Annotated in this window: 107 protein-coding genes, 2 tRNA genes and 4 pseudogenes (2 of these 113 only partly in view); 60 read left to right on the top strand and 53 right to left on the bottom strand. The window is 62.5% G+C overall.

What is annotated here, in order from left to right; all coding sequences use genetic code 11:
• From BN1188_RS18325 to BN1188_RS18295, 7 genes are all read left to right on the top strand, one after another.
• Positions 1–982, top strand: the 3' portion of a protein-coding gene (locus tag BN1188_RS18325; RefSeq protein WP_040262919.1) for a 3-deoxy-7-phosphoheptulonate synthase. It extends 98 nt beyond the left edge of the window; 982 of the gene's 1,080 nt are visible here — the last part of the coding sequence; its start codon lies beyond the left edge, outside the window; the stop codon is at positions 980–982.
• Between the two features lie 87 nt (positions 983–1,069).
• A complete protein-coding gene (locus BN1188_RS18320) occupies positions 1,070–1,351 on the top strand; it encodes a peptidylprolyl isomerase (protein WP_040262918.1) in 282 nt (93 codons plus the stop codon).
• Between the two features lie 102 nt (positions 1,352–1,453).
• A complete protein-coding gene (locus BN1188_RS18315) occupies positions 1,454–3,298 on the top strand; it encodes an extracellular solute-binding protein (protein ID WP_040262917.1) in 1,845 nt (614 codons plus the stop codon).
• Entirely contained in the window at positions 3,295–4,341 is a 1,047-nt protein-coding gene (locus BN1188_RS18310) for a microcin C ABC transporter permease YejB (RefSeq protein ID WP_040262916.1), read from the top strand. Before BN1188_RS18315 ends, BN1188_RS18310 begins: the two co-directional genes overlap by 4 nt.
• Complete coding sequence (locus BN1188_RS18305; protein WP_040264227.1) at positions 4,338–5,360, top strand: ABC transporter permease; 1,023 nt, start codon at positions 4,338–4,340, stop codon at positions 5,358–5,360. The genes BN1188_RS18310 and BN1188_RS18305 overlap by 4 nt, the downstream gene beginning before the upstream one ends.
• A gap of 12 nt (positions 5,361–5,372) precedes the next feature.
• Complete coding sequence (locus BN1188_RS18300) at positions 5,373–6,959, top strand: ABC transporter ATP-binding protein (protein ID WP_040262915.1); 1,587 nt, start codon at positions 5,373–5,375, stop codon at positions 6,957–6,959.
• 105 nt (positions 6,960–7,064) lie between these two features.
• Positions 7,065–8,243: an MFS transporter gene (locus BN1188_RS18295; RefSeq protein WP_040262914.1), complete on the top strand. Its 1,179-nt coding sequence runs from the start codon at positions 7,065–7,067 to the stop codon at positions 8,241–8,243.
• Positions 8,244–8,279: 36 nt separating this feature from the next.
• On the opposite strand, the gene BN1188_RS18290 is transcribed toward BN1188_RS18295, so the two are convergent.
• On the bottom strand, positions 8,280–9,167 hold the full coding sequence (locus BN1188_RS18290) for a LysR family transcriptional regulator (RefSeq protein ID WP_040264225.1): 888 nt from the start codon (positions 9,165–9,167) through the stop codon (positions 8,280–8,282).
• Between the two features lie 113 nt (positions 9,168–9,280).
• Between BN1188_RS18290 and BN1188_RS18285 the strand changes: the two genes are divergently transcribed.
• Complete coding sequence (locus tag BN1188_RS18285) at positions 9,281–10,003, top strand: pirin family protein (RefSeq protein ID WP_040262913.1); 723 nt, start codon at positions 9,281–9,283, stop codon at positions 10,001–10,003.
• Between the two features lie 142 nt (positions 10,004–10,145).
• Positions 10,146–12,221, top strand: a complete 2,076-nt coding sequence (tkt, locus tag BN1188_RS18280; protein WP_052469358.1) for a transketolase — start codon at positions 10,146–10,148, stop codon at positions 12,219–12,221.
• A 139-nt stretch (positions 12,222–12,360) separates the two neighbouring features.
• Here tkt and treS read toward each other — a convergent pair whose 3' ends face one another.
• Positions 12,361–14,427 carry a maltose alpha-D-glucosyltransferase gene (gene treS / locus BN1188_RS18275; protein ID WP_040262912.1) on the bottom strand — a complete coding sequence of 689 codons (2,067 nt, stop codon included), beginning with the start codon at positions 14,425–14,427 and terminating at the stop codon, positions 12,361–12,363.
• 192 nt (positions 14,428–14,619) lie between these two features.
• Between treS and BN1188_RS18270 the strand changes: the two genes are divergently transcribed.
• Positions 14,620–16,179, top strand: a complete 1,560-nt coding sequence (locus BN1188_RS18270; RefSeq protein ID WP_040262911.1) for a sensor domain-containing diguanylate cyclase — start codon at positions 14,620–14,622, stop codon at positions 16,177–16,179.
• Here the strand turns inward: BN1188_RS18270 and BN1188_RS18265 are convergent.
• The gene (locus BN1188_RS18265; RefSeq protein ID WP_040262910.1) at positions 16,176–16,868 is read right to left on the bottom strand and encodes a metallophosphoesterase; all 693 of its coding nucleotides are present in this window, start codon (positions 16,866–16,868) and stop codon (positions 16,176–16,178) included. The two genes, BN1188_RS18270 and BN1188_RS18265, sit on opposite strands and share 4 nt — an antisense overlap.
• Positions 16,869–16,890: 22 nt before the next feature.
• Positions 16,891–17,424, bottom strand: a complete 534-nt coding sequence (locus BN1188_RS18260; RefSeq protein WP_040262909.1) for a DUF4946 domain-containing protein — start codon at positions 17,422–17,424, stop codon at positions 16,891–16,893.
• Positions 17,425–17,544: 120 nt separating this feature from the next.
• Here BN1188_RS18260 and BN1188_RS18255 point away from each other — a divergent pair, with 120 nt between their 5' ends.
• From BN1188_RS18255 to BN1188_RS18240, 4 genes are all read left to right on the top strand, one after another.
• Positions 17,545–17,937 (top strand): VOC family protein, encoded by a 393-nt coding sequence (locus tag BN1188_RS18255; protein ID WP_040262908.1) that lies wholly within the window; start codon positions 17,545–17,547, stop codon positions 17,935–17,937.
• A gap of 52 nt (positions 17,938–17,989) precedes the next feature.
• Positions 17,990–18,172, top strand: a complete 183-nt coding sequence (locus BN1188_RS18250; protein WP_040262907.1) for a hypothetical protein — start codon at positions 17,990–17,992, stop codon at positions 18,170–18,172.
• Between the two features lie 3 nt (positions 18,173–18,175).
• Positions 18,176–18,460, top strand: a complete 285-nt coding sequence (locus BN1188_RS18245; protein WP_052469357.1) for a hypothetical protein — start codon at positions 18,176–18,178, stop codon at positions 18,458–18,460.
• Positions 18,461–18,531: 71 nt separating this feature from the next.
• Positions 18,532–19,659: a mechanosensitive ion channel family protein gene (locus tag BN1188_RS18240; protein ID WP_052469356.1), complete on the top strand. Its 1,128-nt coding sequence runs from the start codon at positions 18,532–18,534 to the stop codon at positions 19,657–19,659.
• Between the two features lie 61 nt (positions 19,660–19,720).
• Here BN1188_RS18240 and BN1188_RS18235 read toward each other — a convergent pair whose 3' ends face one another.
• The gene (locus tag BN1188_RS18235) at positions 19,721–19,969 is read right to left on the bottom strand and encodes a hypothetical protein (RefSeq protein ID WP_040262906.1); all 249 of its coding nucleotides are present in this window, start codon (positions 19,967–19,969) and stop codon (positions 19,721–19,723) included.
• Between the two features lie 253 nt (positions 19,970–20,222).
• Here BN1188_RS18235 and BN1188_RS18230 point away from each other — a divergent pair, with 253 nt between their 5' ends.
• The 4 genes from BN1188_RS18230 (at position 20,223) to BN1188_RS18215 (ending at position 26,374) form a co-directional block, all read left to right on the top strand.
• Entirely contained in the window at positions 20,223–21,260 is a 1,038-nt protein-coding gene (locus tag BN1188_RS18230; protein WP_040262905.1) for an NADP(H)-dependent aldo-keto reductase, read from the top strand.
• Positions 21,261–21,379: 119 nt separating this feature from the next.
• Entirely contained in the window at positions 21,380–23,719 is a 2,340-nt protein-coding gene (locus BN1188_RS18225; protein ID WP_040262904.1) for an FdhF/YdeP family oxidoreductase, read from the top strand.
• A 101-nt stretch (positions 23,720–23,820) separates the two neighbouring features.
• Complete coding sequence (locus BN1188_RS18220; protein WP_040262903.1) at positions 23,821–25,857, top strand: DNA topoisomerase III; 2,037 nt, start codon at positions 23,821–23,823, stop codon at positions 25,855–25,857.
• Positions 25,858–25,942: 85 nt separating this feature from the next.
• Positions 25,943–26,374, top strand: a complete 432-nt coding sequence (locus tag BN1188_RS18215) for a low affinity iron permease family protein (protein WP_040262902.1) — start codon at positions 25,943–25,945, stop codon at positions 26,372–26,374.
• 58 nt (positions 26,375–26,432) lie between these two features.
• Here BN1188_RS18215 and BN1188_RS18210 read toward each other — a convergent pair whose 3' ends face one another.
• Both BN1188_RS18210 and BN1188_RS18205 read right to left on the bottom strand, forming a co-directional pair.
• Positions 26,433–26,723: a DUF6021 family protein gene (locus BN1188_RS18210; protein WP_222860580.1), complete on the bottom strand. Its 291-nt coding sequence runs from the start codon at positions 26,721–26,723 to the stop codon at positions 26,433–26,435.
• 85 nt (positions 26,724–26,808) lie between these two features.
• Positions 26,809–30,981, bottom strand: a complete 4,173-nt coding sequence (locus BN1188_RS18205) for a PAS domain-containing hybrid sensor histidine kinase/response regulator (RefSeq protein WP_040262901.1) — start codon at positions 30,979–30,981, stop codon at positions 26,809–26,811.
• A 319-nt stretch (positions 30,982–31,300) separates the two neighbouring features.
• Between BN1188_RS18205 and BN1188_RS18200 the strand changes: the two genes are divergently transcribed.
• Positions 31,301–31,510, top strand: coding sequence for a hypothetical protein (locus BN1188_RS18200; RefSeq protein ID WP_040262898.1), 210 nt, complete (start codon positions 31,301–31,303; stop codon positions 31,508–31,510).
• A 127-nt stretch (positions 31,511–31,637) separates the two neighbouring features.
• Here the strand turns inward: BN1188_RS18200 and treA are convergent, their stop codons facing one another.
• The 5 genes from treA to BN1188_RS18175 form a co-directional block, all read right to left on the bottom strand.
• Positions 31,638–33,290, bottom strand: coding sequence for an alpha,alpha-trehalase TreA (treA, locus tag BN1188_RS18195; RefSeq protein ID WP_040262897.1), 1,653 nt, complete (start codon positions 33,288–33,290; stop codon positions 31,638–31,640).
• Positions 33,291–33,478: 188 nt separating this feature from the next.
• The gene (locus BN1188_RS18190) at positions 33,479–34,552 is read right to left on the bottom strand and encodes a polyamine ABC transporter substrate-binding protein (protein ID WP_040262896.1); all 1,074 of its coding nucleotides are present in this window, start codon (positions 34,550–34,552) and stop codon (positions 33,479–33,481) included.
• Positions 34,553–34,595: 43 nt separating this feature from the next.
• A complete protein-coding gene (locus BN1188_RS18185; RefSeq protein WP_040262895.1) occupies positions 34,596–34,937 on the bottom strand; it encodes a cupin domain-containing protein in 342 nt (113 codons plus the stop codon).
• Complete coding sequence (locus BN1188_RS18180) at positions 34,934–36,358, bottom strand: NAD(P)/FAD-dependent oxidoreductase (protein ID WP_040262893.1); 1,425 nt, start codon at positions 36,356–36,358, stop codon at positions 34,934–34,936. Before BN1188_RS18180 ends, BN1188_RS18185 begins: the two co-directional genes overlap by 4 nt.
• A gap of 56 nt (positions 36,359–36,414) precedes the next feature.
• On the bottom strand, positions 36,415–37,203 hold the full coding sequence (locus tag BN1188_RS18175) for a helix-turn-helix domain-containing protein (protein WP_040262891.1): 789 nt from the start codon (positions 37,201–37,203) through the stop codon (positions 36,415–36,417).
• Positions 37,204–37,492: 289 nt separating this feature from the next.
• Between BN1188_RS18175 and BN1188_RS18170 the strand changes: the two genes are divergently transcribed.
• The 4 genes from BN1188_RS18170 to BN1188_RS18155 all read left to right on the top strand — a co-directional run bounded on the left by BN1188_RS18170 (position 37,493) and on the right by BN1188_RS18155 (position 41,971).
• Complete coding sequence (locus BN1188_RS18170) at positions 37,493–39,649, top strand: ATP-binding protein (RefSeq protein ID WP_040262889.1); 2,157 nt, start codon at positions 37,493–37,495, stop codon at positions 39,647–39,649.
• A 130-nt stretch (positions 39,650–39,779) separates the two neighbouring features.
• Positions 39,780–40,730, top strand: coding sequence for a 2-hydroxyacid dehydrogenase (locus BN1188_RS18165; protein ID WP_088776222.1), 951 nt, complete (start codon positions 39,780–39,782; stop codon positions 40,728–40,730).
• Positions 40,731–41,393: 663 nt separating this feature from the next.
• A complete protein-coding gene (locus BN1188_RS22365; protein WP_408633615.1) occupies positions 41,394–41,504 on the top strand; it encodes a hypothetical protein in 111 nt (36 codons plus the stop codon).
• Between the two features lie 80 nt (positions 41,505–41,584).
• Positions 41,585–41,971 (top strand): DoxX family protein, encoded by a 387-nt coding sequence (locus tag BN1188_RS18155; RefSeq protein WP_040262885.1) that lies wholly within the window; start codon positions 41,585–41,587, stop codon positions 41,969–41,971.
• Positions 41,972–42,320: 349 nt separating this feature from the next.
• Here the strand turns inward: BN1188_RS18155 and BN1188_RS18150 are convergent, their stop codons facing one another.
• The 3 genes from BN1188_RS18150 to BN1188_RS18140 all read right to left on the bottom strand — a co-directional run bounded on the left by BN1188_RS18150 (position 42,321) and on the right by BN1188_RS18140 (position 49,905).
• Entirely contained in the window at positions 42,321–43,739 is a 1,419-nt protein-coding gene (locus BN1188_RS18150; protein ID WP_040264217.1) for an alginate export family protein, read from the bottom strand.
• Between the two features lie 10 nt (positions 43,740–43,749).
• A complete protein-coding gene (locus tag BN1188_RS18145) occupies positions 43,750–44,646 on the bottom strand; it encodes a glyoxalase (RefSeq protein ID WP_040262883.1) in 897 nt (298 codons plus the stop codon).
• Positions 44,647–44,766: 120 nt separating this feature from the next.
• Complete coding sequence (locus BN1188_RS18140; protein WP_052469355.1) at positions 44,767–49,905, bottom strand: trifunctional serine/threonine-protein kinase/ATP-binding protein/sensor histidine kinase; 5,139 nt, start codon at positions 49,903–49,905, stop codon at positions 44,767–44,769.
• Positions 49,906–50,343: 438 nt separating this feature from the next.
• Between BN1188_RS18140 and BN1188_RS18135 the strand changes: the two genes are divergently transcribed.
• A complete protein-coding gene (locus BN1188_RS18135) occupies positions 50,344–50,718 on the top strand; it encodes a response regulator transcription factor (RefSeq protein WP_040262881.1) in 375 nt (124 codons plus the stop codon).
• Here BN1188_RS18135 and BN1188_RS18130 read toward each other — a convergent pair.
• Together BN1188_RS18130 and BN1188_RS18125 are read right to left on the bottom strand one after the other, a co-directional pair.
• The gene (locus BN1188_RS18130; RefSeq protein WP_040262879.1) at positions 50,715–51,698 is read right to left on the bottom strand and encodes a response regulator; all 984 of its coding nucleotides are present in this window, start codon (positions 51,696–51,698) and stop codon (positions 50,715–50,717) included. The genes BN1188_RS18135 and BN1188_RS18130 overlap by 4 nt on opposite strands.
• Positions 51,699–51,961: 263 nt before the next feature.
• A complete protein-coding gene (locus tag BN1188_RS18125) occupies positions 51,962–52,726 on the bottom strand; it encodes an SDR family oxidoreductase (protein ID WP_040262877.1) in 765 nt (254 codons plus the stop codon).
• Between the two features lie 210 nt (positions 52,727–52,936).
• On the opposite strand from BN1188_RS18125, the gene BN1188_RS18120 reads away from it, so the two are divergent.
• Complete coding sequence (locus BN1188_RS18120; protein WP_040262875.1) at positions 52,937–53,881, top strand: GlxA family transcriptional regulator; 945 nt, start codon at positions 52,937–52,939, stop codon at positions 53,879–53,881.
• A gap of 98 nt (positions 53,882–53,979) precedes the next feature.
• The gene (locus BN1188_RS18115; protein ID WP_052469354.1) at positions 53,980–54,570 is read left to right on the top strand and encodes a thioredoxin family protein; all 591 of its coding nucleotides are present in this window, start codon (positions 53,980–53,982) and stop codon (positions 54,568–54,570) included.
• Here the strand turns inward: BN1188_RS18115 and BN1188_RS22360 are convergent.
• Both BN1188_RS22360 and BN1188_RS18110 read right to left on the bottom strand, forming a co-directional pair.
• Positions 54,536–54,683: pseudogene (locus tag BN1188_RS22360) on the bottom strand (type II toxin-antitoxin system HipA family toxin); the annotation flags it as partial. The gene BN1188_RS18115 and the pseudogene BN1188_RS22360 sit on opposite strands and share 35 nt — an antisense overlap.
• Positions 54,683–54,931: pseudogene (locus BN1188_RS18110) on the bottom strand (helix-turn-helix transcriptional regulator). The pseudogenes BN1188_RS22360 and BN1188_RS18110, both read right to left, overlap by 1 nt.
• 219 nt (positions 54,932–55,150) lie before the next feature.
• On the opposite strand from BN1188_RS18110, the pseudogene BN1188_RS18105 reads away from it, so the two are divergent.
• Positions 55,151–55,305: pseudogene (locus BN1188_RS18105) on the top strand (tyrosine-type recombinase/integrase); the annotation flags it as partial.
• Between the two features lie 80 nt (positions 55,306–55,385).
• Here BN1188_RS18105 and BN1188_RS18100 read toward each other — a convergent pair.
• The 9 genes from BN1188_RS18100 to thrS all read right to left on the bottom strand — a co-directional run bounded on the left by BN1188_RS18100 (position 55,386) and on the right by thrS (position 62,857).
• Positions 55,386–55,462, bottom strand: a tRNA-Pro gene (locus BN1188_RS18100).
• Positions 55,463–55,560: 98 nt separating this feature from the next.
• A complete protein-coding gene (locus tag BN1188_RS18095; RefSeq protein WP_040262871.1) occupies positions 55,561–55,917 on the bottom strand; it encodes a MerR family transcriptional regulator in 357 nt (118 codons plus the stop codon).
• Positions 55,898–56,200, bottom strand: coding sequence for an integration host factor subunit alpha (gene ihfA, locus BN1188_RS18090; protein WP_002553164.1), 303 nt, complete (start codon positions 56,198–56,200; stop codon positions 55,898–55,900). The genes BN1188_RS18095 and ihfA overlap by 20 nt, the downstream gene beginning before the upstream one ends.
• A 3-nt stretch (positions 56,201–56,203) precedes the next feature.
• Positions 56,204–58,585, bottom strand: a complete 2,382-nt coding sequence (gene pheT, locus BN1188_RS18085; protein WP_040262867.1) for a phenylalanine--tRNA ligase subunit beta — start codon at positions 58,583–58,585, stop codon at positions 56,204–56,206.
• A 27-nt stretch (positions 58,586–58,612) separates the two neighbouring features.
• On the bottom strand, positions 58,613–59,629 hold the full coding sequence (gene pheS, locus BN1188_RS18080) for a phenylalanine--tRNA ligase subunit alpha (protein WP_040262865.1): 1,017 nt from the start codon (positions 59,627–59,629) through the stop codon (positions 58,613–58,615).
• A gap of 108 nt (positions 59,630–59,737) precedes the next feature.
• Positions 59,738–60,094, bottom strand: a complete 357-nt coding sequence (rplT, locus tag BN1188_RS18075; protein ID WP_040262863.1) for a 50S ribosomal protein L20 — start codon at positions 60,092–60,094, stop codon at positions 59,738–59,740.
• A gap of 34 nt (positions 60,095–60,128) precedes the next feature.
• Entirely contained in the window at positions 60,129–60,323 is a 195-nt protein-coding gene (gene rpmI, locus BN1188_RS18070) for a 50S ribosomal protein L35 (protein ID WP_009394045.1), read from the bottom strand.
• Between the two features lie 60 nt (positions 60,324–60,383).
• Positions 60,384–60,935, bottom strand: a complete 552-nt coding sequence (gene infC / locus BN1188_RS18065; RefSeq protein WP_187375356.1) for a translation initiation factor IF-3 — start codon at positions 60,933–60,935, stop codon at positions 60,384–60,386.
• Positions 60,935–62,857 carry a threonine--tRNA ligase gene (gene thrS / locus BN1188_RS18060; protein ID WP_040262858.1) on the bottom strand — a complete coding sequence of 641 codons (1,923 nt, stop codon included), beginning with the start codon at positions 62,855–62,857 and terminating at the stop codon, positions 60,935–60,937. The genes infC and thrS overlap by 1 nt, the downstream gene beginning before the upstream one ends.
• A 301-nt stretch (positions 62,858–63,158) precedes the next feature.
• Between thrS and BN1188_RS18055 the strand changes: the two genes are divergently transcribed.
• Both BN1188_RS18055 and BN1188_RS18050 read left to right on the top strand, forming a co-directional pair.
• Positions 63,159–63,458 (top strand): hypothetical protein, encoded by a 300-nt coding sequence (locus BN1188_RS18055; protein ID WP_040262856.1) that lies wholly within the window; start codon positions 63,159–63,161, stop codon positions 63,456–63,458.
• A 183-nt stretch (positions 63,459–63,641) separates the two neighbouring features.
• The gene (locus BN1188_RS18050) at positions 63,642–63,854 is read left to right on the top strand and encodes a cold-shock protein (RefSeq protein WP_003192493.1); all 213 of its coding nucleotides are present in this window, start codon (positions 63,642–63,644) and stop codon (positions 63,852–63,854) included.
• Between the two features lie 87 nt (positions 63,855–63,941).
• Here the strand turns inward: BN1188_RS18050 and BN1188_RS18045 are convergent, their stop codons facing one another.
• A complete protein-coding gene (locus BN1188_RS18045; protein WP_040262851.1) occupies positions 63,942–64,259 on the bottom strand; it encodes an I78 family peptidase inhibitor in 318 nt (105 codons plus the stop codon).
• Between the two features lie 131 nt (positions 64,260–64,390).
• Entirely contained in the window at positions 64,391–64,696 is a 306-nt protein-coding gene (locus BN1188_RS18040; RefSeq protein ID WP_040262850.1) for a hypothetical protein, read from the bottom strand.
• Between the two features lie 247 nt (positions 64,697–64,943).
• Between BN1188_RS18040 and BN1188_RS18035 the strand changes: the two genes are divergently transcribed.
• Positions 64,944–65,144: a DUF1654 domain-containing protein gene (locus tag BN1188_RS18035; RefSeq protein WP_052469353.1), complete on the top strand. Its 201-nt coding sequence runs from the start codon at positions 64,944–64,946 to the stop codon at positions 65,142–65,144.
• A 10-nt stretch (positions 65,145–65,154) separates the two neighbouring features.
• Positions 65,155–65,838, top strand: a complete 684-nt coding sequence (locus tag BN1188_RS18030; protein WP_040262847.1) for an endonuclease — start codon at positions 65,155–65,157, stop codon at positions 65,836–65,838.
• On the opposite strand, the gene BN1188_RS18025 is transcribed toward BN1188_RS18030, so the two are convergent.
• Positions 65,839–66,402 carry an SPOR domain-containing protein gene (locus tag BN1188_RS18025; RefSeq protein WP_040262845.1) on the bottom strand — a complete coding sequence of 188 codons (564 nt, stop codon included), beginning with the start codon at positions 66,400–66,402 and terminating at the stop codon, positions 65,839–65,841.
• 112 nt (positions 66,403–66,514) lie between these two features.
• Here BN1188_RS18025 and BN1188_RS18020 point away from each other — a divergent pair, with 112 nt between their 5' ends.
• Entirely contained in the window at positions 66,515–66,802 is a 288-nt protein-coding gene (locus tag BN1188_RS18020) for a DUF6388 family protein (RefSeq protein ID WP_040262843.1), read from the top strand.
• Positions 66,803–66,954: 152 nt separating this feature from the next.
• On the opposite strand, the gene BN1188_RS18015 is transcribed toward BN1188_RS18020, so the two are convergent.
• Positions 66,955–67,031 (bottom strand) — tRNA-Val (locus BN1188_RS18015).
• Between the two features lie 189 nt (positions 67,032–67,220).
• Between BN1188_RS18015 and BN1188_RS18010 the strand changes: the two genes are divergently transcribed.
• Complete coding sequence (locus tag BN1188_RS18010; RefSeq protein ID WP_040262841.1) at positions 67,221–68,504, top strand: NAD(P)/FAD-dependent oxidoreductase; 1,284 nt, start codon at positions 67,221–67,223, stop codon at positions 68,502–68,504.
• A gap of 47 nt (positions 68,505–68,551) precedes the next feature.
• On the opposite strand, the gene BN1188_RS18005 is transcribed toward BN1188_RS18010, so the two are convergent.
• Positions 68,552–69,097: a peptidase C39 family protein gene (locus BN1188_RS18005; RefSeq protein WP_232430941.1), complete on the bottom strand. Its 546-nt coding sequence runs from the start codon at positions 69,095–69,097 to the stop codon at positions 68,552–68,554.
• A gap of 345 nt (positions 69,098–69,442) precedes the next feature.
• Between BN1188_RS18005 and BN1188_RS21640 the strand changes: the two genes are divergently transcribed.
• A complete protein-coding gene (locus BN1188_RS21640; RefSeq protein WP_157395821.1) occupies positions 69,443–69,619 on the top strand; it encodes a hypothetical protein in 177 nt (58 codons plus the stop codon).
• Positions 69,620–69,634: 15 nt separating this feature from the next.
• On the opposite strand, the gene BN1188_RS18000 is transcribed toward BN1188_RS21640, so the two are convergent.
• Positions 69,635–70,378 carry a TerC family protein gene (locus tag BN1188_RS18000; protein WP_040262839.1) on the bottom strand — a complete coding sequence of 248 codons (744 nt, stop codon included), beginning with the start codon at positions 70,376–70,378 and terminating at the stop codon, positions 69,635–69,637.
• Positions 70,379–70,486: 108 nt separating this feature from the next.
• Between BN1188_RS18000 and nhaR the strand changes: the two are divergent.
• Together nhaR and BN1188_RS17990 are read left to right on the top strand one after the other, a co-directional pair.
• A pseudogene (gene nhaR, locus BN1188_RS17995) lies at positions 70,487–71,377 on the top strand (transcriptional activator NhaR); the annotation flags it as partial.
• 244 nt (positions 71,378–71,621) lie between these two features.
• On the top strand, positions 71,622–72,266 hold the full coding sequence (locus tag BN1188_RS17990; protein ID WP_040262837.1) for a YceH family protein: 645 nt from the start codon (positions 71,622–71,624) through the stop codon (positions 72,264–72,266).
• On the opposite strand, the gene BN1188_RS17985 is transcribed toward BN1188_RS17990, so the two are convergent.
• Complete coding sequence (locus tag BN1188_RS17985; RefSeq protein WP_040262834.1) at positions 72,263–73,084, bottom strand: shikimate 5-dehydrogenase; 822 nt, start codon at positions 73,082–73,084, stop codon at positions 72,263–72,265. The genes BN1188_RS17990 and BN1188_RS17985 overlap by 4 nt on opposite strands.
• Positions 73,085–73,251: 167 nt before the next feature.
• On the opposite strand from BN1188_RS17985, the gene BN1188_RS17980 reads away from it, so the two are divergent.
• The 3 genes from BN1188_RS17980 to pbpG all read left to right on the top strand — a co-directional run bounded on the left by BN1188_RS17980 (position 73,252) and on the right by pbpG (position 74,910).
• Positions 73,252–73,563 (top strand): hypothetical protein, encoded by a 312-nt coding sequence (locus BN1188_RS17980; RefSeq protein ID WP_040262832.1) that lies wholly within the window; start codon positions 73,252–73,254, stop codon positions 73,561–73,563.
• Positions 73,564–73,654: 91 nt separating this feature from the next.
• Entirely contained in the window at positions 73,655–73,834 is a 180-nt protein-coding gene (locus tag BN1188_RS17975; protein ID WP_040262830.1) for a hypothetical protein, read from the top strand.
• A 164-nt stretch (positions 73,835–73,998) separates the two neighbouring features.
• The gene (pbpG, locus tag BN1188_RS17970) at positions 73,999–74,910 is read left to right on the top strand and encodes a D-alanyl-D-alanine endopeptidase (RefSeq protein ID WP_040262828.1); all 912 of its coding nucleotides are present in this window, start codon (positions 73,999–74,001) and stop codon (positions 74,908–74,910) included.
• A 50-nt stretch (positions 74,911–74,960) separates the two neighbouring features.
• Here pbpG and BN1188_RS17965 read toward each other — a convergent pair whose 3' ends face one another.
• The gene (locus BN1188_RS17965) at positions 74,961–75,404 is read right to left on the bottom strand and encodes a hypothetical protein (protein WP_040262826.1); all 444 of its coding nucleotides are present in this window, start codon (positions 75,402–75,404) and stop codon (positions 74,961–74,963) included.
• A gap of 202 nt (positions 75,405–75,606) precedes the next feature.
• Here BN1188_RS17965 and BN1188_RS17960 point away from each other — a divergent pair, with 202 nt between their 5' ends.
• From BN1188_RS17960 to BN1188_RS17950, 3 genes are read left to right on the top strand one after another with little or no spacing between them, the layout of a single operon-like run.
• Positions 75,607–76,293 (top strand): response regulator transcription factor, encoded by a 687-nt coding sequence (locus tag BN1188_RS17960; RefSeq protein ID WP_040262824.1) that lies wholly within the window; start codon positions 75,607–75,609, stop codon positions 76,291–76,293.
• The gene (locus BN1188_RS17955; protein ID WP_040262822.1) at positions 76,271–77,665 is read left to right on the top strand and encodes a sensor histidine kinase; all 1,395 of its coding nucleotides are present in this window, start codon (positions 76,271–76,273) and stop codon (positions 77,663–77,665) included. Before BN1188_RS17960 ends, BN1188_RS17955 begins: the two co-directional genes overlap by 23 nt.
• Positions 77,662–78,321: a response regulator transcription factor gene (locus tag BN1188_RS17950; RefSeq protein WP_052469352.1), complete on the top strand. Its 660-nt coding sequence runs from the start codon at positions 77,662–77,664 to the stop codon at positions 78,319–78,321. The genes BN1188_RS17955 and BN1188_RS17950 overlap by 4 nt, the downstream gene beginning before the upstream one ends.
• 2 nt (positions 78,322–78,323) lie before the next feature.
• On the opposite strand, the gene BN1188_RS17945 is transcribed toward BN1188_RS17950, so the two are convergent.
• The 4 genes from BN1188_RS17945 to BN1188_RS17930 form a co-directional block, all read right to left on the bottom strand.
• Positions 78,324–79,100 carry an enoyl-CoA hydratase gene (locus BN1188_RS17945; protein WP_040262820.1) on the bottom strand — a complete coding sequence of 259 codons (777 nt, stop codon included), beginning with the start codon at positions 79,098–79,100 and terminating at the stop codon, positions 78,324–78,326.
• 22 nt (positions 79,101–79,122) lie between these two features.
• Entirely contained in the window at positions 79,123–80,307 is a 1,185-nt protein-coding gene (locus BN1188_RS17940; RefSeq protein ID WP_040262819.1) for an acetyl-CoA C-acyltransferase, read from the bottom strand.
• Positions 80,308–80,319: 12 nt separating this feature from the next.
• On the bottom strand, positions 80,320–81,081 hold the full coding sequence (locus BN1188_RS17935; RefSeq protein ID WP_040262817.1) for an SDR family NAD(P)-dependent oxidoreductase: 762 nt from the start codon (positions 81,079–81,081) through the stop codon (positions 80,320–80,322).
• 71 nt (positions 81,082–81,152) lie between these two features.
• Positions 81,153–82,211, bottom strand: coding sequence for an AraC family transcriptional regulator (locus BN1188_RS17930; RefSeq protein ID WP_232430940.1), 1,059 nt, complete (start codon positions 82,209–82,211; stop codon positions 81,153–81,155).
• 84 nt (positions 82,212–82,295) lie between these two features.
• On the opposite strand from BN1188_RS17930, the gene BN1188_RS17925 reads away from it, so the two are divergent.
• Both BN1188_RS17925 and BN1188_RS17920 read left to right on the top strand, forming a co-directional pair.
• Positions 82,296–83,324, top strand: coding sequence for an alpha/beta fold hydrolase (locus BN1188_RS17925; protein WP_040262813.1), 1,029 nt, complete (start codon positions 82,296–82,298; stop codon positions 83,322–83,324).
• Positions 83,321–84,280: a D-2-hydroxyacid dehydrogenase family protein gene (locus BN1188_RS17920; protein WP_040262811.1), complete on the top strand. Its 960-nt coding sequence runs from the start codon at positions 83,321–83,323 to the stop codon at positions 84,278–84,280. Before BN1188_RS17925 ends, BN1188_RS17920 begins: the two co-directional genes overlap by 4 nt.
• A 2-nt stretch (positions 84,281–84,282) precedes the next feature.
• Here BN1188_RS17920 and BN1188_RS17915 read toward each other — a convergent pair whose 3' ends face one another.
• Positions 84,283–84,633: a hypothetical protein gene (locus BN1188_RS17915; RefSeq protein ID WP_187375338.1), complete on the bottom strand. Its 351-nt coding sequence runs from the start codon at positions 84,631–84,633 to the stop codon at positions 84,283–84,285.
• 45 nt (positions 84,634–84,678) lie between these two features.
• On the opposite strand from BN1188_RS17915, the gene BN1188_RS17910 reads away from it, so the two are divergent.
• Positions 84,679–85,164, top strand: coding sequence for an LEA/WHy family protein (locus BN1188_RS17910; protein ID WP_052469350.1), 486 nt, complete (start codon positions 84,679–84,681; stop codon positions 85,162–85,164).
• 12 nt (positions 85,165–85,176) lie between these two features.
• On the opposite strand, the gene BN1188_RS17905 is transcribed toward BN1188_RS17910, so the two are convergent.
• Positions 85,177–85,431 carry a hypothetical protein gene (locus BN1188_RS17905; protein WP_040262809.1) on the bottom strand — a complete coding sequence of 85 codons (255 nt, stop codon included), beginning with the start codon at positions 85,429–85,431 and terminating at the stop codon, positions 85,177–85,179.
• A gap of 107 nt (positions 85,432–85,538) precedes the next feature.
• On the opposite strand from BN1188_RS17905, the gene BN1188_RS17900 reads away from it, so the two are divergent.
• Positions 85,539–85,853, top strand: coding sequence for a glycine zipper domain-containing protein (locus tag BN1188_RS17900; protein WP_040262807.1), 315 nt, complete (start codon positions 85,539–85,541; stop codon positions 85,851–85,853).
• A gap of 45 nt (positions 85,854–85,898) precedes the next feature.
• Here the strand turns inward: BN1188_RS17900 and BN1188_RS17895 are convergent, their stop codons facing one another.
• Positions 85,899–86,087, bottom strand: coding sequence for a hypothetical protein (locus BN1188_RS17895; protein WP_040262805.1), 189 nt, complete (start codon positions 86,085–86,087; stop codon positions 85,899–85,901).
• Positions 86,088–86,213: 126 nt separating this feature from the next.
• On the opposite strand from BN1188_RS17895, the gene BN1188_RS17890 reads away from it, so the two are divergent.
• From BN1188_RS17890 to BN1188_RS17870, 5 genes are all read left to right on the top strand, one after another.
• Positions 86,214–86,456 (top strand): hypothetical protein, encoded by a 243-nt coding sequence (locus tag BN1188_RS17890; RefSeq protein ID WP_088776221.1) that lies wholly within the window; start codon positions 86,214–86,216, stop codon positions 86,454–86,456.
• Positions 86,457–86,564: 108 nt separating this feature from the next.
• A complete protein-coding gene (locus BN1188_RS17885) occupies positions 86,565–87,032 on the top strand; it encodes a hypothetical protein (RefSeq protein WP_148485268.1) in 468 nt (155 codons plus the stop codon).
• Positions 87,033–87,214: 182 nt separating this feature from the next.
• Complete coding sequence (locus tag BN1188_RS17880) at positions 87,215–87,598, top strand: Mor transcription activator family protein (protein ID WP_040262801.1); 384 nt, start codon at positions 87,215–87,217, stop codon at positions 87,596–87,598.
• Positions 87,599–87,680: 82 nt separating this feature from the next.
• A complete protein-coding gene (locus BN1188_RS17875) occupies positions 87,681–88,325 on the top strand; it encodes a DUF2589 domain-containing protein (protein WP_040262799.1) in 645 nt (214 codons plus the stop codon).
• A gap of 62 nt (positions 88,326–88,387) precedes the next feature.
• Positions 88,388–88,900, top strand: a complete 513-nt coding sequence (locus BN1188_RS17870) for a DUF2589 domain-containing protein (RefSeq protein WP_084596273.1) — start codon at positions 88,388–88,390, stop codon at positions 88,898–88,900.
• Here the strand turns inward: BN1188_RS17870 and BN1188_RS17865 are convergent.
• Both BN1188_RS17865 and BN1188_RS17860 read right to left on the bottom strand, forming a co-directional pair.
• A complete protein-coding gene (locus BN1188_RS17865) occupies positions 88,897–92,580 on the bottom strand; it encodes a translocation/assembly module TamB domain-containing protein (RefSeq protein ID WP_040262797.1) in 3,684 nt (1,227 codons plus the stop codon). The two genes, BN1188_RS17870 and BN1188_RS17865, sit on opposite strands and share 4 nt — an antisense overlap.
• Positions 92,577–94,304: an autotransporter assembly complex protein TamA gene (locus tag BN1188_RS17860; protein ID WP_040262795.1), complete on the bottom strand. Its 1,728-nt coding sequence runs from the start codon at positions 94,302–94,304 to the stop codon at positions 92,577–92,579. Before BN1188_RS17860 ends, BN1188_RS17865 begins: the two co-directional genes overlap by 4 nt.
• Before the next feature lie 111 nt (positions 94,305–94,415).
• On the opposite strand from BN1188_RS17860, the gene xthA reads away from it, so the two are divergent.
• The gene (xthA, locus tag BN1188_RS17855) at positions 94,416–95,228 is read left to right on the top strand and encodes an exodeoxyribonuclease III (RefSeq protein ID WP_040262793.1); all 813 of its coding nucleotides are present in this window, start codon (positions 94,416–94,418) and stop codon (positions 95,226–95,228) included.
• Positions 95,229–95,290: 62 nt separating this feature from the next.
• Entirely contained in the window at positions 95,291–96,625 is a 1,335-nt protein-coding gene (locus BN1188_RS17850) for a substrate-binding domain-containing protein (RefSeq protein ID WP_052469348.1), read from the top strand.
• Here the strand turns inward: BN1188_RS17850 and BN1188_RS17845 are convergent.
• A complete protein-coding gene (locus BN1188_RS17845; protein ID WP_040262791.1) occupies positions 96,619–97,830 on the bottom strand; it encodes an acyl-CoA dehydrogenase family protein in 1,212 nt (403 codons plus the stop codon). The two genes, BN1188_RS17850 and BN1188_RS17845, sit on opposite strands and share 7 nt — an antisense overlap.
• Before the next feature lie 142 nt (positions 97,831–97,972).
• Between BN1188_RS17845 and BN1188_RS17840 the strand changes: the two genes are divergently transcribed.
• Positions 97,973–98,911 (top strand): LysR family transcriptional regulator, encoded by a 939-nt coding sequence (locus BN1188_RS17840; RefSeq protein WP_040262789.1) that lies wholly within the window; start codon positions 97,973–97,975, stop codon positions 98,909–98,911.
• 521 nt (positions 98,912–99,432) lie between these two features.
• Here BN1188_RS17840 and BN1188_RS17835 read toward each other — a convergent pair.
• Positions 99,433–100,098 carry a LexA family protein gene (locus BN1188_RS17835; RefSeq protein ID WP_040262787.1) on the bottom strand — a complete coding sequence of 222 codons (666 nt, stop codon included), beginning with the start codon at positions 100,096–100,098 and terminating at the stop codon, positions 99,433–99,435.
• Between the two features lie 135 nt (positions 100,099–100,233).
• Here BN1188_RS17835 and BN1188_RS17830 point away from each other — a divergent pair, with 135 nt between their 5' ends.
• From BN1188_RS17830 to BN1188_RS17805, 6 genes are all read left to right on the top strand, one after another.
• Entirely contained in the window at positions 100,234–100,500 is a 267-nt protein-coding gene (locus tag BN1188_RS17830; RefSeq protein WP_040262785.1) for a DUF6124 family protein, read from the top strand.
• Positions 100,501–100,570: 70 nt separating this feature from the next.
• Positions 100,571–101,719 (top strand): M14 family metallopeptidase, encoded by a 1,149-nt coding sequence (locus tag BN1188_RS17825; RefSeq protein ID WP_040262784.1) that lies wholly within the window; start codon positions 100,571–100,573, stop codon positions 101,717–101,719.
• An 81-nt stretch (positions 101,720–101,800) separates the two neighbouring features.
• On the top strand, positions 101,801–102,307 hold the full coding sequence (locus BN1188_RS17820; protein ID WP_040262782.1) for a sigma-70 family RNA polymerase sigma factor: 507 nt from the start codon (positions 101,801–101,803) through the stop codon (positions 102,305–102,307).
• Positions 102,304–103,071, top strand: coding sequence for an anti-sigma factor family protein (locus BN1188_RS17815; protein WP_040264200.1), 768 nt, complete (start codon positions 102,304–102,306; stop codon positions 103,069–103,071). Before BN1188_RS17820 ends, BN1188_RS17815 begins: the two co-directional genes overlap by 4 nt.
• Positions 103,072–103,115: 44 nt before the next feature.
• Positions 103,116–104,213, top strand: a complete 1,098-nt coding sequence (gene zapE / locus BN1188_RS17810; protein ID WP_040262780.1) for a cell division protein ZapE — start codon at positions 103,116–103,118, stop codon at positions 104,211–104,213.
• Complete coding sequence (locus BN1188_RS17805) at positions 104,210–105,487, top strand: leucine-rich repeat-containing protein kinase family protein (protein ID WP_040262778.1); 1,278 nt, start codon at positions 104,210–104,212, stop codon at positions 105,485–105,487. The genes zapE and BN1188_RS17805 overlap by 4 nt, the downstream gene beginning before the upstream one ends.
• 51 nt (positions 105,488–105,538) lie before the next feature.
• On the opposite strand, the gene BN1188_RS17800 is transcribed toward BN1188_RS17805, so the two are convergent.
• The 6 genes from BN1188_RS17800 to BN1188_RS17775 form a co-directional block, all read right to left on the bottom strand.
• Positions 105,539–106,246: a YebC/PmpR family DNA-binding transcriptional regulator gene (locus BN1188_RS17800; RefSeq protein ID WP_040262776.1), complete on the bottom strand. Its 708-nt coding sequence runs from the start codon at positions 106,244–106,246 to the stop codon at positions 105,539–105,541.
• Positions 106,247–106,375: 129 nt separating this feature from the next.
• On the bottom strand, positions 106,376–107,257 hold the full coding sequence (gene sucD / locus BN1188_RS17795) for a succinate--CoA ligase subunit alpha (RefSeq protein WP_040262774.1): 882 nt from the start codon (positions 107,255–107,257) through the stop codon (positions 106,376–106,378).
• Positions 107,257–108,423: an ADP-forming succinate--CoA ligase subunit beta gene (gene sucC, locus BN1188_RS17790; protein ID WP_040262773.1), complete on the bottom strand. Its 1,167-nt coding sequence runs from the start codon at positions 108,421–108,423 to the stop codon at positions 107,257–107,259. The genes sucD and sucC overlap by 1 nt, the downstream gene beginning before the upstream one ends.
• Before the next feature lie 178 nt (positions 108,424–108,601).
• Positions 108,602–110,038 (bottom strand): dihydrolipoyl dehydrogenase, encoded by a 1,437-nt coding sequence (lpdA, locus tag BN1188_RS17785; protein ID WP_040262771.1) that lies wholly within the window; start codon positions 110,036–110,038, stop codon positions 108,602–108,604.
• Between the two features lie 126 nt (positions 110,039–110,164).
• Positions 110,165–111,388 carry a 2-oxoglutarate dehydrogenase complex dihydrolipoyllysine-residue succinyltransferase gene (gene odhB / locus BN1188_RS17780; RefSeq protein ID WP_040262770.1) on the bottom strand — a complete coding sequence of 408 codons (1,224 nt, stop codon included), beginning with the start codon at positions 111,386–111,388 and terminating at the stop codon, positions 110,165–110,167.
• A 23-nt stretch (positions 111,389–111,411) separates the two neighbouring features.
• Positions 111,412–111,650: the 3' portion of a 2-oxoglutarate dehydrogenase E1 component gene (locus BN1188_RS17775; RefSeq protein WP_040262768.1), read on the bottom strand. 2,608 nt of this gene lie beyond the right edge of the window; the window shows 239 of its 2,847 coding nt (coding positions 2,609–2,847); the start codon falls outside the window, past its right edge — the gene reads right to left on this strand; the stop codon is at positions 111,412–111,414.

Here is a 111,650-nt window from a genome sequence, read left to right as displayed (position 1 = left end):
TGCCTACGAGCTTCGCCAGGCCCTTCCCTGCTCCGCCGGGCTGGCCGCCCAGGTCGCCTCACATCGCCAGCAGGTCGAGGCTATCCTTAGCGGCCGCGACGACCGTCTGCTCGTCATTGCCGGGCCTTGTTCTTTGCATGACCCTAAGGCCACGCTGGAATACGGCGCGCGCCTGGCCTGCCTCGCCGAGGTTTGCAAGGATCGATTGCTGCTGGTGATGCGCGCCTATGTGGAAAAGCCCCGTACCACGATCGGCTGGAAGGGTCTGCTCTACGATCCCCACCTTGATGGCAGTGACGATCTGTTGCTCGGCCTGGCCTTATCCCGGGAATTGATGCTGGGGCTACTGTCTCTAGGCCTGCCCCTGGCGGGCGAACTGCTCCAGCCGATGGCGACCGCCTATTTCGATGACCTCCTGGCATGGGGCGCCGTGGGTGCGCGCACCACCGAGTCCCAGATACACCGGGAGATGGTCAGCGGTCTGGCCCTCCCGGTAGGGTTCAAGAACGGTACGGACGGCTCCCTGGGCGTGGCTTGCGATGCCATTCGCAGCGCGGCCCATCCGCACCGCTACCTTGGCCTGGATACCCATGGCCACCCGGCCTTGCTGCGCAGTGAAGGTAACCCCCACTGCCACCTGGTGCTACGGGGAGGCCACGGTGGCCCCAACTACAGCGAAGCGCACCTCTCCAGTGCCCGGGCCCAACTGAGCAAGGCCGGGCTCAATACCCGCTTGATCGTTGACTGCAGCCATGCCAACAGTGGCAAGGATCCGTTGCGCCAGCCCCAGGTGATGAACGAGGTGCTTCGCCAGCGCGCCGAGGGAAACCGAGACCTGGTAGGGGTCATGCTCGAAAGCCATTTATTCGAAGGGGCCCAGCCCACCGGGCCGCGGCTGCGCTACGGCGTTTCCATTACCGATGCCTGCCTGGGTTGGGAATCGACCGAGGCCCTGCTGCGCTCGAGCCTGGCATCGCTCTGAGCTCTGATGGAAAGCCAGCGCGAGGCGCTGGCCTGTTCGCCCGTCGCGCGTTAGGCTGTTCCATTCAATCAATGAGGAGACACCCCCATGGCCAAAGCCACCGCACGCCACATCCTGGTATCCAGCGAGGAGAAATGTAACGAACTCAAGGCCCAGATCGAGGGCGGCGCCGACTTCGCCGAGATTGCCAAAGCCAACTCAAGCTGCCCTTCCAGTCGTCAGGGCGGCGACCTGGGCTCCTTCGGTCCGGGCCAGATGGTCAAGGAATTCGACCAGGTGGTGTTCAGCGCCCCGGTGAATACCGTACAAGGCCCGGTCAAGACGCAATTCGGCTATCACCTGCTGGAAGTCACCAGTCGCCAGGACTGATGCTCGCCCCGATTCGGCCCGTTCACGCGGGCCGTTTCGTTTCTGCGCACGGACGTGCATGATAGCGTCTAGACATCTTCCCGGGTGCGCTCAAGGCCTTCCATGCGATCGGTTTTCCTGCTTATCAGTTGCGCCCTCGCGCTGGCCGCCGCGCCGGTAGTCGCCGCGTCCCTGCATGCCCTGACGGTGTACGGCGAGGCGCCGAAATATTCCGCGCAATTTCGGCATTTCGACTACGTCAACCCGGACGCCCCCAAGGGCGGCAGCTTGCGGCGAGCGGCCATGGACATCGGCCAGTTCGACCATCTGATGCCCTATATCGACAAGGGAATCGGCGTTTCCCAGGTCGACGGCCTGGTGTATGCCCCCTTGGCGGTGCGCTCCCTGGACGAACCCTACACCGTCTATGGCCTGGTCGCCGCGGGAATGGAACTGAGCGACGACCGACTGAGCCTGCGGTTCTTCCTGAACCCCAGGGCGCGTTTCGCGGATGGCTCGCCCATCACTGGCGAAGATGTGCGCTATACCTTTGACCTGTTGATGACCCAGGGCAGCCTCCGTTACCGCGCTCAGTTCGCCGATGTGTCCCAGGTCGTGGTGGAAGACGATCGCCGGGTGCGCTTCGACTTCAAGAACCGGGACAGCCGCACCCTGCCACTGGACCTGGCGGCCCTTCCGGTATTCCCCAAACACTGGTGGCAAAGCCGGGACTTTGCCAACGGTGGCGGCTTCGAGCCGCCGCTGGGAAGCGGGCCCTACCGGGTCGGCAAGGTCGATAACGGCCGCAGCCTCACCTTCGAACGCAACCCCGACTGGTGGGGCAAGGATTTGCCAGTAGCCAAGGGCATGTTCAACTTCGATCACTTCAGCGTGGAATATTTCGCCGATATCGATGTGGCCCGGCAGGTGCTGCGCGGGGGCGGCTTCGACTACAACCGCGAGTTCTCCGCCACCGGCTATACCATCGGTTATGCCGGCCCGGCGCTGGAGGACGGCCGTTTGCAAAGGGCACAGTTGGCGCCCAAGGGATTGCAGCCAGCGCAAGGGTACGTCTTCAATCTGTCCCGCCCGGTTTTCCAGGACAGGCGGGTGCGCCAGGCGCTGGCGATGCTCTGGGATTTCGAGTGGAGCAATCGCCAGCTGATGCGCAACCTGTACATCCGCCAGCAAAGCTACTTCTCCAATAGCCCGCTGGCGGCCACCGCGCGGCCTACCCCGGCGGAACTGGCCATCCTCGAACCTTTGCGTGGCCAGGTACCGACGGAGGTTTTCGACCAGCCGTTCCAGGCGCCCAGAACCGATGGCAGCGGCTTCATCCGGGACAAGCAGCTTCAAGCGCTGCAACTACTGGCCGAGGCCGGCTGGCACCCTGTGGGTGACCACCTCGTCAATGCCAATGGCCAGGCGCTGAGCTTTTCGTTCCTTGAAGCTCAGGCTAGCCTCGAGCGCCTCCTCCTGCCTTACAAGCGGACCCTGGCGCAAATCGGCATCGACATGCAGATCCGCCGCATCGACCCTTCGCAATACCTCAACCGGCTGATGGCTCGGGACTACGACATGATCGTCACCGGTTATCCGGTGTCCGCGTCGCCGGGCCTGGAACTGTACAACTACTTCGGCTCCGCAGCGGCCACGGACACGGGGTCCGGCAACTACATGGTGCTACGCGACCCGGCGGTGGACCGCCTGATCGACGGCGTGGTCAAGGCCGACAGTTTCCAGGCCATGATGAACCATGCTCATGCGCTGGACCGTGTACTGCAGTGGAACCACTACTGGATCCCCAACTATTACCCGCCTGGCACATCCACAGTCTGGTGGAACCGCTTCGGCATCCCCAAGGTGCAGGCAGCCTATGACGAGGCCCCTGAAACCTGGTGGGAGATCAGCCCTACCCCGCTGACCACCGCGCAGATGGCCGAACGCAACGCAGGAGCGGCCCGATGACGCTCTACATTCTGCGCCGGTTATTGCTTATCCTGCCAACCTTGCTGGTGATCCTGCTGGTGAACTTCGTCATCGTTCAGGCCGCCCCCGGCGGGCCGGTGGAACAGGCCATCGCCCGTCTGCAAGGCGTTGGCAACGGCGGCAATGCTGACGTCGCCCAAGGCAGCTCCCGGGCCAGCCGCGGCCTGGACTCACAACTGATCAAGGAAATCGAGCGCCAGTACGGTTTCGACAAGCCAGCCCATGAACGGCTGTGGTTGATGCTGACGCACTACGCCCGATTCGACTTTGGGACCAGTTTCTTCCGCGGCGCTCGCGTCACCGATCTGATCCTGGACAAGATGCCGGTCACTTTATCCCTAGGGTTCTGGGCCACGCTCATCACTTACCTGGTATCCATTCCGCTGGGCATCCGCAAGGCCGTGCGCCATGGCAGCGCCTTCGATATCTGGAGCAGCAGCGCGGTGATCGTCGGCTATGCCATGCCTTCCTTCCTCTTCGCCATGCTGCTGATCGTAGTGTTCTGCGGGGGTACCGGATTGAACTGGTTCCCGGTGCGCGGGCTGGTGTCCGAAGATTTCGAGCAGCTATCCACCCTGGGCAAGCTGGCCGATTACTTCTGGCACCTGGTGCTCCCTGTGCTTTCCCTGGTCATCGGCGGGTTCGCCAGCCTGACCATCCTCACCAAGAACGCGTTCCTCAATGAGATCACTCGCCAATACGTGGTCACGGCTCGGGCCAAGGGCGTGAGCGAGCGCCGGGTGCTTTACGGACACATGTGGCGCAATGCGATGCTGGTAGTGGTGGCTGGATTGCCCCAAGCGTTCGTCAGCGTGTTCTTCGCCGGCTCGCTGCTGACGGAAGTGATCTTCTCCCTCGACGGGCTAGGCCGCATGAGCTATGAAGCGGCCGTATCCAGGGATTACCCGGTGGTGTTCGGTTCGTTGTTCATCTTTACCCTGTTCGGCCTGCTCATCAAACTGGTGGGCGACCTTTGCTACCGGCTGGTCGACCCGCGCATCGATTTTTCGAGGAATGCCTGATGCGCCTGTCTCCCCTGGCCCGCCGGCGCCTGGAGCGCTTTCGCAAGAACCGTCGTGGCTGGTGGTCCCTCTGGTTGTTCACCGGGCTGTTCGCGCTGTGCCTGTGCGCCGAACTGGTAGCCAACGACAAGCCTTTGTTGGTCAAGGTGGACGGCCATTATCATTTTCCGGTGGTGGTGCGCTACACCGAACAGGAACTGGGCGGAATGTTGCCGTTCCAGCCTGACTACCGTAGTGATTACGTGCGCAAACTGATCGCCGACCGCGATGGCTGGATGCTTTTTCCTCCCGTCCCCTTCGGCCCGGATACGCCTAACTACGAGCTGTCCCGGCCGGCCCCCAGCCCACCGAGCCCGAGTAACTGGCTGGGCACTGACGACCAGGCCCGGGATGTACTGTCGCGGGTGCTCTATGGCGCTCGTGTGTCGATCCTGTTCGCTCTGGTGTTGACCGTGCTGAGCTCGCTGATCGGCGTTGTCGCGGGCGCGCTGCAGGGATACTACGGCGGCTGGATCGATCTGCTGGGACAGCGCTTGCAAGAGGTGTGGTCCGGCCTGCCGGTGCTGTACCTGCTGATCATACTTTCCGGCTTCGTCGAGCCGGGTTTCTGGTGGTTGCTCGGGATCATGACGTTGTTCTCCTGGCTTGCCCTGGTGGACGTCGTCAGGGCCGAGTTCCTCCGTGGGCGCAGCCTGGAATACGTCAAGGCGGCGCGAGCCCTGGGGCTGCCGACCCGTACCGTGATCTGGCGGCACATCCTGCCCAACGCCATGAACGCGACCCTGAGCTACCTGCCCTTCATTCTCACGGGCGCCATCACTACCCTGAGCGCGCTGGACTTCCTCGGTTTCGGCATGCCCGCCGGCAGCGCCTCCCTGGGCGAGCTGATCAGCCAGGGCAAGCAGAACCTGCAGGCGCCCTGGCTTGGCCTGACCGCCTTCTTTTCGCTGGGCATCATCCTGTGCCTGCTGGTGTTCATCGGCGAGGCGTTGCGCGATGCCTTCGACCCCCGCGCCTGACCGGAGCCTGCCATGAGCGAGCCGTTGATCGAAATCCGTGACCTGTGGGTGGCCTTCAATGGCGAGCCGGCGGTACGCAATCTAAGCCTGGACATAGGCCCCGGTGAATGCCTGGCCCTCGTCGGGGAGTCCGGATCGGGAAAATCCGTCACCGCCAACTCGATTCTGGGTCTGTTGCCAGCCCACGCCTGCCATGTGCAGGGCAGCATCCGCTACCACGGGCAGGAACTGATCGGCGCCAGCGATCAATGCCTGCGCGAGCTGCGCGGCAACCGCATCGCCATGATCTTTCAGGAACCGATGACCTCCCTGAACCCGCTGCATACCGTTGAGCGACAGATCGGCGAAACCCTGCTGGTGCATCGTGGCCTTGCGGGCAAGGCCGCCAGGGCGCGCATCCTCGAATTGCTGGAGCTGGTCGGCATCAGTGACCCCAGGTCACGTTTGCACGCCTATCCCCATCAGTTGTCGGGCGGCCAGCGCCAGCGGGTGATGATCGCCATGGCCCTGGCGTGCGAGCCTGAACTGCTGATCGCTGACGAGCCTACCACCGCTCTGGACGTAACCGTGCAGCGCAAGATTCTGACCTTGTTGAAATCGCTGCAGCAGCGGCTCGGCATGTCTCTTCTGTTGATCAGTCATGACTTGAACCTGGTGCGCAGCATTGCCCAGCGGGTCTGTGTCATGCGGGCCGGGGAATCAGTTGAACAGGCGGACTGCGCCACGCTGTTCAGCGCCCCCCGGCATCCCTACAGCCGGCTGCTGCTGGATGCGGAGCCGGCCGGCGAGCCGTTGGATCTGCAACCTAGGGAGCCTGTATTGGCAGTGGATAGGCTCAAGGTCTGGTATGCCCTGGGTGGGGGCCTGTTCCGCCGCCCCTGGAGCCATGTCAGGGCGGTGGACGGCGTAAGCCTGTCGGTGCAGCATGGCAAAACCTTGGGCATTGTCGGCGAATCCGGCTCCGGCAAGTCCACCCTCGGTCAGGCCATCCTGCGGCTCATAGAGTCCGAGGGCGTCATCGCCTTCCAGGGCCAGCAGTTGCAACGGCTGACCCAGAAGCAGCTGCGCCCGTGGCGCAGGAAAATGCAGGTCGTTTTCCAGGACCCGTACGGCAGCCTGAGCCCGCGCATGTCGGTGGCACAGATCATTGCCGAGGGTCTTGAAATGCATCAGCAGGCCAGTGCCCGCCAATGTGAGGATGCGGTCGTTCAGGCCTTGCAGGAAGTGGGCATAGACCCCGCTACGCGGCATCGCTACCCGCACGAATTTTCCGGCGGGCAGCGGCAACGCATTGCGATCGCGCGCGCTCTGGTGCTCAAGCCCGATCTCATCCTGCTGGACGAGCCCACCTCCGCGCTGGACCGTACTGTGCAGAAGCAAGTGCTCAACCTGTTGCGCCAGTTGCAGAAACGTCATGGCCTCACCTATCTGTTCATCAGCCATGACCTGGCCGTTATCCGCGCCCTGGCCCATGACGTGATCGTGCTCAAGGACGGCCAGGTGGTGGAGCGCGGCGCCACCGAAGAACTGTTCAGTTCTCCAAGACACCCTTATACCCAGGAGCTGCTGGCAGCCTCGACAGTGATAGCGTCGACCTAGCAGGTAACCTCCCAAAAGCCGACAGCGCCCTGCGCCAATGCTATGCTTGGCGGCTTTGCAGGGCGTGCCGCCCGGTTTCGCCTGACTCTTGTGTCGAGCCTTCCCATGACCACACGCTCCCCTGACCACGCCCCGCTTACGCCCGCGCTGGTCATGCTGTTCGCCTTCTGCTGCGGCGCCATCGTCGCCAACATCTACTACAGCCAGCCGATCCTCGAATTGATCGCGCCCGCGGTGGGACTCTCGGCGCACCAGGCCAGCCTGGTGGTATCCCTGACTCAGGCCGGTTATGCCCTGGGCCTGTTCCTGCTGGTGCCGCTGGCCGACCTGTTGGAAAACCGCCGGCTTATCATCGCAACGCTCGTATTGGCAGCGGCCAGCCTGGTGGCGGCGGCGGTTACAACCCGGGCCGACGCCTTTCTTGGGATTTCCCTGCTTATCGGCTTCAGTTCCGTATCCGTGCAGATGCTGATCCCCATGGCCGCACACATGGCGCCTGAACAAAGCCGCGGGCGAGTCGTCGGCAACATCATGAGCGGCCTTATTCTGGGTATCCTGCTGGCACGTCCGTTGGCGAGCCTGATCGCCGATCATTTTGGCTGGCGGGCCGTATTCGTGGTGGCGGCCGCCGCGATGCTGGCGATCCTGGCACTGCTGGCGTTCACCCTGCCAGCGCGACAGCCGAGCCACACCGCCAGCTACGGGGCCCTGCTGCGGTCCATGCTGCAGTTGTTGCGCCAGCATCCCGCCCTGCGCGAGCGCGCCTTCTACCAAGCCCTGATGTTTGCGGCCTTCAGCCTGTTCTGGACCACCGTTCCCCTGGAGCTGTCCCGGCAACATGGCCTGAGCCAAAGCCAGATCGGCCTCTTCGCCCTGGTCGGCGCCATGGGTGCGGTCGCCGCGCCTCTGGCCGGGCGCCTGGCCGATGCCGGTCATGGCCGCGCGGCGAGCCTGTTGGCCCTGGGCCTGGCACCAGTGGCATTCGGCCTCGGGCTTTTGCCCTCCGCAGGCGTGCTCTGGCTGGCGCTGACCGGTGTGCTGCTGGACTTTGCCGTACAGATGAGCATGGTTACTGGCCAGCGCATCATCTATGACCTGGATGCCGCCAGCCGCGCCCGCCTCAACGGGCTCTACGTCACCAGCATCTTCGTAGGCGGCGCCCTTGGCTCGGCCTTCGCCAGCAGCCTGTACGAGTTTGCGGGATGGGTGGGAATCGTCGGGGCGGGCATCGCGTTGCCCGCCCTGGGGCTGCTGGTCTTCCTCAGCCGCTGGCGGCATCACTGAGTGGCCTGGCCCCGGCGGCCGCTCGCGGCTAGAGGTTCAAAGCACGTCCCGGAGCGCCTCCCGTAGAAACTCCACCAGCACCTGTACTGCGCGCACCCCTTGCCGGTGCGCCGGGTAGAGGGCTGAAACCGCCAGGGGCGCGGGGCGATAGTCGTCCAGTACTCGGCACAGCCGGCCTTCCTCCAACGCCTTTCGAACGATGAAGAGCGGCAGGTAAGTGATGCCCAGGCCGGCAATGGCGGCATCCCTGAGCACTTCCCCATTGTTGGCCCGCAAGCGCCCCCCTAGTTGAAGCTGTTGGGTCTTTCCTTCGCGCTCGAAGCGCCACTGCACTGTGCGGCCATGCCCGTAGGGCAGGCAGTCATGGGCGACCAGCGCGGCGGGCTCTTCCGGCACTCCTCGTTCGGCCAGATAACCGGGGCTGCATACCCATACCCGTTCTACCCCCCCGATGCGTCGGGCAATCAGGCTCGAATCCTCCAACTGCCCGATGCGCAGCGCCAGGTCGAAGCCTTCGGCCAAGAGGTCCACCGAGCGGTCGCTCAGGTCGAGCTCGAGGACAACCTGGGGGTAGCGTTGCATGAATGCAGGGAAGACCTGACTCAGGTGCTCCACCGCGAACGACAGCGGTGCGCTGAGGCGGATGGTACCCCGAGGCTGCCCGTGCTCCCCGGCGATGCTCTGCTCTACCTGCTCGACTTCCGCCAACAAGCGCAGGGCTGCTTCATGGTAGGCATGGCCCAGGGGCGTTACGTCCAGGCGGCGGGTCGAACGGTTGAGCAGGCGCACGCCCAGGCGCTCCTCCAGCTGCATCAACCGACGGCTGATCAGCTGCTTGGAAACGCCTAGCTGTTCCGCCGCTGCGGTAAAGCTGCCGGACTCAAGCACCTGAGCGAACAAACGCATGTCTTCGAAGGGGTTCATGAGCAGCCCATCTGTCAACATAGGCGTGACAGTATGGCCGATTCTAGGTACTTAATACAGCCATTCATGGACAGTAAACTGCACCCATCCCCACTTGAAACGAGGTGCACATCATGCTCGCTCTGCGCAAATCCACTGATCGTGGTCAGGCTAACCATGGCTGGTTGAAGTCTTTTCATACCTTCTCGTTCGCGTCCTACCGCGACCCACGCGAGCAGGGCTTCTCGGACCTGCTCGTCATCAATGACGACCGGGTGGCGCCAGCCAAGGGCTTCGGCCAGCATCCGCACCGGGACATGGAAATCTTCTCCTATGTACTGGAAGGCGCCCTCGAGCACCGTGACAGCCTGGGCACCGGCTCGGTGATCCACCCCGGCGACGTACAGCTGATGAGTGCCGGGCGCGGCGTTACCCACAGCGAGTTCAACCACTCGGCGGATGCGCCTGTCCACTTCCTCCAGATCTGGATCGTACCCTCTGTACAGGGCGCGGAGCCTCGCTACCAGCAGCAGCATTTCAGTCAGGAAGAGAAACGTGGACGCCTGCGCCTGATCATCTCCCCGGACGGGGCCCAGGGCTCTTTGTCAGTGCGCCAGGACGCCCGGGTCTACGCCGGCCTGTTCGACGGCGATGAATCGGCTCGCCTTGAACTGGGCGACAACCGTTATGCCTACGTACATGTAGCGCAAGGCAGTGTCACCCTCAACGGCCAGGTGCTTGGCGAAGGCGATGGCGTACGTGTTCGCAACGAACGCGCCCTTACCCTCGAGCACGGAAGGAATGCCGAGGTACTGGTGTTCGATCTGCGCCCCCACGAGCTGCCCGGCATGGCCTGAACCAGGCGCAGGACTCGGGCCAGGCGGTAAATCCGAGGCAACTCACCTGAAACATCGTGGTCAGCTCCATAACCAGCACGGTTACGGAGCCGGCCGCGCGCCGGTCCGCTAATCGACTTACTGTCGAATCAGGACCTCAACCATGCAAGCACCCTCCTCCCTCTCCCCTGCCGACCGCGATGCCCGCGATCGCCTGTGCACCGATACCATCCGCACCCTGAGCATGGATGCCGTGCAGAAGGCCAATTCAGGCCACCCTGGCACGCCCATGGCGTTGGCGCCAGTGGTCTACACCTTGTGGAGTCGTTTTCTGCGTTACCACCCGGACCACCCGGACTGGCCCAATCGCGACCGCTTCGTACTGTCGGCCGGGCACGCCTCGATGCTGCTCTACTCGGTGCTGCACCTGGCCGGGGTAGTGGAAATCGACGCTGATGGCAAGCCTACCGGCCAGCCGGCCGTGAGTCTGGAGGACATCCGGCAGTTTCGCCAGATGTCATCGAAAACCCCAGGCCACCCCGAATACCGCATGACCACCGGCGTGGAAACCACCACCGGCCCGCTCGGCCAAGGCTGCGCCAACAGTGTAGGCATGGCCATGGCTGGGCATTGGCTGGGAGAGCGCTTCAACCAGGTGGGCAAGCCGCTGTTCGACTACCGCGTCTTCGCCCTTTGCGGCGACGGCGACATGATGGAGGGGGTAAGCGCCGAAGCCGCCTCCCTGGCCGGTCATCTCAAACTCGGCAACCTGTGCTGGATCTACGACAACAACACCATCAGCATCGAGGGCCACACTGAGCTGGCCTTCACTGAGGATGTAATCACCCGCTTCAAGGGCTATGGCTGGGACACCCTCCACGTGACCGATGCCAACGATACCCAGGCACTTGCGCGAGCCTTCCAGGGCTTCGACGGCCACGGTCAGGCGCCCTTGCTGATCGTGGTGGACAGCGTAATCGGCTACGGTGCCCCGACCAAGCACAATACTGCCGCGGCTCATGGCGAACCCCTGGGCGACGAGGAAATCCGCCTGGCCAAGCAGGCCTATGGCTGGGACCCGGAGGGTCAGTTCGTGGTCCCTGAAGACGCCAAGGGCTGGCTCCAGGCGCTTCTGCGCGAGCGCAATCAGCCGGCCTATGATGCCTGGGAGGCAGCGCTGGCGTCCCTTGCAGCCGCGCAGCCGAAGCTGGCGGACGATCTGAAGCGCATGCGTGCCGGGCAGATGCCTGAAGATTGGGACGCCGAGATCGAAGCGTTCCCCGCCGACGCCAAGGGTGTGGCGAGCCGTCAATCCGGTGGCCAGGTGCTCAACGCCTATGCGCGGCGCATTCCCTGGCTGTTGGGTGGCTCGGCCGACCTGTCGCCATCGACCAAGACCAACCTGACCTTCGAGGGCGCCGGCAGCTTCCAGGCTGGACAATACCAGGGCCGCAACCTGCACTTCGGCGTACGCGAACATGCCATGGGGGCCATCGCCAATGGCTTGGCCTTATGCTACCTACGGCCCTATACCTCCACCTTCCTGGTGTTCAGCGACTACATGAAGCCGCCCATTCGCCTGGCCGCCATCATGGAGCTGCCGGTGGTCTTCGTCTTCACCCACGACTCCATCGGCGTGGGCGAAGACGGGCCTACCCACCAGCCCATCGAACAACTGGCACAGCTGCGCGCCACGCCAGGCGTATTGACGTTGCGGCCTGGCGATGCCAATGAAACGGCTCAGGCCTGGAAGGTAGCCCTCAAGCAGACCCACCGCCCCTCCTGCATCATCCTCAGCCGCCAGCCGCTGCCCACCCTGGACCGCGAACGTTATCGAGCCGCGGAAGGCGTGGAGCGTGGCGCCTACGTACTGGCCGACAGCGAAGCGCCGCAGGTTCTGCTGCTGGCCACGGGCAGCGAACTCAGCCTGGCCGTGGAGGCGTACGAGCAGCTCAAGAGCGAGGGTATCCCCAGCCGGGTCGTATCCATGCCTTGCTGGGAGCTGTTCGAGGAGCAGGACCAGGCCTACAAGGATGCCGTGCTGCCGCCTTCCGTCGTTGCTCGAGTAGCCATGGAACAGGCCGGTCCTCTGGGCTGGGACCGCTATGTCGGCCAGGCGGGGGCGAAAATCGTGATGAACAGCTTCGGCGCCTCGGCGCCCATCAGCAAGCTGCAGGCACAGTTCGGCTTCACGCTGGAGAATGTAGTGAAGATGGCCAAGTCACAGGTCAAGGCTTGATCCGAAGGTGGCCTACTTTGTGCCCACAAAGTAGGCCTACCATCCGCAGCTAACGCCGCGGGAGCTGGGCGGAGCCCTGGGCGAGTTCGCGAAAAAGGCAATATCGCATTTCCATTTCGGAGGCTCAGCCCTTCTCTACCTACAACGGAAGCGACGCGCTGACCACCCGCAGCGCCAAACCTTCATAGGGGTCCAGGCTGATGGTGAAATCGCCAGCTTCGGTGAGGTCGCCCTCGACTCGCTCGTTGATGATATCCACCACCGGGCCAGGCGCAATGCCGGGCAGGTGCAGGGTTTCTACCAGGGCCTCGTTGCCGAAGTTCAAGGCGGTGATCTGCGTACCCCGCCCCGCTGGTAGCTCGTGCACCATGATCAGCAACGCCGGATGCTCCGTTTCCGGCAGCATGATCTGCTTGCTTGCGGCAATATCGTAGGCCCGTCGCACCGCCAGGATCTTCTTGAGCTGGGAGGCGAACGAATCCGGGCGCTTCAACTGCTCTACCAGGGTGCCGTACAGGCTGCGGGCCTTGGGCATGCCCCCCTTGGATACTTCGGCCTCGGGATTCAGCTCGGCCAGGTCGTAGGCGCCACGGTGAATCCAGCGGGTATCGCCGTCGGCCATCAAGTGCGCCACCTGGTCGGCCGGCAGGGGCAAGGCACCGGCCAGATCCCAGCCGGACAAGGCGAATACCCCGGGCTGCATGGCGTTGAACATCACCAGCAAAAGGTGGATATGCTGGATGCGCTTGATGTCATCGTCCGTCAGCGTGTCCAGGTCACGAATGCCCAGGGCGGCGGTGATGATGCTGGCCGTGGTGCAGGCCACGCCATTGGTGACGAACTTGAGATTGTAAGGCGCATGCTCGCCGGCCAGGCGCTCGTACATTTCCTCGCGGATGTGCTCGCGCAGGATGTTGCCGGGGAAGGTCTGGCCTTGGTACATGAACTGGTCGTGGGCATGCAGCGTCCAGAAATGCACCAGCTCCAGGGTGAGCTCGTCGTGGTTCTGCAGGGCATGGATCAGCGATGCCGGGTCCACGCCGAACCGGTGCATCTCCTTCAGCATCAGGCGCAGGAATTCCGTGCGCCCGGTGAGCAAGGCGTGTTGATAGGCAGGCCGGGTGATGAAGTCGTAGGACAGATCGGCGCCACCATGGGACATGGCCGCGATATCGTCGATGGTCAGGTTCAGTTCCTGGAAGCTGAAGCCGCCAGCCTTGCGGATCGCTCCGCCGAGCAACTGGTTGCCATTGACTGACAATGGATGGCTTTCAGACCAGGCATTGCCCTCAGGTCGGCGCTCCACGCCCAGGAAGCCGTTGGCGTCCAGACGCAGGATACGCGCGCCCACCACGTCGATGGCATGCAAGGCGTCGCCGATGATCATCTGCTGCGCGGTGAAGCTGGGGTCCAGCCAGTTCAAGGAAGGTTGGCCTTCCTTGAAGTAATGCAGGTACACCCAGCGTCGCGCCTTGCCATCCACGCCAACCACGACTGGCGTAGCGCTCCAGTCGGTTTCCTTTACGCCCGGCTCGAAGAAAATCACCCGTTGCAGCTGGCCGACGATGTAGTGCTTGTCGCGCAGGCAGTCCACGGTCGCGGGCGACAGATTGATGGCGTCTCTTCCTGCTGGCACCTCAGGTAGCAAGCCCCAGTCTTCCTCGCGAATTTCCACCATATGGAACAAGCCCGGATAGTCCTCATAGGCAAGTTCGGCGAGGCGGAAGTCCGCGCCCTTGCCGGTATGGGAAGGAATCGCGTCCTCGATCACTACCGCGTTGTGAGCCGCGGCCAGGCGTGCCAAGCCTACCAGCTCGGCCTCGGTGCCTAGCGCGGGGTCGATATCGAAGCTGATGCGGTCGAAATTGCCATCGATGGTCGGCGTGTGAGTGCGGCCGCGCAGGCCACCGGAAAGCTTCAGCGGGCCATTGTGGATGCCCTGGATGCCGATTTCCGACAGGGCGTGCCACAGGGCTTCATCGCCCAAGGCCTGGAGCACCGAACCTTCTTCCCGGGTCACGATCGAGGCGGGATACGCGGTGAACCAGACCGAAGCAATGGCAGAGGCGTCGCGTGGCCGCGCCTGGGCGAAGGGCCGTTGCCACAAGCGGGCCTGGCCCGAGTAAAGCTTGGCGCGCTGCTTGGCGGCATGGAGCATCGAGCGCTCTACCAGCCATTGCACATGATCCGGATCCGGAGGGGTCATAGGCTATCTTCCATTGAAATGGGTCTTGCCTTGAGAGTCTCGGCGGCGGCGAACGTTGCATCGGTCGATGCCCCGACCAGCGAAGCGGCCTACGGTTGCAGCGCGGGACCCTGACCGTCATCATGAAGGACTTTCTCATGCTCCCTCGGCAACCTCGGTCGAATCGAGCCTGATACCGTACAGCGAGCCCCCATGCCAGACGTCCGCCCTACCAGCCCATCACGGCGAACCAGCCCGCTCACGGTAGCCCTGTTGCTGATCGGCATCGTAGTGTCCTCCCTGGTGGGCCTGGATATCTGGCAGAGCTGGACATCCCGCAACCAGGCGCTGACCGCGGCGCAAAACAACGTTTCCAACCTCGCGCGCTCCGTGGCCGAGCATGCTTCGCACACCTTCGAGGAGGCCGACACCCTGTTGGTGGGCATGGTCGAACGGGCGCAGGTGGACGGGCTGGACACAGCGGAAAAGCGGCTGCGCCTGCATCGCCTGATGAAACGCCTGACCGGCTCGGTGGAACAGTTGCATGGCTTGTTCATCTACGACCGCGACGGCGGTTGGCTGGTCAGCTCCAACGACCTAAACCCGCCCAACGCCAACAACGCCGACCGCGACTATTTCATCTACCACCGCACTCACGGTGACACTGGCTCGCACCTTGGGCCAGTGATTCGCAGCCGCTCCACGGGCGATCTGATCATCACCCTATCGCGCCGTATCAATGATAGCGAGGGACGCTTCGCCGGCGTCGCACTGGCCACCTTGAAAGTCGACTACTTCAAGCGCTTCTACAACGCCTACACACTGGACCCCAACGGGGTCATCAACCTGGTGATGGCGGACGGTACCATCCTGGTGCGCCGCCCCTTCGATGAAAATCTTATCGGTACCAGCATCGCCAAGGGCGTCGTATTTTCGCAGTTGCTGCCCAAGGCCAGCGCAGGCACCCGGATGTTGCCTTCGGTCATTGACGGGGTTGAACGCCTGTACGCCTATCGCGCGCTCGGCCACTATCCTCTGGTGGTCCTGGCGGCTGAGTCCAAGGATTTCCTGTTGAGCCAGTGGCGAAGCAACCTGCTGCGCATGGCGGCGGTAATCCTTCTGTTGCTCTGTGCTACCGGTCTGTTCGGCGCCATCCTGATCCGCCAGATCCGCCAGACTACCCAGACCGAAGCCGAACTACGCAATGCGCATGCTGCCCTTGAGTTGATGGCCATGCAGGACAGCCTGACCGGCCTGGCCAATCGGCGCCAACTGGACCAGGCCCTGCCCCAGGAAATCGGCCGCGCGCGCCGGGCCGGCCGCCCGCTGGGCATCATCATGCTGGACATCGACCATTTCAAGGCTTTCAACGATATCCATGGCCACCCCGCCGGTGACGCCTGCATTCGCGATGTCGGCCAGGCGGTGCTCGGTTGCGTGGGCCGCTCCGGTGACCTGGTGGTGCGCTACGGTGGCGAGGAACTGCTGGTGCTCCTGCCCGAGTGTGAGCTAAGTGGTGCCGTCCGCGTCGCGGAGCGCATCGTCGAAGCCGTACAAGGGTTGAACATTGCGCACAGCGGCAGCCCTTATGGCCGGGTCACCCTTAGTGCCGGCGCCCACGCCTGGCTCGAGCGAACGTTGCCGCCCCGCCCCCAGGCGTTGGTGGAAGCGGCCGATGCGGCGCTGTACCGCGCCAAGGCGCTTGGCCGCAACCAGGTGTTCCCAGGCCCACGCTCGAGCGCCAGCGCCAGCCCGGGGCCACAGCCGGGCTAGACGGGCACTACGCGAAGACGGCCAAGCTCGAGCAGGCTGAAGTAGCCCTCGCTCCAGCCAGCGGTGTCGATATGCCAGACGTTACCCAGGCGCCGGGGGCGACGCAAAGGTGTATGGCCGACCACCACGGCACGCACATCGCGCACCTCGCTCTCATCCCGCTGCTTCAAGCGGGCCCGGGACCATTGAAAGCTTTCCTCCAGCTCGACGGCGTAGGGCAAGGCGCCGGTAAGGTACTCGCGCAAGGTGGTCCAGCTGGAGAAGGGGCAATGGGCATGAACCAGCCCCACCAGGCCGAGCTGGGTTTCCACTTCCAGTGCCACGGGCAACTCGGCGAAGCGCAGAGCGTAACGTTCCTGCTCCTGGCGGCTGCTCTGCATGAACCAGGTCCCGCCGCTGCTGCGGTAATCGTCCGGGTGCAGTTGCGGGTCGCCTTCCACGTACTGGCGCGTCAGTACCTCATGGTTGCCCTGCACCGCGTGAAACCATGGCTGGGCAAGCCACTCCAGGGCGCGGGGGCTTTCCGGACCGCGATCTACCAGATCGCCGACGCTGAACAGCCGATCCCGCGCCGGGTCGAAGCGGGCGCGCCTCAAGGTCGCCTCCAGCCGAGTGAAGTGACCGTGGATATCCCCTACGGCGTAATCTCGCCCCCGAGGGTTGGGCCCAAAATGTTCAAATCGCGCCATGCCTGCTCCTATGCCGGGCCTGTCACTGTCCTGCATCCAACACCAGCGAACTGCGAATCTTTAGCACCGTCCCCTCGTTGAGCCGATAGCCCTCCGGCGTGCCGGCGTAGGACAACGCCCAGGCTTTTAGGGGGCCAGCGGCGGCGACCAGCGTCTGGGTGAGCACATGGCCGCCGTTCAGGGTAATGGTGCAGGTGGTTTCGGCCGCGGGCACCTGGTTCAGGGTGCTTGCCTTCACCCGGGTACAGGCACTTTGATAGCCGCCCTCGGAAAAGTTCTTCTGCACCGCCTTGCGCATTTCCAGAACCACCCCGGCCACATTCACCACATGGCCCTGCTCTACCGGGCTCTGGCTCAGTTCCACCACCATGGTGGGGTTGCCCTGGGCGTCCAGCTTGACCGCGCGCTGCCGCGACACATCACTACCGGCCTCTACGGGAACGGGCTCTACCTGCCAGCCGGGCGGCCAATCGATGACGGCCAGCTCGGCCTTGGCCTGGCCGTAGCCCAGCACACCGAGCATTAAGACCGCGGGGCGGATGAAGCGGTTCTGCATGGGTGTTCCTTGCGCATAAAGCGCACAGTCTCGCAGCCAGCCATGCGTTCGTACAGAGCGCTAGACTGGACAGGCCACAGCGCCTTTCGTAGGGTTAGCCCCCCATAGCGGAGACTTTTGATGTCGGAATTGCCCAAAGCTGGCGCCCTGCTGTTCGCCAAGGACCTGGAGCGCATGGCCAGCTTCTATGAACAGGTCGCCGGACTGGCGATCAAGGCCCGTGTCGAGGGGCGAATCGTGCTCGAATCGGCCCATTATTCCCTGGTTCTCAATGCGCTCCCGCAGATAGTCGCTGACAACCTCAACATCACTTCACCGCCCATGCGCCGCACCGACGTACCGGTGAAATTGATCTTCCCTGTGCCCTCCCTGGCGCTGGTCCACACCCTGAGCCCGATGCTCGGCGGAGGCGTGGACAGCGAATCGGCCGAGTGGATCGGCCCTGGCTTCCGGGCCTGCGACGGTTTCGATCCGGAAGGCAACCTGGTGCAATGGCGGGAACCTTTGGCCTGAACAAGCCCTCCCTAGGCTATCCACATTGTCACTGGCCAGAGAGGACGCCGCCATGAACCCACAGACCGAAGGTACCGAGCAACAAGGCCCAAGCGGCGTGCCCTTTGTCAACGACCCGGCCAAGCCTGCCAACAATGGACGGGTGAATGACCCGGGCAACGAGGACCCGGGCTGGGGCCTGGACGACGCCCAGGTACCCCTGATCGATGATCAGGTCGAGGATGATCAGGACTGACCCATGGCCTACATCGACCTGATTCAATGGCCCGCCATGCTGACCACCGTGATCGCCGCCTGGCTGGTCGGTTCGCAGCAGCCCCGGCGACGCATGGCCGGCTTCTGGCTGTTTCTCCTGAGCAACCTGCTCTGGGTAACCTGGGGCCTGTACAGCCACGCCTGGGCGCTGATCGTCCTGCAGGCGTGCCTGTGCGTCATGAACTGCCGTGGGCTGCGGCGCAATGCCAGTGCCCTGGCCGACCCAACCGGCACGGCCGACCTTGCCCAGGCTCCTGGAAGCCGCTGACTAGACAAGCCGGCGGAACCCTCGACAACCGCCCCGGTCGGTATCGTTTTGGACCGACCGAGGCGTACTCCATGGACCTGATCCCGGAAAACTGGCTGGATCGCATTCCATTGCCTTGGCTCAGCACGCTGATCGTGGCCGTTGCCGCCGTGCTGGTGACCCTACTCATTCGCTGGCTGGGGATCACGGTGCTCAGGCGCATAGCCCGGCGCATGCTGCTGGCCCATGAACTGATCAGCAAAGCGCAGCGCCCGTCCCTGTGGCTGATGCCCCTGCTGGCCTTGCAGTCGGTATGGACGTCCGCCCCGGACGACCTGCCGCTGATCAACAGCGTGCGCCACCTCAATGGTCTGCTGGTGGTCGGCGGGTTTACCTGGCTGGGCTTGCGCTGTGTGGCGGCGGTGGCCGATACCATCGCCATTCGCAATCCGCTGGACATTGAAGACAACCTCACCGCGCGCCGGATACAGACGCAAGTCCGGGTACTGGTTCGCTGCCTCAACGTGGTGGTGATTCTTTTTGGAAGCGGGCTGATCCTGATGAGTTTCCCGGCAGTGCGCCAGGTCGGCACCAGCCTGCTGGCTTCAGCCGGGCTGGCGGGCCTGGCGGCAGGGTTTGCCGCCAAACCGGTGCTGGGCAACCTTATCGCCGGCCTGCAGATCGCGATATCGCAACCGATTCGCCTGGACGACGTGGTCATCGTGGAAGGCGAATGGGGCCGGATCGAGGAAATCACCGGCAGCTATGTGGTGGTCAAGATCTGGGACGAGCGGCGCCTGGTGGTACCCCTCACCTATTTCATCGAAAAGCCTTTCCAGAACTGGACCCGCAGCACTTCAAGCCTGATCGGCTCGGTGTTCCTCTGGGTGGACTATTCACTGCCCCTGGATGTGCTGCGTGAACAGGTCAAGCAGATCTGTGAGGAAATTCCCCATCTATGGGATGGTCGCGTGTGCGTGCTGCAGGTCACCGACACCAGTGAAAAATCCATGCAACTGCGCATTCTGCTCAGTTCACTGGACTCCTCCCGCAGCTGGGATGCTCGCTGCCACGTGCGCGAGCGCCTGATCACCTTTATCAACCATGAGTATCCTCAATGCCTGCCACAGCTACGTGCCGAATTGCAGACGAAGACAATCCGTCCCGATGCGCATCAGGCCAGGAAGGCCGATAACATCGAGCGCCAACCACCGGTTTGAACGTTGTTCTTATAGGAAGCCCGCGATGCGGACGATGGTGCGGGAGATCAAGCTGGGTGTATCAGAGCATCTGGTCGCTGGACGCCATGGAGGCGATCACCACGGTTTTCTGTGCCTCGGTCAGGTGATCCCAGTAGTGGCTCTTGACGAAGAAGCCTAGACCGCCGGCGATGTAAAGGCTGAGCGCGACTATGGCCAGGATCGCCAATGGCGAGGTACCGGCCTGGGCTTCGTCCCGTTCAGAAGCGGTGAAGGCGTCTTGCAGACGTTTGAAGAAATGAGTCAAGTAGAGCAATACTTGGCGCCCCATGGTGATCGTCGAAACCTCTTTGATGAATAGCGTGGATGCAGGGTCTGCCAGACAACGATGCCGGTGCGTGCATTGTCGCCCCTGGCTCCGCTGATCGAAGCAGTTGTATGATAACTCAATAAGAAGTAACCAAATAGTTAGCCTGCTAGCCAGTACGACGAACTGTCGTGCGGCAATCCGCCTCACCCCCCGACCGGGAACGTCCCGGTTTCCTCCACCGGGCCTCTTGGCCCGCTTGCACACGGGAGCTTCCATGCACTATCGCGTACTGGGCAAAACCGACGTCAAGGTCAGCGCCATCGCCCTGGGCACCATGACCTGGGGAGAGCAGAACACCCAGGCCGAGGCCTTCGAACAGATTCGCCTGGCCAAGGCAGCCGGCGTGAACTTCCTCGACACCGCGGAGATGTATCCTGTGCCCCCTCGGGGCGAAACCTACACGCGCACGGAAAGCATCATCGGCGAATATTTCCGCCAGCATGGCGATCGAGCCGATTGGGTTCTCGCCAGCAAGGTCGCCGGCCCCGGCCGCATGGATCACATCCGCGACGGCAACCCCAGGCTGGACCGCAAGAACATCACCGCCGCCCTGGACGCTTCGCTCAAGCGCCTGAACACTGACTACCTGGACCTCTATCAACTGCACTGGCCCGACCGCAAGACCAACTTCTTCGGCGTATTGGGCTACCAGCATGACGACAGCGACGTCTTCACGCCTATCGAAGAAACCCTCGAAGTGCTCGACGAGGCAGTCAAGGCCGGCAAGGTGCGCCATATCGGCCTGTCCAATGAAACACCCTGGGGTACCCAACGCTTCCTGCACTTGGCCGAGACCCGGGGCTGGCCACGCGCGGTGTCGATTCAGAACCCCTATAACCTGCTCAATCGCACCTTCGAGATCGGCCTTGCCGAAATCGCGCTGCGGGAGCAGATCGGCCTTCTTGCCTACTCGCCCCTGGCGTTCGGCGTGCTCTCCGGCAAGTACCTGGATGGTGCCCGCCCAGCCCAGGGCAGACTGACGCTGTTCGAGCGTTTCCAGCGCTACAACAACCCCGAAGCCGAGGCGGCTGCCAAGGCATACGTTGCCCTGGCCAGAGAGCACGGGCTGGACCCAGCGCAAATGGCCTTGCAGTTCGTGACCGAGCAGCCCTTCGTTACCAGCAATATCATCGGTGCGACTACTCTGGAGCAATTGCGCAGCAACCTGGCCAGCATCGATGTGCGCCTCAGCGAGGAAGTGCGCGCCGGCCTTGAAGCCATCCACAAGGGCCAACCCAACCCAGCGCCCTGAATGGCCGCTGCCACTGGCGCCCTCGGGCGCCACACCGGCCCGCCAGCCGCCGAACCGAGCGAACCTTTGGCCGCTTCGCCACGTCGTAACGGAATACGACTCCCGACGAAGGCTCAGCCATGTTTCTTTCCCCGCAGGTTCGTTTCAAGCCCTATACCCATGCGGCAGGCGGCTGGGGGTCTGCCCATTCGGTCGCCAATATCCTGCTCAGGGAGAGAGCCCTGGGCAAAGGCGCCTCGGCGCTGCTCAAGCAGAACAAGCCTGATGGCTTTGCCTGCGTCAGCTGCGCCTGGGCCAAGCCGGGCCACCCGCACCCCCTCGAATTCTGCGAAAACGGCGCCAAGGCCACGGCCTGGGAACTGACCTCGCGCCGCGCTACGCCTGAGTTCTTCAGCCGACACACGCTGGCCGAGCTGCGGACCTGGCCAGACTTCGATCTCGAGCAGCAAGGCCGCCTCACTCACCCGATGCGCTACGATGCCGCGACTGACACCTACCGCCCGGTTGCCTGGGCTGACGCTTTCACAGCCATCGGCGCCTCCCTGAAGGCGTTGCCGCGAGACAGCGTGGTGTTCTATGCCTCCGGGCGTGCCTCGCTGGAAGCCTCGTTCATGTACCAACTGCTGGCCCGGGGCTATGGCAACAATCACCTACCCGACAGCAGCAACATGTGCCATGAAAGCACCTCGGTCGGCCTGCAGGAAAGCATTGGCGTACCGGTAGGCACCGTGACCCTGAACGATTTCGAGCACACGGACTGCTTCCTGTTCTTCGGCCAGAACGTGGGCAGCAATAGCCCGCGCATGCTTCACCCTCTACAGGAGGCGCGCAAGCGCGGTGCACAGATCATTACCTTCAACCCCTTGCGCGAGCGCGGGCTGGAACGCTTCGTCAACCCTCAGAACCCGGTCGAGATGCTGGGGCCGGAATCGACCCAGGTCAGCACTCAATACCATCAGGTCGCCATCGGAGGCGATCTGGCAGCCATGGCGGGGATGATCAAGGCGCTGCTCGCCCTGGATGCCGAAGCCCAGGCCAAGGGTGAAGCCGCCGTGCTCGACCATGGGTTCATTGCTGAACACACCACGGGTTTCGAAGCCCTGAGGGCGCAGATCGAGGGCTATGCCTGGGGCGCGCTCGAGCAACGCTCGGGCCTGAGCCGCAGTGCCATGGAAGCGGCGGCCAGGGTATATGCCCGCAGTGAACGCGTCATGGGCGTCTACGGCATGGGCCTTACCCAGCATCATCACGGTGTGGCGAACGTGCAGATGCTGGTCAACCTGCTGTTGCTCAGGGGCAACATCGGCAAGCCCGGCGCGGGCATCTGCCCGGTGCGCGGCCATTCCAACGTGCAAGGCCAGCGCACCGTCGGGATCACTGAAGACCCCAAGAAAGTCCCTGCCGACCTGATCGCTGAGCATCTAGGCATCGAGGTGCCCGCGGACAAAGGCTACTGCACGGTAGAAGCCTGCGAAGGCTTGCTCGACGGCCGTGTCCAGGGCTTCGTCGGACTAGGGGGCAACTTCGTACGCGCGGTACCTGACACCTCCAGGCTCGAGCCAGCCTGGCAAGGGCTTGCACTCAACGTACAGATCGCGACCAAGCTCAATCGCAGCCATTTGCTTCCCGGACAACAGATGTGGCTGTTGCCCTGCCTAGGCCGCATCGAAATCGATCGTCAGGACGGCATCGAGCAGCAGTGGACCACCGAAGACAGCACCGGCTGTATCCATGGCTGGCGGGGGCACAGCGAGCCGGCCAGTGATCAATTGCTGTCCGAGCCGGCCATTATAGCAGGCATCGCCAAGGCTACCCTCGCCACCAACCCCAAGCTGGACTGGGACGCCTGGAGGCGTGACTACCGCCTGGTGCGCGCGGCCATCGCTCGGATCTACCCGGCCATTTTCCATGAAATGGAAACACGCATGCACGAACCTGGCGGTTTCCATCGTCCGTTGGGCGCTGCCCAGCGGCAGTGGAATACCGAGAGTGGCAAGGCCCAGTTCACGCTGTTGCCAACCTTGGACCCGGATGATGACGTGGCCACGGCCAGCGCGCGTCGCGATGTGCTGCAGCTGATGACGCTGCGTAGCAATGACCAGTTCAACACCACCATCTACGGCTATGACGATCGCTTCAGAGGGGTGAAGGGCACGCGAAAGGTGTTGTTGATGAACAAGAACGACATCGCCCGCCTGGGCTTCATGGCCGGAGATTGGGTCAAGGTGGCCACGGCCGTGGAAACCGAGGTGCCCAGGGTTGTCGGCCCGCTGCAGATCCTGCCCTACGACATTCCCACTGGCTGCTGCGGTGGCTATTACCCCGAATGCAATCCGCTGGTGCCGCTGTGGCACTACGCGCAGAAGAGCAAGGTGCCGGCCGCCAAGTCCATCCCCGTAACCGTAACCCGGGCCGCTGTGGAACCCGGTGCGGTACCTATCGACCTCAAGCGGGCCTGACGCGATCTGAAGGCTGGAAGCTGTACAAATATACAGATAGACGCTTGCATCCCTGGCTGGCGGCCGCCATGCTTTGCCTAGTGTGAACAAGGGTCGATGACATGCGGCTGTATCTCTGTGAAAAACCATCCCAGGCTCGGGATATCGCCAAAGTGCTGGGTGCCCAAAGCAAGGGTGAAGGCTGCCTGCGCGGCAACGGCCTGGCGGTGAGTTGGTGCATCGGCCATTTGTTGGAAACCGCCCCGCCGGACGCCTACGACGCACGCTACAAGCAATGGCGGCTCGAACATCTGCCGATCGTGCCCGAGCAATGGCGCATGCAGGTCAAGCCCAAGACCGCCAGCCAGTTCAAAGCAGTCAAAAGCTTGTTGGCCGAGGCCAGCGAGGTAGTGATCGCAACGGACGCGGATCGTGAGGGTGAAATGATCGCCCGCGAATTGCTCGACTACTGTCGCTATCGCGGGCCCATCCAACGACTGTGGCTCTCGGCACTGGATGACGTTTCGATCCGCAAGGCCCTGGGCGCCCTGCGGCCGGGCGAGGCGACTTTCAGTCTCTACCACTGCGCTTTGGGTCGCTCCAGGGCGGACTGGTTGATCGGCATGAACCTCAGCCGTCTGTTCACCCTGCTGGGGCAACGCTCCGGGTACCAGGGGGTATTGCCGGTAGGGCGCGTGCAAACCCCGACCCTGCGACTGGTGGTGGACCGTGATCGCAGCATCGCCGCCTTCGAACCCAAGCCCTGGTGGGCCATCGAGGTGCGCCTGGAAAGCGTCGGCCAGGCGTTCACCGCCCAATGGCAGGCGCCGGCCGCCGCCTGCGACGAGGAAGGCCGTTGCGTGCGCCAGGCGCTGGCCCAGGCAGTTGCCGCGATGCTGGAGCAGGCCAGCCATGCCAGGGTTGAGCGGGTCAACACCGAGCGGGTCAAGGAAGGCGCGCCGCTGCCGTTCGACCTGGGCACCCTGCAGCAAGTGTGCTCCCGCCGGCTGGGCCTGGGCGCGCAGGAAACCCTGGACATCGCCCAGGCGCTCTATGAAACCCACAAGGCCATCACCTATCCCCGCAGCGATTGTGGCTACCTGCCGCTAAGCCAGCACAGCGAAGCCTCGGCAATCCTGGCAGCCCTGGCCCGTGCCGACCAGGGCTTGGCACCCCTGGCGGCGCACCTGTCAGCGGCCCGCCGCTCCCGAGCCTGGAACGATGCGAAAGTATCGGCGCATCACGGCATCATCCCTACGGCGGTGGCGCCGGCTCCGTCAGGGCTGCCGCCCAAGCACAGGCGCGTCTACGAACTGATTCGCGCCCGCTATCTGGCCCAGTTCCTGCCCGATCACAGCTACGACCGTACCCGTGCCATCTTCGACTGTGCCGGACATACGCTTGAGGCGGTGGGCAAACAGGTGATCGAGCCAGGCTGGAAGCGCGCAATGCCCGAGGCGCTGGCCCAGGCCCGCCCCCAACCCCAGCACCCCGGCCGAGAGCCCACGCAGGTGCTGCCTTCCCTGGCGGCCGGCATGCAGTGCCCAGTGCTGGACGTGCGGCTCAAGGACAAACCCCAGCACCCCGGCCGAGAGCCCACGCAGGTGCTGCCTTCCCTGGCGGCCGGCATGCAGTGCCCAGTGCTGGACGTGCGGCTCAAGGACAACTGGACGCAGCCGCCCAAGCCCTATACCGAAGGCGACCTGATCAGCGCTATGAAGAATGTCGCTCGCCTGGTGGCAGATCCGCAGCTCAAGCAGAAGCTCAAGGACACCACCGGCATCGGTACCGAGGCGACCCGTGCCGGCATCATCCAGGGACTGCTGGACCGAGGCTACCTGCGCAAGGAAGGAAAGGCGCTCAGCGCGACGCCGGCCGGTCATGGCCTGGTGGACGCCGTACCCCGCGCCATCAGTGATCCGGGTACCACGGCCATCTGGGAACAGGCGCTGGACATGGTCCAGGCCGGCGAGATGACCCTTGAGGAATTCACGACGCGTCAGTCAGCCTGGATGAGCAAGCTGGTGGAGCGCTGTCGAGGGCTGAGCCTGGTAATAAAGGGCCAGGCGGCGGTACCGGCTTGGCGCAAGAAGCGCAAGCCGGGCGGCCGGGGCAAGGCGGCGGGCAAGTCCGCGGGCAAAGTCCGCAAACCACGCTAGGGCGACTGAATGAAATTTCATGCCTGGCGGCAGACAACGCCCTCGGTCAGCTGTCATTACCTCAGAATACAACGAGGTAACCCACATGAGCTTCTCCAGTTTCTCACAGGCCCTGTCCAAGCACGCCGGCAGCCCCAGAGCATTCGCTACCGCCCTGGTATTGATCATACTATGGGCGCTAACCGGCCCCTGGTTTCATTACAACGATACCTGGCAGCTGATTATCAACACCTCCACGACCATCATCACTTTCCTGATGGTATTCGTGATCCAGAACACTCAGAACCGCGATAACGACGTGTTGCATATCAAGATCGACGAGCTACTGCGGGCGACCAAAGAGGCACGCATGGCCGTGGTCAACCTGGACGACCTGGACGCTCACCAGCTCAAGACCATCCGCAAGCAGTACAAGAGCATGGGCAAGGGAGAGGAAGTCGAATTGCTGCAAGAGGAGACGACCCTGACCGCCAAGGACGACAGTTACGAGCAAGCCCCTGGCCCATCCAAGCGTTGAGACTGGGGGTTCACCCTGAAAAGTGCCGGCCCCGGTACGCCCAGGGCCGGCATCGCTGTCAATGACGCCCTTTAGGCTCACCTGCACCCTCATAAGGAGGGTAGGCATCACCGCTACCGCGCTTTTCAGTGCTTCCGGCGGGGCCGCTGGGTGCTCGTGGCGGATGCGGCGGGTCTATCTGTGGATCGGCCAGGTCGGGGGAGTCTGCATCGAAGCCAGGCTCGTTCTTGCCTGCGCCTGCGCCCGCGCCTGGGCGTGGCGTGCCTGGCGCCGGGGTCAGGTCCGGTTCAATGCGCTCCGGCGCCTGCTGTGTGCCCTGCCCTTGCGCGTCGTGCTTGTCGGTAGCCATGCTCTGCTCTCCTGTTGGTCCAATATCAACATTGGAACGACGCGGCTGCGGTTGGTGCCCTTGTCGGGACCAGCGGCCGCGCTTTTCATCCCAGGCGAGTACGCATCTGTTCCTCGCTGGATTCGAGCAGTTCACTCAGTTCACGGGCCAGGCTTCCTGTGGCCACACCCTCTATGGTTTCAGCATCCGCGCGCTCGAGGCTTGCTTCAAGCTTGCCCGCGCGCACGGACAGCGCCTTGGCGCCGATATTGGCCGCGCTGCCCTTGATCGCATGGAATATGGCCCGGGCCGCGGCGCGGTCTCCGGTAGCAGCGACGCCTTCCAGACGATTGAGCAGCTCCCGGGTGTCAGTGGCGAAAATGTCCAGCACATTGCGCAGCAAGTCCAGATCGCCACCGAACCGACCAGTCACCGTGGGCCAGGCTTCGAGCAGGCTGTTGCTGTCCTGCCGCTCGGTCACGGGCAGCGGTTCCAGACGGCTGTGCCCTACCTGTTCGTTGAGGCATTTCACCAGCCCGGCCAGGTCGATCGGCTTACTGATGTGGTCGTCCATGCCTGCCGAGATGCAGGCCTGACGGTCCTCGCTAGACGCATTGGCAGTCATGGCGATGATCGGCAGGCCCTGGAAGCGCGGGTCGAGACGGATACGCCGAGTAGCCTCCAAGCCATCCATTTCCGGCATCTGCACATCCATCAGCACAGCGTCATAGGTGTTCGGTGCATTGTTCAGAGCCGCCAGTGATTCGTAGCCGTTGCCAGCCAGGGTGACATTGGCGCCTTCCATGTGTAGCAGTCCGCTGGCCACTTGCTGATTCACGGCGTTGTCTTCCACCACCAGGATATGCAGCCCGGCCAGGCGCTTGGGCTGACGCTCGGGCGGCGGCGCAGCCGCGATGGGCCGCCCTTCCACCACTCCCAGCACGCAATCGCGCAACTGGCGCGGTGTCACCGGCTTGCTCAGGGTCGTGGCGAACAAGGCCTTCTGGGACACCGGGTCGGCCTTGGATATCTGGTCTGCATAGGCTGTGACCATGACCATATGCGGCCGCTGCGCTTCCGGCAGCGCGTCCTGGATCATTCTGGCGGTGGCCACACCATCGATATCGGGCATGCGCCAGTCCATCAGTATCAGGTCATAGGGTGCCGTCGTGTTGGCCGCGCGACGTACCCGTTCCAGCGCCTCACGGCCCGACAGTGCATGCTGCGCCGTCCACCCCAGGGCCTGGATGGTGCGCGAGAGCACATCGGCGCTGGTGGCATTGTCGTCAACGACCAGCAGCCTGAGCGGCAGCCGTCGCCCGGGCAGTGGCAGAGGAACCTGGCCACCATCCTGGACCTGCAGCGGCACGTCGAACCAGAAACGGCTGCCAACCCCGACCTCGCTTTCCAGTTTCAGCTCGCCTCCCATGAGCATCACCAGGCGGTTGCTGATGACCAGGCCCAGGCCGGTCCCACCGAAGCGTCGAGAGGTGGACGCCTCAGCCTGGTTGAAGCCTTCGAAGATGCGCTCCTGCTGTTCCGGGCTGATGCCGATGCCACTGTCGCTGACGCTGAAGCGAAGCGTCACCTGGCCGTCGTGCCGTTCGATCACCTCCAGCCGAATGATGACCTCGCCATCCAGAGTGAACTTGAGCGCGTTACCCACCAGGTTCACCAGCACCTGTTTAAGGCGCAAGGCATCCCCCACCAGCAGCGATGGCACGGTCGGTTCGATATCGAACACCGCCTCGACTTCCCGGGTACCCTGGTTGCCGGCGATGATGATGGCCAGTTCCGTCAACAGCTCATCCAGTTCGAAGGCATAGCTTTCAAGCTTCAGCTTCCCGGCTTCGATCTTGGAATAGTCCAGGATGTCATTGAGCAGCTCCAGCAGCGAGCGCGCCGCTTGACGGGCCTTGGCAACGTAGTCCCGCTGCTGGGCATCCAGGGCTGTGCGCTGCACGAGCTGAAGCATGCCCAGCACGGCATTCAACGGGGTACGGATCTCGTGGCTCATGTTGGCCAGGAAGGCGGACTTGGCCGCACTGGCCTCGTCGGCACTGGCCTTGGCCTGCCGCAAGGTGTCTTCGAGTTCCTGCTGGAGGGTGATGTCTCGGTTGATACCGGTTACCCGCAGTGGTTTGCCATCGGCGTCCAGCTCCGCAAGCGCGGTAGCCTGGATATGTCGCAGGCGACCATCCGGCAGGCGGGCTCGGAATACCAGTTCATAAGGTTCCTGGTGTTGGAGCAGCGCGTGCATGGCCTGCTCGCAACGTCCGATGTCGTCCGGGTAGACGCATTGCAGCCAGTCTTCGTAGTGCAGCACTCGATCGCGACCCGGATCCAGGCCATAGAGCTCGAACATGCGCTCATTCCAGGTCAAGGCGCGATCCGCCAGGTTGAAGGCCCAGATCCCCAGCGCGGCCGCCTGGGCGGCCAGCAGCAACTGGTCCCGCGCCGCCAGCAGCTCACTGCGCTGCTTGATCTCGGTGGTGATGTCGGTCACCACACACACGAACACGCGGGACTCTGCGCTGCTTTTCAGGCCCACGGATACCCGCGCGGGGAAGACGCTACCGTCCTTGCGCAGGCCATGGATTTCCTGGCTGCGAGAAGACGGCGCCGCCTTTTCCAGGGTTCGGGCCACAAAGCGCTCGTAGGCGGACCAATGCGTGGCTGGGATCAGGCGGGTGACATGCTCGCCGATGATCTCCTCGGCCTCATAGCCGAACACTCGGCTGCTGGCCGGGTTGAAGGACAGCACGGTGCCGCTTTCATCGATGCTCAGCACCGGATCGACCACGGTGTCGAGAATGGCCTGGGTGGTGGCACGGCTGTCGTGCACCGCTTCCTGAAGGGCCTCGTTCTGCACCTGGATGCGGGCGGTCTGGGCCTTTTGCAGGGTGATATCCCGTGCCGTCACCGAAGCGCCGATGATCTGCCCATTGGGGCCATGCACCGGTGAGGGTGTAATGGACACCTGGATCAACTGGCCGTTCTTGTGCGCCCTGACAGTTTCGTAGTTCGGTATGAACTCGCCCTGGGCCACCCTGGCCAGCATCGCATTTTCCTCATCGACCCGTTCGGCCGGCACGATCAGGCGGGTAATGGGACGCCCCAGGGCTTCGTCCGTAGTGAAGCCGAACAGCAGTTCAGCGCCCCGGTTCCAGCTGCTGACGATGCCGTCGAGGGTTTTGCCGATAATGGCGTCCGACGCGCTTTCAACGATGGCGCCCAGTTCCATGCGCGCATAGAGGATTTCCCGGCGTTGCGCCCGGCTGATGGCGATGGCGCCGGCCAGGCCGGAGAGGCCGAGGCTGGCCAGGATACCCACGAACCATACCCAGGCGGGGGCGATGATGCTCTGCCGCGAAACGAAGGCTGGGGTGACGCTGAAATCGAATGCCCAGCGCCTGCCGAACATCTCGTGTTCCAGATGGGTAGGAAGAAGCCCAGCGGGCGGTGAGTTGGGCCCTTGGTTATTGAAGAAGGTAACGGGCATCGCGTCCGGGTTCGAAACGTCGGACAACTCCACGTGCAGCCATTGCGGGTCAATGCGCAACCCTTGCAGTACTTCGGACATCAACAGAGGTGCGTAGCTGAGCCCAACCAATTGCGCGCGTCGTTCCTCGAGCGTGCCGGGGGTACGCGGGCTGCGGTAGATAGGCATCAGCATCAGGAACGATTGCTGCGGCTTGGATTTCTCTTGCATCAAGGTAATCGGCTGGGTCAGGCGCACTTCACCCGTATCGATGGCCTCGCGCGCCGCTCTGCGTCTGTTGGGCTCCGAGGCGATGTCGAAGCCCAGGGCATTGCGATTGCCTCGGTTCGGCTCGATGTACTGGATGAACAGCCGATCACCGTCGTGCGGCCCGACACTGCTCAGGGCGTACTCGGGGCCCATATCCGCCCTGGCCCTGGCCAGAAACGCCGCCTCGCCTCCCATTGGCACCCGCCGAACGAAACCGAAGCCTCGCGCGCCGGGGAATTCCACCGCTACGTCCCGGGATTCCGCATAGCGATGGAACACAGCCTGGGTAAGCGCATCCTCGCCTACGCTCAGGATCGCGCCACGAATTCCGCGCAAGCCATATTGGTAAAGCTGGACACGATTGAAAATGGCATCCGTGGTGTCGTGGACAATATCGGAAACGGCCTGGCCCACCCTCGCCTCGTTGGCTCGGGCCATCAGCCAGGCGGCGCAGCCGGACAGCGCCAGGCCGATCACCAGCGTGACCAGGGCGGCTGGATAGAAACTCGAACGCGTCCGTGTGGTCATCGCGCCTCTTCCCTGTGGGCCTCTCTGTACTGCGTGCCCGTTGTTTTCAGGATAGCCTCCGCTAGCACCCGTGCTTGTCCAAGCGTAGCTCCCTTTCGAAAGCTTGCAGGCTTGCCCTGACGACAATCGCCTACCAGGATGGCACGTGACAGACACTGTTGCCGACCAGGCGGGACTCTCGAAATTAATATGCGGCGCAGATTAGAGGCCCGTCACATAACCTGCAACATTTCCTGTGGTCGTTGAAACCGCCCTCCGTCTTCGCTGTCTTCTTTGCAGAAACGCGCCACCAGGGCGCGGTATTTCGCTGGAGTCCGCGATGCCTTTACCCGCCTTGTTTCTCAATGCCGTCTTTTGTACCAGTGAGGCGCATACCACCTGTATGCCGCCGCAATTCGTATGGACCGCCGAAACCTTCGTGCGCGAGGAAAAGCGAGCCGAGCAGTGCGCCACCAAGGCCGCGCAGCTCAATGCGAAGCGCAAGGACCTCAGCATGCTGTACCGATGTGACACGGTGAAAGGCGCCTGACGGTAGTCTACGCGGCCTATACCTGAGGTAGGAGACGAGCGGAGCCGCCAGGCGAAGCTCGCGAAGGTGTTCACCGCCATAGCCGTGACAGCCCGCCCGGGAGCTTCGCCCCACGCCAACTGACGATTCAGTTCTCTGGCGCTGTCTTGGGTTTGGAGGTGCCGTACAGCCGCAGCAGCCGCAAGGTCACGCCGTTGGTCCAGCCGAAACCGTCCTGCAGCGCATACTCGCCGCCTCCGCCCCCCTTGCCCCCTTCGATGTCGTATTTCTCTACCAGCTTGTCTTCCCGATCATAAAGGCCCTGTACCTGGGTCAGGAAACGGCTGCCGATGGTCTGCGCAAGTGTATCTTGTCCGTAGCTGCGCAGCCCTTCGACCGCGATCAACTGCAAGGGCGCCCAGCCGTTGGGTTCGTCCCACTGCTGGCCGCTGCTGACAGTGGTGGTCGCCAGACCGCCCGGGCGGACTAGCCGCTGATTGACGCTGGCCGCGGTCTGCTCGGCATGGGCGCGGCTGGCAAGCCCGCTATAGAGCGGATACAGGCTGGCGGCAGTGATGCTGTCACTGAGGTGCTTCTGTTTCCAGTCATAGTCTGCATAGAAGCCGGCCGGGTTCCACAGATAGCGCTCGACCGCTTTTTGCCGCGCCTGGGCCCAACCACTGTAGCGCGCCGTGCAACTGGCCTGGCCGCTTTGCTGGCATGCCTTGGCGATGGTCTGCTCCAGATGGAAGAGCAAGGCGTTGAGGTCTGCCGGCACGATGGCGGTCGTACGAATGCTCGCCAGGGTATGGCCGTCACCCAGCCAGCGCGAAGAATAATCCCAGCCACTTTCCGCACCGGCGCGCAGGTCACGGTACACCTCGGCGGCCGGTCGATCCGGCGCCTGGGCCGCCGTGGCACGGTCCTCGGCCCAGGATTCCTGGCGCGGCGTGTCACTGGCGTCCCAGTAGCGGTTGAGCACGGCACCGTCGGCAAGCTTCACCACATGCGCGGTCGCTTCGCCCGGCTTCAGGCCCTGCGCGCCCTCCATCCAGTAAGCGTATTCCTTTTGCAACTGGGGAAGGTACCGCTGGTAGGTCGCCGGGCCATCGAGGCTGGCGAGCAAGTCCACCATGTAGGCGAAGAACGGGGGCTGCGAACGGCTCAGATAGTAGGTGCGGTTCCCGTTGGGAATATGCCCGTAGGTGTCAATCAGGTAGGCGAAGTTGTCCACCATGTCGCGCACCTGAGCGGTGCGCCCGTTCTCGGCCAGGCCGAGCATGGTGAAATAGGAGTCCCAGTAATACATTTCCCGGAAGCGGCCGCCCGGGACCACGAAGGAGCGAGGCAGGGGCAACAGGCTGCTGTAGGCCGGCACCTGTTCATAGCGGCGGGTGAGCACCGGCCAGAGGTCATTGATATGGGTATTGAGATCGGCTCCGGGCTTGGGCGGTTGAACATCGGCTGTACCTGATTCTTCGAAATGCGCGCTGACGAAGGCCTTGAGGTCGAACCCTGGCTGGTCCTTCTGGCTCAGGTAGGCGGCGCGGATGTCGGCCGGGGCCTGCCTGGGCAGCGCGTCGACGAAGTGCTTCTGGTCCGTGAACAGGCCGCTCTGCTGCACCGCCAGGAACAGTTCGGGATAAGCCTGGTCTGGAGGCACTTCGCGGCTGGCTGTGACCGCCTCCCAGCTCCAGGTGGGCAATCCAGGCTGCGGCGCCTGCTGCGCCGTGGAGCAGCCATAGATGGCTGCCAGGGTGATGGAGACGGCCAGGCTGGTCGCGCGGTGGAATGACCTCATGAAAGCTCCTTGTTCGCGATGCGGATACCTTCAAGTCGACTCGCGGGCGCCGTAGGTGGTTCGTTCGACCTGCGCGAAAAAAAGTTCAGGGTGTCTGTGGCGGCGGGCGGACCTGGCCCGCCCCCCGGCCCTTGCAGGCGGGCGACCGAGCCTGAGCGCGACCGGAACGGCTGGAGCCTGTGGCCGGGTCAGCCGCCGTTCTTCACCGTGCTCCAGACCCGCGTGCGCACGCGGTCGATGGCTTGCGGCATCGCTTCGAGGACGAACAGCTTCTGCATGAACTCCTCGGGCGGGTACACCATGGGGCTGGCGCGAATCGCCGGGTCCACCAGCGGGTCGGCGGCGGCGTTGCCGTTGGCGTAATGCACCGCGTCGCTGATCTGCGCCATTACCTTGGGTTCAAGCAGGTAGTTGAGAAACGCATAGCCGGCAGCCTCATCAGGCGCGTCGGCAGGCATGGCGACCATGTCGAACCACATGGGTGAGCCCTCCTTCGGAATCACATAAGCGATTCGTTGGCCATTGTGGGCTTCTTCGGCCCGAGCCGCAGCCTGCATCACATCGCCCGAAAAGCCGACCACCATGCAGAGGTCACCGTTGGCCAGGTCTGCGGTGTATTTGGAGCTATGGAAGTAGCTTATGTAAGGTCGCACCTTCATCAACAGGGCCTGGGCCTTGTCATAGTCCGCCTTGCTCTTGCTGTGGTGGGGAAGCCCCAGGTAGTTGAGCGCGATGGGCAGAATTTCCGGGCCGTTATCCAGGAAGGCAACGCCGCACTTGGCCAGCTTCTGCATGTTCTGCGGCTTGAAGATGACATCCCAGGAATCGACCGGCACGTCCCCCAGCGCTGCCTTGACCTTGTCCAGGTTGTAGCCGATGCCAGTGCTGCCCCACAGGTAAGGAAAGCCGTGACGGTTACCGGGGTCATTGGCCTCAAGGGCCTTGAGCAAGGCCGGATTGAGGTTGTGCCAGTTGGGCAGGCGACTGCGGTCCAGTGGCTTGAGCGCGCCGGCGGTGATCTGGTGGGCCATGAAGTGATTGGAAGGAAAGACCACGTCATAACCTGAATGCCCCGCCATCAGCTTGGCATCGAGCATCTCGTTGCTGTCATAGAGATCGTACTGAGTGGGATGGCCGGTGGCAGCGGTGAAGTCCTGCAAGGTATTGGGCGCGATATAGCTGCTCCAGTTGTAGATCTTCACCGTATCGGCCGCCTGGGCGGCGACGCTGGCCAGCAATAATGGAGCGATGAACTTCAACATCTGACACCTCGACCTTTATTCTTCGGTTCTCTGGAAGGGGCAGTTAGAAAATCAGCACATAGGTTTTGCGAACGGTTTCTTGTATATCCCAGGTGCCCGTCGTGTTCGCGGGGAACATCAACGCGTCGCCGGCCTGGATGTGCAGCGGCTCACCGCCGTCCGGGGTGAAGGTGCAGCGCCCCTGGATGAAATGGCAGAACTCTTGTTGAATGATCTGGCGTCGCCAGCGGCCTGGCGTGCATTCCCAAACTCCGGCCTCCACGCCATCGTCGCGCGTGCTGCTCTGGCTGGCGACTCGGGCCACCGGCTCGCCAAGGGGCAGGCCCACCGGGCCCGGGTCTCCGAGAGCAACGGCGGCGGTGTTCGGGAAATGGTCGATCTTCATGAGAAAGGCTCCTTGCTATGCATCAGCCGCTCCATGGCGCCGGCCAGCCCCTCGGCCATGCGGCGGCGCCAGGGCGACGTAACGGGGTTACGGAGAACGCGGTCCTCCAGGACGAAGCTGCGGATGATTGCGTTGTAGCCCAGCCATCGAAAGGGTTCGGGTTCCCAGCGAGGCAGCGAGGACAGGGGGCGGTCGCCCACTACCCAGGGTTGACGGGTCAGGGCTGTCTCACGCCCCAGAATCAGGTCGGCCAGGGTGCGACCGCCCAGGTTGCTGGCGCCGACACCTTCCCCCCCGTATCCGCCAGACAGCGCCACCTGCTGCCGGCGGTCGGCAAGCATGTGTGGGTGAAAGCGGCGGGCAACGCCTAGGTTGCCGCCCCAGGCATGGGTAAGCCGGACATTGCGCAGTGCCGGGAAAAGCTCACTGAACAGCTGCTGGCGCAAGGCGCGCTCCTGGCACGTGAGGTTGAAGTCCTGACGCAGCCGCCCGCCGAAACGATAGCCCCCGCGCGCGCCGAATATCAGGCGGTTGTCCGCGCTGCGCTGCCCATAGGTGACTTGCCTGCTGTTCTCGCTGAACGCCTGGCCATGGGCCAGGCCGATACCTGCCCAGGTAGCCTCCGACAAGGGCTCGGTGGCGACAATCAGACTCTGCGCGGCCAACTGGTGCTTGCCCAGAGGTGAAAGCTCGCTGGAATACCCTTCGACAGCCGGTACCACCCAGTCGGCTCGTACCTCTCCCGTGGCCGTAGTGACGCTGCCAGGGCCCCAGGCGACGACTGGGCTTCGCTCGAAGAGGGTCACCCCCAGCCGCTCCACCGCTCTGGCCAGGCCACGTGCCAGCTTGGCCGGCTGCACCGTCGCGCAATGGGGGGAGTAGAGCGCGCCATAGGCATTGGCTACGTTCAGTTGCGCGCTTAGCTCACTGGGCTCTAGCCAGCGATAATCAGCCTCGCCCAAGCCCAGAGCGCGGTAGCTCTCTAGGTAGCCACGCAGGCGTGACTCCTGCTCAGGATAGCGGGCGGCGCAATAGAGCACCCCGCCCTTGCGCAGGTCGCAGTCGATCCTCTCCCTCTGGCACACAGCGGCGACTTCGTCCGGGATGCCTTGCAATAGCCCAAAGCCTTCGGCCCGCGCCGAGGCAGGCAGTCCGCCAAGCAGGCGGTCCTCACCGAGCAGATTGCCCATCAGCCAACCGCCATTGCGTCCCGAAGCGCCGAACCCTGCGGTCTGGGCCTCAAGGATGACTACCTTAAGGTGGGGCGCCAGTCGCTTGAGGTAATAGGCTGTCCATAGCCCGGTATAGCCGGCTCCGATGATGGCGACGTCAGCCTGAAGCGCCCCGGACAAGGCAGGGCGGGCGGTCAGGGGCTCCCCCAGTTGATCCATCCACAAGCTCACCCCGCGCCAACCCGTCATGCCCTACCTCACTCGTCGATTCGGCAAGAGTGTAAGCAGCCGTTGCGTTGACTGTCTTATCTGCGGGTACGCGCGCAATGCGCCTTGAGCCAGGCCTTGGGAGAGGTGCCAGTACCGGCGCGAAACGCCTTGTAGAAGGCGGAGGTGGAGTTGAATCCGGCCCGGCCGGCCCATTCATCGATGGCCAGGGTTTCACCCTGCTGGGTCCATTGGCCGAGCAGGTAGGCCAGGCGCGCCTGGTTGACATAACGATAGAAGCTCTGGCCAAGCACCTGATTGAGCAGGTAGGACATCTGGTTACGGCTGTAGCCCGTGGCGCGGGCTACGGCTTGCAGGCTCAGCTCGGGGTCAAGGAAGGGCCGCTGGCGTTCGAAGTAATCATTCAGGTCCCGTGCCATGTAGCTCAGCTGGCGGGCCGAAAGCCCCAACTTGCTGATGGCAGGTGCACGCTGGCTGTCAGCCAAGGTCGACTCCGGCGCCCGGACCAGAGAAGCGTACTCATTGATGCGCCAGATCAGCCCGTCGCGAACGGTGATGGCTTCGCTGGAGCGGAACACTACCCGCTGCCCACTGCCCGCCAGCGCAGTCTGGTATTGGATGAAGGCCGTGTCGCCATCGACCCGTATGCGGTCGGTGTGCTCAAGGTAGTCTTCGGCCTGCCTTGGCAAGGTCTGGGAAACATAGTCCCGGAGTTCGCCGATGCTCAGGCAGCGGTTCTGGAAGAAATCGTTGTATTGCACCTCGGGATGATAGAGCGCGAGGATGGCCTCCAGGTCCCGGCGTTTCCAGGCCAGGTGATAGGCCAGTACAGTGGCCTGGGTGTCGGCGGAAGCAACGGTAGACATGCGCGGGCTGATCTGACTGGCGGTCAGCCCAGTATGGGCAAGGCGAGGTCGTGATGAAACCCCTCGCCCTGCGCCTCGCCCGATCGCCCGGCTGATGTCCCCCCGTTAGCGCAATGCCTGCGCCTACTCGCTACGCTTCCAGGCGCTGCCGGAAGCGGGAACCAGACAAGCGTTTCCTGTGAGCCATGCTTGATTTGCTATCATCCAGGGCACGGGTCCACCGATACGGTGTCCTACAAAGCGTCATGGCCCATCCATGGTTCCGACCCTCGCACTTATAAGGCCCGCCATGCCCGATGTGTTACCCGGCCAGATCACCCTCGCGAACTGTGAAAGTGAGCCCATCCATACCCCAGGCTCTATCCAGCCCCATGGGGCGCTGGTCGCCCTGGGTCGGAACGGGCAAGTACTGACCCGTAGCGCTAACTTCGAGCGACACCTGGGCGTGGACGCCCCGCCCGGCCAGGCCCTTCCGGTGCCTTTGCTCGCGCAATTGGGCGGGCTGGTCCAGGCGGGCTTGGCCGGTGAAGACGGCTGGAGCGACAGCGGCCGGTATACTGTGGGCGAGTACGGTTTCGATGTCATAGCTCACCGCTTCCAGCAGTTGCTTTACGTCGAGTTCGAGCCTCAGCCGCTGGCCCAGAACGCATTTTTCAGCCTGGCGGCCGACGCGCAACGGATCATCGCCCGCATCCGTCACGCTCGGGACTTGCAGATCCTGATGAGTCGCCTGACCACGGATATCCGAGAACTGACCGGCTATGACCGTGTCATGGCCTACCGTTTTCGCCCGGACGACTCCGGCGAAGTGGTCGCCGAGGCTCACCGGCCAGGGCTGGTCTCCTACCTGGGGCAACGTTATCCCGCTTCGGATATCCCGCGGCAGGCCCGCCACCTGTATATCCAGAACCCTACCCGGCTGATCGCCGACGTGGCCTACAGCCCTTCCCCCCTGGTGCCGGGCTTGCGGGAAGATGGCCAGCCGTTCGACCTGAGCCATTGTGAGCTGCGCAGCGTCTCTCCGATTCATTGCGAATACCTGAGCAACATGGGCGTCCATGCGTCCATGAGTGTCTCCATTGTGGTCGGGGGTCGGTTGTGGGGGCTGTTCTCCTGTCATCACTACCAGGCCAAGACCCTGGCCTACTCGGTCAGGCTATCGTTCTCCATGATTTCGCAAATGTGCGCGGCCCTGGTCGAGCGCCTGGAGCAATGGCAGGAAGGTGAAGCCATGAACCTGGCGCAGACCCGCATCCATGCCTTGGAAGAAGGGCTGCACGATGCCGAAGACCTGCTGGCCGCCCTTTGCCACTCGACCCCGGGTTTGGACCACTTGCTCGACTGCGAGGACGTAGCCGTGTGCCTCAAGGGCCGGGTGCAAACGCTTCGCGGAGTAGCGGACGAAGCCGCCCGTGAAATGAACGGTTACCTGTCCATGCTCGGGGACAAGGACCTCTACACGCTTGATCGCTGGCCTGGCCCGGCGCCGGTCAAAGGCTTGTGCGGTGTGATGGCGGTGCGCTTCGACCGGGTTGAAAACGGCTGGATCATGTGGTTTCGCAGCGAACAGGTCGAGCACGTTCGCTGGGGTGGAAAGCCGGAGAAGATCGTGGATACCGGGCCTTCCGGGCCGCGGCTTACGCCGCGCGGTTCGTTCGAGGCCTGGGAGGAAGTGGTACGAGGTCAGGCCACGCCCTGGTCACGAACCGACCGGGCCATTGCCGAGCGCCTGCGCCAGGCCCTGGCGGACGTCGTATTCAGTCGGGTGAGTCACACCAATGGAATGCGCCAGCTATTGATCGCCGCGCTCGGCCATGACCTGCGCACTCCCCTGCAGTCGATCACCATGGCCGCCTCTATGCTTTCCGACAGCGAGCAACGGACGGCTCGCTTGCGCCAGAGCATTGCCACATCTTCCGGACGGATGACCCGGCTGGTCAGCCATGTGATGGAGCTGAGTCGGCTACAGGCGGGCCTCGGCATGGCACTGAGCAAAACCGTGACGGACATGTCCGTCCTGCTGGAGGTCTTGGCCAGCGAGGCGGAGCTGGCCTACCCTGGCTTGCGCCTGGAACGAAGCATCAAGCCGGGCCTGCATGCCGACGTAGATCCGGATCGAGTGGCTCAGGTTGTCATCAACCTGATCGGCAACGCCTCACAGCACGGCAACGGCAACCGCGCGCGCCTGAGTCTGGATGTCGAAGATGGCGAACTGGCGCTTTCGGTCAGCAATCCCGCGCCGCCCATGGACCCGACACGCCTGGCCAATCTGTTCTCGCCTCTCAAGGGCACCACCAACCAGCAAGGCAATCGCGACGGGCTTGGCCTGGGCCTCTACATCTGCGATGCCATCGCGCGGGCCCATGGCGGCTCGATCGCGGCACGGGAGATCGATGGCGAAGTGATCTTCACTGTCAGGCTTGCCATGGCTGATCCGGCTTGCTGAAGGTCACGAGGCAACCGAAAAGACGCTAAGCTGGAGCGCGACGAACCGGATCCATGACCTGGCAGCAGTGGTCAGACGGCGTGATTTCAATTACGCGGCCTGGAATGGTGCCGCCTCGATGGAGCAATGCATGACGGACACAAGCGTGGATATTCTGGTTTGGGGGGCCCTGAACCCTAACCTGATGGCGAATCTCGAGCAGCACTATCGCATCCATAATCGGGCCGAAATCACGGACGTGACCCGTTGGGGCCAAGAGCACGGATACAAGATCAGCGCCGTGGTCACCAGCGGCGTGCTGGGGACCGAAATCGAGGTTCTGGAACAGCTGCCCAATCTGAAAGTGGTCTGCAGTTTCGGTGTAGGCTACGACGCTATCGACGTAGCCTACCTGAGCGACCGAGGCATTGCGCTGAGCAACACCCCTGATGTGCTCAACAATGCCGTGGCTGAAACCGCCATGGCGCTGATGCTGTGCCTGACCCGCCGCATCAGCGAAGCCGAGCGATTCGTGCGCGCCGGTCAGTGGCCCATCGGGAAATTCCCGCTGGGGCGCCAGCTCACCGGAAAGACCTGTGGCATCGTGGGGCTGGGGAAGATCGGCAAGACCATCGCTCGTCGCGCCGCCGCCTTCGATATGAACATTGCGTATTACCGTCGTGGCCAGGCCTATGCCGGAGTGGACTACACCCATTACGATGATTTGAAGGCCCTGGCCCGGGCCGCTGATTATCTGGTCGTGATCGTGCCCGGCGGCGCGGATACCCAGCACCTGATCGATGCCTCGGTGCTCCAGGCACTGGGCGCCGAAGGCTACCTGATCAATGTCGCCCGTGGTTCGGTGGTCGATGAGCAGGCCCTGGTCGCGGCCTTGCAAGCCGGGCAGATCGCCGGCGCGGCGCTGGACGTCTTCGAAAACGAGCCTCATGTTCCGCAGGCTTTGATGACCATGGATAACGTGGTGCTGGCACCACACATCGGCAGCGGCACCCAGGAGACTCGCCAGGCCATGGCTGACCTGGTATTCGCCAACCTGCGTCAGTTCTTCGAAGACGGCACGCTTATCACGCCGGTGCAATGACGAAGCGCCCTCGCTGTGCCAGGCTGCGGACGCCTGTCATCTGTTGACCGTACGGTCGGTAAGGGGCTTGCGGCCATGCTGCTTGCGCAGCTCCGCGCCGATGCATGGCCTGCTGGAGCACGGACTACCCAGCACGGTTCGACGATGCAGCCGATGGAATGATGGAATGATGGAATGTAACCTGGACCATCATTAATGAACGGGTAGCCTGCCGAGCCTGCGGCAGGCGCCAAAGTGTGGCGCGAAGCCCCTTCCGACACCAGCTCAATCCCCGGTGTTGACGGCTGCGCTTGAAGCGCAGTGGCGGGACCTTCCCACTGGTTTACGCCAGGAACGATCGCGCGACCATCCTAGCTTGCCGCTGTGCACGCCAAATTAAGCACAACCGGGCAAGCGGCCAGCGTCCATGCTATCGGAACATAAGGGTTTTCTAAGCGGAGAATTCTTGTGAGCGATACCCATACCCTTGACCACCGCCCTCGGTGCGCCAAGCGAAATACCCAGGCAGGTGCCGGCCTATGCAGAGCCGGGACTGCCCTCAGTGGCGCCGCGACTCGCTATGATTACCGTACCGACAGCGACTACTAGAGCCAGGCCGGTGCCCTGTTCAGGCTGATGAGCCCGGCATAGCAGCAACTGCTGATCAGCAACATCGCCAGCGCCATGCAGGGCGTGACCGAGGACAAGGTGCAGCGGCAGTTGCAGCATTTCGTCAAGGCTGATCCTGACTATGGCCAAAAGATGGCCAACGCGCTGGAAGTGCTGGTGCGCTAGGCCTCTTTTAACCGCAGCCGGCAGCGTCGAGGCTTTCGTTTTAGGGCGGCTGTCACTTTGAACCTTGATGGAGTTCACCCATGCACGCTCGCGCTTACAATGCTGTGGACACGGGTCTACTGTTCATGCGGGTGGCGGCCGCGCTACTGCTGCTGGCCGTTCACGGTTTGCCAAAGTTGATGCATTGGCAAGAGCAACTGCTCCGGATCGAAGACCCCTTTGGTCTGGGCCCCACCCTGACCTTGGGCCTGGCCGTCTTCGCGGAAGTCTTCTGCCCGCTGCTATTGATCGCTGGGTTTTATGCGCGGCTGGCCTGCCTGCCTGTCCTGGCGGTGCTTGCGATAGCCCTAGTGATCGTTCACCCGCAATGGTCACTGGAGGAAGGCCAGTTTGCCTGGCTGCTGGCGATCCTGTTCGGCGGCCTGGCCATCACCGGGCCAGGCGCCTGGGTGCTCCCCCGCCTCTGACAGTGCCGAGCGACTCTAGTCCGCGGTTCGGCCGCGGTAGGCCAGCACCGCATCCAGGCGGCCACGGCCAGCGGCAGCAACAGGCTGTGCACGCCGACGCCCGCATAGGCTAGGGCGTCGCTGATACAACCCAAGGCAAGGCCCAGCGGATTGATGGATACCTCGCCCAGTCCGCGTCTGGTCTGCGAACGCTCGTCTGCACCTACAGCCCCCCAGACCGCACAGGTCGATGGCGACCTGAGTTACGTTGCCCGTCATCAGAATGGTAGGCGGCGCGGCTTTCAGGTGCTGGCGACAAGGTGTTGAAGGTCCGTTGGTAGCCTGTTGTCGGTAGCGCGGCAGCGCAACGCTACCAACTGAATTTGAGTTCCATGCCCAGGTAGTTGCTGTCATGCCCTCCAGCGTCGCGCAGAACATGGCCGACTTCGTAGTGAACAGCTTCCACGGCGCCGGACAAGTTGCGAGTGAAGGCATAGTCCGCACGCAGCTGGTCGTAGTAGCCGGTCCAGCGCCCGCCCTGCCCCGCCGTGCCGGCCACCGGTAGATTCGGCTGGGTGTAGACCGCGTCGGTTGTGGTCTGGCGCCATAGCAGGCCTACTGCCCCCATGATCGATAGCCCTGTAGCCGGCCTGAGGGTCAGGGAAGGCTTCACATGGTAGAGGTTGCTGTAGCCGGTATAACCCGAAAGGGAGAAGTAGTAACCGTTGGGAAACAGCGGGTTGAAGGTGCCCAGGCTGCCGTCTCCGGCGTTGCGGTCACCGGAGGCCGCGTCGAGCTGCAAGCCCAGGCGCGGCGACCAGGGGACCTGCAGCCACGTGTAACCGAGGCGAGTGCCACCACCCCAGGCGCGAATGCGCTTGCTGCCCACCGTGCCGCGTTGCAGCATGCCTTCCAGATCCCAGTCGTAGCCATTCGCACTGCCGGCCAGTCGTGCGTCGAATACAGGCCGGCGCTCGTCGCCCTCGGCATCCAGGTAACCCGCGTCCTGTTCTTCATACACTCCAAAATAGGCGGAGAGCTCGTTCTTTCCTCCCACCAAGCGCTCGACACGCAGCATATGAAAAGCCTGGGCGCTGTTGGACTTGTCGTCGAAGTGGCGCTCGTCCTGATACTGCATCGGATGGCTGGCCAGGCCGATCAGGCGCCATTGAGGCGTTTCCCAGTCAGCCCAGAGTGCATCGAAAGACTGGCGAACGTTGGGCCCATCGCGACTGGAGATGAACCGCTGCAGGTCGAAGGCGAAATCTTGCCGGCCAACACGCGCCTTGAAGGTATCGTCGCCCACCCTGGCCTGGTATTCAGCGAAGGCCAGGCGCAGGTCCAGATGGTTCTGGTCCGCGCCCCCAAGGCTGCGCTTGTCGAAGGCCCTGGCATCTTCCAATTGAGTGAACAGGCGCCAGTGTTCGCCGAGGTGCAAGTCGGCATGGGCCTGCAGTCGCTGGATCAGCCAGGTATCACGCTGGCCCCGGGTGCCGAAGCCGTTGGCGTCGTTCAGCTCGTAGCGCTCGCGCAGGGTGGCGCCCAGGGAGAGGTAGGCAGCGGATCCCAGGCCCGGCAGCGGAATGTATTTGAGCCCGTCCAGCGGCGCGGTGCGCACGGCGGGGTCGGCCAGGGGTGACCAGTCTTCCTGCCAGCGGTTGGCCTTGATCGCTGGTCGTTGAGGCGCGCTCGCGGCCTCGGCGGCCCGGCCACTGGAAACTTCCAGTGAACAGAGCGTTGCCAAGGCCCACGCCAGCGTCTTGCGGGTATGGCTGGGCCGCATGGGCATCATTCCCCGGTCAAGACTTTTTCTGGAGGGTCGACTGGTGGATCTCCGCCACGTAGCCCCCCGGGAATTGCACCAGCGCGGCGCGGCGCCCGGCCTGTTCGGCTGCGGGGACCAATACCTTCACCCCTGCTCCCTGGGCCTTTATGAGGGTGGCGGCCAGGTCGTCCACCTCGTACCCCGTGTTCTCGTGACCGTAGGGGTACGGCAGGTGCCCGTCCGTGGCCAGTACTACCATCTTGCCGAAGTCCGAGTTCAGGCTGAGGCGACGGAAGCTTTTACCGGGCTGCCCGACCTGTTCGCCTGCGGCGTGCCGATCATCGCTCTCGAGCCTGCCATGGGAAAATGCCAGGAACGCCTTGACGAAAGCATCCGCCCGGTCTGCGGCCACATACACGCGGTTTTCGGGGACGTGGGCGAAGGGCGTGTAGTTCGGTGTCCTGGTGTGCCAATAGAGCTGCAGGTTGACACCACCTGGCCACTGGATGACAGCGTCGCGCCCGATCGGATCCGGGAAATCCTGCACCAGCACTGATGCTCCGCTGGCTTTCGCAGCAGCGAGCGCTTCGTCCATGTCCCGCACGAGATAGCCATTTCGCTCACTGCCAAAAGGGTAAGGCACGGGCGTGCTGAAGCCGAACAGCGAGACGGTGCCTACCGGCGTCTGCAGCAGCTGGGAAGTGGTGCTGCTAGGGACTGGCAACACGTTCACCACCACCTGCGGGGTGCTCTTGCCGCCGAAGGTGGCCAGGAAAGCCTGGACGAAACGGTCCACCTCGGCGGGCTGCACATACACATGAGTGGTGTCGTATTGCGGCGCTACCGCCACCGATGCGGGGGCTGCAAGGCTATAGCCGCTGGCAGTCAGCGCAAGTGCCAGGAGGGTGGGTTTGATGAACGTCGAAAGCATGATGAAGGGCCTTTGGCTGGGAGTGGATCTCTCGCTGCAAAGCGCGAGATAGACAGGGCCAGCCTAAAGAAAACGCTTACGCCGGGATTGTATGGCTGTGCTGTCCAGCCCCCATGACGATCACACCAGGGGCGGGTTCGATAGGCCTGCCGCCAATAGCGAAAAGCGAATGCGTCCACCGCCCTGCTCATTGTCTTCGGCCACCAGGTTGCCACCGTGCGCCCTCATGATGGTTCGGCAGATGGCCAGGCCCATGCCCAGGCCGGTGCCCTTGGTCGTGAAGAAGGCCTCGAAGATCCGTTCGCGGTTTTCGACCGCGATACCCGGGCCGTTGTCATCCACCCGGACCTGCGCCTCGTCTCCATCACGCGAGGCATGGATCTGGATGACCCGTACGCCACTGTTGAGCGAAACGGCCTCGGCCGCGTTGTTGATCAGGTTGTAGACCACCTGCTGAATCTGCACTGGGTCGGCGTTGACGCTCAGCTCCGGTTCCAGGTTGGCTTGAAGGGTAACGTTCTGGCGCTCCAGGTCCGCTGCGGTCAACCGCAAGACTTCCCGGATAAGCTCATCGAGCCTGAAAGGCTGGCGTTGCGGCGGCGTCTGCTTGGCAAGTTGGCGCAAGGCGCGCACGATGTTGGTCGCCCTGGCGCCATCGGCACGTATGTCCTCCAGCCCGCGTATGGCCTCTTCGATATCAGGCTGTTCACGGGCGAGCCACATCAGGCTGGCATCGGCATTGGAGACTATACCCAGCAGCGGCTGGCTGATTTCATGAGAGATTGACGCTGAAAGCTCCCCCATCACCGTCAGGTGCGCGCTGCGGGCCAGCGCCTCGCGGGACCGCCTCAGCTCGCTCTCCACTTGAGCTTTGAGATGGGCCTCTTCCACCAGTTTTTCATATAGCCGCGCGGTATCCAGGGAAACGGCGGCCTGGGTCGCGACTATGTCCAGCACCGATAGCCGCTGCTCGTTGAAGACCCCCGGCGACAGGCTGTTTTCCAGATACACCAGGCCCAGCACCGCCCCCTGGCGCAGCAAGGGCATGCACAGCACGGAGCGGGTATGACGCAGCACGAAGTCATCCCGGTACGCCTCCGGGCAGTCGATATGCACATCGTCCAGCACCAACGCCTTGCGGGTACGGAAGGTCGCGTTGAGCACCGAAGCGGGCACCTCGGCCTGGGAAAGGTTGTCCAGGTCGATCACTACCTCACCCTGGGCCACCCTGCCGGAAGCCGCAATATTGAGCTTGCCGGCCTGGACCACGTAGAGCACGCCCAGGTCCGCGCCAGCCTGGACCATCAGGTGGTTCATCAAGGTAACGACCAGGCGGTCCAGCAACACCTCTTCGCTCAGCGCTTTGGCCGTCTGGATGCTGACGGCAAGGTCCAGCCCAGGCTCGGCGAAGGGGCGATGCTCCACGATAGGCTCGCTGGCCAGGAAGGAGAATTTCCTTTCCAGCCAGTCCGCCTTGCCGTCCCCGCCCCACATTCTGTACCAGTCCCGCGCCACACGCATGTGGAGGGTGATGCCAGAGATCAAGCCGTTCTTGCCCGTGGCGGTTCCCAGCATCTCGTGCGCGAGAGCGTATTCATTGACGAAGCCGGCCGCCGCCGAAGCAATGGCCGATTCGTCGAAGCAACGGATAGCATGCATGTCGTCATCCTGAAGCATGGCGATCATGCCTTCGATGAACATCAGCTTGCTCTTGAAGGTGGCCGGGTTGATCGCAGCCCAGCTGGCGAAGCGCTCCCGGGTCGCTTGCAGTAAACCGAGCTTGCCAGGTAGCTCGCCCGGGGCGTCGGGGTGAGCCTTGGCCAGACTTGAATAGAGGTAGAAATCCGCCAGGTTGATATGCCCGGGTATGGCCCAGGCCAGGCGTTCGGCCGCATCGAATTCGGCGATCGCGCTGACGAAGTCGTGGTAGAAGTATGCGGTCATGCCCGCGTACAGATGCTTGAAGAACGCGGTGGTCTGCGAGGTGCCACTAGAGAGTGGGCGCAGCGGCAGGCTTCCTTCCTCGGTGCTGGCCGGCCCCGTCCTGGTGCCACGACCATGACGCATGGCTGTAACGAACTGCTTCTGCGCCAGCAGTATCTGCTCCACGTCGGCGTACTGGTACTGGCGGACCAGCGCCAGGCCCCGGGAGATCTCTTCCTCCACCTTGATCAGGCGCTCGCCCATGATGAGCAGATCCGAAGCCACGTGGTAGCAGGCGTAGCAGGCCATGCTGATGTTCTCGCCCGCCTGGCCCGCGTGTATGGCTTGCTTGGCCTTTTGCAGCGCGCTCTTGAGTGGCAGGGTCCAGGGTGACAGACGATCCATCGCCACCAGGGTCGCCGCCCGCGTATGCTCGTAGCCTCGGGCATCCACCATGCTTTGGCCTGCCTGTGCGAAGGCCAGGCCTTGGGCATAGGCACCGAAGCGGTCTGCCAGTACCACGCCGAACCAGGCCAGGCCTTGGGCCGAAGCCGGGGCCGAGCCGTGACGCAGGGTCAGTTCCACGATCTTGGCCAGGTGGGTGAAACGCAGGCCTCCTTCGATGAACAACGTGCAGAACAGCGCGCTGAGCAGGTCTACCGAGGCGATGAATACCCGGTCCGCGCAAGGCGTGAGCTGGCCCAGCTCTTCGACAGGACGGGCGCTGATCAGCTCCCTGATGACGGCGTAGGAACGATCGATTTCCGCCTCGCTGGGATGCCGGTCCAGATCCACGCCCAGCAGGCGAAGCCCAGCCAGTGCCGCGGAGATGGCGCTTTCGTAGTCCGACTGCAAGGTTTTGAGGGTGGCCTGCAGGCGATAGGCAATGGCCTGGTCATAAGGGGCGCAGGCATTGAGCAATACCGCCGAGATCAATTCCTCGGACGCCTGGAGGTGTCCCAGTTGCAGCTCGCATTCGGCATAGAGGCGGTGCGCTTCGAAACAATCTACGTACTGGAAGCCCCAGCCAGGCTCTTCTAGCAGGCCAATGGCCGTGGCCAGATAGCCGCTGGCCTGGTTCAGGGCCGCGGCGTCCTTGGCACGTTCGGCGGCGGCGATCAGCAATCGGGTGAAGGGTATGCGGTACTGCGAAGCAATGGTGTGCAGGGAGGCACGCTGGATCTGGTTGGCGATCTCGAACGCGCGGTCGCCCGGCCGTTCGCTCCAGACTTCCAGCATCGCCGCGGCGATCAGGCCATGCTGGGTTGCCTGCTGTTCCACGGGCACCATGTTGTAGGCTGCCTCCAGCAAGCGGTCGTGGGGGAAGGTGTAACTGCCTTCATCGTGGATCAGCAGCCCGGCCGAGAGTAGCGGTTCCAGGTGTCTGGAGGTCTGGGCAGGGGACTTGTCGCTGATGTGCAACAGCAGTGCCTGATCGCAACGGGTACCCACGCAACTGGCCAGGCGCATGAGCTCGCGCTGGTCTACCGGCAACCGATCCAGGCGCTCGATCATCAGGTCAACCACGTTGTCGGCATATTCATGCTTGCGCACCTGCTGCGCAGACCAGGCCCAATGCCCGGTGGCGGCGTCCACCCGCAAGATGCGATCGTCGACCATCGCCCGCACGATCTGGTGTACGAAGTAAGGGTTGCCAGCCGTCTTGGCAGCTACGATCTTGGCCAGGTGCGGGGCGTCGTCGATGGGCAACGCCAGCGAGGCGCTCATCAGTTGCGCCACGGATTCGCTGGACAGCGGCTCCAGGAACACTTCCGAAGCAGGGGTGATGTTGCGCTGGGCAGCGTGATCGAGGAACTGCCCGTGGCTACGCAACGCCTCCACTTCGTTGTCACGATACGCCACGATCAACAAGACGTTGCCTGGCGGCTCGTTGAGGAAGGCCGTGAGCAGCAGAAGCGTGGACTCATCAGCCCATTGGAGGTCATCCAGGAACAGCAGCAGCGGTTCTCCCTCGCTAGGGAACGCTGCCAACGCCCGCAGTAGCGTGCGGGTCGCCCGCCCTTGAGCCTGGCGCGCCGGCAGCTCGGTCAGCGGAGGTTGGCGGCCGATCACCGTTTCAAGCTCCGGCACCAGTTCGGTCAGTAGGCGGCCGTTGCCGTCCAGGTTCTTGAGCAGGGCCTGGCGTATCGTTTTGAGCTGTTCTTCCGAGCGTCCGAGGGCGCGGCTGGCCAAGGATTGGAACACTTGAGCCAGGGGAGCATAGGGTACCTGACGCTGCAGCAGGTCACTCTTGCCACTGGCCCACCAATGCCTGCCCTGCCCTTGGAAAAGATCGCTGACCAGTGCGGATTTTCCCGCCCCAGGCGCACCGCTGACCAATAACAATTCGGAGACGCCGGTGGTAGATACCCGGCGCAGGGCCCCCTTGAGTCGCTCGCTTTCGTACTCGCGACCAAACAGGCGCTGCGACCTGGAGAAGCCGGGCTTGAAGTCGTTTCTTCCAAGTACGAAGTCTTTGATGGAGGCCGTGGCCTCCCATTGTGCGATGCAGTGGGACAGGTCGGCGGCCAGGGCATCGGCGGTCTGATAGCGCGCCCCAGGATCCTTGGCCAGTAACCTGAGGATTATCTGGCGCACCATCTGGGGCACACGCGCCTCATCCACGGCGCCAAGCGAGACGGGAATGGCAAGGTGGGCGTGCATCCAGTGGGCCGGGTCCTTCGCTTCGAACGGCAGGTGGCCGATGAGCGCCTGGTAAAGCACCACCCCCAACCCGTAGAGATCGCTTCTGGCATCTGAAACCCTCTCTGACGGCCGGATCTGTTCCGGCGCCACATAGGGCCATTGCTCCAGGGTCGGGAGCAAATGACTGGTAGCAACGAGCGCGGTCGATTGGAAGCCGCTGAGCCGCACATGGTCGCCCTCCCCCACGAGGATATGGACAGGCCTAGGGTTGCCGTGGATGATGCCGTTGGCATGGGCGTTGGACAGCGCGCGGGCTGCCTTCTGAATGATGCTCAGCACCCGAGCCAATGGAAGCGGGCTGGTCTGCAAAATCTCCGAGAAACGCGTTTCTTCGGTTTTTGCAAAGAGCAGGAGCAAGCCATCGGTGGTCCGGATCAGCGCTTGTGGTACCTGCGCCCAGGCGGCATCCAGGGCCAGCTGGTGTTGCCGCTCCAATTGATGACAGGCGCACGGCGACTGCACCGACACTCGAACCCCCTCCCAGCATCGGTTGAAAAGCGGGTCGCGGACTTCGCAGTAGGACAGATCCCCTTCCCGACGAACCAGGCTCAGGGTACAGCGGGCCAACCAGGCCTCATCGAATTGAAGCGGCTGGGCAAGTACCCGGGAGCTGTCCAGTTGACCGATCATTGTTGAGTCCATGCAGGGCGAGCGGTGGCGAAGCGTTGATTATACCGGTGCAACCTCTGGAGAACTTTAATGCGCAGATGGCCGTATAGCGCTCTGCTTTGGCAGTCCACCGTCCTATTTTCAATTGAATCGATGCTTGACAAGTTCAGCGTGCGACGAAAAAAGGCCCTTACCTATCCCTAGGGATAATTGTCTGAAACCCTGCGTTTGCATTATTTTAAGTTCAGCCTGCCAGCCTTCGCCTGACACCTTCCCTGGACACTTGGCATTAGCGGATAGCAGCCTTTTCGCCAGGCGCGCCGCTGATCGAAGTGAACCGGCAAGCGTGCCGTCGAGTGGTACGGCCAATTTATATCGGCGACGCCGAACATGCCCGGGATTCGCCTCCAAAGGACCTGGCTTTGTATTGAACGGCATCTGTGAGCCGGGATGATCCTAATGTTGAGTGTAGGTGTGGTCGACGATGACCTCTCAGTGCGCAAGAGCTTGATGAATCTGCTGAAGGCCGCCGGTTATCGCCCGACCAGCTTTGCTTCCGGCGAGGCGCTGCTCGCCTGCCCTGACATCGACGCTTTCGACTGTATCGTGATGGACCTGCGGATGGGAGGCCTGCAAGGCACACAGGTGCAGCGTCTGCTGAATGAAGGTGGTAGTTCCCCGGCAGTGATCTGCATGTCGGCGTTCTGGGACGAACCTTCGCTGGACGAAGCCCGTACCCAGGGCGCCTACCGCTGCCTGCGCAAGCCCTTTACCGCCGAGGAACTGCTGGCGTCCATACGGGGCGCGGTCGCCGGACGGCAGCTTTCTGGCTAGACCGCGGCGGGGGCGGCCACCGGCGGTATCCTCGCTCGACCAAGGCGCTGGCCAAGATGGAACAGATCGGCCATGGAACCCAGTTCCAGTTTGCTGAATATGTTTTTCTTGTGGACCTTGATCGTCACTTCGCTCAGGTTGAGCTGCCTGGCAATGGCCTTGCTCTGCGCGCCGGACAGCAGCGCGTCGAACACTTCGATCTCGCGGACACTTAGCCTGCCGAAGCGACGGCTCGCTTCCTCCGTATGGCGCCTGGCTTCGAAACGCAGCATGGCCTGGCCGAGGGCTTCCCGTAGGCTGCCGAGCAACTGTGCGGAATCGAAGGGCTTGACGAGCAGGGTTTGCGCACCGTTCTTCATGACCCGGACCGCCATTTCGATGGTTCCGAAGCCGGTGATGAAGACAATGGGAAACGGCGCCTGGCGCCGGGCCAACTCCGCCTGGAGATCGAGGCCGCTGGCTTGCTTGAGGTTGATGTCCAGCAACAGACAGCCAGGGGTGTGGAAATCGCATCGCTCGAGGAACGCCTCGGCGCTGTCCAGGCCGAGGGCTGGCAGCCCGTGGACACGGCATTGACGTAAGAGTGCATTAAGCACGCTTGGGTCGTCGTCCACAATGTAAATAATGGGCTGTCCGCTTTGGGCGTCGTTCCAGCCCAACGCTTCGCGGCTTGGCGCATCGACCTGTGGCCCGACCGCCAGGTTCAAGCGATAGCCCCGCCTTGGTATGGTCTCGAGCTGGCTCTTGTCAGCCTTCAATAAGCGCCGAAGGTAGGATATTTGCACGTGGACATTATTTTCTTCCACATAGAGTCCGGGCCATACCGCGTCCAGTAGTGCCTGTTTGGTCACAAGTTGGTTCGGGTTATCCATGAGGATGCGAAGAATATCGAAAGCCCGGCCGCTGATGGGAACCGGGATTCCCTCAAGATACGCCTGTCGCCCCTCGACCGATATTTCAGCTTGGCCTATCCGTATCATCAAGCTGCCCTGGGAGTGGAACTTTGGTTGAATGTTTTTGTATCAATGCCGCAACGATAGCCCACGCAGGACGCTAGGACAATTCCGATTGTATTTCACACTCGGCGACTTCTTGATGACATGGGAGTGGAGCAATCGACCTGCTACCCGGTACCCGCTGTCCTGCCAGGGTTAAACGGCAGGTCAGTAGGGCTCCTTGAACTCAGGCGGAGGGCGGAAAATCGATGGTCGTCTGCGCCACGTTGTTCAGATATTGATTGCCTTCAGGCCACGGGAATAGGGTTGGCGATCAGGGACAGGTTGAACTGCTCGATCAGGGCATGCTCGTTGGCACCCTGATTGGCGCGCAGAGGCAAGACGCGGTCCACCAATACCTCGGTGGTAGCGGTTTCGAGCTTTTCCAGGGTTTCACGGATGAAGTCATCCAGAGGCATGGCCCGGGCGTCACCGCTTTTGTGGATCAGGTCGGTGTCCACCCATGGCGGCGCTATTTCCAATACCCGGACGGAGGTGTCCCGCAGCATGAAGCGCTGGGACAGCGAATAAGAATGGAGCGCGGCCTTGGTCGCCGAGTAGAGGGCGGTCACCGCCAGCGGCAGATACGCCAGCACAGAGCTGTTGTTGATGATGTAAGCCTGCGGCTGAGCCTTCAGGTGCTCAACGAAGGCTGCGCTGACCCTCACCGGCCCGAGCAGGTTGGTCTGTACCAGGCCGACGGCCTGCTCATCATTCAGGCTACCGGCACTGGCATCATCGAAAGGCATGATGCCGGCATTGTTGATCACTACATTGAGCGAGGGGTGACGACGAATCACATCGGCCGCCGCTGCCCTGACCTGCTCAGGATCGTTGATGTCCAACTGGACGGTATCCATGCCCGGATTCGCTCGGGCCACTTCATCCAGCAGTGCCTGGCGACGTCCGGCGATGATTACCTGGTTGCCCCGCTGATGAAAGGCTTCGGCCAAGGCGCGGCCGATACCGGAGGTGCCGCCGGTGATGAATATCGTGTTGTCGCTCAGTTTCATGATCGCTGTGTCCTTGGGTAGGGAAAGTCAGGCTGTTTTGTAGCGCGGTGCCAGGCGGTGATTGGAAAGGTGGTCGAACATGGCCTGACGGCTGGCTTCGAACCGCTGAAGCGGTCTCAATGGAACTGGCGTCATCATGCCCTCGAGCCTCTACGACACAAATGACGTATAAGGTATGGTTTCAGGACATCGACCCTGCCGGGAGGCCGCATGCATAGAGTGGGCTATCTACTGACCGATGGATTCCAAGTCATGTCCCTGGCGACCCAGGCTGTGTTTGAATTTGCCAACATGGTTGCCGGGGAAGCGGTCTACCGCATCCAGAACTTTTCTGTAGTGGGAGGCACGGTCAGGTCCTCGCTGGGAATGTCGGTGGACACCCTGCCCCTAGGCTCGCCAGGCTTGGCCGAGACCTGGATGGTGACAGGCACCCTTACCCCGCTCGCCCCGCTAGATGATGCAGTGCTATGGGCCGTGCGCGGGTTCGCCGAGGGCGCATGGCGCACCGCCGGAGTATGTACTGGCACCTTCGTGCTCGCCGCCGCGGGCGTGCTGGATAATCGCCGCGTCACTACCCATTGGGCCTACGCCACGGCCATGCGAGAACGATACCCCACCATCGAGGTAGAAGAAGACCGGATCTACATTGTCGATGGCCCGGTGTGGAGTTCAGCCGGCATGACCGCCGGTCTGGACATGGCGCTGGGCATGGTCGAGAAAGACCTTGGCAGTGAGCTGACACGCTCAGTGGCTCATAAGCTGGTGATGCATCAATACCGCTCCGGTGGGCAGTCCCAACACTCCGAGCTGCTCACGCTCACTCCGAGGTCCGACCGCATCCAGAGCGCGCTGAATTATGCCAGGACACACCTGGGCCGCCCCCTAAGCGTGGAGGAACTTGCCGACGTGGCGCATCTCAGCCCCCGCCAGTTCACTCGAGTATTCACGGCCGAAACCGGCCAATCCCCAGCCAAGGCCGTGGAAAGCCTGCGGCTGGAGGCGGCCCGCTTGATGATCGAGCAGAGCCGGCATAGTCTCGACACGGTGGCTAGGGAAACGGGCTTCCGGGATCGCCGCCACATGCGTGAGGTATTCATGCGCGGGTTCGGAGTGCCGCCCCAGGCTGTGCGTCGGGACGCGCGACGCCTCGGCTAACCCAGGGGGTGTCTTGGCAGGCTCCCTCGGCGCCGCTAGAGTCGCCTGCACTGATTCGTCAGGGATAGGGCATTGAATGTAGTTTTCAGGAGCAACCGATGAGTCTGTACCGGGACATCTTCGAAACAGGCAAACGCTACGACGCCTTCGTACAGGATGGGCTCGCCTCCGAGCGAACCGCCGCGAAGGCGTTCGTGGAAAAAACTGGCCAAGCGGACACTTTTTCCGGCACCAGCCTGGACAGACTCGCGAATCTGCGCGGCCACTATCATCTTTTGGTCGCGGCCGAGATCTGGTGCCCGGACTGTCAGATCAACCTGGCCGTCATGGACTTCATGCGCCAGGTACAGCCGAACATCGAACTGGCGATCGTCTCCAAGGGCCGCGCGGAAAACAACTATCGCACTGCGCTAGGGCTGGAACGCATCCCGGTACCGCTCGTGGCGATCCTCGATGAAGCCTATGAGCTTATCGGTACCTTCGTGGAACGCCCCAGCGTGGTAGCGAACGATAGCTCAGGCCAGGCGTTGATCCGCTACAAGGCCGGGGAACATATGGAAGATACGCTCAGGGATCTGCTGGAGGTGATGGAGCGTCATGAAGGGCAAGGCGGCAACCAATGCGGCCATGTCCTCGAAGCCAATGGGATCGAGGGTATTCATCCAGCCGCACGGGCAACAGCAAACTGATCGCTGCCTGCGCCTTGGCCTCTTCGTGGTAGCGGAACAGGTAGTCCCCAGCGGAACTAAGCATCTTCCCGCTCTCGCCCTCTGGCGTTGCCTACCTGCAGCCCGGCTGTTATCAGTCAAACACTCCCTGAATCTCGTCCAACGTGGGCATGGCCGCAGACGCTAATGCGAACTCACAGTCAAGCGCCTAGCACTCGCGCATAGGCCGTCATCCCCACCGTCAAGCGTCCCCTCTCGATGGCGATGACCTTCTGCCGGGTGGTACCCGCCAAAGCAGCCAGCTTGGCCTGGGTCAGGCCTCGATTCAGGCGGCGTTGCCGAATCTGCTCACCAAGGCGCCCGTGATAAGGGAGTAATCCATGTTCTGTATACGTAACAAATTAAATTGAATGTAACGTATACCTAACCCAAGAAAAAAACAAAGTGGATTCAACCGGGCCATATTGGGGCAGAAAAAGTCAGCTTGTACTTGTGCCTCACCGCTCTTCTGGCCCTCGCCAGTCACCAACATGCCAAGCGTATCCATTTCTCGAACAAGCTCCCCGGCAATGGACCAGCACCCCAGCAACACCACCCAGATGTCACCGAAGAAGACCGGCGGGCTCCGCTGAGCCACAAGAACGGCAGTATCACCAGTCACTACTCAGCGGCGGAGCTGGGAAACTGATCGATGAGGCCAACAAGATATCGGCGATGGACTGGCGAGGACCGGCGCTGACAATACTCAGGAGGTAGGCAGGATGAAAGTCCCGCAAAAGTACCTGAAACGAAAAAGGCCAGCTCATCTCTGAACTGGCCTAAGTCGTGAAGTTATATGGTCGGGACGGAGTGATTCGAACACTCGACCCCTTGCACCCCATGCAAGTGCGCTACCGGGCTGCGCTACGCCCCGACTAGGCGTTTTAAACCTGTTCTCGTTAGCAGCGAGAACGGAGAGAAAGATACCTTAACCTTTTGAATTATGGAAGCTTTTTCTCCAATTTTTTTCGCTTATTTCTTCAGCACGTAGAGGACATCTTCCAGCTCGCTGATCATCTGACGAATAAGCTGCTTGTACTGGGTAGTGTCTTCCTTGGCTTCGTCACCGGAGAGACGCAGGCGCGCCCCGCCGATGGTAAAGCCCTGGTCGTACAGCAAGGCACGGATCTGCCGGATCATCAGGACATCCTGCCGCTGATAATACCGCCGATTGCCGCGACGCTTGACCGGGTTGAGCTGGGGGAACTCCTGTTCCCAGTACCGAAGCACATGGGGTTTCACCGCGCACAAGTCGCTGACTTCACCGATGGTAAAGTAGCGCTTGCCGGGGATGGGCGGGAGCTCGTCGTTATGACTTGGTTCCAGCATAGGCTTCTACTCGGGCCTTCAGTTTCTGCCCTGGACGAAAGGTGACGACACGGCGCGCGGTGATCGGAATTTCCTCACCCGTTTTCGGGTTGCGGCCCGGCCGCTGGCGCTTGTCTCGGAGGTCGAAATTGCCGAAACCCGACAATTTCACCTGTTCGTTGTCTTCGAGCGCATGCCGGATCTCCTCGAAGAAGAGCTCGACCAATTCCTTGGCTTCGCGCTTGTTCAGGCCCAGCTCCTCATAAAGACGTTCTGCCATTTCAGCTTTCGTCAGAGCCCCCATACGTCACTTCCTTAACGTGGCGTTCAACCTGTGTTCGAGCGAGGTGAGGATTTCAGACGCGGTCGCATTCACCTCATCGTCGTTAAGAGTGCGTGATGGATGCTGCCAGGTCAAGCCAACGGCAAGGCTTTTTCTATGCGGATCAATGCCTTTACCCTGGTACACGTCAAACAGTCTCAGGTCGGTCAGCCACTCACCCGCCGTCTCGCGAATTACCGCCATCACCGCCTCGCTGGACACCACCTCATCCACCACCAGGGCGAAGTCACGGCGCACCTCGGGGAAGCGGGACAGTTCCTTGAACCTGGGCAAGCGCCCTTCAACGATCTGATCCAGCACGAGCTCGAACACATAGACCGTACGATCGAGGCCCAGTTTCTTTTGCAGTTCCGGATGCAGGGCACCTATATAGCCTACCTCCCGGCCGTCGCGCTCGATCCGTGCGGTCTGTCCAGGATGCAACGCTGGATGGCTGCCTGGCGTGAAGGTGAAAGCCCCCAGGGCACCAGCATGGCCGAGCACGGCTTCCACGTCTGCCTTGACGTCGAAGAAATCGACTTTCGCATCGCCCTGGGCCCAGCCTTCAGGCAAGCGCGTGCCACAGACGACTCCGGCCAGCATCGGCTCTTGCTGGAGCTCGCCCAACTGGCCTACGAAACGCAGGCCGCTTTCGAACAAACGCACGCGGGTTTGCTGGCGGTTGAGGTTGTGCTGCAGGGCCTGCACCAGCCCCGGCCAGAGGGAAACCCGCATCGCGGCCATGTCCGAGGAGATCGGGTTGGCCAGGGTCAGCGGCTTCACGCCAGGGCTGAACAGCTCGAACAGTTTGGGATCGATGAAGCTGTAGGTGATCGCCTCCTGGTATCCACGCGCAACCAACAGGCGACGCAGGGCCGGCAGCTCGGCCTTGGCCTCGGTACGCAATTGCGGCGCCAAACGTGCCTGGGGATAACGGACCGGCAGGCGGTTGTAGCCATACAGGCGAGCCAGCTCTTCGATCAGGTCAACTTCCAGGCTCAGGTCGAAGCGGTGGCTCGGCACGGTCACCGACCATTGCCCGGGGCCCTGCGCCGTGACGCCAAGCTCCAGCCCTCTGAGCAAGCCTTCGATGGTGGCAACGCCCAGGTCCAGGCCGAGCATCTGCTCGACGCGCTCAGCGCGCAGCGTGATGGGCGCCACCTTGGGAAGGTGCGCGTCGGCGGTGGCGTCCACGATAGGACCGGCTTCGCCACCCACGATGTCAAGCAGCAACGCGGTCGCGCGTTCGATCGCTTCCCGGGCCAGATTAAAGTCCACGCCCCGCTCGTAGCGATGGGATGCATCGGTATGCAGGCCATAGGAGCGCGCCTTGCCCGCCACCGAAACAGGCTCGAAGAAGGCGCTTTCCAGGAACAGGTCGCGAGTGGACGCAGTGTTGACGCCACTATGCTCACCACCCATGACACCGGCAATGGCCAGGGGACGCTCGTGATCGGCAATCACCAGGGTGTCACTACGCAGGGTCACTGCCTGACCGTCGAGCAACACCAGCTTTTCCCCTTCGTCGGCCATCCGTACCCGCACGCCGCCCTTGATCTGAGCCAGGTCGAAGGCATGCATCGGCTGGCCAAGTTCCAACATCACATAGTTGGTGATGTCCACAGCGGCGTCGATACTGCGCACTTCGGAACGACGCAAGCGTTCCACCATCCACAAGGGAGTCGGGCGACTCAGGTCGACGTTGCGGATCACACGACCGAGGTAACGTGGGCAGGAAGCCGGGGCCAGCACTTCAACCGGACGTACCTCGTCATGGGCTGGCGCGAGCGTAACTGCTGCAGGGCGCGTGACCGGCTCGGCATAGAGCGCCCCCACTTCACGAGCCAGGCCCGCCAGGGACAGGCAGTCGCCCCGGTTGGGGGTCAGGCCCAGTTCGATGATGACATCGTCCAGCTGCAGGTACTGGCGCACGTCCTGACCGACAGGCGCATCACCAGGCAGCTCGAACAGGCCATCATTGCCCTCTCCCACCTGCAGCTCGGCCTGGGAGCACAGCATCCCGTTGGATTCGACGCCGCGCAGCTTGGCCTTCTTGATCTTGAAGTCGCCAGGCAGCTGCGCGCCGATCATGGCGAAGGGAATTTTCAAGCCCGGCCGCACGTTGGGCGCGCCACAGACCACCTGGAAGGTTTCGCTACCGTTGCTGACCTGGCACACCCGCAACTTGTCGGCATCCGGGTGCTGCTCGGTGCTCAGCACCTCACCGACGACCACCCCGCTGAAGGCGCCGGCCACGGGGGTGACGCTATCGACTTCCAGCCCGGCCATGGAAAGGCGGGCCACCAAGTCTTCGCGGCTTACCTGCGGGCTCACCCAGCCGCGCAGCCACTGTTCACTGAATTTCATGCTGTTCTCCAGAAAATGTCGTTACGGCTAGCGGAATTGCGCGAGGAATCGCAAGTCGTTGTCGAAGAACAGGCGCAAATCGTTGACACCATAACGCAACATGGCCAGACGTTCGGCTCCCATGCCGAAGGCGAAGCCAGAGTAGGTTTCCGGATCGATTCCGGACATCCGCAGCACGTTGGGGTGAACCATGCCGCATCCCATCACTTCCAGCCAGCCGGTCTGCTTGCAGACGCGGCAGCCGCCGCCGCTGCAGATGACGCACTGGATGTCCACCTCGGCCGATGGCTCGGTGAAGGGGAAGAAGGACGGACGGAAACGTACCGCCAGCTCCTTCTCGAAGAACACTCGGAGGAACTCCTCGATGGTGCCCTTCAGGTCCGCGAAATTGATATCGCGGTCGATCAACAGCCCTTCCACCTGGTGGAACATGGGGGAATGGGTAAGGTCCGAGTCGCAGCGATAGACGCGCCCGGGGCAGACAATGCGAATCGGCGGCTGACTGGCTTCCATGGTCCTCACCTGAACCGGCGAGGTATGGGTTCGCAACAGCATGTTTGCATTGAAATAGAAGGTGTCGTGCATGGCACGAGCCGGGTGATGCCCCGGAATGTTGAGCGCCTCGAAGTTATGGTAGTCGTCTTCCACTTCGGGGCCTTCAGCGATGCCGTAGCCAATATGGGTGAAAAACTGTTCGATGCGCTCGAGGGTGCGGGTGATCGGGTGCAGCCCACCACTGGCCTGGCCGCGACCCGGCAGGGTGACATCTACTCGCTCGGCGGCGAGACGAGCGTTGAGCGCCGTCTCTTCGAAAGCCGTCATCCGAGCGTTGAGCACCTCGGTGACACGCTCCTTGGCTTCGTTGATCAGCGCCCCGACCCGGGGCCGTTCTTCAGCCGGCAGGTTGCCGAGGGTCTTCATGACCTGGGTCAGCTCGCCTTTCTTGCCAAGGTACTGAACCCGGATCTGCTCCAGGGCATTGATGTCTTGCGCATTGTGCACGGCCTCCAAAGCTTGGCTGACCAGCGCATCCAGGTTTTCCATGTAAAGGCTCCAGATACGAAATAGGGGAAGAGCGCAGGCCCTTCCCCTATTCAAAGACGTTCAACACCCTTGCCTACCAAGGCAGGCAAGGATGATTGTCGGGGATACTCAAGCCAGCGAGGCTTTAGCTTTCTCGACAATCGCAGCAAACGCCGCTTTTTCGTTCACTGCCAGATCGGCCAGAACCTTACGGTCGATCTCGATGGCTGCCTTTTTCAGGCCAGCGATCAAACGGCTGTAGGACAGGCCGTTGGTACGAGCACCAGCGTTGATACGGGCGATCCACAGAGCGCGGAACTGGCGTTTCTTCTGACGACGATCGCGGTAGGCGTATTGGCCAGCCTTGATGACGGCTTGCTTGGCAACGCGGAATACGCGCGAGCGCGCACCGTAGTAGCCTTTGGCAAGTTTCAGAATTTTCTTGTGACGCTTACGGGCAATGACGCCACGCTTAACACGAGCCATGAGTTATATCCTCTATCTTTGACCGAAAACGGAATCAACGAACGCGCAGCATGCGCTCCACTTTTGCCACGTCAGACGGATGCAGCAGGCTGCTACCGCGCAGTTGACGCTTACGCTTGGTGGACATCTTGGTCAGGATGTGGCTCTTGAAAGCGTGTTTGTGCTTGAAGCCGGAAGCGGTTTTCAGGAAACGCTTCGCGGCACCACTTTTGGTTTTCATCTTTGGCATGTTCGGATACTCCGCATTCAGTGAATAAACATAACCACAAGGCCTGCCGTGCCCTGGAGGTTACTTCTTGCGTTTGGGGGCGATGACCATCAACAGCTGGCGTCCTTCCATCTTAGGCTGCTGTTCAACGGAGCCGTATTCGGCGAGGTCGGTTTCGACTCGCTTCAACAGCTGCATGCCCAGCTCCTGGTGGGCCATCTCACGACCACGGAATCTCAGAGAGATCTTGGCCTTGTCCCCATCACTCAGGAAACGTACCAGGTTGCGCAGTTTTACCTGGTAATCCCCTTCTTCCGTCCCTGGACGAAACTTGATTTCTTTTATCTGGATCTGCTTCTGGTTCTTCTTGGCTTCGTTGGCCTGCTTCTTCTTCTCGAAGAGGTGCTTGCCGTAGTCCATGACCTTGCAAACGGGCGGCTGCGCGTCAGCGGAGATCTCCACCAGATCCAGCTTCGCTTCTTCAGCGATACGAAGCGCTTCATCAATAGAGACGATGCCAACCTGTTCACCGTCAGCACCGATTAACCGGACCTCGCGAGCCGAGATGTTCTCGTTGATCGGTGCCTTGGGCGCAGTTCGTTTATCCTGTCTCATTTCACGCTTAATAATGATTACTCCAAATCTTGGCGACCACGCCGGGAAACCGCCTGCGCAAGGTGCTGCTGGAATTGCGCGACCGGCATCGAGCCAAGGTCCGCGCCTTCACGTGTGCGCACGGCGACAGTTTGCGTCTCCACCTCGCGGTCCCCGATGACCAGCATGAAGGGCACCTTGAGCAGAGTATGCTCGCGGATTTTAAAGCCAATTTTCTCGTTTCTCAAGTCGGACTTGGCACGGAAGCCGCTTCCATTGAGAATCCCTTCCACTTCACGGGCAAAAGCCGCCTGGCTGTCGGTGATATTCATGATCACCGCCTGGGTAGGCGCCAGCCAGGCCGGGAAGGCGCCGGCATAGTGCTCGATCAGCATGCCGATGAACCGCTCGAAGGATCCGAGGATGGCGCGATGCAGCATGACCGGGCGCTTGCGGCCGTTGTCTTCGGCGATATAGCTGGCGTCCAGACGCTCCGGCAGGTTGGGGTCGTACTGCAGGGTGCCGCACTGCCAGTTGCGCCCGAGGCAGTCCTTGAGGGTGAACTCGATCTTCGGCCCATAGAACGCGCCCTCGCCAGGGAGGTATTCCCATGGCAGGCCGGAATCATCCAGTGCGTCGGCCAGGGCCTTCTCCGCGCGATCCCAGAACTCTTCCGAACCTACACGCTTGGCCGGGCGAGTAGAAAGCTTCATGGTGACGTCGTCGAAACCGAAGTCCTTGTACACCTGCATGGTCAAGTTGATGAAATCGGCCGATTCCTTCTTGACTTGATCCTCGGTGCAGAAAATATGCGCGTCGTCCTGGGTGAAGCCGCGCACGCGCATGATGCCGTGGAGCGCGCCCGACGCCTCGTTACGGTGGCATGAACCGAATTCGGCCAGCCGCAACGGCAGGTCGCGGTACGACTTCAAGCCCTGGTTGAAGATCTGCACGTGACAGGGGCAGTTCATCGGCTTGACCGCGTAGTCGCGGTTTTCCGAATGCGTGGTGAACATGTTTTCAGCGTAGTTGGACCAATGCCCGGAGCGCTCCCAGAGCACGCGATCGACCACCTGAGGTGTTTTCACCTCTACATAGCCATGTTGGCGCTGCACCTGACGCATGTGCTGTTCCAACACCTGATAGATGGTCCAGCCATTGGGATGCCAGAACACCATTCCCGGGGCTTCTTCCTGCAGGTGGAACAGGTCAAGCTGCTTGCCGATGCGCCGGTGGTCGCGCTTTTCAGCCTCTTCGATCCGCTGGATGTAGGCAGCCAGCTGCTTCTTGTCCGCCCAGGCGGTGCCGTACACACGCTGGAGCTGCTCATTCTTCGCATCGCCACGCCAGTAGGCCCCCGACAGCTTGGTCAGCTTGAACGCTTTCAGGAAGCGGGTATTGGGGACATGGGGCCCGCGGCACATGTCCACATACTCTTCGTGATAGTACAGGCCCATGGCGGTTTCATCCGGCATGTCCTCGACCAGGCGCAGCTTGTAATCCTCGCCACGGGCCTTGAACACCTCGATGACGTCGGCGCGCGGCGTCATCTTCTTGATGACGTTGTATTCGGTATCGATAAGCTCGCGCATGCGCGCCTCGATGGCCGCCATGTCATCCGGCGTGAAGGGCCGCTCGAAGGCGATGTCGTAGTAGAAGCCTTCCTCGATCACCGGGCCGATGACCATGCGCGCGGTCGGATAGAGCTGCTTGACTGCATGGCCCACCAGGTGCGCGCAGGAGTGACGAATGATTTCCAGCCCCTCCTCGTCCTTTGGGGTAATGATCTGAAGGCTCGCATCATTGCTGATGAGGTCGCAGGCATCGACCAGCTTGCCGTCCACCTTGCCGGCCACCGTTGCCTTGGCCAGGCCGGCACCGATGGAAGCAGCCACCTGGGCCACGGTCACGGGATGATCGAATGAACGCTGACTGCCGTCAGGAAGAGTGATGTTTGGCATGGCGCCTCCTCTCCTAGTGGTGACCCCTACCAAAGGTCACGTGGGTTGGGATGAGCCAGTACAGGATTCGGTGGTATGCCTGCCTCACAGTGGCAGGAGCCGAAGGCCAACCAATGACCGAACCGGAGTGACTGGAAATGAACGTTGACCCGCTCCCTTGAGCGGGACAGCCATCCTAGCACAGGACCGGCCAATGACGGCTGGGCTTTCTAGGCAATCCTGGCAGATGCGCTGAACTTGCCAGGGGCAACCGTCTCGAATGGACGTGAAGCCTCGCGAACCCTGCCCGAAGGAGCCTGTCATGCGCCTGCCTTACTCCCTGATTCGCGCCGCCTTGCCGCTGGCGATGCTTTGCCCCCTTATGGCGCACGCCGCGTGGCCCAGCGGCGCTCGCGAGCAGTACATGAGTGACTGCGTCGCCACCGCCAGGCAGCAGGTGGACGCTAGCACGGCCACGACTCACTGCGGCTGTGGTGCCGACGTGATCGAAAAGCAGTTCAGCACCGCGGAAATCCAGCAACTGATGAGCAAGGCCCCGCCACCCACGGTGGAGTTGCGTGATCGCTTGCAGAAAGAGGTCAGCGTCTGCCGGGCCAAGTAATTTTCACTGGAAGACGGGTTTTTACTGACCTGGCGCATGGAAAGCCGTCACGGGCAAAAATATTTATCCGCTTTTCCCGACGACAGGGGTTACCAACGCGCGGTTTGTGTCTATGATGGGTCAAGCTTCGCTCGACTGAGCGTCGCCCGCACCAGATAATTATGTTTCTTGGAGATACACCCCATGTCCAATCGCCAAACCGGCACCGTCAAGTGGTTCAACGATGAGAAGGGCTTCGGCTTCATTACCCCGACTGGCGGTGGTGATGACCTGTTCGTCCACTTCAAGGCGATCGAATCCGACGGTTTCAAAAGCCTGAAAGAAGGTCAGACCGTTTCTTTCGTGGCTGAGAAAGGCCAGAAAGGGATGCAGGCCGCGCAGGTTCGTGGCGAGTAAGACACCGCCGCTTACGATGCCGGAAAGCCCGTCAGGAGTACCGCATGAAGCGGCGCGCCTGGCGGGCTTTTCTTTGCCCGGCGATTGTCAGCCACAGTTGGCGCGAATGATCTTACCGGTTTCATCGGCATTGAGATTCAACCGCTCGGAGCGATAGTCCAGCGTTACCGCATCATGAGGGCCGAGGATGCGCGCCATCATCGAGCCCGACCGGGCCTTGGCCTGCTCGAGAAGCACCTTGGATGCCTGCTGACCTACTGCGAACTGTGCGGCCTGCGCATCGCACCGGCCAGCCGATGCCACTGGGGCGCCCGCCCCACCCGCCGAAGGCTGCACTCCATCCTTGGAACAACCCGCCAGTACGCCGACCAGGGCCAATGCCAGCCCGGTTTTCACCACACCCATGAAGCCTCCTCAAGAACAAAGGGTTGCTCAGCTGCGACCACACCAGGACTGGGAGGTTGCACATAGAGTGTGCCCGCCGCGCCGCGATTTTCCGCCTGAACAACGGTGACAGGATATTTCAGCAGATCGCATCAGTAGATATCCAGGTAGTCCGAGTACGGCTCAGGCCAATTGCTTTGCAAGGCGGCCTGTATCTTCGCAACCCACGCATCATCCGCTGCTGCCGCTGGACCGACACACCCGGACCCCGCCGCCCAGGTTTCCAGGCGAAAGCGCACCCCTTGCAAGGCCTGGCCCCCAACAGCCGTGCTGGATAGCCAGGCCATGCCCCTATCGCTTACACGCAACTGGCAATGCTGGCGATCATCACCCTGGGCCAGAAGCAAGCGAACCGCTTCCAGGCTGGGCTGGCCGGGCAGGTTCAGATCGATTTCCATGAGAGCGCCCTCGTTCTAGGCCTGACACCTGATCATCGGATGTTAGCCGGCGGATAATTAGCCATCGCCATGACAAGTGCGCGGCCATCTGCCCGCAAGATAAATAACACCCGGCATCGCAGCAAATAAGCGAAGCGGGTTGCCAAAAATTGGCACAGTCACTACTGTATGCGCATACAGCAACAAAAGGAAACACCTGGTGACCGCTCCCAATGCCTCTCTAGCCTCAGCAAGCCCTTATGAACGCATGGCCTTGCGCGTGCAAAAGATCATTAACGCCCCACCAGCGCAACGCACCCGCTCCGCGCTGCTCTTCAAGCAGCCGGATGAATCCCCCGAGGATTGGCGCAGGCTGCTCGACGAAATCGCTGAAAACGATAACGTGACCCTTGCATGGCGCGACGATGGCGGCATCCAGCTGTTCTGGGTGGTACAAAGCGATGATTGAACGCGGTGCAATGATAAGCCTTGCAGCCCTTTGCCTGGCCTTGGCGCTCCCGGCGCAGGCGGACGCCCCCAGAACATTCGCAGAGGCGAAGAAAGCGGGATGGCGGCTGTATGCGCCTCAGTCCACGGAGTTCTATTGCGGCTGTAAATACAGCGGAAACAAGGTAGACCTCAAGGGCTGCGGTTATGTGCCCCGCAAGAACACTGCCCGGGCGTCGCGCATCGAATGGGAGCATATCGTACCGGCCTGGCAGATCGGCCATCAGTTGCAGTGCTGGCAGCACGGAGGCCGCAAGAACTGCGCCCGCAACGATAAGCGCTACCAGCAGGCCGAGGCCGACCTGCACAACCTGGTCCCGAGCATTGGTGAAGTCAACGGCGACCGTAACAACTTCAGCTTCGGCTGGCTGCCGGAGCGCTCCGGCCAATACGGCAGTTGCCTTACCCAGGTGGATTTCAAGGCCCGCAAGGTCATGCCGCGGCCGACCATCCGGGGGATGATCGCCCGAACCTACTTCTATATGAGCAAACGCTACCATCTGAAGCTGTCACGCCAGGACGCACAGCTCTATCAAGCCTGGAACAAGACGTATCCTGTCCAGGCCTGGGAGCGACAACGCAATCAACGGGTAGCGTGTGTCATGGGCCACGGCAATGAATTCGTCGGGCCCGTTGACCTCAAGGCGTGCGGCTGATCAAGGGGCCGGGTGCGGCTCTACGCCAGACTCGATACCCTGGCTGGCCATCAACTTTTCACGCGTGGCCTCGGCCTCGGCCCGATTAACGAAGGGGCCGAGGTAGATCCGTGGCTTGCCATCCTGGTTGGCGACGCTGGCCACGAACCCATGCTCGACGAGGCGCGACATCATGTCAGTGACCGCGCCCCGGCCGTTGTCGGCGATGACCACGTCCCAACCATGAGCGGCCTCGGCAGCCGTGGCGGCGGCGCCTTCGCTTTGTGCCAGGGGTGCGCCACAAGCGGCGCGCACTACGATATTGGTGCCATCGCGATCGATGACCGCCTGATATCCGTTGTCGGTCTTGATCGCCACATAGCTTTGATAGCCGCCGTAGTTGCCCGCCGCATCCTTGCTCTTCACCTGTCCGCAGACATTGCCATTGGACGTGGTACGCACATTGGTGAATTTCGCCGAGGCTGGATTTTCCAGCTGGGCAGCCACAGCTTTGTTGCCCTCCTCCGGCGCGCTTCCACACCCTGCCAGAGCCAGAACTACAGCTACCGTCAATACTTTACGCACACCATCGTCTCCATCGTTCGAGACCGGCATTCTAACACCGCCGACGACTCTCGGCCTCGAACTCGGGCTGTGGCATCATGCCTCCCACTCTTCATTCACGGCCCGAACCCCAATGCTCAACGATGCACAACAACAACTTGCCTATGACCGCTTCCTGGCCGCCCACCCGGAGCTTGCTGAAGAAATAGGCCCGCTGGCTGCCCACGAACGCCAGCAGCAAGTGGCCTGGGCATTCGAGGACGAAGCTGAAGCGCAAGGCCTTGAGCCTTGGGAATACACCCTTGAGTTGACCGCAAGCGGTCCTGAAGAATTGGCCCAAATGAGAGAGGCTGTGCACCGGCAGGTTGCCGAAGCCTTGGGAATGCCCTGGGAAGACTATCGAACGCTCAACGAATTGTAGGACTCAGCGGAGCTGCCGATTCGGCAGATGCCCCCGTGCTTTCGCTGGCTGCACCCGCCAGCTGGGGCGACTTTTCTTACTCTTGGAGGAAATAACTCCAAACGAAAAGGGCGACCCTTACGGATCGCCCTTTTCATGCCGGACGGCAGATATGGTAGGCACAATTGGACTCGAACCAACGACCCCCACCATGTCAAGGTGGTGCTCTAACCAACTGAGCTATGTGCCTGCTGTGGATGCGCATTCTACTGAAGCGTACGCTCCTGTCAAGCCAATATTTCCGTAACCTTCTGAAATCCCGGTAAAATCTCCTATCACTGCCAACGCAGCAGCCTCCGAATGTCGCCGCTGGCGGTGATGAGTAAATTGGGGTAGCATTCACGCCGTCGTCAAGAATATTAAACAAAAGGTTGCTGAAATGGCGAACACCGCTTACCCACCTTCCTATTATGCCGCGTCGGCCAATGCCGCCCCAGCTCGCCCAGTCTTGCAGGAAACTCTCGAAACCGACGTATGCGTCGTGGGGGCTGGCTACACCGGCCTGTCCAGCGCCCTGCATCTGCTCGAACAAGGCTTCAGGGTAGTCGTTGTCGAAGCCGCCAAGGTGGGCTTCGGGGCTTCGGGTCGCAATGGCGGGCAGATCGTCAACAGCTACAGTCGCGACATCGATGTGATCGAGCGAACCGTTGGCAAGCGCCAGGCAGAGCTGCTGGGCGCCATGGCCTTCGAGGGCGGTCGCATCATCCGCGAACGCGTCGCGCGCTATAACATTGACTGCGATCTCAAGGACGGCGGTGTCTTCGCCGCGCTTACCAGCAAGCAGATGGGCCATCTGGAGTCACAGAAGCGTTTGTGGGAGCGCTACGGCCATACCCAGCTTGAATTGATGGACCAGCGGCGTATTCGCGAAGTGGTAGCTTGCGATCAATACGTTGGCGGCATGCTGGACATGAGTGGTGGGCATATCCACCCGCTCAACCTGGCGCTTGGCGAAGCGGCGGCCGTGGAATCCCTCGGCGGACGCATCTTCGAGCAAACCCCGGCCACGCGAATCGACCGAGGCCCGAACCCGGTGGTGCATACCCCGCACGGCCAGGTCAAAGCCAAGTTCGTGATCGTGGCCGGCAACGCCTACCTGGGCAATCTCGTTCCAGAATTGAGCGCCAAGTCCATGCCTTGCGGGACCCAAGTGGTCACCACCGAACCCTTGGACGACGAACTCGCGCACAGCCTGCTGCCCCAGGACTATTGCGTGGAAGACTGCAACTACCTGCTCGACTACTACCGCCTGACCAGGGACAAGCGCCTGATCTTCGGTGGTGGCGTGGTCTACGGCGCGCGCGACCCGGCCAATATCGAGGCCATTATCCGGCCGAAGATGCTCAGGGCCTTCCCTCAGCTGAAGAACGTGAAGATCGACTTCGCCTGGACCGGCAACTTCTTGCTGACGCTGTCCCGCCTGCCTCAGGTCGGGCGTATTGGCGACAGCATCTACTATTCGCAAGGTTGCAGCGGCCACGGCGTGACCTACACGCACCTGGCCGGCAAGGTGCTGGCCGAGGCGCTCCGCGGCCAGGCCGAGCGCTTCGATGCCTTCGCCGCGCTGCCGCACTACCCTTTCCCGGGCGGGCATGCCCTGCGGGTACCGCTCTCAGCCCTCGGCGCCTGGTACTACAGCCTGCGTGACAAGCTGGGCGTCTGACGCTGTGCAGCGGTGTCGCCGAGGATGGCTTCACCGCCTGCGCCGGGCTAGCGCCTGGTCAACGCTGCCAGGGCCTGCCTGGCAGCGTCCTCCTGCCCTGCCTGCCCTAGCCGGGCTGCGGCCTGCCGCCAACGAGCCTCATTCACTCGGGCGGGCAATTGCCCGGGCGGCTGTACCAGTACTGCCCAGGCGCCATCCTCTCGCCAGGCGGAAATGAAGTCCGCGAACGGCATCGGTTCACGACGCTGCTCGCCCGAGCGCAGCACTACCAGACTTTTGAAGCGATCGTAGCCCACCAGCAATGCATAGCGTGGCGAGCCCCAGAGCCGCCCACCGCTTCGGTAGCGCACCAGTATCGGGTTACCTGCCGCCACCTCGGCCAATAACGCCTGGAACTGATCCTCCATGGGGTAAACCACGAAACCATAGCGTCGAGCAGCCTCGGCGATACTTTCCCCTAGCGCGTTGCCTTGCGCCTCAAGCCCCAGGGCTGGCGCGACCATGCCAGGGGTCACACTCACTCCTCGCTGACGCAGTAGCGCCGCCAGGGCTGTCGGCGCGCCGGCATCGGCCTCGCCTCGATAGAACGGCACGGCAGTCAACTCCACGCGGTCGGGAAGCCCGCTGATTCTGGGAGCCGCGCGGTCCGCGCAGCCCGCCACGGAGGTAGCCAGCGCAATCGCCAGGAGTGCTCTGCCGTACCGGTTAAATATCTCTGACGCCATGGTGTTCCTCTCGAACGTCTCGGGAGATGGTTTCGAATTGTCGGCATGATAGGCGGTGAGAATCTTCAGGTACATCGAGGTAACCGGGCCCCTGAAAAAGCCGTACCGAGGCGGGTAGACGGGTGCCACTCGTCACAGCCAGGAAACATAGTGGCCACTAGACTGCTCTTATGACAAACGCCTGCGTTTGTTGAGCGAGAAGGAGGTACCCTGATGAGCCTGACAGTGGCGATAGTGATGATGATACTGGCGTGGCTCCTGGCAGCTGCCGCCATGCTGTGGGGCGTGCTGCGGATCGCTCGGCGCCATCATGGGCCCACCCTGGTGGCGAAGCAGCCCACAGCCCGCCGCCCAGGGCCGACGCGGCATCGAGCCGCGCACGCCCATTGAGGCCGTGGAGGTTTTCTACTCCACGGCACGCTTGCCACGGGCGCGCCGAGCCCAGAGATTGAGGCATTCGATCGCCGCCGAGAACGCCATGGCAGTGTAGATATAGCCTTTGGGCACGTGGGCGCCGAAGCCTTCGGCAATCAGGGTCATGCCGATCATGATCAGGAAACCCAGCGCCAGCATGACTACCGTCGGGTTGGCGTTAATGAAGCGTGCCAGCGGCTCAGAGGCGAAGAGCATCACCAACACCGCCACCACCACGGCAATGACCATGATCGGCAAGTGCTGGGTCATACCTACGGCCGTAATGATGCTGTCGACCGAGAAGACCAGATCGAGCAGGAGGATCTGGCCTATGGCCGCGGCAAGGCCCATGGTCACCTTGGCACTGGCCTTGTCGTCCGCCTGGGCCACCGGGTCCACGCTGTGGTGAATCTCGGTGGTGGCTTTCCACAAGAGGAACAGCCCACCCGCGATGAGGATCACGTCCTTCCACGAAAAGCCGTGACCGGCAATCTCGAAGACAGGCTGGGTCAGCGTGACGATGAAGGCCACGGTACTCAGCAAGGCGAGGCGCAGGATCAGTGCCATGCCGATACCCAATCGCCGTGCCTTGGTCTGATGTTCGACCGGCAGCTTGTTGGTCAGGATAGAGATGAAAATCAGGTTGTCGATACCCAGTACCACTTCCATGGCAATCAGCGTAGCCAATGCAGCCCAGGCGGCGGGGCTTGTGGCCAGTTCCAGCAAATACTCCATCTTGGCGCTCCAATTCAAAAGATATGGCCTTAAGTGTAGACCGCCTTATACTTCTAGAAAATTCGTATTTCCAAGCCCATTCGTTCGGATTTTCCTAATAGTTCTCCCATGCTCAATTATCGTCAGCTGCATTACTTCTGGATGGTTGCCCGTACCGGCAGCATTGCTCGGGCCTGCGAACAATTGAACCTGACCGCTCCAACCATCAGCGGTCAGCTTGCGCTGCTCGAGCAGGGCCTGGGCATGCGCCTGTTTCAACGGGTAGGGCGGCATCTTGAGCTTTCCGAGGCGGGGCGGCGAGTATTGGCGTACGCCGAACCGATGTTCGAGGCGGGCGCGGCCCTGGAAGCGATGATCCGCTCCGAGCCAGGTCAGCAACCCATGCCTTTCCGAGTTGGCGTGGCCGATGTCGTGCCCAAGTCCATTGTCTATCGCCTGCTCGCTCCCACGATGCAGCTCAACGCACCGCCGCTGCGGCTCAATTGCCGGGAAGACAAACTGGAGCGTTTGCTGGCCGACCTGGCCATTCAGCGTCTAGACCTGGTGATCTCCGACAGCCCGGTCCCTGCCCAGTTGGACATCACGAGCCGCGCCATCAAGCTTGGCGAGTGCGGGATCGCTTTCTTCGCTACCGAGTCGCTGGCCACGGCCTGCGCCGGTGCATTTCCGATGTGCCTGAACGGCGCGCCCATGCTCATTCCAGGACCGCAAAGCGTAGTCCGCGGGCGGCTGCTGCGCTGGCTGGAAGACGCCAGGGTTGCTTGCCGAATCGTTGGGGAATTCGACGACAGTGCCCTGATGCAGGCTTTTGGCCTGGCCGGCAGTGGCGTGTTTGTAGCGCCACGGGTCATCGCCGATGATCTGGTGGCGCAGGGCCAGGTGCGCCTGCTCGGGGTAACCGATGCCGTGACCGAATCCTTTTTCGCCATTTCCGTGGATAGAAGGGTCAATCATCCCGGTACAGTGGCGGTTACCGAAACCGCCCCCGAGGGGTTGTTCCCTTTTCCAGACGCAACCCGACAACCCACCCCCCCCCTTTTAAAAAAAACCCTACCATCAACCCCCACCCCCCCCTGCTGGGGGTACCCGAGGCCGTGACCGAATCTTTTTCCCCCTTTCCCGGGGAAAAAGGGTTCAACCCCCCCGGTACGGGGGCGTTTCCCGAACCCCCCGGAGGGGGTTTTTCCCATTACCCAGACGCACCCTGACAGCCTCCCCGCCTCTTTCAAAAAGAACCCTGACCATGACCGACGACCCTCTCGAGCCGCAACGACCAGACCTGAACCCGATAGACATTCGTATTCTGGGGTGCCTGGTCGAGAAGCAGGCCGCCAGCCCGGAAAGCTACCCACTGACATTGAACGCCCTGGTGCTGGCGTGCAATCAGAAAACCAGCCGCGAGCCGCTGATGCAGTTGGCGCCCGCCGACCTGGGCCAGCGCCTGCGAATCCTCGAAGCGACAGGGCTGGTACGCCTGGTCATGGGTAGCCGCGCCGATCGCTGGGAACATCGCCTGGACAAGGCTTTGGAGCTGGTCCCGGCGCAGGTCGCCCTGCTCAGCCTGTTGTTCCTCAGAGGCGCTCAAACCCTGGCCGACCTTTTTACCCGCAGCAGCCGCCTCTATGCCTTCGACGATGCGGAACAGGTGCATCATCAACTCGAGCGGCTGGTCGGGCGGGGCTATGCACAGGCGCTGCCGCGCCGTCCTGGTCAACGTGAAGGTCGTTATAGCCACGGCTGGGTCGGCCCTGCGGAAGCTGCCGAACCGGCTTTCGCCCCCGTTGGGGCAGATAGCACGGACGGCGATCGACTGGCGATGCTAGAGGCACGAGTCGCTGCGCTGGAGGAGCGACTCGCCCGACTGTCGGAAGCCCCGAGCGAGGACTAGCCCGCCGCGGCGAACGCCGTCGCTTCGGCTACAAGTTCAGGTGTGGGCCGCACGCCGGTATAGAGCGCGAACTGTTCCAGGGCCTGGAGCGCTACCACCTCTTGGCCGGTGATGCATGACTTGCCGGCTGCCTCGGCTGCAAGGATCAGGGGTGTGCGAGGAGGAAGCGCCACGACGTCGAATACCCACTGAGCCTGTTCGATCGCTACCGGATTGAACGCCAGGGTATCGGCCTCAGGGCCACCCGCCATGCCCAAGGGCGTGACGTTCACCAGCAGGTCCGCCTCCAGGCCGGCATCGTCGGCACGCCATTGGTAACCGCAACGTTCAGCCAATGGCTGGCCGGTCTGCGGATTGCGCGCGATAAGGGTACCGTGGCGGAAGCCCGCGTCGCGGAAGGCACAGGCCACTGCCTTGCCCATGCCCCCGCTACCCCGAAGGGCGAGCCTTAGGTTCCGGTCCAACCCATGTTTCTCGATGAGTTGACGAATGGCGATGTAATCGGTGTTGTAGGCCTTCAAGGCCCCGTCGTTGTTGACGATAGTATTGATAGACTCGATCGCCGCCGCTGAAGCGTCCATCTCGTCGATCAGCGGAATGCTCGCTTCCTTGAAAGGCATCGAAACGGCGCAACCCCTGACACCCAGCGCACGTATGCCGGCAATGGCAGCGGGCAGGTCCGTCGTGGTGAAGGCTTTGTAGAAGTAATCCAGATCCAGCGCCTGGTAGAGATAGTTATGGAAACGTGTACCGAAGTTACCAGGCCTCGCGGCGAGTGACATGCAAAGCTGGGTATTCTTGTTAGGGAAAATCGCCATTGTGTATCCATCAAGTAAGTGAATGGTAGCGCCGCTCACACAGTGAACTTACACAACCTTTACCGTTGCGGGCCATCAGTTCCAACTCTTTCGCTGTCATAGTGTGTACGGCAGTCCCAGGACCCATTACGGGTTACAGGCGCCCCGTCGTATTACGAGGAACCATCATGATTCGTCATCTACCCAAAATCGCCCTCCTGGTTGGCGCCCTGAGCCTGGCCGGCCAGGCATCAGCCCATGGCGGCGGCATTGGCCCAGGTGTGCTTGGCGCGGTACTGGGTGCCGCGGTCGTAGGGGCGGTCGTCGCCCGCCCCGGTCCGGTCGTGGTCCAGCAACCGGTGTACGTCGCTCCACAACCGGTGTACGTCCAGGCCCCGCCGCCGCCGGCGTACTACCAGCCGGCACCGGTCTATGTAGCGCCACCGCCCCCGCCTGGCTACTACGCGCCCCATCCTTATTATGGTCCGCCGCGCTGGTAATGTGGTCATCCCCGGTGCCAGGTTTCGGCCCGGGGGTGCGCGTCATCGCCGGCTCGCTCATTGAGCGCATTGGGTCCGCGAGGTTCCGCTCATGCTTTCATTTCGCATCATGTGTGTAGTAGGTAGCGCCGTACCGGAAGGCGTCAGGGACCTGGGTCTGCTGGTGTGCTGGTACGTGGTCAGCGAAGGTGTGGCGGTAAGCCCGCCATTGCTGTCGCGTGTAGCGGCCGAGAACTTCAGTCGAAGCCTCGCTGGCGCTGTCGCCGCCTGATAGGAAGATGTTTCGCTCCCAGCTCGCCGGTAGCCGACCACAGGCGGGATGAAGAAAGATTTAGCCTGCCGGGCAATCGACAGGCACTTGGCCATAAATTTACAATGACGGCCACTTTTCCATGGCAGGACGCCAGACTTCCTTCCTTCTTGCGAGCTCTCTTCGTGAAAAACCGTGTTTCCGTGTTGACCCTGTGTTTGCTGCTCGCGGGTAGTTGCGTCACGTCGAATGTCTCCGCCGCCGAGGCACCACCGAAGCGGGACCCTTCCCAGTTGCACCTGGCCTCTCATAGTGCTCTGCTGATAGACCTGCAAACCAATCAGGTCATGTATGAGAACAACCCGGATCAGGTAGTTCCCATCGCTTCGGTCACCAAGCTGATGACCGCCATGGTGGTATTGGACGCGAAGCAGTCCATGAACGAAGAGCTTACTGTCGACATCAGTCAGACAAAGGAAATGAAAGGCGTGTTTTCCCGGGTGAAGCTAGGAAGCACACTCAACCGCCATGACATGTTGCTCATAGCCCTGATGTCTTCGGAAAACCGCGCCGCGGCCTCGCTGGCGCATCACTACCCAGGCGGCTATGGTGCCTTCATTGCGGCCATGAACGCCAAGGCCAGGTCGCTGGGCATGGCGCACACCCGCTACGTCGAGCCTACCGGCCTATCGGAGCAGAACGTATCCACGGCGCGGGACCTGAGCAAGCTGTTGGTGGCGGCGAGGCGCTATCCGATGCTTTCGGAACTGAGCACCACCAAGGAAAAGACAGTAGCGTTCAAGAAACCTAACTATACCTTGGGCTTCCACAATACCGACCACCTGCTGAACCAGAAGAACTGGGACATCCAGATCACCAAAACCGGCTTCACTGATAAGGCGGGGCACTGTCTGGTACTGGTTACCAACATGGGCGGACGCCCGGTCGCGATGGTGATACTGGACGCGTTCGGCAAATACACTCATTTCGCCGACGCCAGCCGCCTGCGCACCTGGGTGGAAACCGGGCGCAGCGCCAAGGCCCCGGCAGTGGCCATGCAGTACAAGGCCGAGAAACATCGCCAGCTAGCGGACTGACACGGCATCCCTGCCGGGTCGCATCAGCTCACCGCGGCCGGCGACCTTAGTCAGGCCGTGGTATTGACGCTGGTTCCACTCGTGCTGCCTCCCTCCTCCACCAAGGCTTGCAGCAAGGCGGCCGTGGCGGTCTGCAGGGCGCTGTTGGTAGCGGCCATCTGCGCCTGGGCCGCGGCGACCTGCGCGGCTTTCTGTTGATCGCTGGCGTCACTGGCCATCGCTTGCTGCAGAGCCTTTTGGTCCTTGGCCAGCTGCTTTTGCAGTTCGGCTATCTGCTCCTGAAGCCTGGTCACCGTATCCGATGTGCTGCTACTGGCGTTATCGCTGGTGCCAGCGCCACCAGCAGGCGCAGCTCCATGGGCTTGCTGACTCGACGTCGCCGTCGTAGCGCTGGCTTGCGTCTCGGCAGCGGATGCCGTGGCAGGCGTGCTGGACGCGCTCGGGCTGTAGCCCTGGATGTTCAGGTGTGAAGCGATGGTGGACAGGCTTGTCATAAGCAATCCCATGGACGGTTTATTGGCCTGCTATGCATCGGCCACGGCGGCACAGCCTTTAGCACGATTTGGTAACAAGCCTGGTACCGTCATCACAGGCGGCAAAGCGGGATGTGGGGCAAGATGAAATAATCTTCAACTCGCTGTGACCGCAAACTTGGCACAATGCCACGGTCCGCTTTCGAATCTGCAGGTAGCTTCCATGACACGTGTACTGACCATCGAAGACGACGCGGTGACCGCCCGCGAAATCGTGGCTGAGCTGAGCAACCACGGCCTTGAAGTCGACTGGGTCGACAACGGTCGCGAGGGACTGGTCAAAGCCGTGAGCGGCGCCTACGACGTCATCACCCTAGATCGGATGCTGCCCGAGCTCGATGGTCTGGCCATCGTGACCACCATGCGAACCATCGGTGTATCCACGCCTGTGTTGATGATCAGCGCGCTGTCTGATGTAGATGAGCGGGTACGCGGCCTGCGCGCCGGCGGTGACGACTACCTGACCAAGCCCTTCGCGTCGGACGAAATGGCTGCGCGGGTGGAGGTGCTGCTGCGACGCAAGCAGGCCGGAGCCGCTACTCAGGACAATACCCTGAAGGTCGCTGACCTGCAGCTGGACCTGATCACCCGAGAAGCTCAACGAGGCGGTCAGGCACTGAACCTGCTGCCGACCGAATTCAAGCTGCTCGAGTTCCTGATGCGCAATGCGGGCCAGGTGCTGACGCGCATGATGATCTTCGAAGAAGTATGGGGATATCATTTCGACCCTGGCACCAACCTTATCGACGTCCATATCGGCCGCCTGCGCAAGAAGATCGACCCGGCCGGCCTGCCGCCGTTGATCAAGACGGTGCGGGGGTCTGGCTATGTCATTGCCGAACCCCTCTAAGGGTTGGCGCTCCTCCAGCAGCCGCCTGCTGGCGCTCTACAGCTTCCTGTTCGTGGCCTGGAGCAGCATCCTGCTGGGGGTGCTGTACTTCGAGGTTTCCGACTACCTGAACAGCCTGGCCAGACAATCCCTGATGCAGCGCCAGCACCTGTTCGCCCGCTTCGCCGGACGCGACCTCGAAGATGCCCTGGCCGCCAGCCAGGCGTTCGACGATCATGCCTTCGATGCCTATGGTCTGTTCGACGACGAGCTCTATCATCTGGCCGGAGAGCTGCGCCGTATCCCGCGCGGCCTTGCCCTGGACGGGGACATCTACGAGCTTGAGGATTGCATCGATTCCAACGACCCGAAGCTGCCTCAGGACAGCTGTGCCGCGGTCGCCATGCCGACCCGGGACGGACGCTGGCTGGTTCTGGTACGGGATAATGGCTCGGTGTTCGCCGTTACCCACATTATCCTGCGTGCGCTGCTCTGGGGCATTTCCCTGACCATTCTCCCCGGGGCAGCGGGTTGGCACCTGCTTCGGCAAAGGCCGTTGCGGCGCATACGGCAGATCCAGGCCAGCGCCGAAGCCATCATGGCAGGCGACCTCGCTGGTCGCCTGCCATTGTCCAACCGACGCGACGAGCTCGACATGCTGGCAGCCATCGTCAATGCCATGCTCGACCGCATCGAAAAGCTCATGTTCGAAGTCAAGGGCGTATGTGACAACATTGCCCATGACCTGCGCACGCCCCTGACCCGGCTGCGCGCACAGCTGTACCGCATCAAGCAGCAGACCGAAGATGGCTCCAGCCAGGCCCAGCAGCTGGACCAGGCCATAGCCGATACCGACATTCTAATGGCGCGTTTCCGGGGCCTGCTGCGCATTTCCGAGATCGAGGATCATAGGCGGCGCTCCGGCTTCGTTGAGCTGGCACCGCTGGAACTGCTCAATGAACTCCATGATTTCTATCTGCCGTTGGCCGAAGAGGGTGACCTGGCGCTGACCCTGGAGGCGCAGCCCGAGTTGCCGCTGGTAATCGGCGACCGCGCCTTGCTGTTCGAAGCCCTGGGTAACCTGCTCAGCAATTCGATCAAGTTCACGCCCCCTGGAGGCCAGGTGGTGCTGCGCGCGATCCGCCATCAAGGCAGCACACGCATCAGTGTCGAAGATTCAGGTCCCGGCATCCCCGAGCAGGAACGTCAGGCGATCTTCCAGCGCTTCTACCGTAGCGATGACTCGGCCCAGGGCGGTTTCGGGCTCGGGCTTTCCATTGTCGGCGCGGTGGTGAACCTCCATGGTTTCAGCCTCGAGGTTACCGACAGCGCCCTCGGCGGCGCCAGCATGGTGCTGGACTGCCGCCCCACACACGCATTGGTTGCCACATGAACCTTCTCTACATTACCGAACACCCCGACCCCGGCCTGATGCAAGTATTCGCCGACCAGGCTGGCGGGATCGTCAGCACCGCACCGGAACATGCCGACCGGCACCTGCACGGCCGGTATGGGTTCATCGTGCTGGATCTACCACAGGCGCGTCCGGAACTGCTGAGCAAGGCCATGGGCCACCGTGGCCGGGCCCGCCTGCTGGTGCTGCTCGGGCAAAGCGATTCCAGCACCCGGGCGCGGGTGTTGCAAGCGGGGGCGGACCTGTGCCTGTCGAGACCCTTGAGCCCGGAAGAAATGCGGGCTCGCATGCAGGCGCTGACCCGCGAGCATGCTGTGCCTAGCAACCCTCCAGGCCCCGGCTTGTGGTTATCCAGCAACAGATTGCTGTTAGGCAATGGCACCGCCCAGCAGAGCGTCACGGTTACCGAACAGAAGCTATTGGCGCTGCTCGCGCAACAGCAGGGCCCGCTCAGCCGGCAGGCGATCGAAGAGCACCTTTGGGCCGGTGGCGAGCCTTCCCGCGGCCCGCTTATCGAGCGACACATCTGCAACCTGCGACGCAAGCTGAGCGAGCTGGGCTCGCCCTACGCTCTGCAGACCGTCCGCGGTTTCGGCTACTGCCTGAACGAACCCTTGCGCCTGCGTACCGACTGATCCTAGCGGTGAATGAAGCCAGGCTTTCGCTTCTCGACGAAAGCCTGCATGCCTTCCTTCTGGTCCACGGTCGCGAAAGCAGCATGGAACAATCGGCGCTCGAAACGGACGCCTTCAGCCAGGCTACCCTCGAACGCCCTGGCTACGCTTTCCTTGACCATCATGCTCATAGGTAACGACTTTTCAGCGATTACCGCGGCGACCTTCAGCGTCTCGTCGAGCAGTTCCGCGGCCGGCACGATGCGCGCCACCAGCCCGGCGCGCTCCGCCTCTTGAGCATCCATCAGGCGGCCGGTCAGGCAGAGCTCCATGGCCTTGGCCTTGCCCACGGCGCGCGCCAGGCGCTGAGTGCCGCCCATGCCCGGCAGCACCCCCAGGTTGATCTCCGGCTGGCCGAAGCGCGCTGTGTCCGCGGCCAGGATGAAGTCACACATCATGGCCAGTTCGCAGCCACCGCCCAACGCATAGCCGGCAACGGCGGCGATCAAGGGTTTGCGCCGCGCCGCGATCCGATCGGCCTCGCGGAACAGGTCATCCAGGTAAATGGCAGGGTATTGCAAGCCCGCCATTTCCTTGATGTCTGCCCCGGCCGCGAAGGCCTTCTCCGAGCCGGTGATCACGATGCATCCGATATCCGCATCGCGCTCCAGAATGTCGAGCGCATCGTTGAGCTCGGCAACGACCTGCGCGTTCAATGCATTGAGGGCCTGGGGCCGGTTGAGGGTCAGCAGACCTACCCGTCCACGCCGCTCTACGATCAGGGTTTCATAGGTGACCATGAAGCACTCCTTGAGTGAGAGGTTAATCCAGACATTCCAGCGCCACGGCCGTGGCTTCGCCGCCACCGATGCAGATAGCGGCCACGCCTCGCCTGAGGCCGCGCTGGCGAAGCGCCGAGACCAAGGTTACCAGGATGCGCGCGCCCGACGCGCCGATCGGATGGCCAAGGGCGCAGGCGCCGCCGTTCACATTGAGCCTGTCATGGGCGATACCCAGCTTGCCCATGCACGCCAGGGCAACCACCGCGAAAGCTTCGTTGATCTCGAACAGGTCCACATCGGCCAATGCCCAGCCCGTTCTACTCATCAGCTTCTGGATCGCACCCACCGGCGCCACGGGAAACAAGCCCGGTTCATCGGCGAAAGCCGCATGCCCATGGATCGCCGCCAGGGGCCGTAGCCCCTTGGCCAAGGCCTCGCTCTGGCGCATCAGCACCAGGGCGGCGGCCCCATCGGAGATTGAACTGGCGTTGGCCGCCGTCACCGTGCCGTCCGGGCGAAACGCAGGCTTGAGCATCCCGATTTTCTCGGGCCTGGCCTTCGGTGGTTGCTCATCCTCGCTCACCCAACGCAACGTTTTCCCCTCCGGCGCCTGAACCGGCACGATCTCTCCCTGGAAGCGGCCACTGGCCATGGCGTCGCGTGCTCGCTCCAGGGACGCCAAGGCGTAGGCATCCTGTGCCTGACGATCGATGCCCTCACGGATGGCGCAGTCTTCGGCGTAGGTACCCATCAACCGGCCTGGCTCATAGGCATCCTCCAGGCCGTCGAGAAACATGTGGTCCAGCACCTGGCCGTGACCCATGCGATACCCGCTCCTGGCCTTGGGCAGTAGATAGGGCGCGTTGGACATGCTTTCCATGCCGCCTGCCACCACGGCTTTCAAGCTGCCGGCCATGAGCTGGTCATGGCCAAGGATCACCGCCTGCATGCCCGAGCCACACATCTTGTTCAGAGTGGTGGCGGGTGTATGCCTGTCGAGCCCCGCGGCCAAAGCAGCCTGGCGAGCCGGCGCCTGGCCAAGTCCCGCTGGCAGCACGCAACCCATGAGCACGTGATCTATTTCCTGGGCGCCAAGAGCAGCGCGCTCAATCGCCGCGGCGATGGCGGCGGCACCCAGCTGGGTCGCGTGCACGCCACCGAGGCTGCCCTGGAGCCCGCCCATGGGCGTACGGGCAATGCTTACGATGCAAACAGGATCATTCATCTTCTGTCTCCTTCAGCGCGCTGCCATGCGCAAGGCGCCATCGAGGCGGATCACCTCACCGTTGAGCATGTCGTTGGCGATGATATGCAACGCCAGGGCCGCGTACTCGGCCGGTGCCCCCAAGCGTGCCGGGAAAGGAACCGACGCTGCCAGTGAAGCGCGCACCTCCTCGCTCATGCCCGCCATCATTGGCGTTTCGAACAATCCTGGAGCGATGGTCATCACGCGAATACCGTGGCGCGCCAATTCCCGCGCCGCTGGCAAGGTGAGACTGGCAACAGCGCCTTTCGAAGCAGCGTAGGCCGCCTGGCCGATCTGGCCATCGAACGCCGCCACTGACGCGGTATTGACGATGACCCCTCGCCCGCCGTTCGCGTCCGGATCATTGTGCGTCATGGCCGACGCAGCCAGACGCAACATGTTGAAACTGCCTAGCAGGTTCACCTGGATAACCCGGGCGAAGCGCTCCAGATCATGAGGGCCGTCCCGGCCAAGAATGCGCTCACCCAGGACCACGCCCGCGCAGTTGACCAGCCCGTGAAGGCTACCCGCCTTGGCCACTGCCGTCTCCACCGCCCGCTGCGCCTGCGTCGCATCGGTGATGTCGGCCGCTACCGAGGTCATGCCAAGTTCCTGGGCGACAGCGGCAACGCCCGCCTGGTTCAGGTCCAGGAGCGTGACGCTGGCACCTGCGTCAACCAGGGCGCGTGCCGTTGCCGCGCCTAACCCGGACGCCGCGCCGGTGACGATGAAATGCTTGTTCACGGGGTCCATGGGGCCTCCTATGCCTGATGACCGTGCCCCATGCTCAAGCCAGCCTCAACCGTGCACAATGGCCGTGGCGCTCAATCTCGATGCGCGTTTTCGCCAGGGCCCATGAGCAGATGGCGGTAGTGCCCAGGATTGCATCCGAACCATTGGCGGAACGCTCGATAGAATGAGCTTTCGTCAGCGAATCCGAGGGCTTCGGCGATCTGCGCCAGGCTCAGCCGGTCCTCGGCCAGCCACCGTACCGCCCGCTCCTTGCGCACACTGGCCTTGACCCTCTGGACGCTTTGGCCTTCAGCGGCGAGCTTGCGTCTGAAGGTCGCTTCAGACATGCCATGGTCCTGAGCCAGGCTGCTCGCTTCCGGCCACGCCTTCGCTGGAGCCGCCCGCAATTGCTCGCGCAGTTGGTGCGCCAGACCGGCAGGATCCCGATATTTCACCAGCAGGTTGCCAGGCAGGCGGTCTATGAACGCCTCCAGATCGCGGGCGGTGCGCCGCACTGGCAGGTTAAGAGAGCCGCCGGGGAGGATCAGCCGGTCATGGGCCTGCCCGAAGCGCAGATGGGCGCCGAAGAAGCGTTCGTAGTCGGCCTGGTCCGCGGGGGCGGCACTGCGCAGTTCCACAGCCAGTATGGGCAGGCGGCGCCCGGCCAGCCAGCAGGCCAGACCGTAGACGATCATCCAGAACGTAAAGCAGGTGAACGGACGAGCCGGTGGGACCACGGGAGCCAGGGTGATCGCTGCGAGGTCGAAGGCGTGGTCTGGTCGCGCATCGAAGTTCCCTAGCATCAGGCGGAGAAAATCCAGCGCAAGGTCAATGCCAGCCCCGACGGTGGCCTGTGCGGTGGCCGCGCGCCAGACAAAGTCCAGGCTGCCAACGCGCAGGGGGCGCCCGCCCATGCCAAAGAACTCGTCGTCCGTAAGCGCGGCCACGGCCTGCCATAGCCGGGCATAGTGAGCAACGCTTACCCGGTCGTCCTGCGCGCCTGGGCAGCCATGGGAAAAGGCGCTGATCCCGGCGGCCGCCAACGCTTCCCTGGCAGCATCCGAGGGTACCGCTTGCAGGGCTTCGAGTACCAGTTTGGTAGAAATGCTGTCCTTGATCATGGCTGCCTGGAGTGACCGGTCCGCACCCATGTTAGAGTGGCCCGGCGGGAAAGTCAGCGAAGGCCCGCTGTTTTGCCGCGTCCAGCCCGTCTTGCCTGTCAAAGGAACCTCCCCATGCGATCGTGCATCATTGCCAGTGCCCTCCTGGCGCTGTTCACCACTTCGCTCGCCGCCGCCGAGGCGCCGGTCTACGGGCCTCAGCTCGAGGGGTTCGAATACCCCTACACACTGCAGCATTTTTCCTTCGAGTCTCAGGGGAATACCGTGGAAATGGGCTACATGGACGTGGCTGCCACCAGCAAGGCCAACGGCCATACCGTAGTGCTGATGCATGGAAAGAACTTCTGCGCGGCAACCTGGGAGTCCACGATCAAGACCCTGGCCAACGCCGGCTACCGCGTGGTGGCGCCAGACCAGATCGGCTTTTGCACGTCCAGCAAGCCTGAACACTATCAGTACAGTTTCCAGCAACTGGCTGCGAACACCCATGCGCTGCTGGAGAAACTGGGCATAAAGGAAGCGATGGTCCTCGGGCATTCCACTGGAGGCATGCTCGCCACTCGCTATGCGTTGTTGTACCCCCAGGAGACCGAGCGGCTCATGCTGGTCAACCCTATCGGGCTGGAAGACTGGAAAGCCCTCGGGGTGCCCTACCGCAGCGTGGATGAGTGGTTTACCCGGGAGGTCAAACTCAGCGCCGACAGCATTCGTGAATACGAGCGCAAGACCTATTATGGCGGTCGTTGGGAGCCAGGCTACGAACGCTGGGTCAGCATGCTCGCCGGGTTGAACCAGGGGCCCGGGCACAACCTCGTCGCCTGGAACTCCGCGCTGATCTACGACATGATTTTCACCCAGCCGGTCTACTACGAATTCAGGAACCTCAGGGTGCCTACCCTGCTGCTGGTCGGTACCGCCGATACCACGGCCATTGGCAGTGACATCGCGCCGCCGGATGTCAAGGCGCGGCTGGGGCATTATGATCGGCTCGGCAAAGAAGTCGCCGGGATGATTCCCAACGCCAAGCTGGTGGAGTTTCCCGGCCTCGGTCATGCGCCCCAGATGGAAGAGCCCGCACGGTTTCACCGGGCCCTGATCGAGTGGCTGGCTCAGCCTGCCCCTAGCGCGGCGGCACGGCCATGAGTGAATGCAGAATCGCGGTGATGGATGACTGGCAACGGGTCGCCCGGGATGTGGTGGAGTGGAACGCACTGGCGTCGGTTGGCCAGGTGGACTTCCTGCATGATTACCCGGCAGACCTTCAGGCCATGGCTCAGCGGCTCGCCCCCTACACTGTGCTCTGCGTCATGCGGGAGCGAACCCCCTTGCAGGCCGAGTTGCTTCAGCGCCTGCCGCGTCTGAAGCTCATCGTGACCGGTGGCATGCGCAACGCCGCCATCGACCTGGCCGCTGCGCAGGCCTGCGGCATCCTGGTCTGCGGGGGGCCAAGCTATCGCCAGGCAGCACCCGAACTCACCTGGGCGCTGTTGATGGCGCTTAGTCGTAACCTGGTGAATGAGGCCAACTCATTACGCAATGGCGGCTGGCAACTGGGTCTTGGCCAGGACCTGTCCGGCAAGACCCTGGGCCTGCTTGGGCTGGGCAACATCGGCAGCACGGTGGCCGGCTATGCCAAGGCCTTCGGAATGAACGTGATAGCCTGGAGCCAGAACCTCACCGAAGCGCGCGCCGAAGCGGTCGGCGCCCGGAAGGTAGAGCGCAAGGTCCTGTTCGAGCAGGCGGATATCCTGAGCATCCATTTGGTGCTCAGCGAGCGCACCCGCCACCTTGTCGACAGCCAGGCGCTGGCCTGGATGAAACGCGGCGCGCTATTGGTCAATACGTCCCGTGGCCCGATCGTGGAGGAGCGAGCCTTGCTGGCGGCGCTTGAAAGTGGGCGCCTGGGCGGGGCCGCGCTGGACGTGTTCGACCAGGAGCCCCTCCCGCTCGATCATCCGCTGCGCCATTTGCCTAACGTGCTGGCCACTCCTCACCTGGGATACGTGACAGAGAACAACTACCGAACCTTCTATTCAGCCATGATCGAAGACATCCTTGCGTGGCACGGGGGGCAGCCTATTCGGACGCTGACACCCTAGATTCAAGGGCGCCGCTGCGCCGGCTGCCTTGCCGGGGTGCCGGGCGCCGGTCTCGGAAAAGCCTGTCCGTTGCCGATGCCGCGATTCTCCAGGCTGGGCATCGGCCTCTTGGGTAAAACCTGCCAGGCATCGCGTTGAGCCGGAGCGCTCGGCACCGTGCCTTGTCGGCTGTTGGGGTTGATTCGCCGGATCGGGCTATTGAGCGGATTCACCGAGGGCTGGACCTGATGGCCGGGAAGCGGGGGCGCGGCCTGCGCGACAGCAGCCCAGAATGTCAGGCCAAGCGTGACAAGCGAAATACGCATGAAACCTCCAGAAGCGTCCAGCGACGGCAATTGCCCGTCGACGAACATAGAGAACGCGAAACTGTCGCACAGTTACCCCTGATGGAGTTCGCTATGCTTACCGATTCGCTCCGGGTCGCCCTGTTTTGCATTTTCTGCGCGCTGAACGGTTGCGCACTGTTCTCGGCCCATGACCCTCTGAACGTCCAATTGGCCGGGGTTGCGCCCGCTCCGGGAGCGGAGCTGGAATGGCGCATGAATGTAAGCCTGCGCATCCAGAATCCCAACCGCGAACCCATCGACTATTCTGGCGTCGCGTTGAAGCTGGAAATCAACGACCAGCCTCTGGCCAGCGGCGTAAGCCCGGCCCATGGGCGCCTCGAGGGCTATTCCGAAACCTTGCTGAACGTGCCGATGGCCGTGTCCGCCTTCTCGGTGGTACGTCAGGCCTTCGGTCTTGCGTCGCTGCGTACTGGCACTAGCTTGCCTTATCGACTCGAAGGCAAGCTGGACGCGCCCGGCCTGGGCAGGGCGGTGCGCTTCGTGGAGACGGGTCGCCTGGATGCTGCCACCCTGATGCCATCCGGGCTCGGCGACTGACCGGCAGCACTCTCAGCGGGCGGCCGCCATCAGCTTGTTCACCTCCGAGCGCACCAGGTTGACGTAGTCAGGGGGGCTCATCTGTTCAAGCTCCGCACGCACCCATTCGGCCCATTTGCCCTTGCGTCTCGGTTTTTCGGCGATCAGCCGCGCCGCTTCTGCCTTGGCGCGTCCCAGGTTGTTCTTCCAGTTATCGAAATGCCGCGCTTTCTCGACCTCGATGGCCTGGCGCTCGGCAAAGGACTTGTTCGCCAGATTCAAACTCATGTGCCTTACCTGCGATGGTTCGTTCAAGCAGCCCAGTTTACACCCTGCTGCAACTTTCAGGGCCACCAGCACTCCCAATCACCACAGTGGAAAACCAGGAGCCCGCCATGGCCCGTAAAAACCCTAACCCATTGATCGACGATCAGATTATGGACCAGGCCTTCAGTGAGCTCGCGGCATTGGTGGAAGAGTCAGAGGCGCTGCTCGACGGGCGTGGCACCTCGGCCGGCAGCCGGCGCAACTGCCATCAGCTGAGAGGACTGCTCCGCCGGGGCGGTGAACTGGCCGGCCAGCTCTCGCGCAGTACGGCCCCCGCCCTGGAAGGGACCCGGCAGTATGTGGCCGCGCATCCATTGAAGGCGCTTGGACTTGCCGCCGCCGCAGGCTTGCTGGCGGCCCTGCTGGTGAACCGCCGTGAATGATGGGCCCGGCTCGGCTCGCGCGCTCAAGGCTTGATACTGATAGGGCTACCGTTTGACTTTCCGGCGCATGACGCCATTGATGACGACCGCGACCACGGCTACGCCGATAGCCAGGTGCTGGAAGGTTTTCTCATCCAGGCGGCCTTGCGTCTGAAGCCAGGAAAGGCCGAGCATGATGGCGACGATAAGGACGGACAACAGAAGGGAGTATTTCAAACGCTGCATTTGGGTCATGAAGGGCTCGATGTATCGGATTGCTTACCAAGTGGACACGAACGGACGGCAACAAAGTAGCCGCGCGACCATCATAGTACCGCGCCCGCCCTCGCGGTGCGGTGTTTAATCCATGAGGAGTACCCGATGTTGCGTCGAATCACCTGGCTGATTCCAGTTCTATTGACCGCTAGCCTCAGTGGCTGCTGGTTGTTCATGCCTCCGGGCGGCCACGGCGGTGGTGGCGGTGGTGGGGGTGGCCACGGCGGGGGCCATGGCGGCGGCCCAGGTGGCGGTGGTCCAGGCTTCATGCAGCCACGGGGTGGCCACGGCGGGGGCCATGGCGGCGGCCCAGGTGGCGGTGGTCCAGGCTTCATGCAGCCACGCTGAGCGAAGCAGACAAAGGTTTGGGGGGACGATTTCACCTTCAACCGGTTCCTGCTTAACTGCCCTTGCAGGGTGCTTCAGGCTTAGGCCTTTTCTCCTGCAAGGACAGTCATGATGCGTCGCTGGTTCATCCTCGTTTCACTCGCTGTGCTCCCTGCCTTCTCCTCCGGCCTGACCCTTCAGGGCATGGAGCCCTCTCAGCTCAGGCGTTACGCGGCCATGCTGGGCGAGCATGCCGGCGCCAGCCAGTGGCAGCGCCTTTGGCAAGCGACCCGGCAGCGCGGGTACTTTGCCGCAGACGGAGAACGGCTACGTTTCGTGGTACCCATGCGCGAGCTTCCGACGGTAGCCAGGCAAACCCTGAACGCGCCTGATGATCTCGAAATCGAAGGCGCTTCGCAGATGCGTATCCGCCGTAATTTCGATCCAGTCGTAATCGGCACTATCGACGGCAAGCTTCTCCACGGGCTATGCCTCGCGGTGGACTGGAGCGATGCCCCCGCGCTCCGGCCAGGTGAAGCCTGGTCCCCCGCCGACCTGTTTCACGTGAGCCTACGCCTCGCTGAGCCCTGCGAGTGAACAGGCTGGGTACAACGTCATTCGTCAGCGGCTCTGGCGTCCCCATGCCTTCAGAAGCCTACAATCCCGGCGGAATTTTCCTTCCTCCCTCGCGCCGCCGCTACCCATGTAGTGCCTAGGAGGCCCCTGCACAATGGCTCCGCCAATCGGCGAAACGGACCATCCACTGAAGGGATTTCATCATGGACACTTGCGATCTGAGCCAGATCAATACCGCGCGGCTGCCTCATTCCCTGCGCGCACTCATCGACTGCATTGGTGTAGAGAACGCTTACCGGCTGACTCGGCTCTATGGCGGCCGTCCCCGCTATATACCCAAGAATCCGGCACGCTCAACCCTGGCCAAGCTTTTACCGCCAAGCGCCTTGCAAGCGCTGACTGCACGCTTCGCTGGCACTTCCCTGGAAATTCCCAAGCCCGACCACTTCGATCGGCAGTTGCGTGATCGCAAGATCCTGGAAGAGACCAGTCGTGGGCGGTCACGTGCCGAACTGGCCAACCGCTACGGCTTGAGCCTGCGCCAGATCGGCAACATACGCCGGACGCAGCGGCATGCCGCGGACTGAATGCCCTCTTGGCGGCGCCGCCCTTTCGCCGGAACCGCCGGCGGCGAAGGCCGCGTACTGACTCTCGGAATGGATATCCCTCATGGCTGACCTCAACAACGAACTCATCGGATCTGTCATCAACGCACTACCTCTGGACCGCCTGATCGCTGGGCCTCTGCAAGCGATGATCCAGGCCCAGACTGCCGCCAGCAAATCCTATGCAGACTTCCTCCTGGGCGTGTGCATTCAGAACGGCAAGGCGGTTGCGGTCAAATTCGACTATGACGAAACCATCACCGACGAAAACGGCGTCTTCAAGGGCACCGTTGCCAAGTCCATGCAGATTCCGCTACTGGCGGCGGTGACCCATCCCAACATCGCAATCAGCGAAGGCACCATCGACTTCGAGCTGACCATTTCCCAGGCTGCCGAACAGAGCAGCCAGACCAGTGCCGCCGCAAACCTGCAGGGGCAACTGGGCTGGGGCCCTTTCAGCTTGTCGGTCAAAGGCCAGATCAGCCATAACCGGGCCCAGACTCGCAAGACCGATACCCGAGCCAGGTATGCATTCAACACCAAAGTCATGCGTCAGGAGCCCCCCGAAGCGTTGATGAGGGTGATCGATGCCCTGACGGAGGCCGCGCTCAAGCCTGTTCGGCTGCCGGGGACTGTTATCCGGACCGATGAAGACGCTCTTGGCGCGAACGCCTTGAAAGGCCCGGGCGCGGGTGCCCCCTCTGCCTGAACCCTACCCTGCGCTGCCCTGTCCGTGGGGCGGCGCCTCGCCAAGGAGAAGCCTACGTGGGAATGTTCTCCCGCAAGAAACCGATGGTCCCCAGCGACCTTCGGGACATCACCCGCGGCCTTCATGAGGCCGCCAGCAGCGCAAACAACCTGATTGCCCAGCAGTACATCAAGCTGTTCGACCAGTTCTTCGACTATGACCCCGACGACCTGGGCACGCCAATGAAAGCCAAGATGGTGGACGTGGCCCTGGATGAACGCCACCGCATGCAGGTACCCCTTATCACCCTGGTGTCCCCCCGCGGGCTGGCCATGGATACCATGACCGTGGAACTCAGCGTGAAGGTCGCCGCCAGCCAGGCCGAAGCACTGAGCCACCCGCTGGAAAACGGCGAACATGGCTGCGCTCGCTTCCTTGTCACGGTTGGCGGCCACCCTGAACAGGAAAAGCGCGGCACCGATGAGGTACGCATCAACATGACCTTCAAGGCCTGCGAGCCCCCGGAAGCGGTGCATCGTCTCATCGAGGAATACACGCGCCTGATCGCGCCGCTGAAAGAAGAAGCCGACAGCTAGAAGTCTCTTTTATAGAAGAGGTCCAGCGAACTGGCCAGGCCGCTGGCGGCTTCCAGGAAAAGCCGCCGCGTCAGGGCATAGCGCAAGGCGACCGTATTCGCCGGTTCGAACACCCCCACTCCGTAACGCAGGGTCAAACGGTCGGTCAGGTTACCGCTGGCCACTACGCTGGTCTTGTCACCTGAGCCTTCGGTATCGAGTTGGAAGTCCTGAATACCCAGGCTCTGTGCCAGATGGCCGGCCGTCGAAGAGCCTCCCATCAGGCCGAGTCCCAATGCGGCCTGCGCCAACAGATTGGAATCTTCTCCCTCCGTGCTCAGGGGGCGTCCCAGCACCAGCCAGGACAAGGCTTGCTCCTGACTCATGGCCGGCTCAGCGAATACCTCGCTGACTGGCTGTTGAACGCTTCCGCTGAGCCTGATGCCGGCGATGACGTCGCTGGTCTGCCGAATGGCTTCCACATCAAGGTAGGGCTGGTCCACGGCACCGGCGAAGAACAGCCGCGCCCGACGCAAGGTAAGACGCTGGCCGTATGCGCGATAGCGACCATTGCGCAACTCCAGGGAGCCGCGCGTATCGAGATCATTGCCTATGTGCAGCTTTCCCGCGATATCGGATTGCAAACCGAACCCGCTGAAGGTCAGCTTTTCCTCTCCCACCTGCACATCTATGTCCATGGCAAGGTTGGAGCTGGACCGGGTCGGCCCTTCGCGTCCGACCACCACAGCGTCCTGGGACACCTTTACGGTCGAAGGCGGCAATTGCCTCACCGTGATGGCGCCCCTGGGGATCCGGACCGTACCGGCCAATGCCAGTGCCTGGTCCTGCAGGCTCAGGCGAAGATCGGCACCCGCCTCCACTTTCGCATAGGGTGGCACTTCAACAGGTAGCTTGCTGGCCTGCAAGGCGACAGCCATTTGCAAAGGCCCTGCCCAGTCCATGTCGCCGCTGACGCGCCCGCTTCCCTGTTCGCCGCTGCGCCAGCCACCCTCCAGATGAAGGCGGTTGCCATTCATCCTGGCGTCCAGGGTGGCATCGCGCACGCTGATAGGAAGACCAGGCGCCGACAAGGCACCGCCGGCAAGCGAAAAGGCACCTTCCACGCGAGGCGCCATCAAGGTTCCGCTCAGTTGGCCGCTGCCACGCAAGCGCCCGGCAACCTCCTGCGCCTGCTCCACCAAGGGCCGCAGCAGCTCAAGATCCAGCCCTTCCAGCGCGAAGTTGCCTGACAGAGGCTTGCCGGCCCCAAGAGGATCGACTATGGCACGCAGTTGCAGCCGCCCGAGCGCCCGCCCTTCGAACGCGAGGTCGCTGACCACTCGCCGTGGCGCCAGGATGCTGGTCAGGCGCAAAGTATCGTAAGGCAGGTCCAGCACGTGCGCGTCCTGCTCAACCTGCAGGGTGCCGTTGCTGAGGTCCACGCCCAGGCTTCCACGCGGCCCTGCGCCCCCAAGATCCAGTTGGAGGTCAGCGTTGGCCACGGCTTTCCATTCCATGCCCTCGGGCATCCAGGGTCGCAGGCTGGCCATGGAAAAATCCCGCAGGCGCAGACGAAGGCGGGGATCCGGGGCCAGGCGCTGGTCATCCGCGCATAGACTGGCCGCGCCAGCGCGCCAGCAATGAGCGCCCAGTTCGATCCGACCATCGGCCAGTCGCTGCAGGCTTGCCGGCGCCTGAAGCGCCCAGGCCTGTTGGCCGAGCGCAACCTGGCCACGGTTCAGTCGCCCCTTCCAGGCTCCCCTTTGCCAGGACCCCTCGGTGCTCAGTTCCAGGTGCGCCCGTGGTCCCGTCAGGTCCAGTTTGACCTGGTGGCGTCGGGCATCGCCACCTGCCTCGGCGGTAAAGGTTCCCAGCGCCGTGTCGCCCACCGCCAGCCCTGTACCTTTGGCCGACAGCTTCCCTTGCTGATGCGCGTCCAGGGCGGCCGCCAGGGATAGTGCCTGCAGTTGGTAATGTTCCCAGGCCAGGCGTTGAGCGGAGAGCTTGAACTGGCCTTGCGGCTGATCCAGTGTCCCCGCCAGGTTCAGCTCACCTTTCAAGGCGCCTGCCAGGCCCGGCCAAAGCTGGTCGAGCCGGGGCGCGTCCAAAGCCAGGCGGCCAGCGAGCCGCTGCGCACTGCTGCCCTCGGCGTTCAGATGGTTGGCGCCCAGGCTGGCGTATAGGTTTTCAGCACGCCAGTCGGTACCCTGCCCCTTCAGTTGGCCCTGCAGTCGAGCCTGCTGTCCACGCAGACGCCCGCCCAGCGAGGCATTTGCGACCATGTCGAGCTGGTCGTCTCGCCACTGACCCTGGCTGTCAAGGCGTCCAGCCAGGCTGCCGGGCAAGGCCGCTATCCAATAAGCCGGATCGAGGGCTGCAAGCTCCAGCTCCGCAGCCCAATCGATACCGTTGACGAAACCCAACCGCAGGTTTCCGTTCAAGGCACCCTTGCCAGCCCTGAGCTGCAAGCCCGGCAGCTGTACGCTTTGAAGATCGCCCTGGAAGGGTGTATCGAGGCTGAAAGGCCCCGCAGGCCCGGTGAATTCGCCCTTGAGCGTGCCCTGGTAGCCTTCATCGGCGTATCTGGCTTCCGCCTGCAGACGCTTGGCCACCACCGTCGGCACCGAGGCCTGGGGATACAGACTGGTCCATGGAAAGTCCTGCCAGTCTATCCGCGCGATCCCCTTCAAGCCTTCGCTCCAGTCGAGCGAACCCTCTAGCCTCAGTTCCCGACCCTGCGCCGCCACCAGGCTCAGCGCCTTGACTTCTGCGCCGCGGGCAGTGGCGGTGCCGTCCAGAGAAACGTCCACGGCGCCTTCGGACCCTGGCAGACGGCCCTGCCCACGCACTCTGTAACCCTGGGAAAGATCACCTTCGGCATGCAGCTCCATGGCTTCCAGGGTCATGCTCGCAGGTAGGCCCGGACTGGGCAGAAAGGCTGCGCTGGTCAGGGTAAGCCGCGCCGGCAGGTGCTCGGCCAGCGGCTGCAGTTCAGCGAGCAGGTTTGCCTCGAGATAACCCGTACTTCTTCCCTTCAGGTTCAAGGTTCCGGCCAGCGCTCCATCGAGGCTGCCCGAGAGTGACCACGCCTGCCCTTCTACCTCGGGCAACCGAGCCTTGAGATGGGCCTGCAGTGGCCAGTCACCGGCAGGCGCGAGTGTCCCCTGGATATCCAGGGCCAGGCCTGCATAGCTGAGCTGCAATCCACCAAGGCTAAGCCCGGTTTCGTCCCAGCGCGCGGCCAGGCGCAGCTCACTCAGCAAGGGCGCGCCGTCCAGGCGTACTTCATCGATGGCCACCTGCCTGAGCTCCAGGCTCAACGGCAGCCGTAGCTCGGGCAGACGGAACGGCTGGGCGTTTTCGCTCGCGGTCGAAGGCGCCGAATGAATGGCCAGCTGTCGTGCCTGCAACTGGCCCAGGCAAACGCTTAGCCTCAGCAGGCAGGAAGGCCGCCACTCCAGATGTGGAGCCCGGACAGACACCCGCAGGCCGGAGGCGTCGCTCCAGCGCAGCTCCTCGGCTTGCCATTGGCCAGCGAGCCGACCACTGAACCCGATCACTTCAAGGCCAGGCACCCGCGCAAGCACCCAGCGGCTGCCTGCCTCGGTTCCGAGCAGCCCGAGCGTGCTCCCAACCACCGCACAGAGCACCGCCAGGGGTAGCCCCAGGGCCAGTGCCCAGCGGTGCCAGCGACGGCTCACAGCTCCGGCCCCATGGAGAAATGCAAGCGCAACCCGCCGCCTTCATCCAGACCCTGGGCGAGGTCCACCCGTATCGGACCCACCGGGGACACCCAACGAAGGCCCAGGCCGACACCGGTCTTCAGGCTGGGCAATGCCAGGTCATTGAAGGCATTGCCTTGGTCGACAAAGGCCGCCATGCGCCATTTGGGCGCGAAACTGTACTGATACTCTGCGGTACCGGCGATCATGTAACGGCCGCCGATGTGGTCACCGTCGCCATTTTCAGGGGAAAGGCTCTGGTAGTCATAGCCGCGTACACTCTGATCGCCTCCGGCAAAGAAACGCAGCGAAGGCGGGATGGTCTTGTACCCATTGGTGGCGCTGCCGCCAACCTGCAGCCGCCCAAGGAAACGGTGACGCTCGAACAGGGTTGTCAGGCCGCGCAACTGCACATCGCCACGTAGCAGGTTGTTGTCCGAGAACAGGCCTTCCTTGGCGACCTGAGCGCCGAACTGCAACCGATAACCGTTGTTGGGGTCGACCCGGCTATCGCTGTGAAGGTAGCTGTAACTGATGCCAGGCATTACCAGATTGCTCAGACCTGTATCGTCACCGAGGCGATATTCCTCGCGTTGCCATTTCAGGGAGATGACCCTCTGCCAGCCACTGGACAGCTTGCTGTGCCACTCAGGCCCGAGGGTAAGCAGCTTGCTCAGGCTGTCCGTATCGGCCAACTCCTCATATTGGTAGCCGGTCGCATACCTGAGCTTGTCGGTCAAGGGCGAAGCCAGGGGCACGTCGTACCAGAGCCCTACATTCTGCCGGGGGGCCGAGAGTTCGGCTTCGGCACCGTAGCTATGGCCCTGCGGGTTTGTCCAGTGCCGGGTCCAGTTGGCCTTCAATCGCGGACCAACGTCAGTCGCGAAGCCGCCCCCGATTCCGAGCGTTCGGGGCGCCCGGGCCTGTAACTGCACAACGACCGGAATGGAGCGTCCCTCGGCGGCCTGGGGCGTGGCTTCCACGATGACGCCCTGAAAATAGCCGGTGGCCTGGAGGTCCCGGTTGAGTTGGGCGACCAGGTCCGCATTGTAGGGCGCCCCCTGGCGAAACGGTACCATTCGCTGGAGCAGCTGTGCTGAGATGATGGAATCGCCCTCGAAACGCACCGGACCGAAACTGTAACGAGGGCCGCTGAGGTAGTGAAGATCGATATCCGCTAGAGCCGTGCTCGGGTCGATCAGCAGCCGTTGGGTATCGAAACGTCCTTCGAAGAAACCGAGCCGTGACGCCTGGTTCTGGATGAGTCGCTTGGCGTCCTCATAATGGCCGTGGTTCAGGGGAGCGCCGGGTACCAGCCCCAGCGCGGGCGGTACCCGGAAATCCGACAGTGCCGCGGCGGGGCCATCGACCCGGATCGCTACCTGGCGGAGGCGGACCCGGCTCCCTGGCTGAACGCGCAGGTGCAGGGTGGGCTGATCGCCCCCGGTGACCTCGGCCTGTATCGCTGCCTGGTAATAACCCAAGGCCTCGGCCGCGCTGCGCGCCTGGGCCTGCGCCGCTCGCTGCATGTTCAGCAGCGCCGGTTCGTCGCGGTCGGCGACGCTACCGACATAGGCTACGATGTTATCGCGCAAGGCGGTGTCCGGCGGGCTTACCTCGACCTGCAGCCGCCCCTGCCCAGTGGCGCTCGTCGCCAGCAAGACCAGAATCAGCCCTGCGCCTGTTCGTCCTGAATACCTCATGGGCCGGATCTTACCACGGCCGGATGCCTGGCGGGCCGGTTACAGGTCTTCGACTGGCCTGGGCCGACCAGCTTCGGTAGCATTTCCGTTTTTTCCGTAGGTGGTCGCGTCATGAAAATGGTTTCGTTCAACATCAATGGTCTTCGTGCGCGACCGCATCAGCTCCAGGCCCTGGTCGAAAAGCATCGACCCGATGTGATCGGCCTGCAAGAGACCAAGGTAGCGGACGAACAGTTTCCCTTGGCAGCGGTTCAAGCGCTGGGCTATCACGTACACTTCCACGGGCAGAAGGGGCATTACGGCGTCGCCCTGCTTTCCCTGAAGCCGCCCCTGGCGTTGGGCAAGGGCTTCGCTGGAGATCCGGAAGATGCCCAGCGGCGGTTCATCTGGGGCAGTTACGCTGACGAAAACGGCTGTCCCGTGATTATCATGAACGGTTACTTTCCCCAGGGGGAAAGCGTGGACCATCCCACCAAGTTCCCGGCCAAGACCCGCTTCTACGCAGACCTGCAGGCCACCCTGGAGCGTGAGCACAGCCCGGACGCCCCCCTGATCGTCATGGGAGACATGAACATTTCCCCCGAGGATAGCGATATAGGTATCGGCGCCGAGAACATGAAGCGCTGGCTGCGGGCTGGCAAATGCAGCTTCCAGCCCCAAGAGCGCGAGTGGCTGGGCCGCCTGAAGCAGTGGGGACTGGTAGATACCTGGCGCCACTTCAACCCGGGCGTGTCCGATACGTTCAGCTGGTTCGACTACCGCAGCCGCGGCTTCGAGGATTCGCCCAGACGCGGGCTGCGCATTGACTTGATCATGGCTTCCATCGGACTACTACCACGCCTGAAGGCCGCCGGCATCGATCATGACATACGCGCCATGGACAAACCTTCGGACCATGCGCCGATCTGGCTGGAATTGAGCTAAGCCTGTCACATGCCGGTAACCGGACTGTCTTATCCTGCGGCCCCCAACAACGGTATTCCGTCATGCCGCGGTCCAAGCGAACGGTTGTCGTCCTTGCATGGCTTCTGGGCAGCATTCTGGCGACGGCCGCAGGCGCGGAGCCTTTGTCGGTGCTGCGGGTGCAGGGCTCGAATACCATCGGTACAAGCCTGATACCGGCTCTGATACAAGGGCTATTCCAGGCACGGGGGCTGGAAGCGGTGCGCATCATGCCCCTGCCCGCCGTCAACGAATGGCGCGTTCAAGGACGCTACCCGCTGGGCGCTGAGATCGAGGCCCGGATCGATGCACATGGCAGCGCGACGGGCTTCGCCGCCCTGGCCCGGGGCACCGCTGACCTGGCGGCAGCGTCGCGGCCGATCCATCCGGTTGAGGAAGCGGAACTGTACGGCCAGGCCAACCCTGCCTTGACCGGAGCCGAACACGTCATTGGCATCGATGGCCTGGCCGTCATCGTTCACCCGAACAACCCTTTGCGCAGCCTGGACGCCGCTCAGTTGGCGGACGTATTCGCGGGTACGTTGACTCAATGGGAACAGCTGGGTGTTCCGCTGGGCCCGATCCATCTATACGCCAGGGACAACCGCTCCGGCACCTGGGAAACCTTTCGCGACCTGGTGCTCTCTCCCCGTGGTCTGAACCTTTCCGCTACCGCCGCGCGACTGGAATCCAGCGAGGACCTTTCGGCTGCCGTCAGCCACGACCCGCAAGCGATAGGTTTCATCGGCTTACCCTATGTTCGCCAGAGCCGGGCCCTGGCCGTCGGTGATGGCGAGGCGCAGCCCTTGCACCCAAGTACCGACACGGTTGCGACCGAAGACTACCTGCTGTCTCGTCGACTTTACCTCTACGCCCCTGCTGGCGGCGCGAGCCCGTGGGCAAGTGCGCTTGCCCGCTTCGCACAAAGCGATGCCGGTCAACGACTGGTGGCCGAACAGGGGTTCGTGGCGCAACAGATTCATCCGGTCAATCCGCAACCCTCCAGCCTGATGCCCGCGGACTACCTGGCGCTGGCGCGTGCCGGCCAGCGCCTGACGGTGAATTTCCGCTTCGCCGGTTCCAGCGCCAGCCTGGACAGCAAGGCCATGGCTGACCTGGAACGCTTGGCGAGCTATCTGCGCAGCCATCCGCGAGATTCAAAAAGGCTGGTGCTGGTAGGTTTCGGCGATACGAAGAGCGACCCGGACCGTGCCGAGCTGCTTTCCCGGCTCAGGGCGATGACGGTTCGCCGGGAGTTGGCCCGGCGCGGCATCGTCGCCCAACAGGTGCTTGCCCTGGGCGCGCTGATGCCCGTCGCCAGCAATACCTATGAGAGTGGCCGCGCCCGCAATCGGCGCGTAGAAGTCTGGCTTCAGTAAGGGGCTCGGTATTGCTCCAGTTCGTACTTGGCGATGGCGGCCCGGTGCACTTCATCCGGGCCGTCGGCCAGGCGCAGTGTCCGCTGCATCGCGTACATGTAGGCAAGGGGCGTGTCCGCACTGACGCCCGCGCCTCCGTGCAACTGAATGGCACGGTCGATCACGCGCAACGCTACGTTCGGCGCTACTACCTTGATTTGCGCGATCTCGCTGCGCGCTACCTTGTTGCCCAGCCGGTCCATCATGTCGGCCGCACGCAGGGTCAATAGCCGCGCCATGTCGATTTCGATGCGGGACTCTGCGATAAGGTCCGCGTTACCGCCCAGCCTGGCCAGGGGTTTGCCGAATGCCTGGCGCGACAGCGCTCGCTGGCAGGCCAGTGACAATGCGCGTTCGGCCATTCCCAACGAGCGCATGCAATGGTGAATGCGCCCGGGCCCAAGCCGCCCCTGGGCGATTTCGAAGCCTCGCCCGGGGCCAAGAATGACGTGATCCAGGGGAACACGAACCTCGTCGAAGATTACCTCGGCATGGCCATGGGGCGCGTCGTCATACCCGAACACGGTCAGGGGCCGAACGACCTTCACCCCGGGGGTGTCGATGGGCACCAGCACCATGGAATGCTGCTGGTGACGTGGTGCCTGAGGATCGGTCAGCCCCATGAAAATGAGCACTTCACAGCGCGGGTCACAGGCGCCGGAAGTCCACCACTTGCGCCCATTGATTACCCAATGCTGGCCATCGATCACTGCGGTGGCGCGCATATTGGTCGCGTCCGAAGAAGCGACTTCCGGTTCGGTCATGGCGAACGCCGAACGGATCCTGCCTTCGAGCAGCGGTATCAGCCAGCGCTGCTTCTGCTGCTCGCTGCCATAGCGCACCAGCACTTCCATGTTCCCGGTATCCGGCGCTGAGCAGTTGAATGGCTCGGAGCCAAGCATGGACTGGCCCATCAACTCTGCCAGCGGGGCGTATTCCAGATTGGTCAGCCCGGCGCCAAATTCAGACTCAGGCAGGAACAGGTTCCACAGGCCCTCTGCCCGAGCGCGCTCCTTCAGCAGTTCCATTATCTGGGTAGGCTGCCAACGGTCGCCCTGAGCCAGTTCCTGGGCGAAGCGTTCTTCGGCGGGGAACACTTCGGCGTGCATGAATGTGGCGACCCGCGCGCGCAGCGCTTCGACGCGTGAAGAGTAGGCAAAATCCATCGGTCATTCTCGGCATGGGTCAGGGGCGTGGGCCCGATGAGTGCAAGCCTAGGGATCAGAGTACTATTTTGCGAGCCTATTATCCTGGTGTATAAACATTCATAAGCCGGATACGGCACCCTGAGCTGAGAGCGTATTGCCCATGAACCTGAGCAAAGTCGATCTGAACCTGTTCATCGTGTTCGATGCCATCTATACCGAGGCGAATCTGACACGAGCAGGGCAGATCGTCGGCATCACCCAGCCTGCCGTGTCCAATGCGCTGGCTCGCTTGCGGGAAACCTTCAACGACCCACTGTTCGTGCGCACGGCCCAAGGGATGGTACCTACGCCCATGGCACAGAACATCATCGGGCCGGTGCGCAGCGCACTGGCCCTTCTCAGGGTATCGGTCCAGGAAAGCCGTACCTTCAATCCCGCCGAGGCAGGCAAGACCTTTCGAATCAGCATGACGGACCTGATCGAGGCGGTAATGCTGCCGCCCCTGCTACGACGGTTGCGTAAACAGGCGCCTGGTGTCGTGGTGGAGAGTTTTCTATGCAAACGACGTGAAACCACCAAGGAGCTCGCGGCGGGCCGTCTGGACTTCGCGGTCGATGCCCCACTCAACACAGACCCTCAGGTTCGCCACGTGCGTTTGATGGACGACCGCTACGTATGCGCCATGCGCCGAGGTCACCCCCTGGAAGGCAGGCCGCTCACGCTCGACGCTTACCTCGCCCAGGCTCACATCCATATCTCCAGCCGGCGCAACGGACTGGGTGAGGTCGATCTGGCCCTTGGCAAGCTCGGCTTGCAACGGCGAATCGCCCTGCGCTCGCAGCATTACATGATGGCATCGCAGGTACTGCAGCACACCGACATGGTCATCACCGTGCCTGAGCGATTCGCCCGTCGCCACGATCTTCCCTGTGCGCCACTGCCTGTCTCAGGTGTAACCAGCGTGGAAACTCACCTTTACTGGCATGAAAGCACCGACCAGGACCCCGCCAACCGATGGATGCGCGAACTGTTGATCGACCTTTGCGAAGCGGTCAGCCAAAGGGAGCGCTCCCAGGCGCTCGCACAGACCACGACTTGAAGTGTTACCGAAGGCTTCAGCTGTACCGTTGAACGAGTAACCCGGAAACATAAAAACGTCACTCAAAGCCTTTAGCGTCGCCCCCGACATAGCATGTCATTGTTTTATAAGGTTTTATATGATCTGGCACGGCTTCTGCTATGTGGTTGGTACAAAAACAAGAAAAACCCAGCGACACCATAACAACAATACAAACGACTCTGACATAACAAGAACAACCGCGGCAGAGGCGAAGCCAACAGATCTTTTTGACGAAGGTGCGTTTTCAAGGGCAATGCCCACGATCGTTCAAACATAAGAACAAAACTGCCCTGAGGCAGCCAGTGAACATCGTACTCACTCGAGAATGGATCAGCGCTCAAAAAAATACGTTTGCTCTTGGCCCTGAGTGGGGGCCGCACAGCGTGCACAGGCAGGCCGACAAAAACAAAAACAGGCCGCCGCAGACCAATAACGAAAAGTGCACACGACCTTGGGGGGAGCTTCGGCTCCCCTCGCTGCATTCGCGCCCATGCCTGAGCCTATTGCAAGTCGAGCATGGCTCGAACCACGACGCCCTTGATTACCCAATCATCCTCCCAGCTCATCACCGGCCAGTTCGGATTCAAGGCCCTCAGGTAGCGACGTCCGCCCTCTATCGCCAGCTCCCGAAAGATCGCTTCCTGAACGACGACGGCTGTCACGATCACCAGGTCGCCGGGAGCGGCCTGAGCGCACGGGTCCACCAGTACCAGCGCTCCGGACGGTATGCTCCGCCCGAAAGGCGCGCTCATGCTTTCACCCTCCACCTGAAGCCAGTAGGCCGGCCCTTTGGCGTGGTAGTCCGACACGTATTCACGGCCGGTGCTGTAAGCGGATATGGAGGGTTTCGAATCAACCGCAGCCGCCCACTCAAGCACGGGGTAACTGAAGCCAGGCCTGGTGATGGCCCACTCAGGGACAGCTGCCGCAGCCTGATGACCGTATCTGCCTCGCTGCTCATTGACCCGGAGTATCTGCACCACTTCGAGATTCACTTCCCCAAGTTCGCGAAGTACATCGTTCATGGTGTCCAGGTCCGGTCGGCGGCGCCCGCTGAGCCAGTGGTTCACGGCGCCCTGGGAGCGGCCAATGCGTTCGGCGAGCTGCTCCTGCGTAAGGCGGCGCTCGCGCATTTTCTGTTTGACTAGTTCGATCCAGGTTTCCATGGGGTCGTACCTTAGCGCGCAGCGCCACGAGAGCCATACATACTCCGTAATGCTTTGCTTATCCACCTGCTACGGGCCGTAATTATACTAGGCGCTGCCACGGCTTTCTCAGTGTCATCCAAGCAAGGAGCCTTAATGACGCCCTCTCTCCCCTTCCCGCTTTCCATGCCATTTTCCCCTCGGGCCAACCTCGACCATCTTGAAGCCCTGACCCAGGCCAGCAGCCTGCTTCACTGCGCGGCGGCCGTAGCCTATGAAAACGCCGATTCGCAAAAGGGTGAAGCGCGCCACCTGGCCTTGGGCGTGGTTCACCTCCTGGGCATGGCCCATGCGCTGGTCATACATAGCCTCGACTGCGGCCTAGAGGTCGAGAAGGTCGTACACGCCGAACCGCGTGACTGATCCGTCTGTAACGTGAGCACCGACGAGCCCAGGTGTACACTCTGTTTTTATCCAACATGAAATCTGCCACATGCACCCCAGCCCAAACGCCGTCACCATCGAAGCGGGCTTCGATACTGGAAACATTCAGGTACTGGACGCCAGTGACCCTAGCAACATTCGCCTGGCCATCAGGCCCGATACCCGCAGTGGCCATTTTCAGTGGTTCCATTTCCGAGCATCCGGACTCCTGGCAGGTGAGCGCTATGAGTTCGTGATCACCAATGCCGGGCAGTCGTCCTATCCTCATGCCTGGGAGGGGTACGACGCCGTAGCCTGCGAAGACTCGGAACACTGGTTTCGGGTACCTAGCCGTTACGACGGCTCAGCTCTGAGCTTCAGCCTGGTCGCATCGGCCACGACCATCTCGTTCGCGTATTTCGAGCCATACCGCCTCGCCCGCCATGAGACCCTGATCGCCCGCGCCGACGCCCATCACGGGCTTGAACGCCTGGCCACTGGCAGGAGTTGCGAGGGACGGGAAATTCCCCTTTACCGTGCAGGCAAGGGGGAGCCGGGCAAACGGAAGCTCTGGTTCATTGCGCAGCAACATCCCGGCGAGCACATGGCCGAGTGGTTCATGGAGGGGATGATAGAAGCGCTCGAGCAAGGCGAGCCCTGGCTGCGGTCCTTGCTGGAGCAGGCTGAGCTGTATCTCATCCTCAATATGAACCCGGACGGCGCCTTCCACGGTCACTTGCGGACCAACGCGGCAGGCAAGGACCTGAACCGGACGTGGCAGGATGCGACAGCCGAGGGAGCCCCGGAAGTGCATTTCACGCTCCATCAGATGGATAGGCATGGGGTGGACCTTTTCGTCGACGCGCATGGCGACGAAGAGATCCCCCATGTCTTCACGGCCGCCTGTGAAGGCAACCCCGGATACAACCCCCGCATCGCCGGGCTGGAGGCCCGCTTCCGCGACGCACTGTGCGCGCAGACGCCGGATTTCCAGCAACGGCATGGCTATACCCGGGACCTGCCAGGCCAGGCCAACATGCGCCTGGCCTGCAATGCGGTTGGCCAGCGTTTCGACTGCCTTTCCATGACGCTGGAAATGCCGTTCAAGGACCACCTCGACGCACCGGAGCCGCGCACCGGCTGGTCAGGGGCCCGCTCGGCGCGTCTGGCCCAAAATATGCTCAAGGTGGTCGCGGGCATGGTCCCGATGCTGCGTTGAAACACTTGTCCGTTCGTCGGCCTGGACGGAATAAATCCCGTCCGTGGCCGTCTGGCCGGTTCAACCAGCGACGTGATTGCCATGAAAGACCTAGACGAGCAACTGCGAGACCTTCTGCCGCGCCTGCGCCGGTTCGCCCTGTCGTTGACCAGGGACAGCAGCAATGCGGACGACCTGGTGCAATCCACCCTTGAACGAGCGTTGGCGCGCTGGAACGGCAAACGCGACGACGGCGACCTGAGGGCATGGTTGTTCTCGATCCTCTATCGTCGCTTCGTCGATAACCACCGTAGCGCTCGCCGGTATGCCCGCATGCTTGAATTTTTCATGGGGCATGACGAAGCGTTGCCCTCCACCGAACGCGCGGTGGTGGCACAGGCCGCACTGGGTGCGTTCGACCAGCTCAAGCCGGAACAAAGGGCCTTGCTGTTCGCCGTGTCGGTCGAGGGGATGAGCTATCAGGAAGCGGCACGGATGCTGGATATTCCCATAGGTACCGTGATGTCTCGACTCTCCCGGGCGCGCAAGGCGCTGCATCAACTGACGGAGGGGGAAATCAGCCCCCCTCCTTTGCGAGTATGCAAATGACGAACCTTCCCCCTTCCGAGCATGATCTTCATGCGTACGTGGACCAGCGCCTTTCGGCTGAAGACCGCCAACGGGTGGAAAATTGGCTGGCCAACCATCCGGACACCGCGCGGGAAGTGCAGGCGTGGCAGGCCGACGCCCAGCGGTTGCGCGCCGTTTTCGGCGGGGCGCTGAACCTGCCAGCGAACCCCGGCCTGGATCCGCTGGCCATCGCCAGACAGCGTCGCGGCCGCCGCCTACGTTACTTGGCCCATGCCGCCACGCTCATCATGGCCGTGGGTCTCGGCGCCCTGGGCGGATGGCAAGCCCGCGGTCCCGATCAGCGACCCGCGCTCGCCGCCACGGCACCCATGACGGATGCCCTGGCCGCCTACCGCATGTTCGCGGCCCAGGGGATACTCCAGGCCGACTACACCGGGCAAGCGCCGGGCGACCTGCAGCGTTGGCTGGATAGATACTTCGACCGCGCGCAACGGCTGCCGGACTTGTCACCCGCGGGATTCCATCCACGCAGCGCGCGCTTGCTCAATACCGACCAAGGCCCAGCCGCAATGGTTGTGTACGAAAACGCCGTGGGTGAACGGGCCAGCTTCTATGTGCGTCCTCCCGGGCCCGGCTACCGCCTGTTGCCCCGGGGCAGCCGCCGGGATGGCGAACTGCAGGCCGATTACTGGTCGGACCCGGTCTATAATTACGCCATGGTCAGCGCAGTGGGCCTGGGCAATCGGGAGGCTCTGACGCGCGCCATGGGTAAGGACATCTAGCCCGTATATACTGGAGGCCCCAACAGCTTCAGTGGGACCTTCCCTTGGCTTCGAAACGCTCCTGGTTTTCCTTCGGCGGCGGGAATGCCCATTCCCCGGCCCCCAACAGCGCAGCCGCCGAAGCGGTCAGGCATTACTTCGATGAACGCGCCGCACAGCAGGGTTATACCCTCGGCCAGAGCCAGCGTCAGGTCATCGACCGGCTGGCGGCCCGCGTCTCCCTGCTCGTGGAGGCACAGGCTCGCTTCAATGGCCGACATAGCCTTTATCTGCATGGCAAGGTGGGCCGTGGCAAAAGCTGGCTCCTGGATCGCTTCTTCGAGGCAGTTCCGCTGGCTGGCAAGCGCAGGCTGCACTTTCACGGGTTCTTCGCGGATCTCCACGCGGGCATGTTCCGCCATCAAGGAAAGGACGACGCCCTGGAGCGCACCCTGGACGAACTGCTGAGCGATTGCCAGTTGCTGTGCTTCGATGAGTTTCACGTCCACGATATCGGCGATGCCATGCTCATACGCCGACTCTTCTCAGCGCTGTTCGCCCGCGACGTGCTACTGGTGGTTACCTCCAATTACGCCCCGGCCCAGCTGCTGCCCAACCCCCTCTACCATGAACGGTTCCTGCCAGTAATCCGCTTGATCGAAGCGCAAATGGAGGTCCTGGAGGTCGGCGGCGATCAGGACTACCGTCGCTTGCCGGGCTCGGGTACCGCACAGCGTTTCGTGACCGGAAGCTATCGTGTAAACGTCAGCGCACAGGAGCGTCGGGAACTCGGGGTCGTCCCAGGCGAAGGCGTTTCACTGCAGGTGGGTAACCGTCAACTCGCGGCACGCAGCTGGCATGAGCGACGTGTCAGCTTCACCTTCGCTGAGCTTTGCGAGGCGCCCACCGCAGTCATGGATTATCTTTTGCTTTGCGAGCGTTTCGATGAATGGGTAGTCGCCGAGCTGCCCCTGCTGGCGGAGTGCTCGATTGCCGTGCAGCAACGCTTCATCAATCTGGTGGACGTGCTCTACGACCGGGACAAGCGGCTGATCCTGCTTAGCGAACATCCGCTCGAGCAAGCGCTGGCTGCCGCGGCAGTCGACCTGATGCGCAGTCAGAGCCGTCTGAGCCAGCTCCGCCAGATCGAGGGCCGGCCATGACGACCCTTGACCAGCTGCGCGCAGGTGCCCTGGCTGGCGCCACCCGCTTGGATCTCCAGGCGGACCTGAAAGAAGTCCCTCCTGAGGTGTATGGGCTGGCCGATACCCTGGAGGTGCTCAATCTGAACGGTAACCAGCTCAAGCATCTGCCTGCGGACCTGCCGCGACTGAAGCGGCTGAAAGTGCTGTTCTGCTCCAATAATCCGTTCACTGAGCTGCCCGAAGTGCTTGGCCAGTGCCCGGCGCTGGAGATGATAGGATTCAAGGCCTGTGCCATCCGCCAGATCCCTGCCGCGTCGCTGCCGCCGGCGTTGCGCTGGCTGATATTGACCGACAACCACATCAAGACACTGCCTGAGGTTTTTGACGGCCTGCCCAGGTTGCAAAAGCTCATGCTCGCGGGTAATTGCCTCACCGGCTTGCCGGCAAGCCTGGCCCATTGCGGTGCCCTGGAGCTGATACGAATCGCCTGCAATGATCTGATCGAGCTACCGAGCTGGCTGCTGCGCCTGCCCCGGCTCGCCTGGCTCGCATTCGCGGGAAATCCAGGTTTCGCTGAGCACCAAAGGCGAGGCCGTCCCGCCATGGCCTGGACGACCTTCAGGGTTGGCCGGCCACTAGGCGAAGGGGCTTCCGGAATCGTCTACGAGGCCTGGTCGGCCACTAACGAAGCTGTAGCGCTCAAATGCTATCGGGCCGGGAGGACCAGTGACGGCACACCGACCGATGAGATCGCCGCCAGCCTGCAGGCCGGCCAACATCCCAACCTGATAGCGGCCCACGCGGAGCTCACCGGACATCCGGAAGGATTACCAGGGCTTGTCATGGAGAGGATAGGTACCGGCTATCGAAACCTGGCCGCGCCGCCAAGCCTCGAGACCTGCACACGCGACTGCTACCCTGGCGATACCTGGTTCACACTCGAACAGGCCAGCACGCTGCTTTCAGGCATTGCCAGCGCTGCCGCCCATCTGCATCGGCGGGGCATCAGCCATGGCGATCTGTACGCTCATAATGTGCTGGTCGACAGCAGTGGCCATGGCTTGCTCGGAGACTTCGGCGCGGCCAGCCGTTACACAAGGGCGGATCAGGATCAGGCCAGGGCCCTGGAAGCCATCGAAGCGCGCGCCCTGGGCATCATGCTTGAAGAGATATCACTGCGCTGCGCCCAGCCCGCAGAACACTGGGCCGGCCTCGCCAGGGCCTGTCAACAGCCGGATACCCTGGCGCGCCCATCCCTTGAAGAAGTGCGGGCGCGCCTGCTCAGCGATTAGAAAACAGGCCAAGGAACATGGCGCGGCCACGTCTGCGCCGGTTCGTGGCCGTCATTCGGTTTTAAGACCCACATAGACGTTTTGCACGTCGTCATGACCGTCAATGGCGTCCAGGAAGGCCTCCACTTCGGCAAGTGCCGCCTCATCGGTCACCGCGACCGGGTTCTTGGCCACGTAGCCGATCTTGGCGGACAACACCGTGAATCCGTGGTCGGGAAGCGCCTTCTGCACAGCATCGAGGTCGGTAATCTCGGTGAAGAACAGGGTAGCCCCCTCCTCCGCCGCCTCGAAATCCTGCGCGCCCGCTTCGATGGCCGCCAGCTCCGGATCGGCATCGGCATCGGCCGGCGCGGCTTCGATCATGCCGCAATGGTTGAAATCCCAGGACACCGAGCCCTCGGCGCCCAGTTGACCCTTGCGGAACAGTACTCGGATCTCCGCGACGGTGCGGTTCACGTTGTCAGTCAGGCACTCCACGATCAGGGGCACCCGATGCGGGGCGAAGCCCTCATATTTCACCAAGGTGTACTGCACTACATCGCCACTGAGACCAGCGCCCTTGTTGATGGCGCGTTCCAGGGTGTCGCGAGGCATGGACGCCTTCTTGGCCTGTTCCACGGCCAGGCGCAGCCGGGGATTCATGTCCGGGTCCGCCCCGGCGCGGGCGGCGATCTGAAGTTCCTTGGCCAGCTTGCCGAAAATACGCCCCTTGGCGTTGGCCGCTGCCTCTTTGTGTTTAGCTTTCCACTGTGCGCCCATGGCTACTCTCATTCTTGATGTTTCTGACGTCGGCCTGAGCGACCGCCGCGGTGGGGCAAGTCTATACGATTGCAAAGGCCGAAAAAAACAAAGGCCACCCGAAGGTGGCCTTTGTAGGAAGGGAGCCGCTTACTTCACAGCCCAACCGGTCAGCTCGGCCAGGGCCTTGCCGATGTCCGCCAGGGAGCGAACGGTCTTCACGCCAGCGTCCTGCAGGGCGGCGAACTTCTCGTCCGCGGTGCCCTTGCCGCCGGAAATGATGGCGCCCGCATGGCCCATGCGCTTGCCGGGAGGCGCGGTCACGCCAGCGATGTAGGACACCACAGGCTTGGTGACGTTGGCCTTGATGAAGGCAGCCGCTTCTTCTTCAGCCGAACCGCCGATCTCACCGATCATCACGATCGCTTCGGTCTTCGGGTCTTCCTGGAACAGCTTCAGGATGTCGATGAAGGTCGAGCCCGGGATCGGGTCACCGCCGATGCCCACGCAGGTGGACTGGCCGAAGCCGGCGTCGGTGGTCTGCTTGACCGCTTCGTAGGTCAGGGTGCCGGAGCGCGAAACGATACCGACCTTGCCTGGCAAGTGGATGTGGCCTGGCATGATGCCGATCTTGCACTCGCCTGGCGTGATCACGCCCGGGCAGTTCGGGCCGATCAGGCGCACGCCCAGCTCGTCACACTTGACCTTGGCGTCCAGCATGTCGAGGGTAGGGATACCTTCGGTGATGCAGACGATCAGCTTGATGCCACCGAAGGCGGCTTCGAGGATCGAGTCCTTGCAGAATGGCGCTGGCACGTAGATGACCGAAGCCTCTGCGCCGGTCGCTTCCACGGCTTCCTTGACGGTGTTGAACACCGGCAGGTTCAGGTGGGTGGTGCCGCCCTTGCCTGGAGTGACGCCGCCGACCATCTTGGTGCCATAGGCAATGGCCTGCTCGGAGTGGAAGGTACCCTGGGAGCCAGTGAAGCCCTGGCAGATGACTTTGGTATCTTTATTGATCAGGACGCTCATTACTTGCCCTCCGCGGCTTTGACGACTTGTTGAGCAGCGTCGGTCAGGCTGGTAGCCGCGATGATGTTCAAACCACTTTCTGCGAGAACCTTGGCACCCAGTTCGGCATTGTTGCCTTCCAGGCGAACCACTACAGGCACCTTCACACCGACTTCCTTCACCGCGCCGATGATGCCTTCGGCAATCATGTCGCAACGAACGATGCCACCGAAGATGTTCACCAGAACAGCCTGGACATTGGAGTCGGACAGGATGATCTTGAAGGCCTCGGTCACGCGCTCCTTGGTGGCGCCACCGCCCACGTCAAGGAAGTTAGCGGGCTTGCCGCCGTGCAGGTTGACGATGTCCATGGTGCCCATGGCCAGGCCGGCGCCGTTGACCATGCAGCCGATGTTGCCTTCGAGGGCGACGTAGTTCAGCTCGAACTTGGCGGCATGGGCTTCACGCGGATCGTCCTGGGACGGGTCGTGGAAGGTTTTCAGCTTGGGCTGACGGTACATGGCGTTGGCGTCGATGTTGATCTTCGCGTCCAGGCAGTGCAGGTCGCCGTCGGCCTTGATCACCAGCGGGTTGACTTCGAGCAGGGCCAGGTCGTGGTCCTGGAACAGCTTGGCCAGGCCGGTGAAGATCTTGGCGAACTGGGCGACCTGCTTGCCTTCCAGGCCAAGCTGGAAGGCCAGATCACGGCCCTGGAAAGGCTGCGCGCCGACCAGCGGGTCGATGGTCGCCTTGAGGATTTTCTCCGGAGTATCGTGAGCGATTTTCTCGATGTCCACGCCACCCTCGGTGGAGGCCATGAAGACGATACGACGGCTGGAGCGATCGACGACGGCGCCCAGGTACAGTTCCTTGGCGATGTCCGTGCAGGACTCTACCAGGATCTTGGTGACCGGCTGGCCATTGGCATCAGTTTGATAAGTGACCAGGCGCTTGCCCAGCCATTGAGCGGCGAAAGCCTTGGCATCTTCGCGGCTCTTGACCAGCTTCACACCGCCAGCCTTGCCACGGCCACCCGCGTGGACCTGTGCCTTGACGACCCACTCGGAGCCACCGATCTTGTCGCAGGCTTCCGCTGCTTCCTCGGGGGTGTCCACCGCGAAGCCCTTGGATACCGGCAGGCCGTATTCAGCGAACAGCTGCTTACCCTGATACTCGTGAAGGTTCATGCTTTTTACCGTCTTCGTTAGGTACTGCGCTCTCGGCGCTGCGCTCATCTGAGTGCCGCGCCACCTGTGACTGCAACCCGCGACCGCCCAAGGGCGGCACTGCGGGCTTGAGTCCGACCTGCGTTCCGCGGTGAGCCCGAAGGACCCACGACGGGCGGCATGTCGTGGTTTCTTGTTGTTAACGCTTCTTGCGGTTGGCGATATGAATAGCGCCGCCATTGACCGCCAGGGCCGCTTCATGCAGCGCCTCGGACAGGGTCGGGTGCGAGAACACCATCATGCCCAGGTCTTCGGCGCTGGTGCCGAACTCCATGCCGATGGCGCCCTGCTGTACCAGCTCCGCGGCGCTTGGGCCGATTACATGCACGCCCAGGACACGGTCGGTCTTGGCGTCGGCGATGACCTTGACGAAACCGCCGGTGTCATTGGCCGCCATGGCCCGGCCGCTGGCCGCGAACGGGAAGGAACCGACGTTCACTTCCACGCCTTCGGCCTTGAGAGCCTGCTCGGTCTTGCCCACCCATGCGATTTCCGGGTGAGTGTAGATCACCGACGGAATCAGGTCGTAGCTCATGGTGGCCTTGTGGCCCTTGATGCGCTCGACGACCATGATGCCCTCTTCCGACGCCTTGTGCGCCAGCATCAGGCCGCGCACCACGTCGCCGATGGCGTAGACGCCCGGCACGCTGGTGGCGCAGTAGTCATCGACGAAGATGAAACCGCGCTCGTCGATGTCCACGCCGCTGTCGGTGGCCAGCAGGTCGGTAGTGACCGGGCGACGGCCGACTGCGACGATCAGCTTGTCGAAGACGATCTTCTGCTCGCCATTGGCGTCGGTGAAGGTAACCTCGACTTCCTCGCCATTGACCTTGGAGCCAGTGACGCGCGCGCCCAGGCGAATGTTCAGGCCCTGCTTGGTGAGGGTCTTGTAGGCTTCCTTGGAGACTGCTTCGTCAGCGGCGGGCAGGAATTTGTCCAGCGCTTCGAGGACGGTGACTTCAGCGCCCAGGCGCGACCATACCGAGCCCAGCTCCAGCCCGATCACGCCAGCGCCGATGACCCCCAGACGCTTGGGCACGCTTTGGAATTCCAGCGCGCCGGTGGAATCGACGATGACCTTCTGGTCGACCGGGGCAGGCGGAATGTCGATCGGACGGGAGCCCGACGCCAGGATCACGTTCTCGGCCTCGACCACTTCGACGTTACCGTCCTTGCCGGTCACTTCCACTTTCTTGCCAGCCAGCAGCTTGCCATGGCCTTCGAGCAGAGTGACGCCGTTGGCCTTGAACAGCGTGGCGACGCCGGAGGTCAGGTTTTTCACGATCTGGGACTTGCGGCCCACCATCGCTGGAACATCCATAGTGACCCCAGCGTGGTTGATGCCGTGAGCCTTGAAGCCTTCCTCGGCTTCGTGGAATTTCCACGAACTGTCCAGCAGGGCCTTGGAGGGAATGCAACCTACGTTCAGGCAGGTACCGCCCAGGGCGGTCTTGCCTTCCTTGTCCTGGTACTTCTCGATGCAGGCGGTTTTCAGGCCAAGCTGGGCTGCCTTGATGGCAGCGACATAACCGCCAGGGCCGGCACCGATCACAACGACGTCGAATTTCTGGGTCATAAGGATTCCTTAGCTACAAGCTGCAAGTTTCAAGCTGCAAGTCGATCCGAGCAAGCCGGACGGCCGCTGGCATTCACCGCACCGCCGTCCAGCTTGCCGCTTGCCGCTGATGGCTCGAAGCCGGGTTTAAATGTCGAGGAGCAGACGAGCCGGGTCTTCCAGCAGGTTCTTGATGGTGACCAGGAAGGTTACCGCTTCCTTGCCATCGATCAAGCGGTGGTCATAGGACAACGCCAGGTACATCATCGGGCGGATCACCACCTGGCCATTGATGGCCATGGGACGCTGGATGATGTTGTGCATGCCAAGGATAGCGGCTTGCGGCGGGTTGACGATAGGTGTCGACATCATCGAACCGAAGGTCCCGCCGTTGGTGATGGTGAAGGTGCCGCCGGTCATCTCTTCGATGGACAGCTTGCCGTCACGGGCCTTCTTGCCGAAGGTGGCGATGCCGTTCTCGATCTCGGCCAGGCTCATCTGCTCGGCGTTGCGCAGTACGGGCACCACCAGGCCGCGGTCGCTGGACACTGCCACGCCGATATCGGCATAGCCGTGGTAGACGATGTCCGAACCGTCGATGGAGGCGTTCACCGCCGGGAACCGCTTGAGGGCTTCGGTGGCGGCCTTGACGAAGAAGGACATGAAGCCCAGGCGGACACCGTTGTGGGTCTTCTCGAACAGGTCCTTGTACTTCGAGCGCAGTGCCATGACTTCGGTCATGTCCACTTCGTTGAAGGTGGTCAGCATCGCCATGTTGGACTGGGCTTCGACCAGGCGCTCGGCGACCTTGGCACGCAGGCGGGTCATGGGCACACGCTTCTCGACGCGATCACCGACGGCGGTCACGGGAGCCGCGGCTGCCGCAGGCTTGGCGGCAGGCGCCTGGGCTGGTGCGTTCTTCTTCGCCTCGACGGCGGCAACTACGTCTTCCTTGGTGATACGACCGTCCTTGCCGGTGCCCTTGATGCTGCTCAGGGCAATGCCGTTCTCTTCGGCCAGCTTGCGCGCGGCAGGGCCGCCCATGGCGTCATCATCGGCGCTGGCAGGCGCGGCGGCGGCCGCGGCCACGGTGGCGGCGGCGGTAGCGGGCGCAGCGGCAGGCGCGGCAGCACCACCGGCTTCGATGGAGCCGAGCAGCTCGTCGGAAAGCACGGTATCGCCTTCGTTCTTGACGATCGCGCCCAATACGCCATCGGCGGTGGCGAGAACTTCCAGCACGACCTTATCGGTTTCGATGTCGACGATCAGCTCGTCACGCTTGACAGCGTCGCCCGGCTTCTTGTGCCAGGTAGCCACGGTACCGTCGGCAACCGATTCCGGGAAAGTAGGGGCTTTGATCTCGATAGCCATTATCAGTGGTTCCTTAATTCGGTTCAGTGCGCATTGGCGTTGACAGTGAAAGCGTCCTGGAGCAGCTTTTCCTGCTGCTCGGCGTGCATCGAGGCGTAGCCCACGGCAGGCGCGGCCGAGGCATCACGGCCGGCGTATTCTACCGTCAGCGACCGGTTGTGGTTGCCAATGACACGGCGCATATGGTGCTGGCTGCTGTACCAGGCGCCCTGGTTCATGGGCTCTTCCTGGCACCAGACGACGGTTTGCAGGTTGCTGTAGG

Source organism: Pseudomonas massiliensis (assembly GCF_000826105.1).
GTDB classification, from domain to species: Bacteria; Pseudomonadota; Gammaproteobacteria; order Pseudomonadales; family Pseudomonadaceae; genus Aquipseudomonas; species Aquipseudomonas massiliensis.
Note: the sequence above shows the minus strand (reverse complement) of the source record. Positions and strands in the feature narration are given on the sequence as shown.

Bases quoted from the DNA above. Each gene is read 5' to 3' on its own strand.
- BN1188_RS18320 (WP_040262918.1), top strand. From the start codon at position 1,070: ATGGCCAAAGCCACCGCACGCCACATCCTGGTATCCAGCGAGGAGAAA.
- BN1188_RS18315 (WP_040262917.1), top strand. From the start codon at position 1,454: ATGCGATCGGTTTTCCTGCTTATCAGTTGCGCCCTCGCGCTGGCCGCC.
- BN1188_RS18310 (WP_040262916.1), top strand. From the start codon at position 3,295: ATGACGCTCTACATTCTGCGCCGGTTATTGCTTATCCTGCCAACCTTG.
- BN1188_RS18300 (WP_040262915.1), top strand. From the start codon at position 5,373: ATGAGCGAGCCGTTGATCGAAATCCGTGACCTGTGGGTGGCCTTCAAT.
- BN1188_RS18295 (WP_040262914.1), top strand. From the start codon at position 7,065: ATGACCACACGCTCCCCTGACCACGCCCCGCTTACGCCCGCGCTGGTC.
- BN1188_RS18290 (WP_040264225.1), bottom strand. From the start codon at position 9,167: ATGAACCCCTTCGAAGACATGCGTTTGTTCGCTCAGGTGCTTGAGTCC.
- BN1188_RS18285 (WP_040262913.1), top strand. From the start codon at position 9,281: ATGCTCGCTCTGCGCAAATCCACTGATCGTGGTCAGGCTAACCATGGC.
- tkt (WP_052469358.1), top strand. From the start codon at position 10,146: ATGCAAGCACCCTCCTCCCTCTCCCCTGCCGACCGCGATGCCCGCGAT.
- treS (WP_040262912.1), bottom strand. From the start codon at position 14,427: ATGACCCCTCCGGATCCGGATCATGTGCAATGGCTGGTAGAGCGCTCG.
- BN1188_RS18270 (WP_040262911.1), top strand. From the start codon at position 14,620: ATGCCAGACGTCCGCCCTACCAGCCCATCACGGCGAACCAGCCCGCTC.
- BN1188_RS18265 (WP_040262910.1), bottom strand. From the start codon at position 16,868: ATGGCGCGATTTGAACATTTTGGGCCCAACCCTCGGGGGCGAGATTAC.
- BN1188_RS18260 (WP_040262909.1), bottom strand. From the start codon at position 17,424: ATGCAGAACCGCTTCATCCGCCCCGCGGTCTTAATGCTCGGTGTGCTG.
- BN1188_RS18255 (WP_040262908.1), top strand. From the start codon at position 17,545: ATGTCGGAATTGCCCAAAGCTGGCGCCCTGCTGTTCGCCAAGGACCTG.
- BN1188_RS18250 (WP_040262907.1), top strand. From the start codon at position 17,990: ATGAACCCACAGACCGAAGGTACCGAGCAACAAGGCCCAAGCGGCGTG.
- BN1188_RS18245 (WP_052469357.1), top strand. From the start codon at position 18,176: ATGGCCTACATCGACCTGATTCAATGGCCCGCCATGCTGACCACCGTG.
- BN1188_RS18240 (WP_052469356.1), top strand. From the start codon at position 18,532: ATGGACCTGATCCCGGAAAACTGGCTGGATCGCATTCCATTGCCTTGG.
- BN1188_RS18235 (WP_040262906.1), bottom strand. From the start codon at position 19,969: ATGGGGCGCCAAGTATTGCTCTACTTGACTCATTTCTTCAAACGTCTG.
- BN1188_RS18230 (WP_040262905.1), top strand. From the start codon at position 20,223: ATGCACTATCGCGTACTGGGCAAAACCGACGTCAAGGTCAGCGCCATC.
- BN1188_RS18225 (WP_040262904.1), top strand. From the start codon at position 21,380: ATGTTTCTTTCCCCGCAGGTTCGTTTCAAGCCCTATACCCATGCGGCA.
- BN1188_RS18220 (WP_040262903.1), top strand. From the start codon at position 23,821: ATGCGGCTGTATCTCTGTGAAAAACCATCCCAGGCTCGGGATATCGCC.
- BN1188_RS18215 (WP_040262902.1), top strand. From the start codon at position 25,943: ATGAGCTTCTCCAGTTTCTCACAGGCCCTGTCCAAGCACGCCGGCAGC.
- BN1188_RS18210 (WP_222860580.1), bottom strand. From the start codon at position 26,723: ATGGCTACCGACAAGCACGACGCGCAAGGGCAGGGCACACAGCAGGCG.
- BN1188_RS18205 (WP_040262901.1), bottom strand. From the start codon at position 30,981: ATGACCACACGGACGCGTTCGAGTTTCTATCCAGCCGCCCTGGTCACG.
- BN1188_RS18200 (WP_040262898.1), top strand. From the start codon at position 31,301: ATGCCTTTACCCGCCTTGTTTCTCAATGCCGTCTTTTGTACCAGTGAG.
- treA (WP_040262897.1), bottom strand. From the start codon at position 33,290: ATGAGGTCATTCCACCGCGCGACCAGCCTGGCCGTCTCCATCACCCTG.
- BN1188_RS18190 (WP_040262896.1), bottom strand. From the start codon at position 34,552: ATGTTGAAGTTCATCGCTCCATTATTGCTGGCCAGCGTCGCCGCCCAG.
- BN1188_RS18185 (WP_040262895.1), bottom strand. From the start codon at position 34,937: ATGAAGATCGACCATTTCCCGAACACCGCCGCCGTTGCTCTCGGAGAC.
- BN1188_RS18180 (WP_040262893.1), bottom strand. From the start codon at position 36,358: ATGACGGGTTGGCGCGGGGTGAGCTTGTGGATGGATCAACTGGGGGAG.
- BN1188_RS18175 (WP_040262891.1), bottom strand. From the start codon at position 37,203: ATGTCTACCGTTGCTTCCGCCGACACCCAGGCCACTGTACTGGCCTAT.
- BN1188_RS18170 (WP_040262889.1), top strand. From the start codon at position 37,493: ATGCCCGATGTGTTACCCGGCCAGATCACCCTCGCGAACTGTGAAAGT.
- BN1188_RS18165 (WP_088776222.1), top strand. From the start codon at position 39,780: ATGACGGACACAAGCGTGGATATTCTGGTTTGGGGGGCCCTGAACCCT.
- BN1188_RS22365 (WP_408633615.1), top strand. From the start codon at position 41,394: ATGCAGGGCGTGACCGAGGACAAGGTGCAGCGGCAGTTGCAGCATTTC.
- BN1188_RS18155 (WP_040262885.1), top strand. From the start codon at position 41,585: ATGCACGCTCGCGCTTACAATGCTGTGGACACGGGTCTACTGTTCATG.
- BN1188_RS18150 (WP_040264217.1), bottom strand. From the start codon at position 43,739: ATGCCCATGCGGCCCAGCCATACCCGCAAGACGCTGGCGTGGGCCTTG.
- BN1188_RS18145 (WP_040262883.1), bottom strand. From the start codon at position 44,646: ATGCTTTCGACGTTCATCAAACCCACCCTCCTGGCACTTGCGCTGACT.
- BN1188_RS18140 (WP_052469355.1), bottom strand. From the start codon at position 49,905: ATGATCGGTCAACTGGACAGCTCCCGGGTACTTGCCCAGCCGCTTCAA.
- BN1188_RS18135 (WP_040262881.1), top strand. From the start codon at position 50,344: ATGTTGAGTGTAGGTGTGGTCGACGATGACCTCTCAGTGCGCAAGAGC.
- BN1188_RS18130 (WP_040262879.1), bottom strand. From the start codon at position 51,698: ATGATACGGATAGGCCAAGCTGAAATATCGGTCGAGGGGCGACAGGCG.
- BN1188_RS18125 (WP_040262877.1), bottom strand. From the start codon at position 52,726: ATGAAACTGAGCGACAACACGATATTCATCACCGGCGGCACCTCCGGT.
- BN1188_RS18120 (WP_040262875.1), top strand. From the start codon at position 52,937: ATGCATAGAGTGGGCTATCTACTGACCGATGGATTCCAAGTCATGTCC.
- BN1188_RS18115 (WP_052469354.1), top strand. From the start codon at position 53,980: ATGAGTCTGTACCGGGACATCTTCGAAACAGGCAAACGCTACGACGCC.
- BN1188_RS18095 (WP_040262871.1), bottom strand. From the start codon at position 55,917: ATGCTGGAACCAAGTCATAACGACGAGCTCCCGCCCATCCCCGGCAAG.
- ihfA (WP_002553164.1), bottom strand. From the start codon at position 56,200: ATGGGGGCTCTGACGAAAGCTGAAATGGCAGAACGTCTTTATGAGGAG.
- pheT (WP_040262867.1), bottom strand. From the start codon at position 58,585: ATGAAATTCAGTGAACAGTGGCTGCGCGGCTGGGTGAGCCCGCAGGTA.
- pheS (WP_040262865.1), bottom strand. From the start codon at position 59,629: ATGGAAAACCTGGATGCGCTGGTCAGCCAAGCTTTGGAGGCCGTGCAC.
- rplT (WP_040262863.1), bottom strand. From the start codon at position 60,094: ATGGCTCGTGTTAAGCGTGGCGTCATTGCCCGTAAGCGTCACAAGAAA.
- rpmI (WP_009394045.1), bottom strand. From the start codon at position 60,323: ATGCCAAAGATGAAAACCAAAAGTGGTGCCGCGAAGCGTTTCCTGAAA.
- thrS (WP_040262858.1), bottom strand. From the start codon at position 62,857: ATGCCAAACATCACTCTTCCTGACGGCAGTCAGCGTTCATTCGATCAT.
- BN1188_RS18055 (WP_040262856.1), top strand. From the start codon at position 63,159: ATGCGCCTGCCTTACTCCCTGATTCGCGCCGCCTTGCCGCTGGCGATG.
- BN1188_RS18050 (WP_003192493.1), top strand. From the start codon at position 63,642: ATGTCCAATCGCCAAACCGGCACCGTCAAGTGGTTCAACGATGAGAAG.
- BN1188_RS18045 (WP_040262851.1), bottom strand. From the start codon at position 64,259: ATGGGTGTGGTGAAAACCGGGCTGGCATTGGCCCTGGTCGGCGTACTG.
- BN1188_RS18040 (WP_040262850.1), bottom strand. From the start codon at position 64,696: ATGGAAATCGATCTGAACCTGCCCGGCCAGCCCAGCCTGGAAGCGGTT.
- BN1188_RS18035 (WP_052469353.1), top strand. From the start codon at position 64,944: ATGGCCTTGCGCGTGCAAAAGATCATTAACGCCCCACCAGCGCAACGC.
- BN1188_RS18030 (WP_040262847.1), top strand. From the start codon at position 65,155: ATGATAAGCCTTGCAGCCCTTTGCCTGGCCTTGGCGCTCCCGGCGCAG.
- BN1188_RS18020 (WP_040262843.1), top strand. From the start codon at position 66,515: ATGCTCAACGATGCACAACAACAACTTGCCTATGACCGCTTCCTGGCC.
- BN1188_RS18010 (WP_040262841.1), top strand. From the start codon at position 67,221: ATGGCGAACACCGCTTACCCACCTTCCTATTATGCCGCGTCGGCCAAT.
- BN1188_RS21640 (WP_157395821.1), top strand. From the start codon at position 69,443: ATGAGCCTGACAGTGGCGATAGTGATGATGATACTGGCGTGGCTCCTG.
- BN1188_RS18000 (WP_040262839.1), bottom strand. From the start codon at position 70,378: ATGGAGTATTTGCTGGAACTGGCCACAAGCCCCGCCGCCTGGGCTGCA.
- BN1188_RS17990 (WP_040262837.1), top strand. From the start codon at position 71,622: ATGACCGACGACCCTCTCGAGCCGCAACGACCAGACCTGAACCCGATA.
- BN1188_RS17985 (WP_040262834.1), bottom strand. From the start codon at position 73,084: ATGGCGATTTTCCCTAACAAGAATACCCAGCTTTGCATGTCACTCGCC.
- BN1188_RS17980 (WP_040262832.1), top strand. From the start codon at position 73,252: ATGATTCGTCATCTACCCAAAATCGCCCTCCTGGTTGGCGCCCTGAGC.
- BN1188_RS17975 (WP_040262830.1), top strand. From the start codon at position 73,655: ATGCTTTCATTTCGCATCATGTGTGTAGTAGGTAGCGCCGTACCGGAA.
- BN1188_RS17965 (WP_040262826.1), bottom strand. From the start codon at position 75,404: ATGACAAGCCTGTCCACCATCGCTTCACACCTGAACATCCAGGGCTAC.
- BN1188_RS17960 (WP_040262824.1), top strand. From the start codon at position 75,607: ATGACACGTGTACTGACCATCGAAGACGACGCGGTGACCGCCCGCGAA.
- BN1188_RS17955 (WP_040262822.1), top strand. From the start codon at position 76,271: ATGTCATTGCCGAACCCCTCTAAGGGTTGGCGCTCCTCCAGCAGCCGC.
- BN1188_RS17950 (WP_052469352.1), top strand. From the start codon at position 77,662: ATGAACCTTCTCTACATTACCGAACACCCCGACCCCGGCCTGATGCAA.
- BN1188_RS17945 (WP_040262820.1), bottom strand. From the start codon at position 79,100: ATGGTCACCTATGAAACCCTGATCGTAGAGCGGCGTGGACGGGTAGGT.
- BN1188_RS17940 (WP_040262819.1), bottom strand. From the start codon at position 80,307: ATGAATGATCCTGTTTGCATCGTAAGCATTGCCCGTACGCCCATGGGC.
- BN1188_RS17935 (WP_040262817.1), bottom strand. From the start codon at position 81,081: ATGGACCCCGTGAACAAGCATTTCATCGTCACCGGCGCGGCGTCCGGG.
- BN1188_RS17930 (WP_232430940.1), bottom strand. From the start codon at position 82,211: ATGGGTGCGGACCGGTCACTCCAGGCAGCCATGATCAAGGACAGCATT.
- BN1188_RS17925 (WP_040262813.1), top strand. From the start codon at position 82,296: ATGCGATCGTGCATCATTGCCAGTGCCCTCCTGGCGCTGTTCACCACT.
- BN1188_RS17920 (WP_040262811.1), top strand. From the start codon at position 83,321: ATGAGTGAATGCAGAATCGCGGTGATGGATGACTGGCAACGGGTCGCC.
- BN1188_RS17915 (WP_187375338.1), bottom strand. From the start codon at position 84,633: ATGTTCGTCGACGGGCAATTGCCGTCGCTGGACGCTTCTGGAGGTTTC.
- BN1188_RS17910 (WP_052469350.1), top strand. From the start codon at position 84,679: ATGCTTACCGATTCGCTCCGGGTCGCCCTGTTTTGCATTTTCTGCGCG.
- BN1188_RS17905 (WP_040262809.1), bottom strand. From the start codon at position 85,431: ATGAGTTTGAATCTGGCGAACAAGTCCTTTGCCGAGCGCCAGGCCATC.
- BN1188_RS17900 (WP_040262807.1), top strand. From the start codon at position 85,539: ATGGCCCGTAAAAACCCTAACCCATTGATCGACGATCAGATTATGGAC.
- BN1188_RS17895 (WP_040262805.1), bottom strand. From the start codon at position 86,087: ATGACCCAAATGCAGCGTTTGAAATACTCCCTTCTGTTGTCCGTCCTT.
- BN1188_RS17890 (WP_088776221.1), top strand. From the start codon at position 86,214: ATGTTGCGTCGAATCACCTGGCTGATTCCAGTTCTATTGACCGCTAGC.
- BN1188_RS17885 (WP_148485268.1), top strand. From the start codon at position 86,565: ATGATGCGTCGCTGGTTCATCCTCGTTTCACTCGCTGTGCTCCCTGCC.
- BN1188_RS17880 (WP_040262801.1), top strand. From the start codon at position 87,215: ATGGACACTTGCGATCTGAGCCAGATCAATACCGCGCGGCTGCCTCAT.
- BN1188_RS17875 (WP_040262799.1), top strand. From the start codon at position 87,681: ATGGCTGACCTCAACAACGAACTCATCGGATCTGTCATCAACGCACTA.
- BN1188_RS17870 (WP_084596273.1), top strand. From the start codon at position 88,388: ATGTTCTCCCGCAAGAAACCGATGGTCCCCAGCGACCTTCGGGACATC.
- BN1188_RS17860 (WP_040262795.1), bottom strand. From the start codon at position 94,304: ATGAGGTATTCAGGACGAACAGGCGCAGGGCTGATTCTGGTCTTGCTG.
- xthA (WP_040262793.1), top strand. From the start codon at position 94,416: ATGAAAATGGTTTCGTTCAACATCAATGGTCTTCGTGCGCGACCGCAT.
- BN1188_RS17850 (WP_052469348.1), top strand. From the start codon at position 95,291: ATGCCGCGGTCCAAGCGAACGGTTGTCGTCCTTGCATGGCTTCTGGGC.
- BN1188_RS17845 (WP_040262791.1), bottom strand. From the start codon at position 97,830: ATGGATTTTGCCTACTCTTCACGCGTCGAAGCGCTGCGCGCGCGGGTC.
- BN1188_RS17840 (WP_040262789.1), top strand. From the start codon at position 97,973: ATGAACCTGAGCAAAGTCGATCTGAACCTGTTCATCGTGTTCGATGCC.
- BN1188_RS17835 (WP_040262787.1), bottom strand. From the start codon at position 100,098: ATGGAAACCTGGATCGAACTAGTCAAACAGAAAATGCGCGAGCGCCGC.
- BN1188_RS17830 (WP_040262785.1), top strand. From the start codon at position 100,234: ATGACGCCCTCTCTCCCCTTCCCGCTTTCCATGCCATTTTCCCCTCGG.
- BN1188_RS17825 (WP_040262784.1), top strand. From the start codon at position 100,571: ATGCACCCCAGCCCAAACGCCGTCACCATCGAAGCGGGCTTCGATACT.
- BN1188_RS17820 (WP_040262782.1), top strand. From the start codon at position 101,801: ATGAAAGACCTAGACGAGCAACTGCGAGACCTTCTGCCGCGCCTGCGC.
- BN1188_RS17815 (WP_040264200.1), top strand. From the start codon at position 102,304: ATGACGAACCTTCCCCCTTCCGAGCATGATCTTCATGCGTACGTGGAC.
- BN1188_RS17805 (WP_040262778.1), top strand. From the start codon at position 104,210: ATGACGACCCTTGACCAGCTGCGCGCAGGTGCCCTGGCTGGCGCCACC.
- BN1188_RS17800 (WP_040262776.1), bottom strand. From the start codon at position 106,246: ATGGGCGCACAGTGGAAAGCTAAACACAAAGAGGCAGCGGCCAACGCC.
- sucD (WP_040262774.1), bottom strand. From the start codon at position 107,257: ATGAGCGTCCTGATCAATAAAGATACCAAAGTCATCTGCCAGGGCTTC.
- sucC (WP_040262773.1), bottom strand. From the start codon at position 108,423: ATGAACCTTCACGAGTATCAGGGTAAGCAGCTGTTCGCTGAATACGGC.
- lpdA (WP_040262771.1), bottom strand. From the start codon at position 110,038: ATGACCCAGAAATTCGACGTCGTTGTGATCGGTGCCGGCCCTGGCGGT.
- odhB (WP_040262770.1), bottom strand. From the start codon at position 111,388: ATGGCTATCGAGATCAAAGCCCCTACTTTCCCGGAATCGGTTGCCGAC.